The sequence below is a fragment of the Agrobacterium sp. SORGH_AS 787 genome, from assembly GCF_030819035.1.
GTDB classification, from domain to species: Bacteria; Pseudomonadota; Alphaproteobacteria; order Rhizobiales; family Rhizobiaceae; genus Agrobacterium; species Agrobacterium larrymoorei_B.
Genome location: NZ_JAUTBG010000002.1, coordinates 1809365 through 1924366, shown reverse-complemented (window position 1 = coordinate 1924366; position 115002 = coordinate 1809365). Strand labels below are relative to the sequence as shown.

The window sequence follows — 115002 nt, the reverse complement described above, 5'->3', positions numbered from 1 at the left end:
AACCGGAATTGGTGAAGAACACATGGTTCATCGTCGGCCCGGCATGGGAGGCGATCTTTTGCGCCAGGAGAGTCGCGGGCGGCGTGGTGGTACCGAAAAAGGCATTGTAATAGGGCAGCTCGTTCATCTGCTGCGCCACGGCTTCGGCGATCTCCCTGCGACCGTATCCGATGTTGACGCACCAGAGGCCAGCAAAGGCATCAAGATATTTCTTGCCGGTGCTGTCATAGATGAAGACACCCTCCGCACGCTCGATGATGCGGGTACCGGTCGCATTCAACTTTCCCATGTCTGAAAAGGGATGAAGATGATGTGCAGCGTCGATGGCGGCGAGGTTGGAGACTGGTCTCGATAAATCGTTCACGCCTTGTATGCTCCTTGATCTGCTGACGGGAAGCATGGCCGCTGGCTGTTAAATTTGCAAGCGATGGCTACAGTATCGGTCCGAAAATCAAAATCGATTTTCAGACAAAGATTTTTACATTCAATGATTTAGAATATGTCGCGCACAAGTGTTAAGCGGTTTTGCGCGACATGCGACAAGCCAAAGAACCAAAGATGACGGAGCGATTCTGAGAGATCGCGACACGTTTTAGAGTGTCCTTTATGCGCCCTAGAGTCTGGATAACACGTTGGTGGAATCCTTGGCGACAATGACCTTCAGTTCCCCGGCGTGGATTTTGAGCTCCACATCGCGCTTCATCGGCAGCAGTTCGCCGTCGATGACGCAGCGGACATCATGACGCCTCCTGGGAAAATGCAGTTCGACATTTTCGACTGCCATCGACGTGACCGCTGCGTTTTCCTTCAGCCTGCCGCGCAGAATATCGACCGCGAGCCGCGCCACGCCGGAAGGGCTCAAGGCGTCTGCCACATAGAACCCCAGGCGGCCGCGGGTAACATCATCCGCCACCAGCAGAGGGTTGGGGCCAAACTCATTATTGGAGGCGGAGATGGCGCAAACCCGACGGTGCTGGGTCTCACCTGCAACGGTGAATTCCACGTCGAACACAGGCGGATTGAGCACGACGCTGAGTGCTGCGCGAATGTTGGCCCGCATTTTACCAAGCCTCGACGCATATTGCATACGGTCACGATAGCGCACCATGCGGGCATGGAGACCGGCTGAGAACTGGTGCACGAAGGGATGACCGTTGGCGCTGGCAATATCGACATTCTGGACTTGACCTTGGGCCAAGGTATCGACTGCCTGCCAGATATCGAGCGGAAGTTTCAGCGATCGCGCAAACAGATTCATGGTCCCTGCCGGCACAACGCCGAGCGCAATGCCGTGCTTCCAGGCGATGCCTGCCGCAGCAGAAATCGTACCGTCACCACCGCCTGCAATCAGGCCATCCAGTCCTGAATCATCGGCGGTGCGCTCCATTTCCTTGACGATGTCCTTGCCGGAAACCAAGCGGCATTCAATCTCGTGGCCGGCCTGTGAAAATACCGTCCTGGCATGGTCGCAATAAGCGTCCAGATCGGTGGTCCTGAACGTTCCGCCATCGCGGTTGAAGATCGCAACCAGCCTCATCTATCCATCCAGCTATTGTGCACGAAGCGCGACCTAAATCGTCTAGTGTCGAAAGGGTTCCATCGGCAGCTGGGACGATCCGGAATTCATCGAATCGACACTACCGCGACGCGTATAAACATGATACAAACAACATAAGGTCATTTTGGTGGCCAACATCTCCAGTCAGGGCAGATCGACAATGTCGATCTTGCCCTTTTTTCTTCGTGAACGTCCCTTTTCCATAGGAAGCGTTCCGTCGCAGCCGGGAACCCCATGAGCCAAAGCTGTCCACGCGAAAACCGTGCCGAAGCGGAAGACGTTGCCATCGCGCCCTCCACACAGACAGGTCTCTCGCCCATCTCTATCGCGCTCATCGAACTGGCGCTTGCCGCCGGCGGCTTCGGCATCGGCACTGGTGAATTCGCGATCATGGGCCTCTTGCCGGAGGTGGCAACGACCTATGGAGTTAGCGTCCCTGTCGCTGGCCACGTCATTACGGCCTATGCGCTCGGCGTTGTCATCGGCGCGCCGATCATCGCGGTTCTTGCCGCGCGTCTGACACGCCGTGTGCTTCTCCTTTCGCTGATGGGCCTGTTTGCTGCCGGCAATATCTTAAGCGCCCTTGCACCGGACTTTTGGACATTCACCGCTCTGCGCTTCATCTCCGGATTGCCGCACGGCGCCTATTTTGGCGTTGCCGCCCTCGTCGCAGCGTCCATGGCGCCGATCCACAAGCGTACTCGTGCCGTCGGTCGCGTCATGCTGGGTCTGACCATCGCAACGCTTCTTGGCACGCCGCTCGCCACCTTCTTCGGCCAGTTGTTCTCCTGGCGGGCAGCCTTCTTGATGGTGGGCGGTATTGCACTGCTGACTGTAGCACTTCTGTGGATGTTCCAGCCCCGTGACAAGGTGCAGGAAGGTGCCAGCGTGCGGCGAGAACTCGGCGCCTTCCGCCGCGTTCAGGTCTGGTTGTCGCTGGCTATCGCTGCGGTGGGCTTTGGTGGCATGTTCGCAGTCTTCAGCTACATTGCCAAGACCACGACGGATGTGGCCATGATGCCGGTCTCCACCGTGCCAATCGTACTGGCGCTTTTCGGCATCGGCATGAATGTCGGGAATGTCGTCGGCTCACGCCTTGCAGACCTCTCTTTGAACGGCACCATTGGCGGCATGCTGGCCTTCAATGTCGTCCTCATGACGATCTTCGGGCTGACGGCGCACAATCCCTATATGCTGTGTCTGTGCGTTTTCCTGATCGGTTGCGGTTTCGCGGCCTGTCCCGCTGTCCAGACCCGTTTGATGGATGTGGCAGCCGATGCGCAGACGCTCGCTGCTGCCTCCAACCACTCAGCCTTCAACATTGCCAATGCACTTGGGGCCTGGCTCGGCGGTTTGGTCATCGCTCTCGGTTACGGCTACGCATCGACCGGATATGTCGGCGCGATCCTCTCCTTTGCGGGATTACTGGTCTTCATCGTTGCGATTGTTTTGGAGCGACAGGAAAAAGTGCGAAGCATCTAGGAATCAAGTGTCCTAGGGTCGAAACCCAATCAAATTGTTGATGAGATTGGCTATCTATGATTCACTGCCTGTAGAAGCAGGAGTGTTTGACCATGGCGGGCGAATTTTGGCTTGATGACGAACAGTGGGCAGTGATTTCGCCGCTGCTTCCGACCAACCAACCCGGCGCTCATCGTACTGACGATCGCCGTGTTATCAGCGGCATCATCCACGTCCTGCGATCCGGTTGCCGCTGGCAGGATTGTCCATCCTGCTACGGGCCTTCGACAACGATCTATAATCGCTTCCATCGCTGGTCTGCAAAAGGGATATGGCGGCGACTGTTTGAGTCTCTGGTGCAAACGACCGATCGCGACATCCATATGATCGATAGCACCACCGCAAAGGCACACCGTTCTGCCGCTGGTGGAAAAGGGGGGCGGATGCCGAAGCAATTGGTCGATCGAGAGGCGGCAGATCGACAAAAGTCCATGCTGTTGTCGATGGTTGTGGCCGTCCAGTCGCGTTGCGAATAACGCCTGGGCAACGTGGTGATGCACCCATTGCCATCCCGCTCCTTGATCCCCTGCCTCCGACACGTCTGTGCGCCGCAGATACGGCTTACGACAGCGACGCCTTACGCAGCTTCCTGACAGCACGCGGCACGCAACCAGTCATCCCAAACAATCCAACCCGAAAGAGGATCAGACCGTTCGACCCGGTCGCCTACCGAAGACGGAATATAATCGAGCGGAAATTCTGCCGTCTCAAGGACTGGAGACGTGTCGCGACGCGATACGACAAGCTCATGATAAACTTCGAGGCAACGTGCTACATTGCAGCGATCGTCACATGGTGGATCAATTGAGTCTGGAGCCTATAGCGTGTCGCGATCTTTCAGATTCGCTCCCTACGCTCTAAGCCCTTGTTTCGTCGCATGTCGTGATCGCAAAACCGCTGCATACTTTTGCGCGACATGCTTTAGAAATTGACCGTAAGGTTGGCGAGCGCAGCGTTCGAGCTGAAGCCCTCCGCAAAGTCGCCGCTGTAGCTCACCATCAAACGCGCCGATTTCGACAGATGGACGGTAACACCGGCTTTCACCACCATCGTATCCTGCGGGGCTGCGATCCCTTCCAGCATGAAGGGACTGCCACCATCGAACCGCGCCACCGCGAAAGATGCCGTCTCACCAAAATTGTGGCACCAACCGATCATGCCAGACAGAAGTATCGGGACTTCGCCCATTTCCAGATCGGTCGAAAAGCGCAGGCCCAAAGTGGAGATGGTCGTATCGAAAGATTTGTCCTCGATGGCGAGGGCTGCCGCTCCTCCATCTTCCCGGATCGCGCCACCGTCAACGGCCGTGTACGCCAGACCCGCAAAGGGCTGCAAACGAAGGTTATCCAGCTCGAACCTCCAGCCCAAATCAGCAAACACCTGAGACGTGGCGCGGGTATAATCCGCCGTCAGCACATCGGAAAATGTACCAAAGGCGACGTTTCTGCGCGTGGTGATCTCGTTTCGAGTATAGATGGCGCCGCCGGTGAAACTGAACGGCTCCAGCTCAGCATGCGTGTATAGTCCAAAGTGGTAGGCCTGGACCTCTGCCCCGGCGGCAGCGTCAAGCGTGCTGTAGCCAAGAACACCGCCAAGGCGCCAGTCGTCTACAATCGGCAGGTCTCCACCAACCAGCGTTCCGGCTCTGCTTATCTCGAGGCCACCCGCCATGGCATTGCCAGCAAAAGTCTCTTTAGAGACAAGGCCCGTCGCCCATATGCTGCCTCCCGCCACCTCGCCTTCGCTTGTGACGCGGTTGGTCTTGTCGAGGATCGCCTCGCGAAGCAATGTATTGTCCGAGATGAGAGCAGATTTGAGCGAAGGATGGATCTCACCGTTGAGCTGGGCAAAGGCACTCTGCGCAGTCTGGATATTCAGGGGCAGGACGGCCTGAAACAGTGGGTTCGATGACCCCGCAGCTTCAATGGCGCCCGCTGCCGCGCGGTCGTTGGACGTGCGCGCAACATCCGCAAAGCGAACCGCGTTGCGGTCGAGTTGAAGATCGACGAATGTCGTTCCATAAATGAGCGTCGGCGATAGAAACGCGAAGTCGCTGGTGACACCATCAAACGTGCCGTCGACCACGCCAGCGGTCAAAATTTCGTAGCGTGTTGAAAGACCGTAAGTGCCGCTTGCTGCGCGCAAATCGACCACGCCGCCTTCAAGGCGTGCCGTGCCGGAGACATCGAGACGATCAGACCGTCCGGTGGAATCGATATCGACGTCATAGACTGCCCCTCTCCGAAAGGTCGCATCTCCGCTAATCGTCATCGTCGCGATGCCGGGTCCTGGGGCCAGCACGCCGCCTGCACCCACCACAAGACCGCCCGATACGCCGACACCGCTCAAGAGGCCTCCGTCGAAGATATCGACGGTGCCGGTGATCGTACCATCGTTTCTGACTTCACCACCTGTGATGGCAGCTTCGCCAGTGATCGTCCCCGTGTTGGTAAAGCGCCCCGACGTGTTGGTCAGAGACGCGACGGTGCCGTCATTCGTCGCCGTTCCTTCGTTTACGACAGCATCCGTCGTCGCGCCGAGATTGTTGATGAAGCTACCACCAACCCGGTTCTGCACATTGCCGAGCGTGTCATTATTGACCACGGTACCGCCGCTTACCGTCGTCGTCCCAGTAACCACTCCACCGGTATTGTTGGTGAAAAGCCCGGCCTGATTGTCGATTGAGGCGACCGTGCCATTATTGGTGGCCGCGCCGCGGTTGGTTATGGCGGAGGCAGAGGCCCCGGTGTTGTTAACAAAGGCGGCTGCGGCTGCGACGTCCACATCGGTCACCACAAAATTGTTGGTGACCGTTCCGCCTGCAACCGTGGTCGTGCCTGTGACCCTGCCGCCGGCGTTGTTGGTGGTCGTTCCTGCATCGTTTCGAAGCGAGGAGATCGTTCCGGCATTGGTAAAGTTGCCGGAGTTGCGAACATTGTCAGCCGTTGCGCCGGTATTGTTGGCAAAGGCCGCCGCCGCGGCGACATCAACATCCGTGACCACGAAGTTGTTGGTGACCGTTCCGCCAGAGATCGTCGTTCTGCCGGTGATCCTGCCGTCGACATCGTTGGTAAAGCTGCCAGCGTCGTTCTGAAGCGAGGCCACCGTTCCGGCGTTGACGACCGTTCCGGAATTGCGGACATTGCCAGCAGTCGCACCATTGTTGTTGGTGAAAGCCGCGGCGGCTGCGACGTCCACATCCGTCACCACGAAATTGTTGGTAACACTGCCGCCCGACACTGTCGTCTTGCCAAGAACTTCACCACCGGCATTGTTGGTAAAATTGCCGTCCGTATTTTGCATCGTTCCGATACGACCCGCATTCGATGCAGTACCGGCATTGTCCAAGGTAGAAAGTGTCGCGCCGCCATTGTTGGTGAAGGTCCCGCCTGCTTCTACTGAAGCGCCTGTCATCGTACCGTTGTTGGAAAGCGAGGTTCCGCTTTCAATGACGGCATCCCGAAGCGTACCATTCACAGTCACGCTGCCATTTTGCAGCGAAAGCCTGCCATCAAGCGTACCATCGATAGCAAGGCTGCCGCCGGTCAGATCGACATCCGATGTCAAAAGGCCGCCGGAATTGATGGTGATGCTGCCCGACGTCATCGTCGTTCCGTTGGTGACGGTCAAGGCGCCGGTATCGGTGACCGTGACGTTGCCCCCGCCAACGTCCAACCGATCGATCCTCTCGCCGGTCGACACTTGCGGCGAACCGGTATCGACGGTGGCCCTATCGGTTGCGGCAGGCGCGCGGGGCGTCCAGTTTGCGTCATTCTCGAACGCATTATCCCCCGCACCAGTCCAGACCGATTGCGCAGCCGATACCGTCGCCACCAGAGCGATGGGCGCAGTTGCGGCAAGCAAAGCTAAAAATCTGTGTGCTGTGAAGAGCGGGCGGCGAACCATGAACATACCGACAATCGTCACGTGGCATCATGCCAACGTTGTCGACCACCCTATCGCCGTTATGGTTAACCAACGCTTAAACCGGACGGGAGCGGAGCCGTATCTCGCTGTCGAAACAACATATATTAGCCGCCGCTTTCTATGTTGATTGAGGCACGATAAGCCAAGCAAGACGTCGCGATCTCTGGGGTGATTTCCGGTCGAAAAATGGCAGCCATCGGCGTCTTTCGGTGGAAGCGTAGGCTCCTGATGTCAGGAGAAAATCTGTTCTGCTTTGCGCGTCAATCAACCTTGCCAAAATTTCATCTTCGGACCGCTTGACTATGACGCAGTTCAGGCGCACCACACACGCCACGTGCAGGGGTTCAACGACCTTCTGGCACGGATATCCACGGAGCATCGTTTGATGTCTAGCGACAGTAGTAGTCGATTGCCTTTGCCGAGACCGGCGAGACGTGCTCTGATCTGACTCCTGTCGGCTCACCACGGACCGCCGCGATCGGCGGATCGACTCGAAGGTGAGCAATCATGAACTTTCACACCCTCTCCCAGAGAGCCAGCAAGGCCGCACGTCTTTTCCGCAGCGGTGATGCAGGTCTTTCCACCATTGCAGAACGTGTCGAGCAGCTGAACGCACTCGACGTCAACGAGGCCGTCGACGCTCTGCTGAAAATGCCGCAGCCAAAGGCCGTTGCCATTCTGGACCGTCCGGAATTGCACCACGCTGCCGATATCATCGCCGCTATTCCTCTGGAACAGGCCACTCGCTTCGTCAATCTCATGTCAGACGACCGCGTGGCGGACGTCATGGCCGAGATGGATGAGGCCCATCGCAACAAGCTCTTTTCGCGCCTTGACCGGGCAACGGCCGCTGCCATCCAGCATCTGATGACCTATCCGCCGCGCACTGCCGGCTCCATCATGACGACGGAGTTTGTCAGCGTGCCGGACAGCTGGACGGTGGAACAGACCCTTTCGCACATTCGCGTCGTCGAGCGTTCGCGTGAAACGGTCTATGCCATCTATGTGCTGGCCGAGGATGGCACCTTGAGCAAGGTCGTTACGTTGCGCCGCCTCGTGACCGCGGATCCGCAAGCATCGATCCTGTCCGCCGCATCGCAAGAAAGCGTCGTTTATGCCGATCCTCAAATGTCGCAGGAGGACGTCGCTCGTCTCATCCGCAAGCACGATCTGCTGGCCATTCCAGTCGTGGATGAGCATGCCCGCATTCTGGGCATCGTCACCGTCGATGACGTGATCGACACGATGATTGCCGATACCACCGAAGATGCACACAAGTTCGGCGGCATGGAAGCGCTCGGCAAGCCCTACATGTCCATGGGCTTCTTGGACATGATCCGCAAACGCGCCGGCTGGCTTTCCGCCCTCTTTCTCGGCGAAATGCTGACGGCGAGCGCCATGCAGCACTTCGAAGGAGAATTGGAAAAGGCCGTCGTCCTGACGCTCTTCATTCCACTGATCATGTCATCGGGCGGCAACTCGGGCTCACAGGCCACGTCCCTGATCATTCGTGCTCTGGCGCTCGGCGAGTTGAAGCTCTCCGACTGGTGGCGGGTGCTGCTGCGTGAACTGCCAAGCGGCCTGGCCCTTGGCGCGATCCTTGGTGCCATCGGCTTCCTGCGGCTGACCGTCTGGCAGCAGGCAGGCTTCTATGACTACGGCGAACACTGGCTGCTGGTCGGCTTCACCGTCTTTGCAGCGCTGGTCGGCATCGTCACTTTCGGCTCTATCTGTGGCTCGATGCTGCCTTTCCTGCTGCAGCGGCTGCGTCTGGACCCGGCTAGCGCTTCGGCTCCCTTTGTTGCGACGCTGGTGGATGTCAGCGGTCTGGTGATTTACTTCTCCGTCGCGCTCGTCATCCTTGGGGGAACATTGCTGTAAGCGCGCTATCAGCCCGGCCGTCTTATGCCGGCCGGGCTAAATCATTGTGCTGGCTTTTCAAATGCTTGTAGACTGGCTCTCGGTTTCTGATTCAGGAAGATGAGACGTCACATGCAGATATCCAACCTTCGGCACCTGCCATGCTTTGCCGATACGATCGCCCATCGCGGCTGGAACGCCTGGTGGACGGAAAGCGGCGTGCCGCTCGAAGATTATCGGGCACATCTCGATCCGATGTTGGGAGAGGATATCATCCCTTTTGCGCTCGTGGCGCATGAAGGCGAGACCTATATCGGCTCCGTGCTCGTCATCGACAACGATCTCGACGCGCGACCAAACTACGGGCCATGGATTGCGGCGCTCTGGGTCGACCCCGATTATCGCAACCACGGCGTCGCTGCTGCCTTAATCAAAGAGGCCCGCCAACACGTTGCGACACTTGGCCATGGCACATCCTATCTCTGCGCCACAGCCGACAAGCGGCCCTACTATCTGAAACAGGGCTTTACCCTGCTTGAAGAGGATGTCACCGGTCTCGACGTGTTTTCGATCGAGACACGATAGACATCACCGCAGTTTATCGCGCGCGGAGAGCCCCAACAACGGTGTGGATATGGGCCGCGCCAATGCCGCAGCATCCGCCGATCAGTGTCGCGCCGGCATCCGCCCATGTGCAGGCAAAGCGCGAGTAGACATCGTCGGTCAGATCGTCGCGCGTGCCATGCAGGCCCTCATTGGCCGCTGAGTCACCCTGCTCGCCTTCGAAGGCATTTGCATAGACGCCGATCTCCAGCGCCACACCCTTTTCGTGGAATGTGTTGGCAGCCGTCTCGACGGCGGCTTTCATCACCTCTGGCTTGCTGCAGTTGAACAGCAAGGCCGCAGCACCCGAACCGGCTGCCCATTCGGCAGCGGCACGCACGGTTTCGCCAGAGCGCAGCTTCGGCTCCGCGCCGTTCACTTGTGCCGGGTCGTCATCTAGCGTGAAGGAAATCCAGAAGGGCTTACCGGTCTCTGCGATCGCCTGACGGACAGCCTCGCCCTCGGCGATCAGGCTCAGTGTTTCACCAAGCCACACGTCGACGAAGGGTTCGAGATTTTCGACGAGCACGCCAAGATAATCCTGGACGCGCGACGCATCGAAATTCTGTGGCTCGTAAGAGCCAAAAATCGGCGGCAGCGATCCGGCCACTGTGACTTTTCGGCCAGACGCGTCTGCTGCTTCACGCGCCAAGTTTCCTGAGAGTGCGATCAGCGACGCGCCCTCTTTGCGAAAACGCTCTTCACCGATGTGGAAGGGCACAAGCGCGTAGGAGTTGGTGGTGACGACATCGGCACCGGCCTCGATGAATTCGGCATGGACCTGACGGACGATGTCCGGCGCGTCGATCAGGGCAAGTGCGGACCATTCCGGCTGTTTCAATTCGGCGCCCAGCCGTTGCAATTCGCGGCTCATGCCGCCGTCGAGAATGCGAATATCGCCCATGAAGAAACTCCTTTTATTCACCGCACCGAACAGGCGTTGCCCGCTCAGCGTCGTACTGGCACCTGCGCTTCGATGATGCCGAAGCAGCGGGCAATGACGGCTGTGAGAATGAGATAGAAAACGGTCACGACCAGAAGCGGCTCATAGACCAGAAGCGTGTCCTGACGAACCTTATAGGCCACTGCATAGAGGTCCATCACCGTAACCGTGAAGGCCAGAGGCGTGGCTTTCAGCTGCATCACCACTTCGCCGGCAATCGTCGGGAGCGCATTGCGAATGGCGCGCGGCAGCCAGATACGGCGGGCAAGTTTGAACGGGCTCATGCCAAAAGCCCGCGCCGCCTCAAGCTCGCCTTTGGGCACCCCGAGCAGCGCGCCGCGCAGCACTTCCGCCTCGTAAGCGGCGTAGTTCAACGTGAAGCTGACGGCGGCAAAGAAGAAGCCTTCCCTGAGGATTGGCCAGAGAAAGCTCTGCCGCAGGCCGGGGATCATCGGCAAGAAGGAGCCCGACACCGTAATAGAGAAGCCAGAGCTGGATCAGCAGGGGCGTCCCACGAAAGAAGGTGCAGTAGCCTCTCGCCAGAAGCCTTGTGATCCTTCCACCGCTGACCTGGGCAAAGGCGAGACCAATGGCCAGCATGAAGCCGAGGCTGACGGAAATGACCAGCAAGGCGATGGTCTGCCATGCTCCACTGAGGAGAAGCGGCCAGTATTTTTCGATCCAGGAAAAAGTCATGGCTCTACCTCACGCAAGCGACGGCTGACCACGGCGCACGCGCCGTTCGATCAGCCGGAAGAGAAAGTTGGAGACAAGCGTGATCGCCAGATAGATCAGCGCGGCGGCCATGAAGAACAGGAAGTAATGCTTGGTGCTGGCCCCGGCGAGACGGGTGGCAAGCGCCAGTTCCTGATAGCCGACGACGGCCACCAAGGCGCTGTCCTTCGTCACGGATAGCCAGAGGTTGGATAGGCCGGGCAAAGCGTTGGGCAGGAGACCGGGAAGGACAACACGGCGAAAGCGCAAGAAAGGCGACATGCCGAAGGCTTTCGCGGCTTCGATCTGCCCATTCGGGATCGACAGGATCGCGCCACGCAGCACCTCCGTCATGTAGGCGCCCTGCACGAAGCCGAGTACCGCGACTGCGGCGACGAAGCCATTGACTTCCAGCGGCGGCAGGCCCGCCATCTGCAACAGTCGGTTCAGGCCGTCCGTTCCTGCGTAATAGAGGCCGACGATGAGGATGAGTTCCGGCACGGAGCGGATCAACGTCGTGTAAAGATTGAGGATGACGCCGAGCGCCCGATTGTCAGAAAGCTTGCCGAGTGCCCCCGCCATGCCGATCACGATACCGATCAGATAGGCACCAGCAGAAATGGCAAGTGTCGCGGCCGCCCCGGACAGCAACGTGCCGCCCCATCCCGGAGGATAGGGAGACAAGAGCTGGATGATGCTGTCTGGAGCTGCCATCTGCGAGGAGAACCAGACTTACTTCGCGCCGTAGATATCGAAGCTGAAGTATTTCTTGGTGATCTCGTCATATTTGCCGCTGGCGCGGACGGCAGCGAGCGCAGCATTCAGCTTCTGCTTCAGTTCCTGATCGTCCTTGCGCACACCTCCCGAGACGCCGAGACCGAGGATTTCGGGATCGTCGGCAACATTGCCAGCGTCGGCGCAGCAATCTTTACCGGTTTCCGTCTTCAGGAAGTCGTCAAGCACCAGCGAGTCGCCGAAGACGTAGTCGATGCGGCCAGCGGCCAGATCCTGAAAGGCTTCGTCCAGTGTCTGATAGGTCTTCTCGTCGGCGACATCCTTGAAGTACTTGGCATAGTAAGCGGATTGGATGGTGGAGACCTGAATACCGATCGTCTTGCCCTTCACGTCGTCTGCCGTGGCGCCGGGCTTGCCGTCTTTCGCACCGATCAGCTTGCTTGGCGTATTGTAGTACTTGTTGGTGAAATCGATGACCTTCTGGCGTTCCGCCGTGTTGGACATGGACGACCAGATGACGTCGAACTTCTTGCTTTCAAGCGCCGGAATCAAACCATCCCAGGACAGAGCGACGATGGAGCATTTCTCCTTCATTTCCGCGCAGACGGCATCCATGAGATCGATTTCCCAGCCCTGCCACTTGCCGCTGGCATCCTGGGCGAAAAAGGGTGGGTAGCTCTCATTCATCACACCGAAGCGAACTTCAGCGCTGGCGGTGAAAGCCGACAACGCGAAGGCCGTACCGGCCAGCAGAGATGCAACAAACTTCATATCAAACTCCTATGAGACTGTTCAGTTGGCGAGCGCGCCGGTAAATTCCCGAGTCCGTGCGCTGCTGGGATTGTTAAAGATCTGCTGCGGAGAGCCCTCCTCCTCCACACGGCCTTGATGCAGGAACATGACGTGGCTCGACACATCGCGGGCAAAGCGCATTTCGTGGGTCACGAGCAGCATGGTGCGCCCCTCTTCCGCCAGATCACGGATCACCTTCAGGACCTCGCCGACCAGTTCCGGATCGAGCGCCGAAGTCGGCTCGTCTAACAACATCACGGCAGGCTCGACGCAAAGCGCACGAGCAATGGCGGCACGCTGCTGCTGCCCGCCGGAGAGGAACGCCGGATAGGCATCCTTCTTCTCATAGAGGCCAACTTTGTGTAGCAGGGCCTCTGCCTTTTCGACTGCTTCCGCGCGCCTGACGCCCATGACATGCACGGGCGCTTCGATGACATTTTCCAGAACCGTGCGATGAGCCCAGAGATTGAAGCTTTGGAACACCATGCCAAGCCCGGTGCGCAGGCGCTCTACCTGACGCCAGCTTTGCGGGACGGACTTGCCGTCGCGCCCGCGCTTGACCGCCACCTCTTCACCATTGACGCTTACCCGGCCGCTGTCCGGTATTTCCAGGAAGTTGATGCATCTCAGAAAGGTGCTCTTTCCCGAGCCGGAAGAACCGATAATGGAGATGACATCGCCCTTCTTCGCCGTCAGCGAAATGCCCTTCAGAACCTCGTGATCGCCGAAGCTCTTATGGATGTCCTCCACAGCAAGGGCGCAAGGAACGTCTGCGGTCATTATTCTTCCTGACAGTCTAGAAAGGCGTCACACCATCCTGAGCGGAGGTGATGTTGCAGCGGAGATAAACGCTCTCGCACCTTATCGAAAGGAAAATCATTCTACGCCAGACGAAAGACATAAAATTAACCCGGCACGGAAGGCCGTGCCGGGTAAAACTATCGGCTGATATCTCGCCGGAGGCGTCAGATCGGATTGATGACACCGCTGAAGAGCAAGCCAAGGAGCACAACACCAATAACGATGCGATACCAGACGAACGGCATGTAGCTCTTCGTCGAGACCAGCTTGAGGAAGACGACGATGACGGCATATCCGACAATGAAGGATATCAGCGTCGCCAAAGCCGTCTGGCCCCAGCCGACCGGGTTTTCCTGTCCGATGCTCTTGAAGAGTTGATAGAAGCCCGAACCAAAGACGGCTGGTACCGCCAGAAGGAAGGAGTAACGGGCAGCGGCTTCACGCGTGTAACCTAGCAGCAAGCCAGCGGTGATCGTGCCGCCGGAGCGGGACACGCCGGGGATCAGCGCCATTGCCTGGGCAAAGCCGAAGATAATGGCGTCACGCCAGATCAGCTTCTTGATCGGATACTTCTTTTTGCCGATGCGATCCGCAAAGCCCAGAATGATACCGAAAACAATTAGCATGACCGCGGTGATGTAAAGGTTGCGCAGCGAATGCTCGATAGCGTCCTTGAACAGAAGGCCGAGCAGCACGATGGGCACCGAACCGACGATGATCATCCAGCCGAGGCGAACATCTGCCGGGTCATATTGCCCGCCAAGCCGCAAATGATGACGAAGCCAGGCAAAGGCGATCCGCATGATATCGGACCAGAAATAGACGAGCACGGCCAGCTCCGTGCCAATCTGGATGATGGCGGTAAACGCCGCGCCCGGGTCTTCACCGGTACCCAAAAACTCGCCCGCGATTCTCAAATGTGCGCTGGAAGAAATTGGCAAAAATTCCGTAAGCCCTTGAATAAAGCCGAGGATCGCGGCTTCTATCCAACCAATACCCATGCTGGTCCGTCCCTGAACTGACAATCACTGCGCGCGAAATTATGAACCAATCCGGGCAGTTCGATGTTGCGGTGCAAAAAAATGTGAATGATGAAGAGCCGGCGAATGCCGCGGCAAATCCTTCCTCCCAATTTGCCGGAAAATCAAGAGCACGATCATCTCCAAAACAGGGCTAAGCGGGTGCAGCTAGGCCAGGGCTTAGTTCGCGAACTCTAAAATAATAGGTTCGCCAAAACACAATATCCTACCCAACACTTCAAACTAGGTTGTATTCATCAAGTATTTTATTCATTAGACATTTAATACTTGCCTCCCTATATCTTCCTACTATTGCCGTTGTCGAAGACACATGGCTTTCTTTTTGTGGTGGACTGGTGCGTTGATCAATACAGTGTCGGTAACGTCGGACCTCCTTACCGCAGAACGAGACATTCTGGCACGTGTGGCGGTAGGCGGCCCGCTGAAACAGGTGTTGCGTGATATCGTGCTTCTGGTGGAAAAGCCTGCGGGCGGCGAGTTGCTGGCATCCGTTCTGCTCACCACGGAAGATGGCAAGCGTCTGACCCAGGGGGCGGCGCCGAGCCTGCCCTGCGATTATAACGACGCAATCGAGGGCATTTCCGTTGGCCCTGGTATCGGGTCTTGCGGCACTTCAGCCCATACGGGCGCCCCCGTCATCGTCAGCGATATCGCTACCGATCCGCTTTGGGCGAATTTCCGCAAATTGGCCCTCGCCCACGATCTCCGCGCCTGCTGGTCGATGCCCATACGAGCTGCCGATGGGCGCATTCTTGGCACCTTCGCCAATTACTACCGTGAGCCCCGCAAGCCTTCGGAGCGAGATTTAGAGGTCATCGGCATGATCTCACGAACGGTGGCTATTGCCATCGAGCGTTCGCAAAACGAGGAGGCACGCGATCGGGCAGAGGAGCAGCGGATGCTTCTTCTGCGAGAGTTGAACCATCGGGTGAAAAACGTCTTCGTGCTGGCTGACTCGATGCTGGCAATGACGGCGCGAACGGCAACGAGCGCCGAGGAGCTTTCCTCCACGGTTCGAGGCCGCCTGCGCGCCCTGGGACGGGCGCATGATCTCGTGCAGCCGACGTTTTCGGCCGAACATGTGGCCTATGCACCGGACGTGCCCTTGCGTCAGATCATCGGCGATATTCTGGCGCCCTACACCGACGCAGCTACCGACCGGGTTGTCTTCGTCGGTATCGACGACGTGCGTATTCGGGCTGATCACATTACGAGTGTCGCGCTGGTCTTGCATGAACTCGCCACCAACGCGGCGAAATATGGATCGCTTTGCTCCGAAGACGGTCGGCTCGTGGTTGCCTGCACCACAGGCGAGACGCTGCAAATCATGTGGAGCGAGCGGGGCGGGCCAGTTTCGGGCCCTCCGACCAGCAAGGGCTTCGGCTCAACGCTCATCCAGCGCACGGTCAGCAGCATGCGCGGAGAGATTTCCTATCACTGGTCGCCGGACGGGCTGGACATCACCATCTGCCTGCCCATTAACACGATTTCCGCCTGCGCCTAAACGCACGTCCTTATCGTAACAGGTAATCAAGCCCAGCCTTGACCATCCGACCGAAGGGCGGACGTAGAAGGCTTGGCACGCTGAAACGTCCTCTTGAAAACACGCCCTTGGCATGGCTCATGCGGCGGAAGCCTTCTATGCCGTGATAGGCCCCGGTGCCGCTTGGCCCTATCCCGCCGAACGGAAGGTCATCCTGCGCCACATGCAGCACCGTGTTGTTGATGCCGACATTGCCGGACGTGGTGCGTGACAGGATCATCTTACAGTCGTCACTATGCGCATCTGCGAAGACATAAAGCGCCAACGGCCTTGGCTTTTCATTGATGTAGGCGACCACCTGCGAAACATCGCGATAAGTCAGTACGGGTAAGATCGGCCCGAAGATCTCTTCCTGCATCACCGCCATGTCGTCGCTCGGATTGATGACGAGCGTCGGCGGCAGGACACGGATACGCGTTCCAGCCCCCCCCTCTCCTCCGACCGGCCGCACAGACGCACCCTTGCTGACCGCATCTTCAAGCAAGCCATTCAGCCTAGTGAAATGCCTGTCGCTGATGATCGACGCGTAGTCGCGGCTCACCACGCCCTCGGGGTAAGATCTTGCCACCGCCTTGTCGAAAGCATCGATGAAGGCTTCGACCTCGGTTTCGTGGACGAAGACGTAATCCGGGGCAACGCAGGTTTGCCCGGCATTGGTGAGCTTGCCAAAGACAATAGACGCAACGGTTCCGGCGTTGACGTGACCCGGCAGTATGATCGTCGGGCTCTTGCCGCCGAGTTCCAGCGTGACCGGCACGAGATGTTCACTCGCAGCCTTCATCACCAGACGCCCGACCTGCGTGCTGCCGGTGAAGAACAGATGGTCGAACGGCAAGCTGCTGAATTGGGCGCCTACGCCAGCGTCGCCAAGCACCACGGCGACTTTATCTTCCGGAAAGGCCTCGGCGAGCATTGCCTTCATCAAGGCGCTCGTTTCCGGCGCAAGTTCCGAGGGCTTCAACATCGCCCGATTCCCGGCGGCAAGCGCCGTGGCAAGTGGCACCATGGCCAGCAGAAACGGATAGTTCCAAGGCGACAGAATGCCGATGACACCGAGCGGCTGATACTCCACCCAGGCGCGTCCGCATTGCGACAGCGCGCCTATATGGCGCGGTTCGGGCTTCATGAAGCGCTTCAGATTCCGGTCCAGGTAATCGATCGCCTGGATCACCCCGACAATGTCCAGAAGGGCGGTCTCATTCGGCGACCGTCCGCCGAAATCCGCATCAACCGCCTGTTCGATTTTGCTTCGATAGGAGGTCACAACCTTCCGCAGGGCCTTGAGATCGGCTCGGCGTTCCTCCAGTGACGGAGGTCCATCGTGGAGAAAGGCGTGGCGCTGCCTTCCCAAAAAATCAGCGGCGGTGCTCATTCGGCAGCAGCGAGCGGCGTTACGACGTCCTCGGGCGCGGCAAGCGTCTTGACGCCGTCCTTGCAGACCACATGGGTTTCGCCCCAGGACTTGAGCGCTGAGATGACCGGCGCCATGCTGTTGCCAAGCAGAGTCAGGCTGTAATCGACCCTTGGCGGCACGACGGGAAAGACTGTGCGGGAGATCAGGCCCGCATCTTCCAGTTCGCGAAGCTGCTTCGTCAACATGCGCTGGGTGACGCTTGGAATGTGGCGGCGCAGGGCATTGAAACGCAGAGTTCCTTCGGTCAGCAAATGATAAAGAATCACGCCCTTCCACTTGCCATCGAGGTAACACAGCGTCGATTCCACCGGGCAGCCGGGAAAATTATCTTTCAGTTTGGCGCGAGGGCGGGACATGAAAAGCTCCGTTTTTCAGGTTCTGCGGGTGGCCACAGTATCCTTTTTGTCAGTATAAACACAAAATGTGCATTCTTGCAGCCATTGCTCATAGCTATCAAATAGACGCCGAAGCAACAAGCGAAGGAGAAAGAACATGCGCGCTGTCGGCTACAAGACCTGCAAGCCCGTAACAGAAGCAGACGCTTTGGTGGATTTCGAACTGCCTGCCCCGGAGGCCAACGGCCACGATCTTCTGGTGGAAGTGAAGGCAGTTTCGGTCAATCCGGTCGATACCAAGGTTCGCCGAAACCAAGCGCCCGAGGCAGGCCAGGCCCGCATCCTCGGCTTCGATGCTGCGGGTGTCGTCAAGGCTGTTGGCGACAAGGTCAGCCTGTTCAAGCCAGGCGATGAAGTGTTCTATGCAGGCGCTATCAACCGCCCCGGGACCAATAGCGAGTTTCACCTCGTGGATGAACGCATCGTTGGTAAGAAGCCGAGAAGCTTGAGTTTCGAGGAAGCTGCGGCCCTACCGTTGACGGCGATCACCGCCTATGAAGCCCTGATCGATCGCCTCAAGGTAAAGGATCCCGTTGCAGGTGGCGCCAACGCCATCGTCATCATCGGTGGTGCCGGCGGCGTCGGTTCGATCGCAATCCAACTTGCGCGGCACCTGACAGACCTGACAGTCATCGCCACGGCGTCGCGGCCGGAAACGAAGGAATGGGTCGCGCAGTTTGGTGCACATCATGTGCTTGACCATAGCAAGCCGCTTGCACCACAGGTAGAGGCGCTTGGTTTAGGTGCCCCGAGTTTCGTCTTTTCCACCACCCATAGCGAGCTCCACCGCGCCGACAGCATAGAGTTGATTGCGCCGCAGGGGCGCTACTGCCTGATCGACGATCCAGAGAATGGTTTCGATATCATGCCATTCAAGCGCAAAGCCATTTCCGTTCATTGGGAGATGATGTTTGCCCGGCCGGTCTTCGAAACAGCCGATATCCTGGAGCAGCACAATCTGTTGAACCATGTGTCGGAGCTGGTTGACCAGGGCAAGATCAAAACCACGATGACGGAAACGTTCGGCACGATCAACGCCGCGAACCTTATCAAGGCGCATGCGCTGGTCGAAAGTGGCAAGGCCAAGGGCAAGATCGTGTTGTCCGGCTTCTGAGAACACGTGTAGCCACATGGTGACAGACTAGCCGGATCACAGTGTGGTCTGGCTAGTCTTCACCATCAATCGTCTTCCGGATCGGCGGGGCAAGGCCAGGTGGCTGGTTTGGTCAATCCTTGCGGAAGCTTGGTTTTGTCGTCGCCACAGGCAATATCGATCTGCTTTTGGTCGAGCCCGGTCGCGGCGGAAAGGTCCAGCCCTTCGATGCGGGCCAGCAGCAGGAACGAGTCGGAGAAATCGATCGGCCCGGTAAACTTGGCGCCCGTGAAGCTGGCGCGTGAGAGGTTGGCCTTGGTGAATTTGGTGCCCGTCAGCACCGCGCCATTGAAATCCGCCCGCCCGAGTTCCGCCTTGGAAAAATCGGCATTGACGAGCTTGGCATTCTCGAAGTTGGCGCGCTGCATTTCAGCGCTGTTGAACCTGGCATTTTCGGCATTCGCATCGCTGAAATCGCTGCGATAGGCCTCGATCTTGATCAGATTGGCGCCCTCAAGCTGGGAGGAGGCCAGCGAGGTACGGATCAACTTGGCCTTCTCCATATTCGCCTTATTGAATGAGGAGCCGCGCAGATCGGTATAGGTAAAGTCCGTTCCGTGCAGGTCGGCACCGTCGAGAACGCTGCCGCCCAGCATCAAGAGCCGCTTGTTGCATTCGCTCCAGTCGATGCCAGTGGATGCGTCGGCTCGGCAGCTCGCCGCCATGGCGGGTTGACCGCTTATCGATATCGCCCCGATCACCGCTGCGACCGCAGCCAGCAAATGATTGCTAGGCAAAGCCGAGACCATTCTGGCAAGTTTCCTCATTGCTCACTCCCAACCCCTTTTAGGGGTATATTGACCCTCTTAACCTATGAGGGACCCTCTTCACATATAGGGGCTCTGTCACATCTAAATGATCCAGCCCGCAACTGTAAACGCCTCCCTGATCACTATCATCGATGCCCTAACCCTTCAGGTTGCAGGTTGTTCAGAAATAACAGCTAAGCGAGTAGCAAGAATAGGATTACAGTTTCTTCAGCATCGCCACGCGACGCTTTGGATCAAGACCAGAGTCGATCTGAGCCCTCAGCCTTTCCGCGAGAAAGACTGACATTTCCTCCGCCTCAAGGATGCGAAAGCCGAGCTTCGTATAAAAGGGCGCATTGAAAGGCGCATAACGATCCGTAGTAAGAACCGCGTCAGCTAGTCCTTTCTTACGTCCAACATCCAGCAGGGCCAGAATCAGCGAGGTGCCAATGCCCCTGCCCTGTGCGGCGCGCTCTACGTCGAGCTCGACGACATAAAGATTGCCTCCCTCGTTCAGCCCAAGCGTAAAGCCGACGACACGTCCCGCCTCTTCGGCCACCAGAAGAAGTCCCTCGTCGAGGCTCTGCTCAAGCAGAAAGACCGGCGCGGAGACAGGCTGCTGCGATACCCCGCAGACTTCTGCCCACACAACAAAGGCATCCAGTTCGATTTCCGCCAAACGTGGAAAGTCGTCCTGCCGTCCGGCACGGATCGTCGCCATATCGCATCATCCCCTCATGCAGGCGCACCGTCTTACTCGCAGATGAAGCGATAAGCCGAGCGGGCCACACCGATATCACATATTGGCGTGGACTAGCCCTTCGACGAACATCCCTGCTGACAGCGGTCCGGGCGGGCCGTGCCAATGTTACATATTGGCGTAAACTGGCCCTTCGCCGAACATCTTTGCTGGCGGCGGTCCGAGCGGGCCGCGCCAATATTACATATTGGCGTAAACTGGCCCTTCGCCGCCTTGTGGCGGTACCCAGTTGATATTCTGGTTCGGGTCCTTGATGTCGCAGGTTTTGCAGTGGACGCAGTTCTGCGCGTTGATGACGAAGGTTGGCTCGCCTTCCTTCTCCACCCACTCATAGACTCCGGCGGGACAGTAGCGCGTCGAGGGTCCGGCATAGACATCATGCTCGGAGCGCTTCTGAAGCTCCATATCCTTCACCTGGAGATGAACCGGCTGGTCCTCCTCATGGTTGGTGGAGGAGAGATAGACCGAGGACAAACGGTCGAAAGTCAGGACGCCATCCGGCTTGGGATAGGCAATCGGCTTGTGGTTTGCTGCGGGCTCCAGGCTTTCCGCGTCGGTCTTGCCGTGCTTCAGCGTACCGAAGATGGAGAAGCCGAAGAGCTGGTTGGTCCACATATCGAGACCGCCGAGACCGACGCCAATCGCCGTGCCGAACTTCGACCAGAGCGGCTTGACGTTGCGCACCCGCTTCAGATCCTTGCCGATATCGGTGCCACGCCATTCGTTCTCGATCTCGATCACTTCGTCATTGGCGCGACCAGACGCGAGAGCTGCTGCAATTTTGTCCGCCGCCAGCATGCCGGAGAGAACCGCATTGTGGCTGCCCTTGATGCGCGGGACGTTGACGAGGCCTGCCGAACAGCCAATCAACGCGCCGCCCGGGAACGTCAGCTTCGGCACCGACTGGTAGCCGCCTTCGGTGATGGCGCGCGCACCGTAGGAGACGCGCTTTCCGCCTTCGAAAGTCGGTGCGATTGCCGGGTGGGTCTTGAAGCGCTGGAACTCTTCGAAAGGATAGAGATAGGGGTTCTTATAGTTCAGGTGAACCACGAAGCCGACGGCAACGAGGTTGTCTTCCAGATGATAGAGGAACGAGCCGCCGCCCGTCTTCATGCCCAGCGGCCAGCCGAAGGAGTGCTGCACGAGGCCCTGCTTATGGTTCTCAGGCTTGACCTGCCATAGCTCCTTGATGCCGATACCGAACTTCTGGACGTCGCTGTTCTTCGACAGATCGAACTTCTTGATGAGCTGCTTGGCAAGCGAGCCGCGCACGCCCTCACCGATCAGCACATATTTGCCATGCAGTTCCATGCCGCGGGTGAAGGCAGGGCCGGGCTCGCCATTCTTCTCGATGCCCATGTCACCGGTGGCAACACCGATGACGGCGCCTTCATCGTTGTAAAGAACTTCGGTTGCGGCAAAACCCGGATAGATTTCCACGCCAAGCGCTTCCGCCTTTTCCGCAAGCCAGCGACAGACGAGACCGAGCGAGACGATGTAGTTGCCGTGATTGTTCATCAGCGGCGGCATCAGGAAATTGGGCAGACGGATCGAGCCGGCAGGTCCGAGGAACAGGAACTGGTCGTCCTTGACTTCGGTCTTGAAGGGATGCCCCTCCTCTTCGCGCCAGCCGGGCAACAGACGGTCGATACCGATCGGATCGACCACTGCGCCGGAGAGAATATGCGCGCCGACTTCAGCGCCCTTTTCCAGTACCACGACGGAGAGGTCCGGATTGACCTGTTTCAACCGGATGGCGGCAGAAAGGCCCGCAGGTCCAGCGCCGACGATCACGACATCGAACTCCATCGATTCACGTTCCGGCAATTCCATTTCTTCCGTCATAAGATCCTCGTCGGTTTACCGGTCCCGTCCGGCTTTTCGTTGTTCCTGCCCTACACCAAACCGCAGCCGAAGACGTGTGGAAAAACGTCGTCGCAACAAGCAGTTCGCGTCATCGTTCTTGGCAAAGCAAAAGCGCTTTGTCGAGATGAATAGCAACGATGCTTACATGGCGCCACCAAATTGTCCGACAACCTGATGACTATCAATTACTTTTACGTACACGTAATATCAAGAATAGGAATGATGGTGTGCGTCGTCAAGGGAGTGGGACGAGCTGGGTCCCCGTCAAATCGCCCACTCCTCGTCCGTCGTGAACACGATGGTGAGCCAGCGGTCATGTCCTTCTCCACCCAGCGCCTCGCCGATTTGGTCGCGAATGGCGTCCCATTCTTCCAGGCGACGGGCGGGTGTGTTTTTCGGCACAATGAAGAAGAGTTCAATCTGTCGTCCACGGCCGACGCGTGCGACATAGGAATAATGCGAGGAAAAGCCAAATTTCTCAACGACTTCCTTCGCGACCTTATCCACATGCAGTTTGAACTCGGTCGGCGTGACCAGCAGGATGTCGGCCAGCGCCTGCTTCACATTGGCGAAAGGCATCGGGATGATGACGAGGCAGACGAGCGCCAGCACGGCCGGGTCGGTGTAGGATGCTAGCCAAGCATGGGAAGAGTGAGACAAGGCATAACCGCCCATAAAGGCGACGAAAAGTGCTGCACTCAACATGGCGCTCATCAGCCAGCTTTTGGCGTCGAGCGCGACGAAGGCGGATTTCAGCGTCCGGTTTTTCCGCCGAATGAACCATGCCATTCCAAGCGACACGGCAAAGGTGAAGAAGGTGACGACGATCGCATAATCGAACGCGATCACACGGCCGCCATCCATCAGGCTGTCGATCGCATTGATGAGCGCATAGACTGCGGCCCCTATCAAGAGCGTGCCATTCAAACCAAGGACCATCGGCTCCAAATGCCAGAAACCCATGGTGAAGCGTTCCGCCAGCTTGCCGCCTGGATTGGGCAGCGCCGAGGCGGCGATCAAACGCGCCACCATCAGCGCCAGCATGGTCATGAAGGCATCGGTCAGCGAGTAGATGCCATCGAAGACGACGGCGAAAGAGCCGGAATAAAGACCGGCAGCAATCCCGCACGACGCCAGGATCACGGTGACGGCGATCGAAAGCTTGAGCAGTGATTGTTCGGTCATGAAAAAGGTCGCCCTTCAAATCTCGGTACGTGTTGTCGTTTTTGCCTCTTCAGAGCCTGTCGAATACGGACCCCGCCCCCGGTGAAAACAGTCGCTCATAGGTTCTGACGAGATAGCCGTCCGTCATACCCGCAACGAAGTCGCAGATGATGCGCAGATCGCCGCCGGATTTTTCGTAAAGCGGGAAGACATCTTCCGGTAGCAGGCGCTCAGGATCGGACTGCAGCGCTTCGAAGACAGCGACGACCATCCCCTGCCCCTTAAACTCCATATGCTGGACACGCGGGCTTTTGATCACATGTTTGCGCACGACATCCTGAAAGGCCTTCAGCAGTCGAACACGGTCCACTCCAAGCTTAACACGGTGACGCAAGAGTGGCGTTTCAAACCGCTCGTCGTCGGCAAAGCGTGCATCTGTGATGAAATAGCCGACCAGCATGCTGATAAACATTTTGCGGTCGCCGCTATTACCGAAGAGCCCATCCACGATTTCGCGATAGACGTCATTGCCGCGCTTATCCTTATGGTTCTTATTGAGCATCGCCATGAAGCTCTCGCAGTCATCCGCCGTCACCTCCTTCTCGAAGGCATCGCGGGTTATGAGCTGCATGGCGATCGCGTCCTCAAGATCGTGGACCCCGTAGGAGATATCGTCCGCCACATCCATAATGGTGCAATCGAGTGATTTATGCAGCGACTTGGCGTGTTTTCCGTCGTCCTGCGTCACTGTCTGGAAAAGATCACGATCGGCCTGCGGCAGAGGATCGAGCACCCAGTCCACCACTTCCGTTTCGCAATCCATGTAACATTTCGGAGGCTTCGAGGCCTGCGTGTCGATGATGCGCAGCGTCGAAGGACCGTCATGCAGTTTTGGCAGGCGCGCGGGATGGGCAGCTTTCGAATAGGCGACGGGGTACTTCAGAATACCCAGCAGAGTGCGCCGCGTGAGGTTGGCGCCATTGGCTTTTGAAAATGTCTCAAGGCGGCTGAGAATGCGTAAAGTCTGGCCGTTTCCTTCGAAGCCCGCTTTGGCGATGTCGGTAATGACGCCATTGCCGTTGCGCCCTGCTTCGTCCGGATTTGCTGCCATGCGCATGCAGTAATTCAGCGCGACCTCGCCGCCATGACCGAAAGGCGGGTGGCCAAGGTCGTGGGCGCTACCGATCGCCTGGATGAGGCTATGCTCCGGCAGTTCCGCCGTCACCGGATGATGAGGAAAGGCCTTGCGCAGATGCTTGACCAGACCTGCCGCGATTTGCGCCACTTCCAGAGAATGCGTCAGGCGCGTGCGATAGAAGTCACTATCGCCGAGGTTTAGGATCTGCGTCTTGCTTTGCAGTCTTCGAAATGAGGTGGAGTGGATGATCCGCCCATAATCGATGTCGCTTTCGCTGCGGGCGTCGTCACTCTTGCGGTTTTCGACTTTCTGGCGCTCGTTCCACACGTTCAAGCCCGTCCTCTGCCAACACAAAATTCACGGGGCTGTCTTATCGAGGCGCAAGAGGCGGCGCAAGCAACCGCGCTCAAGGCCAAGCCGATCAACACTTTTCAGGGCTGGACGCAGGCGCTACAAGCGTGGGCAATCATCATGAGCATGAAAGGACACCGTCATGGATTTGGGTATTTCCGGCAAGCGCGCATTGGTTCTGGCCTCGTCTCGCGGCCTCGGTCTCGGCATCGCGACGGCGCTGGCAAAAGAAGGCGTCAACGTGCTCATGGTCGGACGCAGCGGCGAAAAGCTGGACGCCAACGCCAAGGCGATCAACGCGCTCGGCAAGGGCAAGGCGGACTGGGTCTGGGGCGATCTCGGCGAAGAAAACTTCGTGCCATCCATGATCGAAGCGGTGAAGACGAAGCTTGGCGGCATCGATATTCTCGTCAACAACACAGGCGGCCCGACACCGGGTCTGGCGCAGGAAATCACCCCCGAAAAGCTGGATACGTTCTTTCAATCCATGGTGTTGCGGGTCATCACCCTCACCAACACATTCTTGCCACAGATGAAGGAGCAAGGCTGGGGCCGCATTCTGACCGTAGCCTCTTCCGGCGTGTTCGAGCCCATTCCAAATCTCGCGCTCTCCAACACGCTGCGCGGCGCGCTTGTCGGCTTCAATAAGACACTGTCCAGTGAAGTCGCGGGTTTCGGCATCACCGCCAACATGCTGCTGCCCGGACGAATCCACACCGATCGCATTGATGAACTGGACGGCGCAAACGCTAAACGCCTTGGCAAGAGCATGGACGAGGTTCGCGAGGCCTCGGTCAAAAGCATACCCGCGGGTAGGCTTGGTACGGTGGAAGAATTCGCTGCCGCAGGCGCGTTCCTGTGCTCTCAGCCGGCCAGCTATATTACCGGCACCATGCTGCATGTGGATGGTGGAGCGGCAAAGTCGATCTGATCTTGCAGATCGGCTTGATGTAACGCTTTGAACTGAGAGCCTTTCCGGATACCATTCGGGAAGGCTTTGATTTTGGGAGAAGACCATGCAGGCACTTCGCACGATTTTAAGCATACTCGGCGTTCTGATCGTGCTGATCGGTCTGATCTGGATTGGCCAGGGCAGCGGCTATTTCCCCTATCCCGCTTCCAGTTTCATGATCAATCAAAGCCCGTGGATGCTGCGCGGCGCGCTGGTGGCGCTCGGTGGCATCATCCTGATCGTCGTCGCGCGCCGAGCGCTTCGCTGATCGTTACTTGACGAGCTTCGGCAGATCGGCGATCAGCGCATCGCGAGTCGCGAAACTGATAGGCTCTTGGCTTTTCCAATCCTCGATTTTGAGGCTGGCGAATACGACCTTGCGTTCTCCCTTCTGCGCCCAACCGACGAACCAGCCGAGCCACCAGTCGCCATCATAGGTGTTGGCCTTGGTGCGCATGCGCCCCGATCCCGTCTTGCCGTGAACCTGCCATCCGTCTGCCGCTGAAAATAGCGGGATGACGGCTTCCGTTTTCGCAATCGCCTCCTTGGAGACGGGCAGCTTTCCGGTGACGAAGCGACGCACGAAGTCTACCTGTTGATCGCCAGAAATCTTCAGCGATGACATCAGCCAGGCTTCCGTGAGGCCATCCGTCTGTCCAGCAACCCCGCGTACGTCGGCATTGCCATAAGAGAAGCGCTGAACATAGTCAGCAAACTTGGCCTTGCCCAATCGACGGGTGATTTCCTGCGAATACCAGACGATGGAATCCCGCTCCCAGACCGTCGGATCGACAGATTTCTGTTCGCGCTTCGGTCTTTTCCATTCCGTCTTATAGTTCCACCGCGGACTGGTCGCATCCTTGAGAATCCCCGCATCATAACCCATGACAGCGAGCGGAAACTTGAAACTGGATTGCGGAGCGAAAGCCTTGTCGCACACGCCGTCGCGGTGCAGAACGGCGCCGCTTTCGGCGTCCAGAACGACGGTGCAATGCAGCTTTTCAGCCGCTTTGGCTTCCATCGAAGAGCAGCCTGCCACCGCCAGCGATGCGATGAAAACCGCTGTTCGTCTCTTCGTTTTCATCATCGAAAGATGCATGGCTATCTCCTCTATGCGTCAATTCCAAAGTTTCGGTAGGAGAGAATTACGGTGGTTTGCCTCAGCGGGACAAATGATGATATCTGGCTCCGGCCATGAATTAAACTTGGCCTTCCCGCTACTCTGGACACGATCCTATGGTTCGCCCTCACCTTCCGCTCAACGCGCTGCGCGCCTTTGAAGCCGCTGCCCGGCATCTGAGTTTCACCCGTGCCGCCATCGAGCTTTGCGTGACGCAGACCGCGATCAGCCATCAGGTCAAACTGCTGGAGGACCGCCTTGGTGCGGCGCTCTTCAAACGTCTGCCGCGCGGTTTGATGATCACCGACGAGGGGTTGGCGCTTTTGCCGACGCTTCGCGATTCCTTCGACCGCATGGCCGATATCCTACAGCGTTTTGAGGATGGGCATCTTCAGGAAGTGCTCAGCGTCGGTGCGGTCGGGACGTTTGCCGTCGGCTGGCTGCTCCCTCGCCTCACTGAGTTCCAGGACCTTTATCCCTTCATCGATATCCGCCTCTCCACCAACAACAACCGCGTCGATATCGCTGCAGAAGGCCTCGACTTCGCGATCCGCTTCGGCAACGGCGCCTGGCACGACACCGAGGCGGAAGAGTTGTTTTCCGCACCGCTCTCTGCGCTCTGCATCCCGTCAATCGCCGCGCGCCTCAAAACCCCTCACGACGTCACGCAGCAGACGTTGCTGCGCTCCTACCGTGCCGACGAATGGCCGGACTGGTTTTCCGAGGCCGGCGTTCCCGCGCCTCGACTGAAGGGTATCGTCTTCGACTCCTCAGTGCCCATGGCCGAAGCGGCCCTTCAGGGGGCTGGCATCGCGCTTGCTCCACCCCTGATGTTTCAGCGTCATCTCTCCTCGGGCGATCTTGTCCAACCGTTTCCGGTCTATGTGTCAAAGGGCTGTTACTGGCTGACGAGGCTGAAGTCGCGCGCCGTCACCAATGCCATGGCCACCTTTGCCGCATGGCTGAAAGACAAGGCTGCGGGAATGAAGGAGCACGCGTGAAAAAAACTATCGGGGCGCGCTTGCCATTCATAATTCGCTGTGCCATCACGCGCCCTCTTCAAAATAGGCGGGCGCGGTTGCGCGCCTTTTATTGCCCGGATGCTCGCATTCATCCCGGGACTGCTTTCTCTTTGACTCATAAGGATATTCGTCATGACACGGACACTCGGGCTTGATTTTGGCACGACCAACACAGTTATGGCGCTGTCCGAAACTGGCAGCAGCAGCCACTCGATGCGCTTCACCTCCAGTGCCGGAACGACAGACAGCATGCGTACCGCCCTCTCCTTCATGAAGGACAAGGGGCTGGGTGCAGCAGCGCTTCATGTCGAGGCAGGCCAGGCTGCCATCCAGCAATTCATCGAGAACGCTGGCGAGTGCCGCTTCCTGCAATCGATCAAGACCTTCGCCGCCTCTTCGCTGTTCCAAGGCACGCTGATCTACGCCAAGCGCCAGAGCTTCGAAGATCTGATGGAGGTGTTTCTGCGCAAGTTGAAGACCTATGCAGGCGATGAATGGAAGGACGATGTATCGACTGTGATCGCCGGTCGCCCCGTGCGTTTTGCCGGCTCCAATCCCGATGAAGCATTGGCACTTGCCCGCTACAATGAAGCACTTACGCGCTCGGGCTTTCCTGAAATCCATTATGTCTATGAGCCGGTAGCAGCCGCCTATTACTTCGCCCAGAGTTTGAAGAAGGATGCCAACGTCCTGGTGGCGGATTTCGGCGGCGGCACCACCGATTACTCGCTGATCCGCTTCGAAACGCATGGCGGCAAGCTTTCCGCAACGCCCATCGGCCATTCGGGCGTTGGTGTTGCGGGCGACCATTTCGATTTCCGCATGATCGACAATCTGGTTTCGCCGGAAATCGGCAAGGGCAGCAAGTTCAAGAGCTTCGACAAGGTGCTGGATGTGCCATCCGGCTACTACGTCAATTTCGGTCGCTGGAATCAGTTGTCGATCTTCAAGACTTCCAGAGAGTTTTCCGATCTGAAGTCCTTGCTTCGCTCGGCGCTCGAGCCGGAAAAGCTGGAGCTCTTCGTCGAACTGGTCGAGCATGATGAGGGCTACCCCCTCTACCAGGCAATCTCTGCCACCAAGATGGCGCTTTCGTCCCAGGAAGAGGCAGAGTTCAACTTCTCGCCGCTTGGCGCGGCAGGTAAGAAGATGGTCAAGCGGTCCGACTTCGATCGATGGATTGCCGACGATCTCGCCAAGATCGAAGAGGCACTGGACGAGGTTCTGACAAAGACGAACACGGCTCCTCAAGCCATCGACAAGGTCTTCCTGACGGGCGGCACCTCCTTCGTTCCTGCCGTGCGCCAGCTCTTCACTCGCCGTTTCGATGCCGACAAGATCGAAAGCGGCGGCGAACTTCTTTCCATCGCCCATGGTCTGGCGATGATTGGCGAAAGCGGCGACATTGCGCGCTGGACGGCATAAGAAGCGTTTGGCGGGAAAGGCGGTCCGCGAGGGGCGTGACCAACCATAGGGCAGCCGGGAAGAGCCCCGGTAGCTGCTTCCATTTTACAAGGAAACGCTCTAGTTTGCGGCCCATGATCTCGGCACAGGACCTTTCCCCGGCAGAACTGGCTGCACTTCTGCATTTCCATGCAGATGCTGGCGTCGACTGGTTGCTGGAAGACGAGCCACTGGACCGCTTTGCCGAGTTTGCAGCAAGCCGTCAGGCGCGTGCGCCACAAAGAAGCAGCGAACCGCAACAGCCTGAGGTGCGAAGCGCGCCGCAGCAGGCTTCACCCTCTGCGAGGCAATCTACTCGCGCACCTGCGCCTGCTCCTGCGGCGGCGGTCAACGTTGCACTGCCTGACGATCAGGCGATCGCTTCGGCACGTTTCGCGGCCGAAAGCGCGCGGTCTCTTGCCGAGTTGAAGACTGCGCTGGAAAGTTTCAACGGCTGCAATCTCAAAAACAGTGCCCGCAACACGGTGTTTGCCGAAGGCGACCCCTCCTCCGGCATCATGGTCATCGGCCCGATGCCGGATGCCGATGACGATCGGGAAGGCACTCCGTTTACCGGAAAGACCGGACTCCTTCTCGACCGCATGCTGGCGGCGATCGGGCTTGATCGCACCAAGCTGATGCTGACCAATGTCGTCCCTTGGCGTCCGCCGGGCAACCGCTCGCCGTCGGGTCCGGAGATGGAAATCTGCCGTCCTTTCATCGAGCGACAGATCGCTCTGGCCGAGCCGAAAGCACTGTTGCTTCTCGGCAACTTTACAGCGCGTTTTTTCTTTGGCGGCTCTGGAACGATCCATACGCTCCGGGGGCAGTGGCGTGATGTCGCAGTGGGCGCAGAGAAAGCCCCTGCTATTGCAACGCTGCACCCGCAAGAGCTTTTAAATGCCCCGGCAAGTAAGTCGTTGGCTTGGAACGATTTATTGGCTTTTAAGGCGTGTTTGCGCGATTTATGAATGCTTCCTTTTTGATCATTGTAAACGGATTATGAAAAAAGCCATGCAAATGGCGCATAACAGCGACGCATTAGGCCGGGTTGCCGAATCTATGCCGCACTGCGATAAGAACCATGTCTTGGGAGGAAAAGGTTTAAGGAACCAAGGCAATGACCACTCGCTACCGTCCGGTTCATTCCGGCTTTGAAACGCTTCGACTTGCTGGCCTCGGCCCACGCTCCAGTCAGGGCTATCACCGTTTCGGTGTAACAAACGAACAGTTGACTGCACGCGCTTCGACACAGCAGGTACGCGCGACCCGTCCTTCGGCGGTTTTTGCAGATTTTCGCGAACGCTGAGACGACACTGGTGCGGCCTTGTCCGCACATGCTGCATGCATTGCCATGCTGATGAGGCGCCTTTCATCTGGAAGGCGCTTTTTGCATTTTCAGACGATAGCTTCGCAAAACAGCCTGGCCGACGGGACAGTAAGTCTGCGTCGGGTGGACGCTGACCCCACTTCCTTTGCCGGCGACCGCCATTCTGCGAGCCTTAATCCTCTACCTAGCTACGTTCAGCTGGCCCCGAAGCAATGATTTCGCTTCAAGGAACGCGTCTTCCACGTGCTTGAGCTTCCTCGCTTGCCAGCCGCAATATTCGCGAAGAAAGTCGCGGGACAGCCACATAGAGCTGCGTGGCGTATCGTCCATCCACCCGACGCTACCTTGTTCTGCAGCTTTGTTCAAAAGCCGTTGCAGATGCGTGCGCGACATCATGAAGGTGGCCGCCAGCGCTCGGACATCGACATAGCCGATATCGATCCGCTCATTCTCCGTATCCCGAACACGGGTGACGATCTCGTCCATGACCAGACCGCCAGCTTCCACCCATTGAAAAAGCCCGACGCGCTCCGGCGGCTCAGTCCAATGTTGATCCGCAAGACAGGCGCGCGCTGCGGCGGGTTGGGCATGCTCAACGATCTGAGGATAGGCCATCAGCGTGGCAGCGCGGTTTCCGTTATCCATTCCGTCAATGGCAGAGAGGTTTGCCAAGTACCAGTTGAAAATTCCCTGCTCGCTGATCTGCGTGGCGCGATAGCGCTTGGGTCTCGTCGCGGCAGAACGGTTCGCCTTCTCGATGTAGCGATAGATCTCAAGCTGATCGAGATAATTCTGTACCGTGTTGCGGCTGGCAACGCCGGTAGAGATCACCATCTCACGCAATTGGGCGACGGTGAAACCTTGGGCACGCTGCTCGGCGCTGAGGGCCATCGCCATCTGTGTGAGAAGCCATTTCTGGTGCGCAGACAGCAGGCGCGCAAGGCGGGGGTTCTCATCGAAACGCCCACGCAATACCCGCGCCAAATGTTGAATGGCGCCCAAAAGACCGGGATGAGCAACGAGTTCATCGTAAGTAAAGCTCATCGGCGGTGCTCCGCCATCAATAATTCTGCGGCACGTCTCTCAAAAAGAAAAAGAGGACGCCTGACATTTCTCTCGCCGTGCTGCCCAATTTTTTCTGGCTTGAAATCCCAACGCAAGATGCATCACCCAATACCCACAACCTATAAGGTACATAACACATTTCTGCGTCAGACCATGAAGTTTTCTTAAAATTCACAGGTGTTTATTCACAGGTAGACGAAATCAACCGGATGGTGTTGAGGCCTTGCGCGCTGCTTTACGCTGAAGCCCCAATTGGTGCTCGCGGAAGATGATGAAGATACCTGCTGAAATGACGATGCTGGTTCCGAGCAGCATAGTGAAGGTCGGCACATCGCCGAAAAGAATATAGGAAACACCAATGCCAAGCAGGATCGAACTATATTCGAAGGGTGCGATCGTCGATACTTCCGCGTGACGGTAGCTTTCTGTCAGCAGAATTTGGGCTATACCGCCAGCAATGCCTGCGGAAACCAAAAGAACGGCCTGCTGCATACTCAACCATTCCCAACCGAACGGCATACTCAAGGCTGAAATCAGCGTGCCGGTCAGCGAGAAATACAGCACGATCGTCGGCGTGCGTTCTGTCACGACCAATTGGCGCACCTGGACCATCGCCAATCCACCGAGCACTGCACCAAACAGGACTGCCAGAGCGCCAATGCTTTCGCCTGCCTCGAGCCCGCCATTCTGCAACAGCGTCATCTTCGGCCACAGGATGATGACAACCCCCATCATGCCGACAACGACCGCTGACCAGCGGTAGATACGCACCGTTTCGTTCAGCATCAGGGCGGCGAAGACCACGGACATCAATGGTGAGGCGTACCCGATTGCGATGAATTCCGGCAGCGGCAGCAAGGTCAGGCCATAGAAGCCGCACATCATCGACAGAATGCCCAGAAAGCCGCGCTTGAAGTGGCCGAACAGATTGCTCGTGTGGAAAGCACGTGTGAGGCTGCGAAGCCAGGCCAGATAGAGAATGATCGGAAGGATGGCAAAAGCCGAGCGGAAGAAGGTGATCTGTCCCGCAGGAACATCCGGTCCGGCGGCTTTGATGCAGGTCTGCATGACGAGAAAGAATGCGACGGATGTGAGTTTGAGGAGAATGCCCCTCACGGGACTGTATGTGTCTGCACTCATGGGAACTTGCGATCGGGATTTGCAGACGCGGTGCCCGCAGATTGGAGTTTGACCCGAGCGCACCGCACAGCAGATCGACTTTGGCGCCATTAGATCACGCAGGCCAACGGAGGTAAACCGATTCGGCGGGGTTGGCCGGTCGGTCCTGTCGATTGAGAGTTACGATGGATGCCAAAGCGCGAATGATTTTCGAGATATTCTCTTTCTGCGTGTTGGCAGCTTCAGTAATCGTTCAACATTTCATGAAATCATACGCCGATGGGAAGTGCGCAGATGCGGATTAAAGCTTCTTTCTGGCAGTACTTCAGGGACGCATGTCCCCCGCCTCTCCATGATGGTGACGCGTATCGACAAGTTTACTTTCACCCATCATGTCCGCATGATGGTTAGGCAGCGGCAAAAGCAAGGTTCATTCGGGAATAGTTATGCGAACAGATACGGGTCAGATTGTTCAGTTGGCGGATTATCGCGCAACGGATTTTGTGCTTGAACGGGTTGACCTCACATTCGAACTGGACCCACAAAATACCAAGGTGGAAGCGCGGCTGATCTTTCACCGCCGCGAGGGCGCGGACAAGGCTTCGCCGCTTATCCTCGATGGCGACGAGCTGACGCTTTCGAGCCTGCTTCTCGACCAGATCGAGATGCCTAAGACGCAATATGACGCCACGCCAGAACGACTGACCATTCGCGATCTGCCGGAAGAGGCCCCCTTCGAGATCTGCGTGACCAATTATATCAATCCGGAAAGCAACACCCAGTTGATGGGTCTCTACCGTACCAACGGCGTCTACTGCACGCAGTGCGAGGCCGAAGGTTTCCGCCGCATTACCTATTTTCCAGACCGTCCCGACGTGCTGGCGCCCTACACGATCACCATCATCGCGGCCAAGGAAGGCAATCCGCTCCTCCTGTCGAACGGCAATTTCCTCGGCGGCGGCAATTACGACGAAGGCCGCCATTTCGCTGCCTGGTTCGATCCGCATCCGAAGCCAAGCTATCTCTTCGCGCTCGTTGCCGGTGACCTTGGTGTTGTCGAGGACAGCTTCACCACGATGTCCGGTCGCGAGGTGGCGCTGAAGATTTATGTCGAGCATGGCAAGGAGCCACGCGCGACCTACGCGATGGACGCGCTGAAACGCTCCATGAAGTGGGACGAAGAACGCTTTGGCCGCGAATATGATCTCGACATCTTTATGATCGTCGCCGTGTCCGACTTCAACATGGGCGCGATGGAGAACAAGGGCCTCAACGTCTTCAACGACAAATATGTTCTGGCCGACCCGGAAACTGCGACCGACGCCGACTATGCCAATATAGAGCGCATCATCGCGCACGAGTATTTCCACAACTGGACAGGCAACCGCATTACCTGCCGCGACTGGTTTCAACTCTGCCTCAAGGAAGGTCTGACCGTCTACCGCGACCAGGAATTTTCCTCCGACATGCGTTCGCGGGCGGTCAAGCGTATCGCCGATGTCCGTCACTTGAAGTCTGAGCAGTTTCCCGAAGATGGCGGTCCGCTGGCCCATCCTCCCCGTCCCGACAAATATCGCGAAATCAACAACTTCTATACGACCACGGTCTATGAGAAGGGTGCCGAAATCACCGGCATGATCGCAACGATCCTGGGAGAAGACGGCTTCCGCAAGGGCACCGACCTCTATTTCGAGCGTCATGACGGCGATGCGGCGACGGTTGAAGATTTCGTCAAGTGCTTCGAAGACGCGTCTGGACGCGATCTGACGCAGTTCTTCCGCTGGTACATCCAGGCCGGAACGCCGCTCGTCAGCGCCTCCACCTCTTATGATGCGGCAAAGGCGATCTTCACGCTGTCGCTGGAACAGACGGTTGCACCGACGCCCGGCCAGAGCCAAAAGCAGCCGCTGCACATTCCGCTTTCGACCGCCCTCATTCTGGACAACGGCCAGTTCGTCACGCCGAGCAAGGTTGAAGGCGGCGAGTTCAAGGACGGTGTCCTGCATCTGACGGAACGCAGCCAGAGCTTCACCTTCTCCGGCATTTCGTCGCGCCCGGTTCTATCGATCAACCGCGGTTTCTCTGCCCCAATCAACCTGCATCTGGAGCAATCGTTGGACGATCTGATCCAGATCGCCCGTCACGAGACCGACCTCTTCTCACGCTGGCAGGCCCTGACAGCCCTTGCCCTGCCCAACCTGATTGCGGCAACGCAGGCCGTGCGGTCCGGCAAGGAGGTCAGCGTCGATCCGGCCTTCATCTCGACGCTGATCGAGATCGCCGGTAATGATGAGTTCGAACCAGCCTTCCGTGCCCAGGCGCTGGCGCTGCCGAGCGAGGCGGATGTGGCGCGCGAGATGGGCAAGGATAATGATCCCGACGCCATTCACAAAGCGCGCAACACTGTTATGGGTGCGGTCGCGAAAGCCGGCATCGAAACCTTCAAGCGCCTCTTCTCAAGCTTCGAAGAAAAACGCGATTATTCCCCGGATGCCGCAAGTGCCGGAGGCCGTTCTCTGCGCAATATCGCAATGAGCTATCTGTCCTATGCGGAAGAGACGCCCGACCGCGCCGCGCAGACCTTTGCCAATGCTTCGAACATGACTGACCTCGCACATTCTCTGAGCGTCTTGACCCAGCGGTTTCCGGACTCCGCCGAAGCGCCCGAGGCGCTGGCGGCGTTCGAAACGCGCTTTGCCGATAATGCTCTGGTGATGGACAAGTGGTTTGCGCTTCAGGCCGCTATTCCGGGAGACGGAGCGTTGGCACGCATCACGTCCCTGATGGCGTCCAAGCACTTTATCGCCACCAATCCAAATCGCGTCCGCTCGCTGATCGGCACCTTCGCCTTTGGCAACCCAACGGGCTTCAATCGTGCGGATGGCAAGGCTTACGACTTCCTGGCCGAGCAGATCATATCCATCGACAAGCGCAATCCGCAACTCGCAGCACGCATTTTGACCTCCATGCGCTCTTGGCGATCGCTCGAGGCGGTTCGCGCCGATCATGCGCGTGCTGCCCTCGGCACCATCGAGCGCAGCGCGGGGCTCTCGACCGACGTGCGGGACATTGTCGAACGTATGCTGAAGGGCTGACAGGGCCTGCTACTCTGTGAGAAAAGGGCCGGGCTTCCGGCCTTTTCTTGTTTTAGATCAAGAACAGGTTCCCGCTCTTCTCGTAAATTTGCCTGATCGATCGGCACAGAGAAGACGCGATATGACAATTAGCCCGGCATTCCAGAGCTTCAGCAAGGAAGCACCAAGCCACTACACAGCATGGCTTGAAGCAGTTGCAGGACTTGGCAAGGCTTCAGTGCTTGATGCCAGAACCCAGAGCCTCGTCTATATCGGCATTCTCGCAGCCGCGCGACTGGAGAGCGGTCTTGCCTTTCATGTTCAGGAAGCCAAGGCCCATGGCGCATCGCGGGACGAGATCGTCAGCGCCGTTCTTGCAGGTCTGCCTGCGGTCGGAAACTGCGTGGTGCAGGCCCTGCCGATCGCGCTTGAGGCCTTTGACCACAACTGACGTAACGGCAGCCAAAACAGCATTGTCGGGCGCTCGAAAAAAAGCGCGAGTCGGTTCAAAGGGTTAAAAATCTTTTAACTTTCATCTCTGGACAAGGCGAATCGGCTTTGATTCATTAGGCGCAGATTCGAGCGGCGGCGCTTCGAATTTACACGAGGGACATCAAGGCGGGACAATGACGAACGTGCGGCGGGCGACTGCGGGCGATGAGCGACCCTATGCCAGATTTGTTGAAATGACGGCGTTGGCTTACAGGGCAGCGGAGAGCTTCTCTTCAGCCGGAAACCTGCTCGCCATGCTGTTGCAGGCCCGCAGGCTTGAGACGCTGCTCAAGCGTCTTATCCCCATTCTCATTCTCGCTTTCCTGGTCGTCATCGCAGCATCGCGCATGTTCGGTATCACCGCGGAATATGAGCGCATGGAAAATGCGGCACGGCAGACGACAGCGCTTTCCGCATTGACGGCACGCGCAGCTCTTTCCGGCGTCGAGGCTCTGGCTGCCACGCAGGACCGGGCCGCCGTCGAACGTCGCCTTAATCAATCTTTCCCGGCTGGCAGCATGGATGACGATACCGTCGTGCTGGTGGCGGGAATGAATGGCCGCATCTTCGGCGGCGTCGGCCTTCACGCGGCATCCTATGTGGGGACATCGCTGACCACCCTGCTTCCAGAGATCGCGATTGTTCGCCGCTTCCCCGGCGCGCCTGGAACGATCGAAACGGATATCGATAATACGCCGCATTACGCCACGATGCTGCCGCTTGGATCCGATGGCGGCATGATCATCACTGCCCGTTCCTTGCAGCCCATGCGCGCCTTCTGGCGCAGCGAAGTGGCGATGAACGTCACCCTCTTCGCTGGCATTTCCTCCATCCTGCTGGTCATTCTCTATGCCTATTACATGCAGGTAAAGCGGGCGCGTACCGCTGACGAAGTGTTTGTCGAATCCAACCTTCGCGTCGAGACGGCCCTGTCTCGTGGCCGCTGTGGCCTGTGGGACTTCGATCTGTCGACACGGCGCATGTTCTGGTCCACGTCGCTTTATGAAATTCTCGGCCTGCCGCCGCGCACCGAGCCGCTCTCCTTCAGCGATGCGGCACGCATGATGCATTCCGAAGATGGAAATCTCTACGAACTCGCACGCTCGGTGGGCTGCGGCGAGTTGCGCCAGATCGATCAGATTTTCCGCATGCGCCATACCCATGGGCATTACGTCTGGCTGCGCGCCCGTGCCCAGGTGATCCACACGGGGAACGGCCCGCGCGTCATCGGCATCGCCATGGATGTGACGGAGCAGCACCGCTTGGCACAACGTTATGCGGAGGCCGATCAACGCCTCGCAGAAGCCATCGAATGCACATCGGAAGCTTTCGTCCTGTGGGACAAGAACGATCGCCTTGTGATGTGCAACACGCATTTCCAGCAGGCCTATGGTCTGCCCGACAGCGCACTGGTGCCCGGCACGGAACGTTCGGTCGTTTACAGCGCCGCCGCACGTCCGATCGTCGAGCGCCGTGTGGCAGACTCCGATCAGTCGGGACTATCGCGCACCACGGAAGTGCAGCTTGCCGATGAGCGCTGGCTGCAGATCACCGAACGCCGTACCCGCGATGGCGGTCTTGTCTCCGTCGGTACGGACATTACGCTTCTGAAGCGCCACCAGGACCGACTGCGCGAATCCGAGCGCCGCCTGATGGCAACGATCGGCGATCTTTCCGCCTCCCGCCACAAGCTCGAGCGGCAGAAGACCGAGCTTTCGGACGCGAATGCCCTCTATCAGGCGGAAAAGGAGCGCGCCGAAGCGGCCAACAAGGCGAAGTCCGAATTCCTCGCCAATATGAGCCATGAGTTGCGCACGCCACTCAACGCCATTCTCGGCTTTTCCGAAATTCTGGTGGCTGAAATGTTCGGCCCGGTCGGCTCGCCTAAGTACAGCGAGTATGCCCGCGACATCCATGATAGCGGCCAACACCTGCTCAACGTCATCAACGACATTCTCGACATGTCGAAGATCGAAGCAGGCCATATGCGCATCAACCGCGAGAGGGTCGATCTTGCGCCGTTGGTGGAAGAAACCTTGCGCCTGACGGCCATCCAGGCCGCGCAAAAGAACATCACTATTCAGCAGCGCCTGTGCAGAAATATGCATATGAACGGCGACCGCCGCGCCATGAAGCAAATCATGCTCAACCTGCTGTCCAACGCAGTCAAGTTCACCGACGACGGCGGCCGCGTCGAGCTTCGCACCCATGTGCACGAGAACGGCTTGATGCTGACGATTGCCGATACCGGCATCGGTATCCCGACTGCCGCCATCAACAAGATCGGCCAGCCGTTTGAGCAGGTACAGAGCCAATATGCCAAGAGCAAAGGTGGCTCTGGCCTCGGTCTTGCCATCTCCCGCTCGCTGGTCAGGCTCCATGGCGGCAAAATGAAAATCCGCTCCTGCGAGGGCAAGGGAACGGTGGTCACTATCCTCATTCCGCACGCCCATGTCGCCAAGGATATGCCGTATCTCGCTTATCAGGCGAGGAACAAGCTGGAGCTCCTGCGCTCTCACAAGCTGAATTGAAGACCCTCGCTCACCGCCTTTGGGATCGCAAAACCATCGCACAGTTTAGCGCAGCATGCTTTAGCGCGATAACAAAGTGATCCGGGTCAGCTCGGAGGGAATGCCGAGTCGCAGCGCAAAGCCTGGCCAGAGCGCCGTCCCGTTGTTGACGTAAAGCTTCATGCCGCCGACATCGTAGAAACCGGATACGAAGCCGTTATTAGGGCCTGCGACCACGCGGTCGAGCCCAACGACCATACCGCCATGCGTGTGGCCGGAAAGCTGAACTGCTACACCCAGTGCGGCATTGTCTGCCGCTTGACGGGGCTGGTGATCGAGCAGGATGACAGGCGCACCGGCGGGGGCGCCTCTGAGTGCCGCCGCCGTGTCATGTGCGGGAAACGCCGTTCTCGTCGATGAGAGGTCGGTGACGCCAGCGATCACGAGCTTCGCGTTGCCGCGCTTGATGACAGCGTTGCTGTTGGCAAGCGTCGTCATGTTGAGGCGCTGGTAATAGGCCATCCACTCGTCATAGCCGAAGAAATATTCGTGGTTTCCGGGAATAGTGTAAACGCCATCGCGAGCCTTAAGCTCTGCCAATGGCGCAATGTCGCTGCTTCTGGCTTCAACCTTGCCGTCGATGAGATCGCCGGTAATGACGATCAGGTCGGCATTGAGCGCATTGGTTTTCTCGACCACTGCACGCGTCCAGAAGGCAGGAAAGAGGCGGCTGATATGCAGGTCGGTGAGTTGCACGATCTGATAGCCATCGAAAGCTGGATCAAGCCCTGGGACAGCAATCTCGATGTCCTTCAGTGGCGGAACACGGACCGCCTGGCTGACGGCGAAGGCGGAGAGAGCCAGAGCAACAGCCGCCATCCCGTAACGGACACCGGAAGGCACCAGCGGGAAGTGCCCCTTGAACAGCATCAGGATCACCGACACCACATCCAGAGCAATCTGGAAGACGGCGAGCAGCAGCATGAAGCCGAAGAGCAGGTTGAAGCAGATGATCAGTGGTCTTGGAAACTCAGGCGAGAAGACCGAGCCGGACGAGAGGCGACTGAAGAGGTGATATTGCGAAGCGGCAAGAAACAACAGCGTAAGGGCAAGCTTCAAAGGCCAAACCCAGGGCAGTGGCTGGATGAAGCGGACAGCGACCACCAGCCATGGAATTCCGAAAATAAGGTGAAACATCAAGACGCTCTCGTTTTAGCTTTCGCCTTAGAGCGCCGCGCGTCTTTTCGGACGCACTAAGGACGCTCTATCTCTTTAAATCTACGCATCGTACGTTTCCGAAAATCGATTTCGATTTTCGGGCCGATGCTGTAGGTGGGGATGCCGCCTCGATCAATCCAGCCCGGGAAGATCCTTTCTATTGCCGCGAGGACGACCCGTGCGCTTGGTCGCACGATGGATGCGTAATCCTCCTCGCGCTAATGATGATGTGTCGAATGTCAGGAATCGCTTTTGGGGGAGACCAGTGCTGAAAAGGTCTTACGGACCGCTTTCGACAGCCGCTTCACCTCGCCTTCCAGCGTCGCAACATCCGGGCAGTCACCTGCCCTGCAGACGAGATCAATCAAGCCCGCAGGCGCCTGTTTCGGATCGAAATCCGTATCGATGCAGAGCCTTATGATCTGCGACAGTTCGGTGAAGAGCCGCATGGCTTCGATACAATCATCATGCGCCTGCGGTTCCATCGCTTCGGAGGCCATGCGCTTGAGTGCATCGGACGTGCTCTCTCCCGGCTCATGCGAAGGCAGATCTTTTGCTGGCGCAACCAGTGCCAGATACTGGGCGATGAATTCCAGATCGACCAATCCGCCGGGAATAAGCTTGAAATCCCACAGACTTTCGGCAGGTTTCTCCTTGTCGATAAGCTGGCGCATCTCCCGCACGTCAGCAGCGACCTTGGCCACGTCTCGCTTTTGCGACAGGACCGAGGCAATGATCCGATCCGCATCGGCCATCAAGGTTGCATCACCGCAGATCAGTCGGGCTCTAGAGAGCGCCAGATGCTCCCACGTCCAAGCTTCTTCGCGCTGATATTTCTCGAATGTGGAGATGCGCGTCGCCACCGGCCCCTTGTTGCCAGAGGGTCTGAGGCGCATATCGACCTCATAGAGTACGCCCTCGGCCGTCGGCGCGGAGAGTGCTGCGATCAATCGCTGGGTCACGCGGGTGAAGTAGCGCACCGCGTCGAGCGGCTTGGCCCCATCGGATTCGCCAGCTTCGTCGTCATAATCATAAAGCAGGATGAGATCGACATCGGAGCCGGCAGTCAGTTCAAAGGAGCCGAGCTTACCCATGCCGATGACGGCGACGCGTCCTCCCGGATAGGCTCCATGTGCCGTCGCCATTTCGACCAGCACGGCATTCAAGGCTGCTTCGATCACGAGATCGGCAAGGTGGGTGAAAGCGCGGCCCGCCACCTCGCCGGTAATGGCGCCGGTCAAAAGCCGGACACCAATCAGGAAGCGTTGTTCGGCAGCGAAAATCCGAAGCCGGTCGAGAATGTCCTCGTAATGGCGCGCAGGCGAGAGAAAACCCTTCATGCGCTGGGAGAGATAATCGCGCGTCGGTATCTCGGTCATCAGCGCCGGGTCAAGCATGCCGTCGAAGACATGCGGTCGTGCCGCGATGATTTCTGCCAGTCGCGGGGCTGACGACATGATCGTAACCAACAGAGACAGGAGCGCTGGATTATTACCCAGAAGTGAGAACAGTTGGATGCCAGCTGGCAGCCCGGACAGGAAGTTGTCGAAGCGGAGCAGTGCCTCGTCGGCGCGCTTGCTCTCGCCGAAGGCCTTCAGCAGGTCCGGCGTCAACTCTGTCAGTCTCTCGCGCGCCTCGACCGATTGCGTCGCGCGGTAGCGGCCATTGTGCCAGGTGCGGATCACCCGCGACATGTCTTCAGGACGCTCGAAACCAAGTCTTTCCAATGTCTTCAGTGTATCAGGGTCATCCTTTTGACCGGTAAAGACAAGGTTGCCGCTCTCGCCGGAGAGCTTCGTTTCCTGTTCGAAGAGCGCGGAGTATTTGCGCTCCACCAGCCGCAGAACGTCTTCCAGCTTTTCGGAGAAGGCTTTGGTGTCGGCAAAGCCGAGCATGAAGGCGATGCGCTTTAGTTCGGCTTCGGTATCCGGCAGGATATGCGTCTGCTCGTCGCGAACCATCTGGATGCGGTGCTCGACCTCGCGCAGGAACCAATAGGCCTCCGTCAGGCTGTCACGGGTTTCCGCATCGATCCATTTGGCATCCGTCAGCGCCGCAAGCGCTTCCTCAGTCGAGCGGACACGCAAGGGCGCCATGCGCCCGCCTGCGATCAATTGCTGCGTCTGGGCGAAGAATTCGATCTCGCGAATGCCGCCGCGTCCGAGCTTGACGTTATGCCCCTTCACCGCGATCGCGCCATGGCCCTTATGTGCATGAATTTGTCGCTTGATCGAATGGATATCGGCAATCGCGGCGTAATCGAGATATTTGCGGAAGACGAAGGGCGTCAGCTCGCGCAGGAAGCCTTCGCCTGCCTTGATATCGCCGGCCACAGGCCGCGCCTTGATATAGGCTGCCCGCTCCCAGTTCTGCCCCCTGCCCTCATAGTAGAGGAGCGCGGCGTCGACCGGTATGGCAAGCGGCGTGGAGCCGGGATCGGGACGAAGGCGAAGGTCGGTTCGAAACACATAGCCGTCGGCGGTCCGCTCCTGCATGATGCGGATCAGCCGCCGCATCATTCGGCCAAAGGTTTCCAGCGCATCCAGGGGATCGGGCACGATGCCAGCTGTGGGCTCGAAGAACACGACGGCGTCGATATCGGACGAATAATTAAGTTCGCGCGCGCCGAGCTTGCCCATACCAAGCACGATAAGACCCGAACCTTCGCTTGGAGTTAGCGGGTTCTTGAGGTTGAGCTTGCCACTATTATTGTTGGAGAGGAGCAGATGATCGATCGCCGCCGACAGCGCGGCGTCGGCGAGGTCGCTTAGCCATCGTGTCGTATCGCGGGCGGTAAAGATGCGGCCGAGATCGGCCAACGCGGCGATGAAGGCCAGGCGGCGTTTGGCGACGCGCAGCCTCGTCATCACCTCTGCCTCGGTCGGGATACGCCCATCCTCATCCGGTCGCCAGCAATCGCGTGCATCACGTACCAGGGTCTCGAGGATCGTCTCGACCGGCGCGGAAATCGCCAGCGTCAACAGACCCTCATCAGACACTGCCGCATCGCGCAGGTAGGGAGATAATGTGAAGGCGTGCGCAATAAATCCTTTGAGCGTACCCTCACTCGCCAGCAGATCGGCCACTGCTGGCTCGTTACACGCAATATCCTTCAAGGTGGACAGAACCGATTTCAGCTCGGTTTGCGTATAGGGACGTATCGTGTCCGGCTGAACCTCACTCAGTCGCATTCCTGCCTCCTCGTCCTCATTCCCATGTCCCGTCTACAGCATCGGCCCTAAAAATCGGAGTCGATTTTCGGAATGCATGGTGCGTCGGTTCGGAGAGGAGGATCCCTTGTGCACTTGGAGAAAACCACCGCAGACAGGCATTCGGTCTGGGCATCGCGTGTCACCGGTCGAGATCATAGTTAGTGAAGTGTCGCGTTTGCGGGTGCAGTCTCTGCCGCCTTGCCACCGACCTGCTTGTCCACGCCTAGAATACGAAGGCTGGCAAACATTTCCAGATAGCGCGCCCGGTTGCGTCGATAATCCTTCCGCGTCGTCGTCAATGTGATTTCGACACCGTATGTGCCTGCCACAAAGCAGGCGACGACGTAGGACCTCATTTTCCGGTCGGCCACCGACATGCCGACATACTCCCGACCAATGCCTCCGTTGTGAAGCAGAAACTCACGACCGCGCTGCTTGTAGACTCCTATTGCGCCGACCCCGTCAAAACGCGTATCGGCAAAGGGGCGCATTGCGACGAGCCTTTCGAATTGCCAGGCGGCACCGGCTAGAACAGGCCCATCCCCGTCAACGCCGACGAAGAAGAACTCTCCCTCGCTCTTATTCTGCCAATCAGCTGGGACCAGAATGGAAAAAGACCTGCCGGGCCCATAAATTTCCCGAATGACCACATCCCGCCTTCGCCTCGCGCGAAACGGCAACAGAAAAAGAAACCGAAGCGTAAAGGCAACCAGGCAGATGACGCCCAGAGCTTGCAGCCCCATGACAGCGACAACGAGATAGTCGAAAATCGAAGGTCTCCTGCCTGTTCTTCTCGGACCAACGGGACTTATCGCGAATATCGGCGCAAATCCAGCGGTGAACTCAGGGGTTTTGAGTGACGGGAAAGACCATGGAAACGGTTAGGCCCGGCGCATTTTCGTTGCCCGGATCGGTATCGGAGAGACAAAGTTCACCACTGTGAAGCTCCATCACCGCCTCCACCAGCGAGAGACCGAGGCCCGTTCCGGGCTTGGAGCGACTTTCATCCAGTCGCACGAAGCGTTTGGTCACTTCGCCGCGCTTTTCAGCTGGAACGCCGGGGCCGGTATCGGCAACCGAGAGGATGATGCCTTCCTCGCTTCGGCCAAGCTTTACAAAGAGCCGCTTTTCACCGTCATGCCCACCCGCATATTTGATGGCATTGTCGATCAGGTTGGTCAGGGCCTGGCCGATCAGCTCGCGATTTCCCTGCACCACAAGCCCCGGTTCGATGGCCGTCGTCAGCGTCAAGCCCTCCTCTTCCGCCACGGGCTCGTAAAGCTCGGCGCTGTCCTCCGCAATAGCCGAAATATCCACATCGGTCATTTCCGCGGCAATCGAGCCGGCCTCGACACGCGAGATCATCAACAGCGCGTTGAAGGTGCGGATCAACTGATCCGATTCGGCAATGATGCCCTCGAGCGCCGCCCGGCGCTTGTTCTCATCGCGGTCCTCGAGCGCATCGGCAGCCTTGTTGCGCAGGCGCGTCAGCGGCGTCTTCAGGTCGTGTGCAATATTATCGGAGACTTGGCGCAGGCCCTCATTCAGCTTTTCGATGCGCCCCAACATGGCATTGAGCGAGCCCGAAAGACGATCGAACTCGTCGCCTGAACGGCCTTGCGGCAGTCTCTGGGACAGATCGCCCGCCATAATCTTCTTCGTCGCAGCCGACATCCGGTCGAGCCGCCTCAGCGCGTTTTGTCCAATCGCAAACCAGATGATCAAGGCGCCCCCGCCCATGATGGCAAGCGCCACCATCAGCGCGTTGCGCACAAGGAGCCGGAACTTCGTCGGTTCACCCAGATCGCGGCCGATGAGGATACGAAGGCCATTGTCGAGAACGAAGATGTTTGCGGTCGCAAGATGTTTTACGCTGTCGCCACTTTCCGAGTATCGCTCATAGGTGAATGGAAACTCCGTCCAGCCTTCGCTGTCGAAAACGCCAGGCTGCACCGAGGCGACATTGCCGGCAAGGATTTCGCCATTGGGGCCTGCGATGACATAGAGGCTTGCACCTGGCTGGCGGGCGCGCCGTTCCATCATCCGCAAAAGCGGATTGATGCCACCGCGTTCGTAGATGCGCTGCACGTCGTTGACTTCCTGCAACACGGCATCGCGCGTCTGCTGGTTCAAGAGGCGCTCGGACAGCGCAGTCACATAGAAGACGAGGAAGGCGGCGCAGAGTGCGAAGAGCAGAATATAGAGTGCGGAGAGACGGACAGCGGTGGAACTGAAGAGCAGGCGCAGGCGTGAAGGCATGGCTAGCCTTCATCCTTCATCATATAACCAGCACCGCGGATGGTCTTCAGCAACGGCTTGTCGAAATCCTTCTCGATCTTGGAGCGCAGGCGCGACACGTGAACGTCGATGACGTTGGTCTGGGGATCGAAGTGATAATCCCAGACATTTTCCAACAGCATGGTGCGGGTCACCACCTGACCGGCGTTCTTCATCAGATATTCCAGCAGGCGAAATTCGCGCGGCTGCAAAAGGATCTCCTTGCCATTGCGGCGCACGTCATGAGAAAGCCGGTCGAGTTCGAGATCGCCCACACGATAGATCATATCCTGCTCGGGCTTGCCCTTGCGGCGGCCAAGCACTTCGATGCGGGCAAGGAGCTCGTTGAACGCATAGGGCTTGGGCAGATAATCGTCACCACCGGCGCGAAGACCGGTCACGCGGTCATCTACCTGACCAAGAGCGGAGAGAATGAGCACCGGGGTCTCGATGCCCTTTCTGCGCAATTCGGAAATAACGGAGAGGCCGTCGCGTCGCGGCAGCATGCGGTCGATGACCATGACGTCATAAACATTTTCGCAACCCATAAACAGGCCGCTTTCGCCATCACTGGCGTGGTCGACAACAATACCAGCTTCACGGAACGCCTTCGTCATATAGGCGGCAGCTTCCAAATCATCTTCAATAACAAGTATCTTCATGTGGGGAACATTAACGTCCATATCATCCAGCGCACAACTGGAAAGAGGTTCGCCCGGAGCATTATGCAGATGACTTTCCATGGATTGGCTCATGAGTTCTGCCATGACGATGTCTCCTGTCTGCCTGGCCTGCCACCATTATCAGGAGCGGTGTGCCGCTCACGGTGACTTCGGCCCAGGATGGCCGAAACCGGCCATCGGATCGCTGATCGTAAAACGCGAAGACGCCGCATGTTCGGGCAGCCTTCTCACTGTACTAAGACTAAAAACGAGAGGGGCAAAACGCCCCTCTCGCATGGTTGCTGGATCAACCCTGATCGATATCGAGGGCGATGAAGCGGCTGCCCTGCTCGGTTTCGATCTGGAACAGAGCCTTGGTGCGGCCGTCCTTCTTCGCCTGCGAGATCACCTTCTCGACATCGGCGGCAGACGCGACCTGCTGGTTGTTGACCGAGGTGATCTTTTCGCCCGTCTTCAGGCCGCGCGTTGCGGCATCGGAGTCCGGATCGACATCGGTGATGGCAAGACCTTTGCCATCTTCAGCAGGAGCCACCGTCAGGCCGAGGCTTGAGAGAGCTTTCTCGCTGGAGGACTGGCCACCACGACCGCTGTCATTCTGGCCCTGGGCACTTGCAGACGCGTCATCGCTTGCCAAATCACCCAGTGTGACGCTGACCGATTGCGACTTGCCATTGCGCCAGAGCGACAGTTCGACCTTGGTATTGGGTGCCAACGCGCCGATGCGGCGGGACAGTTCGCGTGCATCCTTGATCGGATCGCCATTGACCGCGGTGATAATATCACCCTGCTTGACGCCAGCCTTGTCACCGGGAGAACCCGGCTGCGGAGCAACGACCAAGGCACCCTTGGCTTCGGAGAGGCCGAGCGATTCGGCAATGTCCTTGCTGACAGGCTGGATCTGGACGCCAAGCCAGCCGCGTTCGACCTTACCGTCCTTCATCAGATCCTGAACGACATCCTTGGCAACGGATGCGGGGATCGCAAAGGCGATACCGACATTGCCGCCGGAGGGCGAGAAGATCGCGGTATTGATGCCGACCACTTCACCATTGAGGTTAAAGGCTGGGCCACCCGAGTTACCCCGGTTTACGGCCGCATCGATCTGCAGGTAGTCGTCATAAGGGCCGGAGCCGATGTCACGGCCACGGGCAGACACGATGCCGGAGGTCACGGTACCGCCAAGACCAAACGGGTTACCGACTGCCACGACCCAGTCGCCGACGCGGATTTTGCTATCATCGGCAAACTGCACATAGGTGAACTTGCGATTGACATCGACCTTCAGGACGGCAAGGTCGGTGCGCCGATCACGGCCGATAAGCTTGGCGTCGTATTCAGTGCCATCGTTGAGCACGACGGTATAGGCGGAGCCGTCATCGACGACGTGATTGTTGGTGACGATGTAACCGTCTTCGGAAATGAAGAAGCCGGAGCCTTGCGCAACCGGGCGAAGTGGACCTTTGCCTTCGCGGTGGCGGTTCGGCCCACGCTTGTCTTCATTGGCACCTGGACCACCGAATTCCTTGAAGAAGCGCTTCAGCGGATGGTCGTCAGGAAGCTGATCAAGACCGCGACCGCCGAATGAAAAACCGTTGCCGTCGTCGGAAACCGGCTCGACATTGGACTTGACGCGCACGGAGACGACAGCGGGAGAAACGGCGTCAACCACATTCGCAAAGCTCGGCACCTGAGGCGCATTAACCTCGACAGGTGCTGCAAAGGAACGGGCGATAGGCCCAGCGACGCCGGTGGTAAGCATCAGTGCGGCAAGACCGCCTACGGCCGAAGACTTCAGAATCGTCTTCAGCGAGGAGCGTCCGTTTTGCGATTGAGACATGTGAGTACCTTTTCTCTTCATCTGACTGGAACCTCCGAAGTGAACCGGAGTAGCGGTGGATGACGAAAGATATAGGGACTCTCACCTTACAGCGAAGTGTCTATGAAATGAAAAAATAGTAAGGTTGTTTCGAGTGTGCAGAATTGGGTAATCCACGACCAGCGAAGAGGATAAGCGGTGCGCTCAGTCTGCCCTCCTCACTCTGCGTGCTGATCAACCTCTTGTATGGAAATGCTTCAAGAAGGAGCGTGTCGCCTCCTCTCTCGGACTATCGACGACATCACGGGCAGGTCCCTCCTCGACAATCACACCATCGCGCATGAACACAATCGTATCGGCGACTTCGCGTGCGAAGGCGATCTCGTGGGTGACGATGATCATGGTCATGCCTTCAGCCGCCAGATCTTTCATCACATTCAGGACTTCGGAAACCAGTTCGGGGTCAAGTGCTGATGTAGCCTCATCGAACAGCATGACCTCCGGCTCCATGGCTAGCGCACGGGCGATCGCCACGCGCTGCTTCTGGCCACCGGATAAACGCTGCGGATAAACATCCGCCTTGTCGGCCAGGCCCACCTTGGCGAGCAGGTTGCGCGCCAGCTTGGCGGCCTCCGCCTTGGGCATGTTTTTGGCCGAAACCGGTCCCTCCATAACGTTGCGAAGTACGGTCATATGGGGAAAAAGGTTGAAATGCTGAAAGACCATGCCGGTGCCAGACCGGAAACGCGCCTGCTCTCTGGCGGATGGCAGGCTCGTTCCTTTGCCGAAGGTAAAGCTATCCTGCCCGACCCTCACCCGACCGTCATCCGGTGTGACGAGGAGGTTGATGCAGCGCAGCAGAGTCGACTTCCCAGAACCCGACGGACCGATCAACGCGACAACGGCGCCCGGTGAGATTTTAAGGTTGATGTCACGCAACACAACCAGATCACCATACTGCTTCTTGAGTGCGCTGATTTCAATTTTGTATTGTTCCGTGGTCATGGCGCCCTCAATCACTCATCCGCAGGGATTTCTCGCTTTTCTTGACTATCGCCGTCAGCGGCACGAGCACGACAAAGTAGATGACCGCGATGATGGTGTAGACTTCCAGCGGGCGATAGGTTTCGGTCGCTGCCGATTGACCCTGGTACAGCAGGTCAGGCACCGCCAGGACGGACACCAGCGAGGTGTTCTTGAACTGGATGATGGATTGGTTCATCAGCGGCGGGATCATCTGCTTTATGGCTTGAGGAAGCACGATGCGACGCATGACCTTGCCCGGAGTCAGCCCCAGGGCAAGGCCGGCTTCCCACTGGCCCGAGTCGATTGACTGTATCCCGCCGCGAATGACCTCGGCATAGAAGGATCCCCCGTAAAGCGACAGAGTGAGGATCGATGCGATTATGGCGCTGATTTCGATGCCTGTCAGAATGGGCAACGCATAATAGAACCATAGCAGTTGAACGAGAAGCGGTGTGCAGCGAAACAGCTCGATGTAGCCCCAGGACGCCCATCTCAGGATCTCTGAGCGAGACAGTTGAGCGAGCCCCGCAATGAGCCCCACCAGCAAACCTAGAACGACGACGGCGGCCGTGAGCCCAATCGTTACGAGCGTTCCCTGGAGCAGGAGCCAACGATAGCCCCAAAGGATGTTGAAATCCCATTGATACATCACGATCCGCTTTCATTCGAAGCTGCGCCGGTATCAACCGAGCGCTGCTCATCCAATTAGAAGGTTACGCCTTTGGGAAGATCGTCCAGTGAAATGTTAACCTGCACCAGGCTGTCCAGCACCGCCTGGCGAATGATCCCGAGGCCTTGTGCATAAACAATCCAGGTATTGAGGAAATCGCGCATGGTTTTATCTGTCTCACGACGAACGGCAGCGTTCGAGGTGGAACCGAACAGCGGTGTCGGGGCGATACATGTTCCAAGGCGAGGATTAGCCTTAACGGCCTTGACGCCACCTTGCCAGAAGATCGACTGAGCATCTGCCCGGCCTGTCGCCAACGCCATCGTCGCCTCGTCGAGGGATTTCATGCGCATGATCGTCGCATTTGGGCAGAGGCGCGAAGCAACCTGATCATGTGCAGAACCCATATCGACTGCGATCTTGACCTCGGGCTTGTTAAGATCCGCCCAGGTCTTGGGCTCGAAGCCCGGCTTGGCGATCACTGTCAGAGCGCTGTTGTAAACCGGCACTGTAAAATCAACTGCCAATGCACGCTTCGGCGTCGGGTTCATGCCAAACATCACGTCGAGCTTGTTGGCCTGCAGGTCCAGGATGGCATTTCCCCAGGTCGTCTCCACCATTTCCAGCTCGACTTCCATATCGGTCGCAAGAGCCTTGCCGATGTCGTAGAATTGGCCGCCCCACTGGCCGGTCGTCTTGTCTCTCACCGTCCAAGGTGCGCCGGTGGGAACGCCACCGATACGCAGCTTCTTGGCGCTGATGACCTGCTGAAACGTGTTTCCCGCAGCGGCCTGTGCCTCGGCCGAACGCGTAGTTGCGCCCACGACCGCTGCAGCCAGTGCCCCACCGCCGAGAAGTCCTGCAAATTCTCTTCTTGAAACCATGCTTATTCCCCTTCTTTGCTTTTGATTGCGGACCGACGATGGCCTCTGTCCTACAATGCCAGGCACCATGCCTGGACACCTTACCTCCTAAGCAGGACACCCGGATTCAGTCTGTTTTCCGGATCGAAAACCTGCTTGACCTGCTGCATCAGCTGATAACGAAGAGGATCAACGAGACGCATGAGTTCTTCAGGAAGCTTTCTCCCGATGCCATGCTCGGCGCTGAACGTGCCGTTAAAGCTCGCCCCTACATCGTGAATGGCTTGCTCAACCTGAAGGGCGAATGCGTCTTTGTCGGCGATCTCGGCCCAGTCATCATGTGAGAACATCAGGATGTAGTGAACATTGCCGTCCCCCAGGTGGCAGACGACCTGGGTTTGTGCCCGCGGAAACCGCTCGGCGGACACTTTATCGGCCGCGTCAATGAAAGCGGGAACAAGGGACGTACGCACCGCGACATCGTGAACAATGCCGATGCCTTCCTTTTTGTTGGCTTCTGACACGGAATGCCGGACGTGCCATATCTCTTCTGCCTGCTGCTGGGAGCTTGCGATTACGGCATCCCGGATGAGGCCACCCTCAAGGCCCGCTTCAAGTACCTCACCCATCATAGCATCGAGGTCGGTATGTGTGTCTGATGTACTCAGCTCAACCATCAACGACCACAGCGGCACCTGAGAAAATGGAATGCGCACCCGATCGATATGACGTTGCACAAGTTCAAACTGCGAAGCGGAGACGAGTTCGAAGGCCTCGATGAATTGACCAGCTGTAGCCTTAAACAGAGACAGGAGCTTGACGGCATCGTCCGGCGAGGCGACATCGATCCATGCATGGGCGCTGTTGGATTGTTTGGGGAACAGCTTCAAAGCAGCACCCGTGATAATCCCAAGCGTCCCTTCCGCCCCGATAAATAGCTGCCGTAGCATGTAACCGGTATTGTCTTTACGCAGTGCAGCCAGATCCCTGATGATGCGCCCGTCTGCCAGAACTACCTCGAGACCCGCAACCAGATCCCGCATCGGACCATAGCGGACGACAGCGGTGCCTCCTGCGTTCGTCGAGATCAGCCCACCAATCTGCGCGCTCCCGTCGCTGCCGAGGTGCATCGGGAACTGGCGCCCGACATCGTCAGCTACCGCATGCACATCGGCCAGAATAGCGCCAGCATCAATGGTGATAATGTCCGACACGACATCAATATCGCGAATTTGGTTCATCCTGCGCAGTGACAGAACGATACCGGGCTTTTCCGGGTTTCCACTTTCAGGCACGGCTCCGTAGCAAAGTCCAGTGTTGCCGCCCAAGGGGAAGACGGGCTGCCGCATGTGCGCCGCAACCTTCATCACCTCAGACACCTCCTCGGTCGACGCAGGAAGAACGACGCAGACTGCCTTGCCTTGCTTGCGTTCGCGCCAGTCGGTGACATAGGGAAGCATGTCCGTCGCGTCGGTTATGAGACCTTTCGGACCAACGATCTGCAGCAGCCGATCTATCATCGCAAACCCCTCAGGCTAGGTTGACGAGTTTCGCTTGTTTGACGACAGCCTGCAGCTTGGCGAGGGTCGCTTGTGTCGGGTCCTGCAATGGCAATCTCACGCTGCCGACAGGCATGCCCGCGAGTTCCATATATTTTTTAAGCGGACCAGGGTTGGTTTCGAGGAAGATCGTTTTCACCACGTCATTGACAGGCGCCTGAAGGGCGAGAGCTTCCGTCAGCTTACCCTTGCTTGCCATCTCGAAAACATCCACCCAAACCCTCGGATAGATCGTGGCCGACGCGAGAACACCGCCCCGGGCGCCTAGGGCGACATGTGTTGCAAACAGGGACTCTTCTCCGCTCAAGATCGCGATCTCGCTGCCTGCAGCTTTCACGGTTTTGATAAATTCCGGCACATCGTAAGATGAATACTTCATCCCAATGATCGAATTGTCCTCTGCCATGCCGGCAATCGTCTCTGCGGTAACAGAAACATTGGTGCGATAAGGGATCTGGTAAAGGAGAACCGGGAGATCGACGTCCTGCCGGTATTGCTTGAAATAGGATCTGATCGCGTCCTGGGTTCCGGTTGCGTAATAGGGCGTGACCGTCATGACCGCTGAAGCGCCAGCTGCCGCAAAGTCCTTGCCTGCCTCGACGGCGTCCTGATAGCCCGGCGAAACGACGCCTGGGATAACCGGACGACCTTCGGCAGCTTCCACGCAGACTTCGACGACGGTTTTGCGTTCCGATCTTGACAGAGCGGCATACTCGCCGGTTCCACCGATCGGCACGATCCCGGACGCCCTATTATCCAGTTGGAACCGCACGAGCTTCCTGAGAGAAGCGATGTCGACCGACTTGTCCTCCTTCAGCGGTGTGACGATGGCCGTATAGAGGCCGCGGATGCTTTCTGCGGATAACGTCATTTATTCAAATGTCCCTGCAAAAGGACAGGCGCGAAGACGCAAGGATATCTTGTGTGATCGCGGCCGTTCCCCGGTTTTCTCGTTGTGTTGATCGCTTCACTATTGCAATGATTTACGACGAAACATTACATGTCAATCCTTTTGGATAAAAAATTCACTATAGGAAAAATTTGTAGCTTCAGATAAAAATCGGATTTCATCGCGCTCCGACCTTTGTCTGGTTACAGATGTGGAAAGGATCATTCATGACGGAGAAGATCATGCCGAGCCAAGCCCCGCGGGGACAAGGTCTTGTAATTCAAGATGTTGTGCGTCTGCATACTGACGAAAGCGTCCGTATACGGGAGACCAGTCCGGCCGACGTAGACATTGGGGCACGTCTTTACGACATCCGCAAAGGCAGAAAGCTTACCCTACAGGACATCAGCAGGGCCACAGGAGTATCTGCGTCCGCTTTCTCAAAAATTGAGCGCAACGAGCTTTCGCCTACTATCGGAACCTTACAGCGCATCGCTCAGGGTCTAGGCGTCGATATGATGGAGCTCTTGAGCGATCAGAGCAGCAACCAGCAAACCTACGGACGGCGTAGCATCACCCGCGCTGGCGACGGAAAGCAGCACGATTCGAATACCTGCGCTAACACTCTTCTGTGTTCCGACCTGCGAAACAAGAAGATGACGCCGATTTTGACTTATGTGTCCGCCCGCTCACCGGATGATTACAAGGCCTGGGCAAAATCGGAAGCAGAAATATTCCTGACCGTGCTTGAAGGAACCTTGGTTGTGCACAGCAGAATTTATGAGCCACTCGTGCTCAGCACCGGCGACTCCTATTACTATGACGCCAATGTGGAGCATGCTTGGACCTCTGCGAGTGAAAAAGATGCAAAGGTTCTTTGGGTACTGGCCGTTTCTTAACGTCCTGGCCCGAATCATCTCGGACCGTCCCGGACGAGCGCAAACGGCCAAAAAGCTAGCGCTCCAACAGTTCGCGAATGCGCGCCTCTTCATCCGCCGTCAGTTTCTGGCCTTCCGAGAGCGCGGCGCGGCGACGGGAGAAGATGAAGACCGCCGCACCGCCGATCAGGAGAAGACCGACCGGCGCGCCCCATAGAGCCAGCGTCCTTGCGCTGAAGCGCGGCTTCAGCAGCACGAACTCGCCATAGCGCGAGACGACATAGTTGATGACAGCGTCGTCGCTGTCACCCTTCACCAACCGATCGCGGACGAGAAGACGCAGGTCGCGGGCAAGCTCCGCATTGCTGTCATCGATCGACTGATTTTGGCACACCATACACCGCAACTGTGCGGTCAGATTGCGCGCCCTTGCTTCGAGCGCAGGGTCAGAAAGGACTTCGTCCGGGTTGAAGGCGAACGCTGGGAGGGCGCTGAGCGTCAGAATGATGAGCAGAGATAATCTTGCCAGCATCGCTCTCATTCCGCCGGCTCCAGGCTTGCAGCTTTCGCATGTTTAGCCTTGCGGCTCGGCGCGCCCACACGCAGGCGTCGGTCGGAGAGCGAGATGAAACCCACCCAGCATCATGAACAGCGTACCGCCCCAGATGCAGAGGATGAATGGCTTCCACCAGATCCGCACGACGATACCACCATCCTGCATGGGGTCGCCGAGAGAGACATAGAGTTGGGAGAGACCGAAGGTCATGATGCCAGCCTCCGTCGTCGGCATACGGCGCGCCGTATAGAGGCGCTTGGAGGACCAGACATCGCCCGCTTCCACACCGGCCTTGCGGGCGGTGAAGTGGCCGCGATCCTCGGTGTAATTCGGGCCGACGTGATGGCGGATGCCGTCGAAAGTCAAGCTGTAGCCACCTGCCTCCACCACCATGCCCTGCTTCATCTCGACGACGGTTTCCGTCTCAAAGGTCGTCACAGTGACGATGCCGAGCACCGTCACACCCAGGCCGATATGTGCCAGCGCCGTGCCGAAAGCCGAACGCGGCAGGCCCTTGAGGCGGCGCAACGCCACGCCGAGCGCCAGCTTGCCGAAGTTGGCGCGATACCAGAGATCGGCAAGCGCACCGAAGATCAGCCAAAAGCCTGCCGCAATACCGAGTGCTGCCAGTACTGGCCCGCCATGCTCGATGTACCAGAGCGCCAGTCCCGCGAGCGCCGCCAGAGCCGCAACCACATACAGCCGCTGGAAGGCGCCCAAAAGATCGCCGCGCTTCCAGGCAAGCATGGGCCCGAAGGGGGTGACGATCAGAATCGGGATCATCAACAGGCCGAAAGTGATGTTGAAGAAGGGGGCGCCGACAGAGATCTTCTCGCCGGTCAGGGTTTCGAGAACCAACGGATAAAGCGTGCCGATCAAAACGGTGGCGGTAGAGACCGTCAGGATCAGATTATTCAGAACCAGCGCGCCCTCGCGCGAAATCGGCGCAAACAGGCCACCTGCCTTCAACGCGGGAGCGCGCCAGGCAAAGAGCGAAAAGGCGCCGCCAATGAAGATCATCAGGATGCAGAGGATGAAGATACCGCGGCTCGGATCGGTGGCGAAGGCGTGCACCGAGGTCAATACGCCGGAGCGGACGAGGAAGGTGCCGAGCAGGGACAGCGAGAAGGTCATGATCGCCAGAAGCACGGTCCAGATCTTCAGCGCCTCGCGCTTTTCCATGACGAGCGCCGAATGCAGAAGCGCAGTTCCCGCAAGCCAAGGCATGAAGGAGGCGTTTTCCACCGGATCCCAGAACCACCAGCCACCCCAGCCAAGTTCGTAATAGGCCCAGTAGGAGCCCATGGAGATACCCGCCGTCAGGAAGGTCCAAGCGGCCAGCGTCCATGGCCGCACCCAGCGGGCCCAGGCGGCATCGATGCGGCCTTCCATGAGGGCGGCAACGGCGAAGGAAAAGCAGACGGAGAAGCCGACATAGCCGAGGTAAAGCAGCGGCGGATGGATGGCGAGACCGAAGTCCTGGAGGATTGGATTGAGATCCTGTCCCTCAGCCGGCACGGGATCAAGACGCAGGAATGGATTGGAGGTCAACAGAATGAACAGCAGGAAGGCCGTGCTGATCCAGGCCTGCACCGAGAGCACATTGGCTTTCAACGTATCGGGCAGATTGCGGCCATAGACGGAAACCAGCGCGCTGAAAAACACCAGGATCAGAAGCCAGAGCAGCATGGAGCCTTCATGGTTGCCCCATACGCCGGTGAGCTTGTAGATCAATGGCATCAAAGAGTGCGAGTTCTCGAAGACATTCTTCAACGAGAAGTCGGAAACCGCATAGGCATGCGTCAGCGCACCGAAGCTGAGACCCACCAGAAGAAACATCAGAAGCGAGCCGGTGGACGCGACATCCATCAGCGCCCGATCGTGACGGCGAACGCCGATGACCGGCAGGATGGAGACGACGACGGACACCGCGAGAGCGAGGATCAGACAGTAGTGACCGATTTCACTGATCATTTGGTCGCCCCGGTCTTGTTGCCATCTTGCGTCTGCTGCCAAAGTCCCTTGTCTTTCAACCGGTCGGCGACTTCTTTCGGCATGTAGTTCTCGTCATGCTTGGCAAGCACGCTATCTGCCATGAAGGCATGAGTCGCAGCATCGAACACGCCCTCCGTCACCACGCCTTGGCCCTCGCGAAAAAGATCCGGCAGGATGCCGGTGTAGCTGACTGGAACGCTTCCAGACCCGTCCGTCACGGTGAAACTGACGGTGCGGCCTTCGCCACGCTTAACCGATCCTTCGGCCACTAGGCCGCCGAGGCGGATGCGCGTACCCGGCGCGACGGAGGTCTTTTCGAGATCAACTGGCATGTAGAAGTACGCGATGGACTGGCCGAAGGCGAACATTACCAGAAATACGGCAAGCATGATGAAGCTCACGCCACCACCGATGATCGCCAATCGCTTCTGTTTGCGCGTCATTGCGTCACTCCCTCGGCCGGAATGCCAAGTTGTTGCGCCAAGGCCAGCAGTCTCTTGCCCTGCTCTCCTGCAGGTGGAAAGGCTTTCAGCCCATTCTGCAATGCTTCCTTCGCCTTGCTTTCATTGTTCAGCATGGCATAGGAGCGCAATAGCCGCATCCACCCTTCAAAATTGTCGGGTTGCTCACGAAGTTTGCCGTCGAGACTTTCCACCATTCCGGCAATCATCGCCTTGCGATCCTCTGGAGCCATGGCGTTGGCAGCCTCAATATCCTCAGCGGTTGGATTACCCGGTGTTTCGGGCATTGGCGCGGCAGCAACCGCTGCATCACCGCCGGTTGCCTCCAGATGCGCCTTGACGAGCGGTATCCAGGGCGCTCCGGCTGGAGAGGCCTTCAAGATCGCGGCGAAGGCGTCGCGCGCTTCATCCTTCTTGCCAGCCTGCTCCAGCGCAAGCGCCAGATAGAACTGCGCGCGCGGATTGCCGGGCCGCAACTTTTCCGCATCGGCAAAGGCCGATTGAGCTTCCTGCGTGACGATGCCTTGGTTGGCTGTAACCAGCGTTTCGGCCAGTCCCGTCAGCCGCTCGGGGCTATCGCCGAGCAAGCGTATGGCGTTTCGATAGGCCATTTCGGCATCGCCAAGGCGCATCGTCTTGAAGTAGATCGGCGCCAGCACGTCCCATCCATTGCCGTCCTGGGGGTTCTGCGCTAGATGCCGCTCCGCCTTTGCGATCAAAAGGTTCATGTCGCTGCCGGGATTTTCCAGACGCGCTTCCAACGGCATGTCCGGATGATTGGGGCTACCCATGAACAAGTAAAGACAGAGACCTGTGACCGGCAGAGCTGCTGTCACAAGGGTTGCGATTACATTATGTCGGCGAGCGGTTAAGGCAGTATCGTGCTCACTCCTTGCCGACGCAGCAGTCAGCAGACGACGGCCGATCTCGGCGCGCGCATATTCCGCTTCCGTTTCTCCGATCAGACCGGATGCGCGTTCGCGCTCGAGCTCTGCCAGCTGATCGCGATAGACGGCAACCTCTCCTTCTCGATCAACAACGGCTCGATCGACAACGACGTCCTGCCTGCTGCGCATCAGAGGATGGGTGAGAATAATAGCGACAGCCGCGGTCAATATGGCAACGAGAATCCAGAACATTCCCAATCAACTACTCGAATGCGCGCTGCTTTGGAACAAGCCGCAACGGGATGACACGAATTTGAGGCCACCGGCCGCGCGACGTTCTCTCACAGGAAGAGGTACGACTTCCTTGACACAAGTCAAATGGAAGCATTCGCTTCTGCCGGAATGATCACGCAGCGACCTATCGCAAGCGCGAACCTGCGCGCGAAAACCGCGCTCACTCGCCAGGAGGGATGGTCAGACCGAGGACGTTAGGTCAGGGGTGTCCAGGTTCCGTCCGCATTGCGGCAGGCCGCACCGCGTACCTTCGCCTCGCGGCCATTGTCATTGATCGTATGGGAATACTGACGGCAGTTCTGGTTGCCCACCTGGTAGGGCGCGTTGGCGATAACCTCACCACTGGCGCTGCCGCTCCAGGTCACGGCCTGTCCACCGGGTGCGGTTTCGAGCGCACGATACTCCGCTTCCAGAGCCTTATTGTAATCGCCACGGCTAAGCTGGATGCCACTGCGCGACACGATACCGCCCTGCAGGTTGGCTATATACGACACGGAAGAGGATCCGCGGCTTCCAAACAGGCCTCCACCACTTGCCGAACCACGGGTGTTTGAGGTGGTGCAGGAACTAAGAACAGAAACGACGATCAGGGACAGCACAACCGGTCGCGCCAAGCGAGACCCCGTTACTCTCACATCTGCACTGCACATCGCTTCCATCAAAACACCACTCCTTGCCAACGCTGAACTGCTGCTAAGGCCTGCCTAGCAACGGCATCGCGCCGCATGTCATCAGGCATATCCCCATCAGTCTTCCGGCTTGAATTAATTGCCTTTTCGCGTGTCTTAAGCAAGCTCTTTCGATAGGCCCGGCAAAAGCAGCGTGGCCTTCAATCCGCCGAGTTCGCTACGCGACAGGGTGAACCTGCCATGGTACTCGGAAACCACTTCGCTGACGATCGACAGACCAAGACCAGTGCCCGGCCTGCTTTCGTCGAGCCGTCGACCGCGCTTCAGCGCCTCGGTGATCTGGTCGGGTTCGAGACCCGGTCCATCGTCCTCGACAGTTAACTCGATCCAAGCGCGGCGCGTAATGTCAGGATCGGAGGATGGATGGCTGCCATTGGTCATGCGCACGACAATATGTTTGTCAGCGAAGCGGGCAGCATTTTCGAGAAGATTGCCGACAACCTCTTCCAGATCCTGCTGCTCCATGGCGAGAAGGGTGCCGGGTTGGTGGAGATCGAGTTCGAAGGCCTTGTCGGGATTGAGGCGCCGCATCACCCGGATCAGGCGCTCCAGCGCAGGTTCGGCCTCCGCTCGGGCGAGGATCGAGCCGCGCTGGGCAGCGATACGAGCACGCGACAGATAGGATTGGACCTGTGCCTGCATGGCGTCCGCCTGGGCTCGGACCAAATCTCCGTGCTGGCTGTCCAGCGTGCGCGCCTCATTCAACAGCACTGCGATCGGCGTTTTCAAGGAGTGGGCCAGGTTACCCACCTGCATCCGGGCGCGTTCGACGATGCGCCGGTTGCTCTCGATCAGCGCATTGACCTCATGCGCCAGCGGCTGGATTTCACGCGGAAATTCACCTTCCAGCCGCTCGGCCTCACCACCGCGAATCTTCCCGAGTGCCACGCGAGCACGGTCGAGTGGACGAAGACTATAGAGAATCGCAAGACCGTTGACGACGAGGCTGCCGACTCCGAAGACGGCAAGCGCCAAATAAAGGCTATTGGAAAAATCACGCACGTCGTCCTCAACGACGTTGAGGTTGCCGGTCACACGAAACCGTGCGGCCCTGCCCTCTCCATCCAGCACGACTTCGGTCTCAGCCACCTGAATGCGGTTTCCGGCCTGATCGGTCAGCGTGTAATAACGCTCGTAGCGATTGTCGAAGGGAACATCGAGAATGCTCGGAACGGCAAGCTTGGAAACACCGAGCGAAGAGGAGACCAAAGGGGCCGTCTGGAAGTTGCCGAGCGGTTCCACCACCCAGTACCAGCCCGTATCCGGCTGGGAAAAGCGCAGGTCTCCGAGCTGTGGGCTACCGGCCAAGGTGTTCTCGTTGGAGATCGTCACCGAATTGATGACGTTGTAAAGCTGTGCGCGCAGCAGATCGGTAAAGCTGCGCTCGACGCCCTGGCGATAGAGCGTCGAAATCACCACCGCAATCACCACCAGTGCCAGCACGGACCATGCCGAGGCCAGCAAGAGAACGCGGGCGGTGAGTGAATTACTTCGCATCTTGCGGTGCTTGCATCCGGTAGCCGAGACCGCGAATGGTCTCGATCAGATCGACACCGAGCTTCTTGCGCAGGCGCCCGACGAAAACTTCGATCGTGTTGGAATCGCGGTCGAAATCCTGGTCGTACATGTGCTCGACCAGCTCGGTGCGCGAGACGACCTCGCCCATGTGATGCATAAGGTAGGAAAGCAGACGGAACTCGTGCGAGGTCAGCTTCAAGGTCACACCGTTCACGGTTGCCTTGGATGACTTCGTGTCGAGCCTTACCGGGCCGCAGATGATCTCGGAAGACGCGTGGCCTGCTGCACGGCGAATCAGCGCACGCACGCGGGCCAGCACTTCTTCCACATGGAAAGGCTTGGTTACGTAATCATCGGCGCCAGCATCGATGCCGGCCACCTTATCGCTCCAGCGATCGCGCGCGGTCAGGATCAAAACCGGCATGGACTTGCCAGCAGAGCGCCATTTCTCGACCACGGTGATGCCATCCATCTGCGGCAAACCGATATCGAGCACAATCGCGTCATAGGGCTCGGTATCGCCGAGGTAGTGGCCTTCCTCGCCGTCGAACGCCTGATCGACCACATAGCCCGCTTCTTTCAGCGCGTCGGTCAGTTGCCGGTTGAGGTTGGTATCGTCCTCGACCACGAGAATGCGCATCGTCTGCCCCTTTTCAGTCCAACCGGCAGCAGAGCCGGCACTCGAAATGTGTCTATAGCAGATGTATGGAGATTTCGATCGGGGTTCAACTACATCGGCACGCGCATCGTGACCTTGCGGGGGCGCTCGCCATTGCCCTGCACGAGAACCGTCACCACGCAGGATTGACCGTCACCGGACGGATAGACGGACAAAAGCTGTCCGCCAGTTTCCCGAACGACGCGGGAGACGGCTCCGGTGCAGTCGCTCGCAACGCGAACAATCGGCGCTTCGACGGCTCCGCCCCGCCAATCAGCCTGCGGCGCAGAGAAGCCGGACATTCCGGCTGCAAGCGTCGCGATGATTAGAGGTGATGCCATTTGCAAAAACTTCCACAAAAAGTCGGATGCACGTCGAAATAGTTTGTTGAGGCAATATTTAGCCCAAAGCGTCTGAATGGCAAATGAATGTGGGCTTTTGCTTCCGTTCAAGCTGGGGATAGCAACCCGACCGAAGCGGGACCGACGTCATCCTTTCAGAAAGGTGTAACCATTGCCGTGTAGACTACTGCAAGCTTGTATCGCGGCAACAAAGAACCTGCCTTAGCTACGACCGCGGTTTTTTCCGAGTCTTCTGAATCACTTGCGAACAAGACTTCAGAAACAGAGTCCATCCATTCAGAAAGTGGTTGAGCAGAAAGCAAACAGCAGGCCTTGTCATCCCAAATGCCTGAGGTATCAACCGCTTACCGACAGGTATGATACTATTCCCGGTGACTGACCCATTATCAATGCCGAGCTTACTTGATCGGGGACGTCACCGCCTTATCGGCATCGAAGTCCGCGGCGATCCGCGTATCGCGAAGTGGTTTCACGGTTCTGGTTGAAAGATCATAGGCCGGGTCGGTTTTATAGGCGGCGAGCGCCTCTTCACTCTCGAATTCGCCATATACGATGAAGTCCACGGAGTTGCCCCACTGGTCCTTCTTGACGTTCTCGCCGATCTCCAGCTTCGAGGCGTGAGGGATGGCCGTCAGGCCCGAAAGCCCCTTGCGCACGGCGTCTCGATTGGCTTCTGGAACGGTGAAGAAAACGATGTGGCGGATCATGGGCATGCACCTGTCTATTGAAACGTCGCGGCGGAAGACTGAAGCAATCGCCTATCATCCCGCCGCAACTGGTTCAATCCAACTTACAGGGAGGGGTCGCACGGCATTCTACTGACACCACCTGTCGTAAACAGGGAGAAGAGCAGTGAAAGCCCGTCGTTGTGGAACGGTTTTCAGTGATGGCGCAGCGGCTCGCGAGTAGCGGGAATCACCGTCTCTGGATGGTCTCGGCGCGTCTATGAAAAAAGACGCCCAATAAGGTGCAGATTTTCCACATCCTGAGAGCGCCACTTAAATCGATTTGAAAATTTCTTAATCGATTTTAATAGGTGCGAACCGATTTAAGAGAAAATTATTGCTTGAATCCGGGAACCTCTCGCCCTCTTACTTGGTTTCAGAGCCCGCTAATGGAGCTGCATCAACCCAGTCAGGAGGAATGCCATGACAGCGACAATTCCCCAGAACATTTACGACCGCCTCGAGAGCGAGTGGCGGCAGATGCGTGAAGGTGGCAGCCAGCCAAAGCCTTCGCAGTCTCCAAAGAAGTGATTGCCGCATGCACGCCATGATGGCGTGTTCCGGCAGATGACATAGCCCGCGATATGACGAAAGTCGGTCGCGGGCTTTTTGTTGTGTGTCAATTTCTTTCCACGGTCGCACAGCTTGTATGAGAGCGTGTCGCGATCTTTCAGATTCGCTCATACGCTTTAGGTCTTTGTTATCGCATGTCGTTATCGCAAAACTGCTGCACACTTTTGCGCGACATGCTTTAGATTGGTGCGTCGACCGCACATAACGTGGTTGTCTGGGGTGGGTTTCCCTCAGTGATCGAAGCAGGTGGAGGTATAACCCATTGTGGTGGATCAGGCGTTTTCTTGGACCACTGTCCAGCACCGGCATCGTCTTTGGCACACTGCTGTTTTGTGCTTCGCTGACACCCTCCCTTCTCCCGCGCACCTTCGTCATGCAAGGTGTACTCTGCGGCTTCTCCTTCGCGATCGGATACCTCATCGGTGCAGTGTTGAAGGAGGTCTATCTCTATCTGGAGCTGCCGCAGCTCTCCCCGCATGATAGGCGGGGTGTCCGCTTCGTCCTGTCGCTTGCCGCCGCCGTCGCGGCCATCGGCTTTCTCTGGCAGGCTGCGACCTGGCAGAACTCCATCCGTATCTTGATGGAGATGAGCCCACTCGACAGCAGCCACCCGATAAGGACAGGAGCGATTGCAATCGCAGTCGCAGCGATCCTGATTGGTTCCGGGCGGCTTTTCCAACTCGTTCGTCGTTTGCTGGCCTTGCGCAGTCGCCGCTTCCTGCCTCACCGGCTGGCGAATGTCGTGAGTGTCGTTGCGGCGATCGCGCTGGCGTGGATGGCGCTGAACGGACTGATCTTCGACATCGGCCTGCGCTTTGCTGACAGTTCGCTGAAACAGGTGGATAGTCTGATCGAGCCGGATGTGCCACAACCGACGGACCAACTGAAGACCGGCAGCAATACGTCCCTGATGACATGGCAATCACTCGGACGGCGTGGACGGGAGTTCGTGGCGACTGGCCCTACGGGGCAAGAGATTTCCAGCTTCACGGGGAAAGCAGCACTTGAGCCGATCCGCGTCTATGCAGGGCTCAATTCCGCAGACACGCCAGTGGCACGGGCGAAACTCGCCTTAGAAGAATTGAAACGCACGGGAGGCTTTGAACGCAACGCTCTCCTCGTGGTGGTGCCGACCGGGACCGGCTGGATCGATCCTGAGGCGCTGGATACGGTTGAGTATCTGCATCATGGCGATATCGCCAGCGTGGCGGTGCAGTATTCCTATCTCTCCAGTTGGATCGCCCTCCTCACCGAGCCGGATTACGGCGTGGAAACGGCGCGCGCCTTGTTTGAGGAAATCTACGGCTATTGGACGACGCTGCCGAAAGAAACGCGCCCCAAGCTTTATCTTCATGGGCTGAGCCTCGGTGCGCTGAACAGCCAGAAGTCGTCAGACCTTTACGATGTGCTGGCCGATCCGTTTCAAGGCGCATTGTGGAGCGGCCCACCCTTTGCCAGCCCCACATGGCGGATGGCGACGAATGGGAGGGTGCCCGGCACACCACAATGGCTGCCGAAATTTCGCGACTCTTCCGTCATCCGTTTTGCCGACCAGTATCAGACCGCGACGATGCCGAACGTCCCCTGGGGGCCGATGCGGATCGTCTATTTGCAGTATGCGAGCGACCCGATCACCTTTTTCGAAACCTCATCCGTCTACCGACGGCCGGAATGGATGAACCGGCCTCGCGGCCGCGACGTTTCCTCCTCGTTCCGCTGGTTCCCACTTGTCACTTTTCTGCAATTGACACTGGACGTGGCTGCCGCGACCACTGCGCCCATGGGCTACGGCCATGTCTATGCTCCCGAACACTACATCGAGGCATGGATGGAGGTCACGGCACCGGAAGGTTGGAGCGCGGAAGATCTTCAGCGACTGAAGATGTTCTTCAAGGCGCGCCGGGGAAGTCTGGATGAAGCGTAGAGGGTTTGGGGAGAAAAACGACCTGAGAGCGGCTGCGCGAGATGGCGCCTCAGCGCGAGATTCGCGTCGACAGGATGATCGATGAAAGTGTGCGCTCCACTCCGTCCAGCGCGCCGATTGTGTCGATCAGCCCATCGAGCTCGGAGATGGATGGGGCTGCAAGGATTGCGATCAGGTCGAAACTACCGCTGACGGAATGCAGCGTCGTGACTTCCTTTATAGCGGCCAATGCGACCGTGACGGTTGCCAAAGCCTTTGGGCCGATGGTGATGAGCACGTGGGCGCGCACCAGCCCGGACAGGTAATTTTCCGACAACCTAAGACTATAGCCAGCGATGACGCCTTCCGCCTCAAGCCGCTCGATCCGGGCCTGAACCGTTGTACGCGACAGGCCGAGCTTGCGCGCCAGTTCCGCAACCGGCATGCGGGCATTGCTACCCAGAAGAGACAGCAGTGCGCGATCCTTGTCTGTAATAGCCATTCTGCGTATTTCCTTCGGCGTTTTGCATGATTTTATACATCTATATGAACAAAGTGAAGCTACGAATCGTGATGGCGCGGCGGCATTCTATTACCTCAACAATAGTCTTTGAGGGGACAGATCATGAAACACATCGTTGTCGTTGGTGCTGGCAATATCGGCTCGGCTATTTCCTGGATGCTTGCCGTGACGGGCGATTACCGCATTACCGTTGCCGATCGCGCGGTCGATCAACTGGCGAATGTTCCATCCCATGAGCGGATCGATACCGAAGTGGTGGACATTACCGACAGGCTCAGCCTTCAGGCTTTGTTGAATGACAAGTTTGCCGTTCTTTCGGCAGCGCCTTTCCATCTGACAGCTGGGATAGCCGAAGCGGCTGTCGCGGTCGGCACCCACTATCTCGATCTGACTGAAGACGTCGAATCCACTCGCAAGGTCAAGAAACTGGCCGAAACGTCGGAAGTGGCGTTGATCCCCCAGTGCGGCTTGGCGCCCGGCTTTATCTCTATCGTCGCCGCCGATCTGGCGTCGCGTTTCGACAAGCTGGACAGTGTGCGCATGCGTGTCGGCGCTTTGCCGCAATACCCGTCCAACGCCCTGAACTATAATCTCACCTGGAGCACGGATGGCCTGATCAATGAATATATCGAGCCGTGCGAGGCGATCGTCGAAGGGCGCTTGACCGCCGTTCCTGCGCTGGAAGAGCGAGAAGAGTTTTCCCTGGACGGCATGACGTATGAGGCCTTCAACACATCCGGCGGGCTCGGGACACTCGCCGCGACTTTAGAAGGCAAGGTGCGGACCATGAACTACCGCACCATCCGTTATCCTGGCCATGTGTCGATCATGAAGGCGCTTCTCAACGATCTCAACTTGCGCAATCGCCGCGACGTGCTGAAGGATCTCTTCGAAAACGCCCTTCCCGCCACCATGCAGGATGTGGTCATCGTGTTCGTCACCGTCTGCGGAACGAAGAATAGCCGCTTCATGCAGGAAACCTACGCCAACAAGGTATATGCTGGCCCCGTCTCCGGTCGCATGATGAGCGCGATCCAGATCACCACCGCGTCCGGCATCTGCACGGTTCTCGATCTTCTCGCCAACGACAGGCTGCCCATGCGCGGTTTCGTCAAGCAGGAAGATGTGGCGCTCGACGACTTCCTCGCCAACCGCTTCGGCCAGTACTATGTGCCGCGCGAGGGGCTGGCAAAAGTCGGCTGAGAGGCACCCTCGTTTCTCTTCGGGGAATCATCATAGCGTTTCCTTGTTAAAGGAAATGCTCCGGAACAAGCCGCTTAGAGCGTTTCCTTGTTAAATAGAAACAGTTCTGTTGGTTCAAACGGGATCGACTGATTGTCCGGAGGGTGCGTGCCGTAGCCAAAGCATACGGCCAAGCCGTCCGGGCAAGCAGGTGGCCCGTTTCAACCAACCCTCCCGCAGATTTGCTGGCAAATCTGCAAGAGCTTCAATCGCCCGGCGCGCTAATCGCTTCGCACGGCGAAGCGGCGCGACGGGAGGGCCGGGCATCTTTCCGCCAGGCTCAAAGGCGATCGGCTCGACCGTACCTTTGGGTATGCCCTTCGCCAATCGCCTTTGCCCTGACGAAAACCTGCTCCGGCAGAACGTTTCTATTTAACAAGGAAACGCTCTAAGGCTGGCGCGATCATGATATCGCTCCAGCCTCTTTATTGGTTGCGGCGGCACCGCTGGCAGTTCACCGATGAAACGCAAAAAGCCGACCCAAATAGGCCGGCTTTCGTGTCTTTGCGAATGCTGCTGCGAAGAGATCAGCGACCGGATTTGCGACGCTGGCCGAGACCCATTTCCTTTGCCAGGCGCGAACGCGCTTCTGCATAGGCTGGAGCCACCATCGGGTAATCCACCGGGAGATCCCACTTTTCGCGGTATTCTTCCGGCGTAATATTGTGGTGTGTCGTCAAATGACGCTTGAGCGACTTGAAAGATCCGCCACATTCCAAACAGATGATCTGATCATCCTGAACCGACTTACGCACAGAAACCGCAGGCTTCTGCTTTTCGACGCTAACCGAAGCCACAGCCGGGGCAGAGGTGCCATTCAGCGCGTTGTGGACGTCGGAAATCAGGCTTGGAAGTTCCGCAACCGGAACGACATGGTGGCTAACATATGCGGCAACGATATCCGCAGTCAGCTCGACGAGCAGATTCTGCGCTCCGCCATATGTAGTTTCCGTCATTGAAATATCTCCTGTTCATGTCACGCGTAGCGAAGGGCAAAGCCACATTCGCCAATATTGCAAAGTACGGCCAGCGAAACTGCACCTGTGTGTATGACACGAAGCCAACCCTGAGCCTCATGCAGAAAAGGTGGAATATACCGGCGCGATTTGCGTCATTCGTGACTGTATTTCCGGCAAGTCACCCGCCAAGACTTTTCAGTCCTATGTAGGCAGCGACGGAACGCCAATAACGAAAAGCAAATCAACATCAGCAACTTTGCGTACCGTGGATAGCACCTAACCAAAAAAAGTCCAGATATTATTTTGGAACAACTCAGACAAGATTTACAGAAATTGATATGTAAAAAATAACGGGTAACAAAATTTTTCAGTAGAAGAAAAGCATACAAGTTTAGGGCGAAGATGTTTTTTTATTTGAACTTTCGATCTGCTTTCAGGTCGTCTTTGACAGTCTGGGAAGAGGATTTATATCCAGCCTGATGCGCAGATTTAGCAAGCAAATGCGCCGATATTGGAGCGGTCAAAACCACAAATAAAAAGCCGACGAGCGCGCACCCCAATACCGCAAGCTGTTGGGAATAAAGGCCAACTGCCAAAAGAAGAAGAGCGGAGCCCACGGTGCCTGCCTTCGAGGCGGCATGCATTCGCGTATAGAAATCCGGGAGGCGGTTAACGCCGATGGCGGCGGTGAGCGAAAATAGAGCTCCGCCGATACACAGCACGGCTACAACCAATGCGATTACCCAACTCATTCCGCCCTGCCTTTCGCCTTTTTTCCACGACCTTTGGCAGCGCTTTTCCGGTCTTTACCTGTTACATTTCGCAGTGTCTGAGACGGCGAAACAACGTCTGAAGCGTCAGGAATTTGTATTTTATCGATCCCATTTTCCGGTTGGCGCGACAGAATGAAGCGGGCAAAGGCCACCGTTGCCAGGAAACCCACCAAACAGAGAGCAATGGCGATATCGATATAGAGGTTGAAGCCGGTGCGAATCGCGATGACTGCGATAAAACCGATGGCGATTCCCACGAGCATATCGAGAGCGACAACTCGATCCGGCAGGGTCGGTCCGACGACGGCCCTGTAAACGGTAAGCAAAAAAGCGACGCACAATATGAGGAGAGCCGCAAAAGAGGCGTAAGACACAAGGAGTTCCGGCGTCATCTCGTAAAGGCCTCCATGATCTTGCGCTCGAACCCGGCGGCAATCGACTTTCTGGTCGCCTCAACATCGCTGCAGTCCAGCGCGTGGACATAGAGCGTTTTGCGGTCGTCGGTCACATCGACAGAAAGCGTGCCGGGCGTCAGGGTAATCAGATTGGCGAGGAGAGCGATTTCGAAGTCGCCCTGAACGGTAAGCGGATAGGCAAAGATACCCGGCTTCAACTCTATCTTCGGCCGAACCACCAGCCTTGCGACTGTCCAAGCGGACAGCGCCAATTCCTTGATGAACAGCACCACCAGCGACAGGAGCGGAATGACATGGACCCGCCTGCTATCGCTCCTAACGATCTGGTGGCGGATCAGACCGAGCGACAATGCCGCGATGACGATGCCAAGAAGAAGGTTAGCAAGCGTGTAGCTGGCTGAAATTGCAAGCCAGATAATGACGAAAAGAGAGCCGATGAGGAAAAGAGTCATCGAAGCGCGCCTTCCGGAAAGACAGAGCGGATATAGGAGGATGGATCGCCAAGTGTAGAAGCGGCGTCCTGGCTGAATTTCATCACGGATTCAGGGAAAAGCCCGACCGCAATGATCAGCGCTGTTAGTACTGCAACAGGCATTATGGACGGCGCTTTCACATCCGAAGCGGTACGCGGCGCGCCATCCGTAGACGGTCTCCAGAAGCAGAGAAGAAACGCTCTTGCCAATGCAATGGTGGAGATGAAGCCCGAAACCAAAATGGCGGCAGCAAGCCACCATGCACCGATATCGATAGCGGATTTCGTCAGCATGGCTTTTGGCCAGAAACCGGAAAAGGGTGGCAAGCCCGCTCCGGCGAAGAAGAGTGCCAGCACCATGGCCGAGAACCATGGCGCTCTTACGTATAGGCCGCCCAGCCCGGACAGCGTCCAGGCACCGCCGAGACGCGCTGCGTGTCCGACAGCGAGATAGAGGGCGGTCATCAGCACCATGGAGTTCAGCGCGTAGAACACCACGCCGCTAAGTGCTGCCTGGGTACCGATCGCAATGCCTGCCATCATGTAGCCGATGCCGGAAATGACGATATAGCCAAGCATGCGGCGCAGATCGTTCTGGGCAAGGGCGCCCATGGCGCCTAGGATCATCGTGACCACTGCCGAAACTGCGATGATAAAGCTCAATTCCTCCCGCTGAACCGGAAACAGCATGACCATGACACGCAGCAGAGCATAGACACCGACCTTGGTGAGCAGGCCGCCGAAGAGTGCGGAAACCACAATTTTCGGTGTGTGGTAGGATGCAGGCAGCCAAAAATTGACCGGAAAGGCAGCGGCCTTCATGGCAAAGGCGAGCGTGAACAAAGATGCCAGCGTGATCAACGGCGCGGTCTCGCCCACGGTCGTCGCCTTCCGGGCGATATCGGCCATGTTGAGCGTGCCGAAGATGGCATAGAGATAACCGACGGCAATCAGGAACAGCGTCGTTCCGATCAGATTGAGGATGGCATATTTCAGCGCGCCATCGATCTGCTCCCGCGTCGAGCCGAGGACGATGAGGCCGAAGGAGGAGACGAGCAAGACCTCGAACCAGACATAGAGATTGAAGATATCGCCGGTAAGAAAGGCGCCGGTGACGCCCGCCATCAACAGCATCAGGAATGGGTAGAAGCCGTACCGCCTGCCCGTTTCATCGATATCGCGTGCCGCATGGATGGCGCAAACCAGCGCCACGATAGCTCCGGTCAACGCGAACAACGCTCCCGTCAGATCCGCTGTAAACGCGATCCCAAAGGGCGGAAGCCAGCGCCCCATCACCATGGTGAAGGGGCCATCGAAAGCGACACGCCAGACAAGTGCGGCATCCAGCCCGACGAGGATGGCAAGTCCTGCAATTGCGATTGGGGCGTGGAGGCGGGTTTGGTGGCGGATCATCATCAGCACCGCACCGAGACCGATGCAGAGCGCCACGGGCAGCACGATCAACCAATCGGCAAGAGTGGTGGGCTGCATGACGAGTGCAGCGGAGAGATCGGCAGCAGATATCGGGCCGGACGCGGCAAGAAGGAATCGCGCGGGCATCAATACCCCACCGGCGGAAGCGGTTCGCTTTGCGGTTCGGCCGCGCGCATTTCGTCCGTGTCGTCCGTCTTCAACTCCTGGAACGCTCGCCAGACCAGGACCAGCAAGAAACAGAAGAAGCAGAAGGAAATGACGATCGCCGTCAGGATGAGGGCCTGAGGCAGCGGATTGGCGGTATCTGCGGGCAGTGCGTCGAGACCGGCGGGAATGATGGGTGGCACCTCGCGATGCAGGCGCCCGGCAGTGAACAGCAGAAGATTGACGGCATTGCCGAGGATCGCGATGCCAAGCAGAAGCCGCACACTGTGACGCGACAGCATGAGATAGATCGCCGTCGAGAAGAAGATGCCCACGAGGATAGAGAAGACCGCTTCCATCAGTCGCGGTCCTTTTCTTCCAGCGCAAGCGCAATGGAGGTGAAGCCGCCGACCACGACGAGATAGACGCCGATATCGAAGGAGATGACGGTCGCAAGCGGCACTTCAACGCCGAAGAGGCTTGGATAAATCCACAGCCCGGTCATGAACGGCACGTCGACGACGAGCGATGTCGCGCCAGAGAGTGTTGCGAGCAGCAGGCCGAAACCGGCAATCGACAGCGGATGGAATATGATGGCACGCCGCACGGTTTCGACGCCGAAGGCGATGCCATAGATCGCCAGGGCAGAGACGGCGATCAATCCGCCGATAAAGCCACCGCCAGGGGCGTTATGGCCGCGCAGAAGAACAAAGATGGAAAACAGCGTCATCAGGCTGGTGATGATGGGTGCCGCAGTTCTGAAGATCAGCGTATTCATGCCCTGCCCTTCCCCGCGCTTCCATAATCGTCATCCGGATTGTTATCCCGAGGGCGTAAGGTCGTTCCCGGTCGAATACGGATAAGCGCCAAAACGGCGAGCGCCGTGATCATCACCACCGCGATTTCGCCAAGCGTGTCGGTACCGCGGAAGTCAACGATGATGACATTCACGACGTTGTTTCCATGGGCAATGATCTTGGAATAGGCATTGAAAAAGGCCGTCAGGCTATTGTCGAAAGGTTGTTCGGTGGATTTCAGCAGCATCAGGGCAAAGCCGCTCCCGCAGGCTATCGCGATTGTCCCATCGAGGAGCTTCTGGCCGAGGCGGCGATGATCCGAGGGCGACAGGCGCAGCCGCGTCATGACCAGGGTCAGGATCACCACCGAAAGTGTTTCCACCATAAACTGGGTGAAGGACAGATCCGGCGCGCCAAACAGAAGGAAAAGAACGGCAACCGCAAAGCCCTGAATGCCAAGCGCGATAATCGCCGTTAAACGGCTTGCCGCCATCAGCACCGCAACGAGGCCAATCACCGCAATGGCTATGAAGGTGACTTCATGGATTTGCGCGTGGCGTGGCCAGACCGGCATTGCGGGCAGTTCGCCGTACGAGAAGAGCGGGACAAGCAGTGCAGCAGCAATGATGGCGAAGGTCGCAGTCACGTAAAATTCCAGTCGGCCGGGCTGGAGCACGCGGGTCACAATGAAGGAGGCGCGCACCAGCGCGGACATGAAGGCGTCGAAGCCTTTGTCCGGCCCCGGGCCGATGGCCTGCAGCATACGATCCATCAGGGCGCGGGCCGTGCCCAGCATCGTGAAGACCATGATCCCAAGGCCGATGGTAAAGAGCGACAGCGCCAGCGGGACCCCGATATGGGGTACGAGCGATATGTCCACCACACGTGTCTCATGGGCGATCGCCGTTGCCATCGGTGTGGAGATTGCAGAGTGAAACGGACTGGAAAACACCGCCGCGAGAAGTCCTGAAACGGCCAAGACAGCCGGTCCAAGCCACACAAGGACCGGCCCCTCATGGGCTATCTTCGGCATTCGCGGCGCGATGCCGACAAAGGGTTTTAGGCCGACGGCAAGAGCGATAGCCAACATCAGCGCATTGCCGATGACAGCGACGCCGGTGAAGAGGATCGCCCGGGGATTGGCATGGGCCAAGGCGTAATAGATCTCTTCCTTCGCCAGGAAGCCGAAGAAGGGCGGAAGCCCGGCCATGGAGAGAGCCGCGGCAAAAGCCGCGACAAAGGTGATCGGCATCGCCTTTCGCAACCCGCCAAGTTGGCGCACATCACGGGTTCCCGTCTCGTGATCGATGATGCCAGCCACCATGAAGAGCGCACCCTTGAACAGCGAATGCGCTACCAGATAAAGCACCGCTGCTTCAAGCGCCTGCTCAGATCCGAAACCGATCAGCATCACCAGAAGACCCAGCGAAGAGACGGTCGTATAGGCGAGCATCAGCTTGAGGTCGGTCTGGCGGATGGCCATCAGCGCGCCGGTCAGCATCGTCAGCCCGCCAAAGAATGGCAGCAGGATTTGCCAGGCTGCGGTATCGCCGAGAACTGGATTGAGCCGCATCAAAAGATAGACACCCGCCTTCACCATGGTGGCGGAATGCAGATAGGCCGACACCGGTGTTGGCGCTTCCATGGCGTTGGGCAACCAGAAGTGAAAGGGAAACTGCGCGGATTTGGTGAAGGCGCCGCCGAGGACGAGTAGCAGTGCTGCAAAGTAGAACGGGCTTTGGCGCAGAACATCGCCGCCATGAACCAGCAGCGAAAGCTGGGTCGTGCCGCTCATGTTCCAGATGAAGATGAGGCCCGCCAGAAGCGCCAGACCGCCTCCACCGGTGACGACGAGCGCCTGAAGTGCTGCCCGGCGCGACGCTTCCCTTTCGTGATCGAAACCGATCAGCAGAAATGAGGTGATAGATGTCAGCTCCCAATAGACGAACAGCATCATCAGGCTGTCGGAGATGACGACACCAAGCATTGCGCCCATGAAGAGAAAGAGAAAGGCGAGGAAGCGACCCTGCTGCGGATGACCGGCCATGTAAGCGCCGGCGTAGAGCACGATCAAAGTGCCGATGCCGGTAATGAGCAGCGCAAAGGTCAAGGACAGACCGTCGATGAACCAGGAAAAGCTGAGATTGAAGCTCGGCACCCAGATGTAACCGCCGGTCACCACCTCGCCTGCCGCGATCTCGGTAAGGAAGCCTAAGAAATGGACGAAGGCAAATGCGGGAATGAGCGCCAGCAGCCAGGCAGCCTTGGAGCCCAGCTTCCCAACCAGCGCGGGCGCGAGCAGTGCCGCCAGGAATGGCGAAAAAAGCGCGATGAATGTCAGCGACGTGACACCGAATGCCATCTGGCCTCCCCTTGCGAGCCACTTGCTGACTCTCCATAAGAACAGACTGAATTATGGGAAAGGCCGAGACCTCTCAACCCTTTGAGCAGCGAAAACGACATACTACACGCCGATTTGTCCCTCTTTTAATAGCAAAGCAGCATCCCTATATCTGCGACAATAGAAAGGGGCCTCTGATGAGCGATCTCAAATCTCCCAAAATCACCAAGACCGATGCCGAATGGCGTGAACAGCTCACGCCGGAACAGTATCGAATCCTTCGCGAACACGGCACCGAGCGTGCCTTTACCGGCCCCTATTGGAACAGCACTGAAAAGGGCCTGTACCGTTGCGCCGCCTGTGACGAGCCGCTCTTCATCTCCGACACCAAGTTCGACGCCGGTTGCGGGTGGCCGAGCTATTTCGAGCCGGTCAAACCGGATGCCGTCACCGAGCATCGCGATGTAAGCTATGGCATGGTGCGCACGGAGATCCGCTGCGCCAATTGCGGCGGTCATCTTGGCCACGTCTTCCCCGACGGCCCACCCCCGACTGGCCTTCGTTACTGCATCAACGGCCACTCCATGGTGTTCGAACCGCAAGCATAAGAATGACATTCAAGGCCGGCGTGCGAGCGCCGGCTTTTTACTTTGTGTCCGGAATGTCCAAGCCTCCGGAACACAGGAACGTCTTCAAAAAGGGCGTGCTCCTGTTGCCCGTGCCGCTCCGGGCGCACCGTCGTCTTCATCAAAACAATTTGGACGACGTCTCCCAACGCATATTGCAGAGCTCTCACGCTCACTCCGCTAGATGCATTCTCGCCGGCCACCTGCCTTTCCCTTTTTAAGCCCCCACCTGCCTTGTCCGCCATGCTGCCGGATGGGACCTTCTGTCTCGATTCAAACCTATAGACCTCATCAGGATCGATATTTTTATAGATAATATTGCATTTTTTGGCTTTTCTTTCCGCCTTGACTCTTTCGAGACTCCCATTAAGCTAAATTCCATCGTTGAATTATCTATAATTTTAGGGCACCATGCAAAACATTCAGATATCCTCCACGCTTCGTTCAACACGCAGTCTGCCTCGTCAGGCTCTTACGGTCATCGCTGGCGTGGCGCTAATGACGCTGGCAGCGAAGACGCAGGTACCCTTTTGGCCGGTACCGATGACGCTCCATACGTTGGCGGTGATGGGCTTTGCCGTCGCGCTTGGGCCGCGCATGGCCTGCGCCATCTTCATTGCCTATCTGTCAGCGGGTGCTGCTGGACTGCCTGTGTTCTCTGGCTCCCCTGAACGCGGCATCGGGCTGGCCTACATGATGGGGCCTACCGGCGGATATCTTGCTGGCTTCCTTGCGGCCTCCGGGCTCACGGGATGGCTTGCTCAAAACGGGACGTTGTTGCGACGTGTTTTCGCCATGCTGATCGGACTTGTCGTGGTCTATGCCTTCGGTATGGCATGGCTGCTGGCCTTCCTTCCCGCCGCAAAGGTGCTTTCCGTCGGCGTTGCACCTTTCATCCTCGGCGATCTACTGAAGATCGGCGTCGTCGCTGCTGCTTCGATGCTTCTGCCTCACGTCAAGGCCACGGAGAAAGCTGCCAATGACTAACGCTTCGAAAGAGGATGGCGCGATCCGGCATGACTGGAGCGTCGACGAGATTGCCGCGCTCTATCGGCTTCCGCTGCTCGAACTCGTAGGCCGCGCCAACGCGGTCCACCGGCAGTATCACGACCCGAACCGTGTGCAGAAAGCGAGCCTCCTGTCGATCAAGACGGGTGGCTGTCCGGAGAATTGCGCCTACTGCCCGCAATCGGCTCATCATCGCGAGGTCGATCTCACCCGCGACCTGCTGATGAACCCTCAAAAAGTGCTGGCGATGGCGGAGACGGCGAAAGCCGCTGGTGCGGAGCGCTTCTGTATGGGCGCTGCCTGGCGGCAGGTGCGTGACGGCAAGGAGTTCGATGCGGTCATCGAGATGGTGGAAGGCGTGCGCCGCCTCGACATGGAAGCCTGCGTCACGCTCGGCATGGTGAAACCGCAACAGGCCGAGCGCCTGGCCAAAGCGGGCTTGACCGCTTACAACCATAATCTCGATACCAGCCCGGAATTCTACAACCGCATCATCACCACCCGCACGTACCAGGATCGGTTGGAGACGCTGTCCACCGTTCGCGCCGCAGGCATCGAACTGTGCAGCGGCGGCATTATCGGCATGGGCGAAAGCATTCGCGATCGCGCTGCGATGCTGCAGGTGCTGGCGAGCTTCGCGCCCCACCCGGAAAGCGTGCCGATCAACGCGCTGGTCCCCGTCGAAGGCACGCCGCTTGCCAAGCGGGAGCGGATTGATCCGCTCGAACTGGTCCGCATGGTGGCGACCGCACGCCTCGTGATGCCACAATCCACCGTGCGCTTGTCAGCCGGTCGATCAAGCCTGAGCCGAGAGGCACAAATCCTCTGCCTCATGGCAGGTGCCAACTCGATCTTCTACGGCGATACGCTACTGACCACACCCAATGCCGGGATCGGCGAGGACGCTGAATTGCTCGCCACCATCGGGCCGATCGATGAAGCCCAGGAAAGAGCGTCGGCGGCGTAGAGCAACAGAAATGAGGGCAGCGTTACAGGCGGCCCTCATTCAATAGCCTGTCGCGAAGGCAAAGCCTTCATCCGCCCAACCGGCCAGGCCGCCGATCATGATCTTCACCTTTCGCCCGAGTCGGGCAAGGTTCAGAGCCGCCCTATCCGCCCCATTGCAATGCGGACCGGCGCAATAGACGACAAAGACCGTATCGTTCGGCCATGCCCGCATGCGCTCTTCCGTCATATCCGCATGGCGAAGATGGATGGCGCCCGGCACGTGGCGCTTTGCAAACACCTCCGGCGAACCGACGACATGCAAAAGCACGAAGTCCTGCTCGCCCTTTTCCATGGATGCAAAGACATCCCAACAATCGGTCTCCACCGAAAGGCGTTTGGAGAAATGGTCGATAACGATCTCTGCCGGGGCCGCAGATATTTCAGTGACATAGCTCATGGTTTGTCTCCTCTTCGTAAAACGTCCCTAGTTTAAATCGTGCTTTTCCTCCTTTGCAGATGGCAGGATTGCCATATATCGTGAAGATCATGACAAACCGTTCGCAACCCAGCAGCAGTCCAAACCGCCTCGTCGTGGCGCTCGCCTATGACGGGCTCTGCACCTTCGAATTTGGCGTTGCCGTGGAAGTCTTCGGTCTTGCTCGTCCTGAAATGGGAGAGGACTGGTATCGCTTCGCGGTAGCGGCCGTGGATGACGGCGAAATGCGCGCAACCGGTGGCGTCCGTTTCGTGGCCGATGGCGGCCTGGAGCTTGTCGAACGGGCTGGCACCATCATTGTGCCCGGCTGGCGCGGAATAGATGCGCCCGTTCCAGACGCACTGTGCGCGTCGTTGCAAAGGGCTCATGCCAATGGTGCGAGGCTGCTTACCATCTGTTCCGGCGTGTTCGTTCTGGCCGCAAGCGGGCTACTCGACGGCAGGCGCGCCACCACCCATTGGCGTTACACCAAGGCTCTGGAGGAGCGCTATCCGGCCATCACCGTTTTGCCGGATGTGCTCTATGTCGATGAAGGCACTTTGCTGACCTCCGCCGGCAGCGCGGCGGGCATCGATCTCTGTCTGCATTTGATCCGTCGCGACTTCGACACCAAGGCGGCCAATATGGTGGCGCGCCGGTTGGTCGTACCGCCGCATCGCGACGGCGGACAGGCACAGTTCATCGACAAGGCCGTACCGGAGCCGCATGAAAAGGCAAGGCTCGGGCCGCTGCTTGATACGATGCAGGCCGATCTCACCAAGACTTTCACGGTTGCGCAACTGGCGGCTATGACAGGGATGAGTGCGCGGACACTGCTGCGCCGCTTCGAGGCGGCAACGGGCACCACGCCGGCGAAGTGGCTTTTGCTGCAGCGACTTTCAAAGGCCAAGGACTTGCTGGAGACATCGACGCTGACGATTGAGGAAATTGCCGAAATCTCAGGGCTCGGCTCTGCCGCCAATCTGCGCCACCACTTCCGCCAGCAATTCTCCACCACGCCTGCTGCCTATCGTAGCCGCTTCAGCTCTACAGCATCGGCCCGAAAATCGGACTCGATTTTCGGAAAGCACGATGCGTAGATTCAAAAAAATAAAGCGTCCTTTGTGCGCCCAATAGGACGCACGGCGCTTTAGCCGCTTATGAAGGAACCCTGAGCTCCATCGTGGTGAGATCCAGCCATCTACCGAATTTCTTGCCGACTTCCGAATATTGGCCTGCGACCCGGAAACCGAGCTTTTCATGAAGGCGAATGGAAGCGACGTTTTCGGACTCGATGGCGCCGATCATCACATGCACCCCGGCTGCCTTGGCATGTTCGATCAAGGACAGCATCAACAACCTGCCAATGCCGTAGCCGCGCGCATCCTTGTGCACATAGACCGAATGTTCACGCGTGTGGCGATAACCGTCAAATGGGCGCCAGTCGCCAAACGAGGCGTAGCCAACGACTGCACCGTCCTTGATCGCCACGATCACCGGAAAGCCGCGCTCTTTGCGCAGCTTGAACCATTCCTTGCGGTTATCGAGATCCACCAGGATTTCGTTCCAGATGGCGGTCGTGTTTTCCACGGCATCATTGTAGATTTCCATGATACCGGTCAGGTCTTCGACGGTGGCGTCGCGCAGTTGAATGCTCATTCTCAATATCCGCTTCAGATCAATGTCTGTACTGACCATAGGGATCAAGGCAGAGCGTGTGAAGCGATTTTCAGCAGGCTTTGTGCAAATGGCAGGATCAAGAGACGATCGCCGGCGTAAGGCTGAAGCTCGTCATGACGGCCGAATAATGGACCGCAGCAGCAACCACGACGAAGCCGTGCCAGATGGCATTCTGGAACCGCAGCCGCTCCCATACGTGGAAGATCACGCCCATCGAATAGATCATGCCGCCGATGACGATCAGCCACATGGTGATCGGGGCCAGATGGTTCGACAAAGGCTCTGCCACCATCACGCCACTCCAGCCCATGCCGAGATAAAGCAGGATGGCCAGCCGGTCATATCGTCCGGGATAAAAGCATTTGAGGAAAATGCCGCCCAGCGCCGCCATCCAGATTCCGGCCAGCGTCAGCGCGATCAGAGGATCCTCAATGCCGCGCTGGAGAAAGGGCGTGTAAGTGGCGGCAATCAGAATGAAAATTGCCGAATGGTCGAGCCGGCGGAGCAGCCACTTCGCCCGGGAATGCGGCCAGATATTGTAGGTGAAGGAAATGGAGAGACAGAGGATAAGGCCGAGCGCGTAAATCCAAGCCGCTGCGATCGCGCTGAGGCTGCCCCAAAGGGTAACATAGAAGATGAGCGCGGTTGCTCCCACAAGCGCAAAGGCTATGCCGACGCCATGGACGATGCCATCGGCCACTATCTCATGAAGGTCATACCGGCGGCCAAATGGCCAAAGCTCGCTCATTTCGTCTTCCCGTCTGTGGTCGCCTTATCATGACGCCAATATGAGACGGGAACAAGACGACGGAGCCGGTCAGACTTCACTTTCCGTTCCCGCCTGTTGCAAAACCGGAGACGGTTTAACGGTCTACCAGCACCGAGCACTTGGCATGGCGCACCACGCGATCTGCGGTGGAGCCAATAAAGTAATTGGTGAAATCCGGCGTATGCGAGGAGATGATGATGAGGTCCACGCCGATCTCTTCAGCCAGCGCCAGAATCTCACGCGCGGGAGCGCCGCTTCGAATTTCCGTGGACGCGATATGCGGCGACTTTTCTTTCAGGACGGCGAGCTGGCTCTTGGCATCCTTCACCGCATTTTCGATGATGTCCATCGGCACATCGATTGCCAGATAGCCCGGTAGATCTTCCACCACATTCATCAGCACGATCTGGCCGCCTTGATCGAGAAGCGCCTCGGCCTTTTTCACCGCGCGCTCTGCCTTGCTGGCGTTGCTGAGATCGACAGGTACCAGGATTTTTCCGTACATTGCATGCTCCCTTGGTTTGGAAGCAATTCTGCTGCTTCCTGCCCACGATCATAGCCACTCCCAACAAAGCGCGCCATAACGGACGTCAATTCTTGGTGCGTTACCGTCAACGATTATTAGACAGTTTATCGCCGAATGGTGAGCTTCTCCGAACGGTCGACTGTCTCCATATTGACGTCAACAGGTTCGCAAATGAGCGGACAAAATGGAGACATTTCCAATGAACACGGAAAAGCAGTTCGCCTTCACGCGTCCCGGCTATGTGGGACAGGCGCATCTGGTGGTGAAGGACCTCAGTCGGGTCTCGCGCTTCTATCAGACTATCATCGGCCTTTCGGTGATCGAAAAGAGTGCCAGCGGTGAGATTCTTGGCGTCAACGGTCTGCCGCTCTTGACGTTGACAACGTCAATCGATGCCGAGAAGGCACCAGCCACCGCGGCTGGTCTTTTCCACACTGCCTTCCTCCTACCGAACCGCAACGCCCTCGCCGACTGGCTTGCCCATGTGGCGCATAACAATATCCAGCTTGAGGGCGCTTCCGATCACCTCGTCAGCGAGGCGATCTATCTGTCCGATCCGGAAGGAAACGGCATCGAGGTCTATCGTGACCGGCAGCCGGATGAGTGGAACTACCAGGCGGATGGAACGGTCGAGATGGCAACAAAGCGGCTCGATCTGCAGGCACTCTATGACAGCGCCAACCAAACGCCGTTCCAGCAGGCCGCAGATGGCACTGCGATCGGACATATCCATCTCCAAGTCGGCGCGCTACCGCAGGCGGATGCTTTCTATCAGGATGTTCTCGGCCTGAAGATCATGGCGCGCTACCCGGGTGCCAGCTTCTTCGGCTATGGCGCCTATCACCACCATGTTGCAGCCAATATCTGGAACAGCAGGGGCGCCGTAACGCGCAAGGAAAACATGACCGGCCTTTCGGGCTATTCGCTGAAATTCAACGAGAAAGACACCCTAGACAGGGCGCTTGCCGCGTTGGATCGGCTGGAAATTCCAACTGAGCGCCAGAGTGACGGGATCGCCGTGAAAGACCCGTGGGGCATCGGCCTGAAGCTGTCGGCCTAACTCTTTGAAGGGGAGCCATCAGGGCTCCTTTTCTTATTTGAGTGCTTCTGGAACTGCGATCCCCACGGCGAGTTATAGCTCTCCATGAGGGGTCGGGAAAAAGATGAACAATCACGTTTTCAGCCGGAAGAAAAAGAAGAAAGCCGAAGCGCTTCCCATCGAACAAACGCGCGATCCGGTCATTAAAAGCGCGCTCGCAACGGCACAGGACGATGCGCGCAGCCAGCAACCTTTGGGGCGCGAGGCGCTTGATGTCGCCGTAGCCTGGTCAGTCGTCGGCCTCTTCGTCATCGTCTTCATGAGTGTGATCCACGCTCTGTCCCTCGTACTCATCCCCATCGTCATGGCGATCGTCGTCGGCATGATCCTCGGCGTCGCCGCGGAGAAGCTTGGCTCCTACGGTGTTCCAGGTTTCGCGGTCGCGCTCATTCTGTCGTCGGCGGTGGCCCTTGTTCTCTTTCTCGTGGTCAATTCGCTGGTCGAGCCTCTGTCGGCGCTTGCAAGCGAAGGCCCGGCGCTGCTTGAACGCACGCTCGACCGCTTCTTGCCGTACCTCCAGGGTTGGCGATGGCTCAACATCTCGACCGCCACATTCAGTCTCGGCAATATTTCGATGGAATCGCTGATTTCACGCAGTGGTGAAATCATATCGGTGGTGGGTGCCAACCTGACGCCGGCCATCGTTCAGGGACTGATGTTCTTCGCCGCGTTGCTGCTGTTTCTCTACAGCCGCCTACGGCTGCGCAAAGCCGTGATCATGGCGTTTCCGCAGCGCCATCAACGGCTTAGAACCATCCGCACGATCGCCTCCATCGAGACCGTTCTCAGCTCCTACTTCGCCACCGCCTCGCTGCTTTATGCAGCGCTTGGCGTTTCCATGGTCGTGATCGCTTTTCTTGGCGGGCTTGCGATGCCATTTCTCTGGGGGTTGTTTGCGTTTCTCTCCAGCTTCGTCCCGTTTCTCGGCATTACGGCCATGACGCTGGCGCTTGCAGTCGCAGGCATCATCACACACGACAATCTGTTTCTTGCGCTGCTTCCCTCGATCGTTTTCTTCACAATCCACCTACTGATGGAAAATCTGGTCTTCCCGGCGGTCGTCGGCAAGAACATGGAGATCAACCCGTTCTTGGTTTTCGTCGCCATCATCTTCTGGACATGGATGTGGGGTGCGGCAGGCGCGATGCTGGCCCTGCCACTATCGCTCATCGGCATGACGATTGCGCGTGAACTCTTCCCATCGCGTCGTGTGGTGCCAAACCTCCCGGCGTGATCAGCGGGTTAGGTCTGGTCAGTTCGACGGCGGATTAAAAGCTGGGTCGTCCAACCGCACGAAGGTCACGCCGCGCGCTTTCAGAGCCAGAAGACCTTTCACCACGCCCTCGCCCGCTTCATGGGTCGGCTGGTTGATGTGGGAAATCACGACATCCCCATCCCTGGCGGCAGCAATATGCTTGGCCGTCATCGCACTTCCCAGAAGAGATCCGCCATCGCCATTGATGGAATAGCCGGCCACGCGCTCGCCGAGCTGGTTGATCGTGGTCATGGATGTGTTGGTATATTTTGCCGTGGCGCCGCGAAACCATTGCGGTTGCCTGCCAGTGGCAGCGAGGATTGCCTGTCGGCCGCCCTCAACCTCCTGAACGACGGCAGCCTCAGAACCGGCGGCCGCTATACCGTAGATCGAAACCGGCTTATCCACTGCCGGGATATGATTTTCCCCGTGGTTTTCCAGTTCGAAGAGATCGGGATGGGCCATCAGGATTGCGAGGGCCTCGCTATTGTGTTTCAGCCAGCGGGCCGTAACGAAGATGGTCGCCGGAATCTTTTCCTGCACCAGCGTGTTGAGAATGCGAAAATCGGTCTTGCCCATGCAGGCATCCAGCGTGATGGCAACACGCACCGGTGCGCCCTTCGATTGCGACTTCGAAACAGGCATTTTGAGACTCGGCTCCAGAAGCCCCGTTCCGGCAAAAGCCGGCATGGCGAGGGTCGCGAACAGGGCTGCGAGGGCAACAGGCTTCAACATAGCAAACGGGCTTTCGGCTAAAATTTCACTCGGCAATGCCGCTCTCAAAACGCCGGAATTATGGCGTCGCTGCCGGCAGCGCGTCCAGTTCGGCGAGCTTCGCCAGCGCTTCCTCCACGCGTTGCGTGTCGCTGACACCGAGCGCCATGATCGGCAGCGGCGGCTGGCGGTGGGTGAGCGAGAGGAGATTGGCAGCCGTATAGATGACGCGGTAGCTGCCGAAGGTCTTGAAGAGCAGCCAGAGCGGCTCGAAAAACGCTTGCAGGCGCTGGACCTCCGCTTTGTTGCCCGCCTTGGCAGCGGTGAACAGACGCCGCGCAGGAACGGGTAGAAGCCCGGCGATCACGCTGTACCAACTATCCGCACCCTGAAGCAGGGCATCGGCACAGCCCCAGTCTCCGCTATAGCCAATGGCAAAATCGTCGCCGAGGCGCGGACGTAGCCGTTCCAGTTCCGCCTTGAACTGCATGTCCGAAGGCAGCGGCATTTTTACCGAGAGGATATGCGGAATATAGGCTAGCCGAACCAGCAGTTCTTCACCGAAGGTGAAATGGGTTGTCGACGGGTTGTTATAGATGCAGAGCGGCAGCGCGGTAGACCCGGCCACGGCGGCGAAGTGATGATAGGCTTCTTCCTGCGTCAGAGGCGTGTAGGAGACCGGCGCCAGCAAAAGCGCATCGGCTCCCGCCTCTTCTGCGTCCTTTGCAAGAGCCAGTGCCTCATCCGTGCGAAGTGCCCCTGCCCCGACGATCAGGGTTCGTTTTCCCTTCAGGCATTCGACCGCTGCCTGGATGGCGCGTAAGCGCTCCTCGCGGCTGAGATAGGCATAGCTGCCGGTGCTGCCGAGAAGCCCGATCGAATCGACGCCTGCCGCATCCAGCCTCTCGATCAGGCGAGACAGCGCTTCTACATCGACACGGCCATTCTCATCCGCTGGCGTCAGCGGAAATGCCGAAAGGCCATGAAACCTGTTGCTCATGCGATGTCACCCCAAAATCCCTCTTGGCTCAGGATTACGGGGCAAACGATGGGACGACAATAACGACATGAAATCATTGAGATAGGGTTGCAGATAAGCAACTACTCTCTTGCACTCAGTCTCACGTTCCGCAGAAGGTTCTGAAGACCCTCTCATGGTTCATCGGCGCCTGCATGTAGACGGAGAATTCCGGCAGTTCTTCGAAAGGACGGGCGGTCGCCTTCAGCATCTCGTGGAATGGCTCAAAATCACTGTCCTCGACCGCCGCGGAAATCACCTCCTCGATCCTGTGGTTGCGCGGAATGATGGCTGGGTTGATGGTGCGCATGGCGTCTGCCCGCTCCTTGCCAGAACTCCTCTCCTGCGCAGCGCGGGCGTTCCAACGCTCCAGCCATTCGTCTGCGGCAGCGAGGTCGATGAACAGACCACGGAACGGTTCAGCATTGCCTTCTGCCGCATCGCAGAGCCTGCGGAAGGTCAGGGTGTAATCCACCTCAGACCGCTGCATGAGCGCCAGAAGGTCCTGCACCAACTGCTCGTCACCCTCTGCTTCAGTCTGAAGGCCTAATTTGGCACGCATGCCGGAAATCCATCGTTTCGGAAACGCTTTGGCGAAATCGGCCAATACGCCGTTGGCGAAATCTACTGCCTTGTCCTGATCCTCATCGAGAAGCGGGATCAGGCATTCGGCTAGTCTCGCGATATTCCACTGAGCGATGCCGGGCTGGTTGTTATAGGCATAGCGGCCCTGCGCATCGATGGAAGAAAACACCTTGTTTGGATGGTACTCATCCATGAAGGCGCAGGGGCCGAAGTCGATGGTCTCACCGGATACCGCCATGTTGTCGGTGTTCATCACGCCGTGGATGAAGCCCACCATCAGCCAGCGGCAGATCAGATCGCATTGTCTTTCGGCAATGGCCTGAAGCATGGCGAGGTAGGGCTTTTCGGCTTGGCGGGCCTCGGGATAATGCCGATCGATGACGTAATCGGATAGCGCCTTCAAGGCGTCCGTATCTTCCCGCGCTGCGAAGAACTGGAACGTGCCGACGCGAATGTGGCTTGCTGCAACGCGGGTGAAGACACCGCCCGGCAAGCCGATTTCGCGCTGAACACGCTCGCCCGTGGTGACCGCCGCAAGGGCACGGGTTGCGGGAATGCCAAGCGCGTACATCGCCTCTGAAACGATATATTCGCGTAAAACCGGTCCGAGCGCGGCACGTCCGTCTCCCCTGCGGGAGAAGCGCGTCGGGCCCGAACCCTTCAACTGAATATCCCGCCGCCTACCCTGAGCGTCGATCACCTCGCCCAAAAGAATAGCCCGGCCGTCACCAAGCTGCGGCACGAAATTGCCGAACTGGTGTCCGGCATAGGCCATAGCCAAAGGTTCCGCACCTTGGGGTACGGCGTTGCCGGAGAAGATCGCTGCCAGCCGCTCGTCGTCTATCCCGTCCACGTCAAGGCCAAGCTCTTCCGCCAAGGGTCGATTGAAGGCGATAAGCTGCGGCGCTTTCACCGGCGTGGGAAGAACGGCAGCGCTGAAGCGCTCCGGCAGACGGGCGTAGGAATTATCAAAACGGATCACGGGCTTGCTCCCTTTTGCCGCTATATTGGGTTTCGAGCCCAACTTTGCCAGTGTTGAAGCTGATACAAAGCCCCGCCGCTGAGAGCCAGCGGCTTTGTGTCTCTCCATGCGGCACCTCAATCCTCGCATGGCCTCTGGGCTCGGGCCGGTTTTGGTCATCATCAACGTCGGAACATCGGCCCGGTCTTTTGCCGGTGAACTTTAACCTGCCATTTTCATTCCTATTCTGAGCCTGGTTTGCAAAGAAAGGATAGTGGAATGAATGACATCGCTGCGCCAACAGAAGCTGAAAGCGCCATCCGGACCATTCACACCGACCTTCCCGTCAATGCAACGTTCCATGTATGGCTGAAGGCGAAGAAGCCGGATGTTGCAGGCGCGGTGTCATTTTCAAACGCCAATGGCAAGTTCGGCGAAGTCTCTACGTCCAATCTCGAAGAGTACAGTTTTCGCATCTATCACGTCTTCGGCGGCGGACGCGTGGACATCACCTATGACACGATGACGACGGCCGTTTCAGTGATCTACTGGTTCATCGCATCCGACGTGCTGGAGACCGGCATTACCGTCGTCCACACCAAGCCGGACAACGCCCCACCGGATTTGCCGGACAGCTATCACTTCCGCCCCCCCTTCGGCTGGATGAATGACCCGAACGGGTTTGGACGGTTCGAGGGACACCCGCATCTCTTCTACCAGCATTATTCGCATGGGCTTCGGTGGAACACGATGCATTGGGGCCATGCCATCTCGTCGGATTATCTGCGCTGGCGACATCTGCCTATCTTCCTCTTCCCATCGGAAGATTTGACGACCCGGCCGGACAAGCGCGGTGGCGCCTATTCCGGGTCTACGATCCCGCTTGTGGAAGGAACCGGCATCCGCGTTTTCTTTACCGAACAGGTGCAGGACCGCGTGCCCGAGCAACAGATCCAGCTCACCGCTACGTCCTCCGATCTGATCATGGCGGGCCAAGCGCAAGTCATCCTCGGCCACCGGCCCGATGGGCAAGGGCTGACACCTGATTTTCGCGACCCTTATGTGGTGCGCGGCCCCGATGGCCTCTGGAAGATGCTGCTCGGTAGTCAGAGCGACAGTGGCGGCGTCATCCTGCTCTATGAAACGCAGGATCCGACGGCGGCCTCTGGCTGGACCTATGTCGGCAAGCTTTGGGTGGAGACCCGCTACAAAACCACCGCAATCGAATGCCCATGCCTGCTTCCGCTGGACGGGCCGGCCAATGCCCGCTCCACCCGCTGGGTGCTGACTTACGGCCTGATGCATTCGGAAGATCCCGTGACCGGGCGCAAGAACCTCACCATGGCGGATGTGGGCTGGTTCGACGGTAAGAACTTCGTCAAGGAATTCGGCCAGGAGCTTGATTTCGGGACCGACAATTATGCGTTCCAGGCGTTTCTCGATGGCGACAGCATCGTCGGGATCGGCTGGCTGGCAAACTGGGCGGATGCAACGCCAGAGATCGATTTTCCGACATCCATGACCCTGCCGCGACGGATGCATTTTTCCAATGGCGCGCTGCTCACCCCACCGATTGGCGCAGCTGAGAGCCTGCGACATCGCATTCTGGACCGCACACGCCTAGCCGCAGGTGACCGTGTCGATCTATCGACAGGGGCCGTCGAATTGCTGTTCGAACTCAGCAAACCCGGCATGCCCTTCGAGCTTGAACTTGATCATCCTGACGTGCGGCTCGGCGTCGTGTGCGACGAAACGGGCCTCTGGATCCGCCATGAAGACGGCAAGGATGGTCCCTCGCCACGGTATCTCTCCGAAGGTGCGCGCCCCTATCGCCTGCGCATCTTTGTCGATTACGGGTCGATCGAGGTTTTCGCCGACCGGGGACGCTATGTGGGCACCAAGCGCATTGCCAGCTTCAAGCCGGTACGCGCTGCGCATCTGAAAGCTCTTACAGGGACAGTCGCACATGCGACAATCTGGAGTCTCAAACAGTAAAGATAGGAACCTTTGCGGCTTTGGCGCCTTTCCTGAATGACGAGATTCTAAAAAGGGCGATCAGATGACACAGATTAAGGAAACAGATCCCGTACATTTCCCCACGCAGGCGAATGAGAACAAAGGCGAAAAACGCAAGGCCGGCAAAGGCATTGTGTTGGTGATCGCGGGCATCGGTATCTTGGCATTCGTCATCTACATGGTGGCGATCCTGGTCGCATCCACCCAATCCTAAACCAACCCGAATCATTGAGGAGGAAAACCGATGGACCCGCGCGAACCGCTTCTGGAAAGTGAAGATGCACTCGATCAGGCGATCACCGGCCTGGACGTTGAAGAACTCCCGGCGAAGGGCGAAATCCCGCAGGAGTTGGAGCACGAAATCGAGGAAGACGAACTCGAAACGGAAGACGACCCTTATCAGGAAAGCGATGAGGCCCTTCCCGATGATGCAGAAGAACGTGTCATCGACCGTAATCCCTCCCGAGAAGGCGGCGCTTTCGACGAGGTTTGAATGAGCCCGTGAAAGCTACGATCTTGCTGTTGGCGAGCCGGCTATCCGGCTCGCTCAGGCGTGTAACCCACCTCCTGCATGGCCGCCATCGCCTTATCGGCATCGCCATCCACCACGACCTTATGCGATGAAAGATCGATACTCACCTCAGCCCCTGGCAGCGCTTCGTTAAGCGCATTGCGGATGGTCTTCTCGCAGTGGCCGCAGGTCATATCCGGCACTGTGAATGTGGTCTCAGCCATGGTCTTTCCTTCCTGTTATCCGTTTTGATGGTTCGGCTCCGGCCAGATCGTCGAGGATTGGGCAGTCCGGTCTGTGGTCGCCTCCACAGCAATGGGCGAGGTGCGATAGCGTTTTCACCATGCTCCTCATATCCTCGATCTTGCGCTCCAGGTCGGCAATATGGGTGAGAGCAATTGCTTTCACCGCCGAGCTTTCCCGCGCCTTGTCCTGCCAGAGTTTCAGCAGCGCTTCAGTTTCTTCCAATGAAAAACCAAGCGTGCGGGCACGCTTGATGAACCGCAGATTATGCACCTCCTGATCGCCATAGAGCCGGTAATTATTATCGGCCCGGGTTGCGGGGGAGATAAGTCCAATCTGCTCGTAATAGCGGATCATTTTGGCCGAAACGCCGGAGGCCTGTGATGCTTCGCCGATATTCATGACTTCACCGCTCCACTCGTCACACTTGTGGTCTTGAGACGCAGGGCATTGCCCACCACAAAAACCGAGGAAAGCGCCATGGCACCTGCTCCGATCATCGGTGAGAGCGTAATGCCGAAGGCGGGATAAAGCGCGCCTGCGGCAAGCGGGATCAGCGCGACGTTATAGCCGAAGGCCCAGAACAGGTTCTGGCTGATGTTGCGCATCGTCGCACGGCTCATTTCGATCGCGTGGACGGCGCCCATCAGATCGCCGCCCACCAGCACGACGTCGGCACTTTCAATGGCGACATCCGTGCCGGTCCCGATGGCGATGCCGATATCGGCCTCGGCAAGCGCTGGCGCGTCGTTGATGCCATCGCCGATGAAGGCGAGGATCTTGCCACCCTGGCGCAAATCGTGGATAGCCTGCACCTTGCCTTCCGGCAGGACGCCGGCAATAACCTTGTCGATGCCGACCTGATCTGCAATCGCACGCGCCGTCGCCTCGTTATCGCCAGTCACCATCACCACGTCGATGCCCATGCCGCGAAGCGTTTTGATCGCCTCGACGCTCGAGGTTTTCAACGGATCGGCAACTGCGATGACGGCGGCAAGCACACCATCGATGGCGGCGTAAATCGGAGTCTTGCCTTGACGACCCAAGCGCGTCGCCGCATCGGCGAAAGGTGCGACCGACAGGCCGAGCTTCTCCATATATCGATCCGCACCGACATCGACCGTACGGCCATCAACGACTGCCCGGATGCCGTAGCCGGTGATGCTTTCAAAGTTCTGCGCGTTGGTTGGCTCCAGTTCTGCAGGGATCACCGCTTTCTCGCGCGCCGCACGGGTGATGGCTTCGGCAATCGGATGCTCCGAACGGGCTTCGACTGCGGCAACGAGGCGCAGAACGTCGTTCTGTTCAAAGCCATCCGCCACGATCAGGTCCGTCAGTTCCGGCCGACCCTTGGTCACCGTCCCGGTCTTATCGACCACGACGATCTCGGGACTGCGCAGCTGCTGCAATGCTTCACCCTTGCGGAAGAGCACACCGAGTTCTGCCGCGCGACCCGTGCCGACCATGATCGAGGTCGGCGTTGCGAGGCCCATGGCGCAGGGGCAGGCAATGATAAGGACGGCAACGGCGTTGATCAGCGCAAATGTATAGGCCGGATCCGGACCGAAGATGGCCCAGACGATGAAGGTCAGTAGCGCGACGCCGATCACGACCGGAACGAACAGCGCGGTGACCCTGTCGACCACCAGCTGAATAGGAAGCCTAGAGCCTTGCGCCTGCTCCACCAGCCTGATGATCTGCGACAGCATCATGTCGCCGCCGACCTTCGTCGCGCGGTATTTAAAGGCACCTGTCTTGTTGATCGTGCCGCCCACAACGCCAGCACCCACAGCCTTTTCCACCGGAACAGGCTCTCCCGAGATCATCGCTTCATCGACATAGGAATGACCTTCGACCACTTCTCCATCGACAGGTAGCCGCTCACCGGGGCGAATGACGACAATGTCTCCTGCCCTCACCTCCTCCACTGCTATGTCATTGATTCCACCGTCACGCTCGACACGCGCGGTCTTGGCCTGGAGGCTCGCAAGCTTGCGGATCGCATCACCTGTTTTGCCGCTGGCGCGTGCCTCGAGCAGCCGACCGATGAGAATGAGCGTGACGATGACGGTGGCCGCCTCGTAGTAGACATGGCGGGCATTTTCCGGCAGCACGCCTGGCGCAAAAGTCGTGACCAGGGAATAGAGATAGGCGGCGCTGACACCGAGGGCGACGAGTGAGTTCATCTCTGGCGCGCCGTGGAAAAGGGCGGGGAAGCCACTCTTCAGAAAGCGCCGTCCCGGCCCGAAGATTACCGCGGTGGCCAACAGGAAATAGACATAATAAAGGGTCTGGGTGTCTATGACGCTCATCAGCCAGTGGTGCATCGGTGCGTAAACATGCCCACCCATCTCCAAAACGAAGAGCGGCGCGGTCAGGACTGCTGCGATGATCACATCGCGCTTCACCGTCGCTTCATCGCCCATGTGGTGGCTGTGATCATGAGCGCTGTCATGCTGATGGGCAGCGTGATCATGATGCGTGGGCTTTGCCGCGGCAACCGGGAAGCCAGCGGCTTTCGCCGTTTCGATCAACATCTCACGCTGGCGCAAGCCGCCCAAGCCTTCGACCGCAACCTTGCCCTCAACATCGACGTCTGCGTTCACGACGGTTGCAACGGCCTCGAGCACGCCCTTCAACCGTAAGGCATCAGCCTCATCTTTCACACCATCGACGAAAAACTCTGTTCGAACCGGCCCGATCTCATAGCCGATCTTTTTAACGGCCGCCGCCAGGGTTTTGGCGGAGAACCCTTCCACCGGCTCCACCGTGAGTTTCTTTGTTGCGAAGTTGACGGAACTGGACGCCACGCCTGGAACCTTCGCCGCCGCTGTCTCCACCCGCCGAACGCAAGACGCGCAAGTCATGCCTTCCACAGGAACGGAAAGTGGCTCCTGCAATTGGTTTGGTCTCACGGTCTCGTTCATCGCTATCCCCTTTCGAGGCACATGATTGCCCTGTCTGTTTCCGGTGAAACGTCTGATGTTTCACCGGGCACGACATCAATGTAGGGCTTCCCATCATGGGAAGGTCAAGAGGAGATGTAGTGTTTTATCGAGAGCCCGCCAAGAAGAGCGACCGCGATCCAGATCGGAATAAAAATGCTGCGGCAGCATCGCCGACAGGGGGCACGGATCACGAGCAGAAAGATAAAGCGCATGGACGTAACGCTTCTCGCCGGAAAGGCTAACTGCGGCTACGCTTTGCCAAATAGATCGTCGCCCCGCCACAGCTCTGATCCTCGATCTCATGTGCGATGATCTCAAAACCACCGTCAGCGAGGATCAACCGATACTCCTCAAATGCTAGACTGGCGTGATAAAGCGTCTGGCCACAGAAACGTCCGAACGTTTCCTGACGGTCAGGGCCTGCCGTGAACAACAGAACGGCGTTTTCCGTTGCACGGCGCATGCTCCTTTCGAGGACAATTTGCTGGTCGTCCGGCGTCAGGTGAAAGAGGCTATGCCAGGCGATCAAACCATCAAAGCGCCTGTCCAAGCGCAGATCGCGCATGTCCCCGACAAGCCATCGATGGCCAGGAAATCGCTCACGGCACAGCAAAATCAGGGAGATGGAGGCATCGATGCCGGTCAGCTGATGCCCGCGTTCGATACAGTAGCGCGCTATCGGCTCCCCGGCCCCACAGCCCATGTCCAGTATCGACGCCTTGGGCGGCAAATGCGCGAGAAACCTGTCCAGCCAGGGTTTCTCCATGAGTTCGCGGCTGCGCGATCGATCAAAATCGGCAGCATATGCCTGGTACAGCGCGATCACATTGCTTGCCGCGTCATCAGACATGACCGCTTCTACCGATGGGTGGCGTAGCGCTGAATATCGCGCAGAAACTCGCCACGCACCACCTCGCCCATCGGCTGCTCCGAGGGCTTGTCACCGACGCGCAGGCGAACGAAAACGATGTGTTGACCTTCGCGCTCTGCCCAGCCGACGAACCATCCGAAGGGCCGATTGGGATCTGGCTTGCCATCCGGCCCTTTCATGGTGCCGGTACCCGTCGTGCCATGAGCACTCCAGGCTTCCGCGCCGTCAAACACCGGAACGATGGCCTTGGTCTTGTTCTGCGCATCACGAGAAAACGGCAGGTTGTTGGCCAGGAGACGCCGCATGAACCCCACCTGCTCGACGGGCGAGATTTCCAGCGACGTGTTGACCCAGGAGTCGGTCAGCCCATTGTCCTTGCCCGGATCTCCGGCCACGTCACCATTGCCGAAACCGAGACGCCTTACATAGGAGGCGAATTTTTCCTTGCCGAGACGGCTGGTGATTTCACGCGAGTACCAGCGGATCGACTCTTTCTGCCAAGTCGTGGGATCCACCGTCTTGCGCTCCTGCGGTGCGGCATCCACACCCTTCTGCCAGTCCCAGGCCGGATTGAACTCGTCCTGAAGAATTCCGGCGTCATAGCCGATCAGCGCCAGTGGCACCTTGAAGGTGGAGCCGGGCGAGACGCGCCTGTCGCAAGCGCCCTGCTGATTGATAACCGCGCCGGTTTCCACCGATGTGACCAGCGTGCATTCGAAGGGCTGCACGGCCTGAGCGCGCGCTGGCGTGGAAGCCGCTGCGAGGAGGCACATCGGTAAAAGAAGGCTGAAAGCGTGCCGCGATCTTTCAGATACGCTCTTCACGCTTGTGCTCCTGGTTTTGTGGCATATCGTCAGCGCAAAACCGCGTAACGCTTTTGCGCTGACCATGCTTTTGACTTTGGCGCATGCAGGGTCCTTGATCATCCGGCAAAGCATCATAGCCGGGAACGGGCACAAGAAAAGTAAGGTAATGGGATAGAGACGTGATGCGGCAGGATTAGGACGGGTTTCGCGACAGTTTGCATTCGGCACAGACCACCTGCTCAACGCGGCTTTTGCGCCTCTGGTCGCCATCCCACTGTCAAAGGCCAGTCCACCACATAGTCTTCGAAATCATCCACAGGGACGTCCTTCTCGTTGACCGTGCGTCCACGTGCGGAAATGCCCGCAATATGAACCGTTTCGGGATCGCCCGAGACCAGATGATGCCACCAGTAGAGATCCTTCCCGTCCCGGACCAACGCGTAGGCACAGGTGGGCGGCAACCAGCCGATCTCATCGACCAGCTTCAGATCGAGCTGGATACAATCAGGCACGGTGGCGCGCCGGTTTTCGTAATCGGAACAGCGACAGCTTGTGCCGTCCAGCAGCTGGCAGGCGACGGAGGTGAACACCACCTCGCCCGTATCCCAGTCTTCCAGCTTGTTGAGACAACACAGGCCACAGCCATCGCACAAGCTCTCCCATTCGCTGTTACTCATTTGCGCCAGCGATTTGGTTTTCCAGAACGGCGCGTCACTCATCGTTAAGATTTCCGTTTCATTTTGCATCTTCGGGCATCAAATAGGAAAGCCCGTTTTGTCGTATCGCCATGGGCTGGATTATAAGATAATTCTTAAATCCGGCGGAGTGGTGGTGAGGAATGACCCGCGCAAGGTAACCGCGTCAAGCGTTCACTCACCACATCGAACAGGAATACGTTTCAGGTGCAGGAAGACAACAACAAGAAACCGGCGCGCCGTAAACGCCATATTCTGCTTCGCATCGATTCCTGGATCGATTCAAGCCTGTGGACAGCCGCATCCCGTGCATTCGATTTCTGGGAAGAGGTGACGATCGCCTCTCGCAAACTGCATGTGCGCGGCTGGAAGAAATTTCTTGTCAACATGACCTGCAATGCGCTGACCGTCGGTGCAGCCGGCTCCGTCGTCATGCTGGCACTCGCACTTCCCGCCTTCGAGGAAACCAAGAAAGACTGGCGCTACCGCGGCGATTTTGCGGTGACCTTCCTCGATCGCTACGGCAACACGATCGGCCATCGCGGCATCATTCACGAGGATTCCGTTCCGATCGACCAGATGCCGGATCACTTCATCAAGGCGGTTCTGGCAACGGAAGACCGGCGCTTCTTCGACCATTTCGGCATAGACTTCATCGGCCTTGCCCGCGCCATGAGCGAGAACGCGCGGGCTGGTGGCGTCGTACAGGGTGGCTCGACGCTGACGCAGCAGCTTGCCAAGAACCTGTTCCTCACCAATGAGCGCTCGTTGGAGCGCAAGATCAAGGAAGCCTTCCTGGCATTGTGGCTGGAAGCCAATATGTCGAAGAAGGAAATCCTCGCGCTCTATCTCGACCGCGCCTATATGGGCGGCGGCACCTTTGGCGCGGCAGCAGCTGCCCAATTTTATTTCGGCAAGAACCTCTCCGACGTGACGCTGGCGGAATCCGCCATCCTTGCCGGTCTGTTTAAAGCTCCGGCGAAATACGCGCCGCATGTCAATCTGCCGGCGGCACGTGCACGTGCCAACACGGTTCTCTCCAACCTCGTCCAGGGTGGATTGATGACCGAAGGCCAGGTTGTGGGTGCGCGTCGCAACCCGGCAACCGTTATCGACCGCGAAGAGGTGCAGGCACCCGACTACTTCCTTGATTGGGCCTTTGACGAAGTCCAGCGCTTGGCCCGGGAAGGCAAGATCAAGGACCACACCGTGGTGGTTCGCACCACCATCGATACCGGCCTGCAACAGGCTGCCGAGCAGGCCATGGAAGGCAGCCTCCGAGAATTTGGCGAGGGCTACAAGGTCAAGCAGGGCGCGATGGTGATGATCGAAAATGGCGGCGGTATCCGCGCCATGGTCGGTGGTCGTGACTATGGCGAAAGCCAGTTCAACCGCGCAACGGCAGCCCTTCGTCAGCCGGGTTCTTCGTTCAAGGTCTACACCTACTCTGCCGCCATGGAAAAGGGCTACAAGCCGGAGACATTGATCTCCGATGCGCCGGTCACATGGCGGGGCTGGTCGCCGCAGAATTACGGCCGCTCCTATGCCGGTAAGGTGACACTGCAGACGGCGCTCGCGAAATCCTACAACACCGTGCCGGTGCGGCTCGCCAAGGACGTACTCGGCACGCAGATCATCGTCGACACGGCAAAGGCAATGGGCGTTGCCACGCCGCTTCGCAGCGACAAGACCATTCCGCTCGGCACGTCGGAACTGACCGTGCTGGATCAGGCGACGGGCTACGCCGTCTTTCCCGCCAATGGAATGCAATCGCGCCGTCATGGCATCGAGCAGGTTCTCGATTACGAGGGCAAGATTCTCTATGACTTCGACCGCGATGAACCGCCCGCCCATCGTGTGCTTTCGGAAGAAGCGACCTCGAAGATGAACCGTATGCTGGTGACGATTCCGGTGGAGGGAACCGCGCGGCGGGGAGCGCTGGACAATGGCATCGTGTCCGGCGGCAAGACCGGAACGTCGCAGGCCTATCGTGACGCCTGGTATGTCGGCTTTACCGGTAACTACACGACTGCCGTGTGGTTCGGTAACGACGACTTCACCTCGATGAACAACATGACCGGCGGCGCGCTTCCCGCCATGACCTTCAAGCGGCTGATGGACTATGCCCACCAAGGCATGGAACTGCGTCCCATTCCCGGCATCCAGAACCCGCTGCCAACGGGCTCGCGCCCACAACCTGCCGCCAATGGCGCGCAGGTTGCATCAGCCGATGCCAACGCGCTTCCAGCACTCACCCGCCCCCGCTCTCTTTCCGCCGAAGCCACCCGCATTCTTCGCGCCGTCGGCCAGCAGTTGAAAGAGGCTTCAGCGCCGACCTTGTCGCCGCAGAAGGTGGCGGATGTTGGAAACTAGTGCGCAAGAACACCCGACTACCCGATGTTGGGTGTCAAGACTGATCAGCACTACGTTACTGTAGACAGTCCTCGGATATACTTAGAACGGGATCTTTCACACCTCGAACTCTTCACGTCAGTGCGCCGCTTCAGCAGTTTTTGAAAATGTAGAGACTTCTCCAGCCGAAGCGTGGCCGCTTCGGCGTTGGAGGCTAAGCGCATTGAAGGTGACCCTTTGATTACCGGAAAGTTTCAGCTGGATCCTTACCGAGTTGCGAGTCTGTCCCTCTTTTCAATGCGGGTCCGTCGGCAGCCGGGAAGCAGTACCATATAATCAAAATCAGCCAGCCGATGGGAAAGAGAAACCAGAAAAGCTGAAGCCATCCGCTTCGATTAAGATCGTGAAGACGACGCGCGTTGACTGCGATGAGAGGCACTAAAGTCGCGAGGTTCCATATCAGGCCAAGAACTCTCGATCGATCGATCATGTCGGCTACAATCGAGATCAGGAATAGGAACAGAATTGAATACCAAAACTCCGATCGGCTCGCTCTTGATGAAAAGTTCACATAGTTTTTGAAGAAACTCGATATCGCTTCTCCAAAGCTCATAGCGTATGGCAGCCCCGCAAATCGGTTAGGGCCCGCAGGCGGTCGCTTAAACACGAAAAAGAGCGGGATAGGTGCGAAAATGCCGAGCACTATCACCCAGTGCCAAAGAGAAAAACTACCCATTCAAAACCCCGGATGTAACTGAGAAACCCCAATTACGACCTACGGCTGTTCAGGCGCTAAACAAAACAATATTTCGTCCGCGTGCATCTGGATTAAACCTTTTCCACACCTAACCTAAACGAAGTTACCTTCTTGCGCTGCTAACTCCCAAGCTCTTGCAACCAAATCGCACCTCCAACCGTTTGCAAGAGCACAAAAGCGCCCGTCGGGACTTGGGCGCTCCCCTCAATGCCGGTTGGAGCCAAGACATGAGTGATGCATCCCACGGGGAAGCTTCCGCCTATCCTTTTCAGCTGCTGTTCGTCCCCTTCCCGTTCGTCTGCTTCTCGCTAGCGTTCGGAACGGACGTTGCCTATTGGCGCACAGCCAATCTGATGTGGTCGAATTTTTCCTCATGGCTTCTTTTCGCGGGGCTGGTCGCCGGCGGTCTGGCAATTCTTGCCGGTCTCATCGATCTGCTGCGCCGGCGCACACGACCGATGCGTCCGTCCTTCGTCTCCATCATCCTTTTCATCGTGATGCTGCTCCTCGCCTTCATCAACAGTCTTGTTCACGCCGGTGACGGTTGGACGGCTGTGGTGCCTTACGGGCTGCTGCTTTCGGCCATCACCTTCGTGGTGTCGTTGATGGCTGTTTCCGCCTCCTCCCGCAAATACGCCCGTCTGGCCTGGAGAGTATGATCATGGTTTCCCGCATTCTCGCCCCCGCCCTGCTGCTTGCAGGCGTTGCGCTCATCCTGCCGGCCTGCAGCGAGCAGAACGACAATTTCGACATTTCCCAGCAGATCGGGCCCGACCCTGTTCTTCCCGAGCCCTCCATGAGCTTGATCCCCGACCTGAAGGTCGCAGAGGTGGTGGGCTGGAAGGACGGCGAGATGCCGACGGTGCCGGAAGGCCTGAAGATATCCGTCTATCAGAAGGACCTCGTCAATCCGCGCACCGTGCATACGCTACCGAATGGCGACGTTCTGGTGGTGCAGTCGCGTGCACCGCAAGGCGGCCAATCATCGTCGCGTCCCAAGGACATCATTCGCGGCTTCATCATGTCGATCGCCCATGGTGAAACCGGTGGACCGCCGAAGGAAAGCAACATCATCACGCTGCTCAGAGACACGAACCGAGATGGCGTTGTGGATGAGCGCCACGATCTTCTGAAAAAGCTCGACTCGCCCTTTGGCGTCGCCTTTGCCGACAATACGCTTTATGTCGCAACCTCCAATGAAATTCTCGCCTACCCCTATCAACTGGGTCAGAACGAAATCACCGCCGAACCGCGTGTGCTGACACAACTTCCCGGTGGTCCGATCAACCACCACTGGACAAAGGATCTGGCGCTGAGCCCCGATGGCAAGTTCCTTTATGCCTCCGTCGGTTCGAACTCGAACATCACCGAAAACGGATTGGAGGCCGAAAAGAACCGCGCTGCCATTTTGCAGGTCGACCGCCAGACAGGCGCGTGGAAGCTGTTCGCATCTGGCTTGCGCAATCCGAACGGTCTTGCCTTCAACCCCGAAAGCAAGGAACTCTGGGCCGTCATCAACGAGCGCGATGAGCTCGGGCCGAATCTTGTGCCGGACTACATGACCTCGGTGAAGGAAGGCGGCTTCTACGGCTGGCCTTGGAGCTATTACGGCAATCATGTGGATGACCGCGTGCATCCTCTCCGGCCGGATATGGTGGAAAAGGCGATCAAGCCGGATTACGCGCTGTCCAGCCATGTCGCGGCGCTTGGCCTGACCTTCTCGCTGAACTCGGCGCTGCCCGCCCCCTATCAGAACGGTGCCTTCATCGGCGAACATGGGAGCTGGAACAGGACGGCCTTCAACGGTTATCGGGTGACCTTCGTGCCCTTCGAAAACGGCAAACCCGTGGGCAAGACGCAGGACGTGGTAACGGGCTTCCTTCAAGGCGACAAGGCCAGAGGCCGTCCCGTCGGCGTCGGCATCGATGGCACCGGCGCCCTGCTGGTGGCAGATGATGCGGGCAATACGGTGTGGCGTGTCGCAGCCGCAGATGGCGCTGTCACACCGGCACCGATTGCGACCGACGATGTCTCCGGCGCATCGTCCGGCGGCACTGCCCAAGCGGGACAACCAGCAGCACCCGCAGTTCCTGCCCAGCCTGCGGCACCTGCGCAGCCCGCAGCTCCCGCATCACCCGCCCCTACGAATTGAGAAATATCGACGATGAAGAATGGCCGGCGACCTGATCGGTTGACCGGCCCTTTTTATGGCGTCCGGAACTCTGCCCGACACTCTCTTTTGCGCCGGGGCGGATGCAGGTCTGGCGCGTCTGCCACCGCCCATGAGGGCGGCGCTTCGATAATCTGTCGCCGGTGTCCCTTACGTAACGCATATTCAAGAAGCGGAATATTTCGGTAAAGGCCGGTTCATCCCTCATGCAAGGCATTTCCCCGAGTCGGAATCAATGCTAACCGTGACGCTGCTCCAAATCGGGAAAGCAGCGTGTTTCGAGTTCCGTTTCTTGTCGCCATCTCCCTCGTCATTGCCTTTGGCGGTGGTATTGTTTCCACCCTTGTGGCGCTCGAGGCCACATCCGGTTTCGGGTCGATCAAGATCGGCGCATGGGATGCGTTTCCCGAATCACAGACGATCGAGGCAGACCCCTATGCCAAGGCCCACCGGGCTGATGCGGGCAAGCTTCTCTACGGAACGGCCGAAGGTTTGGCCTTTACCGCGGCGAATGACAGCAGCGGTCAACGCCTCACCGGCCAGTGCCGCTACACTCTCACCGGCAAACTGCCGCCTGCCCGCTTCTGGACCGTCTATGTTGCCGATCAGCAGGGCAATCTCCTGGATGACGGCTCCGGACGGCCTGTCGCGCTTAACTCGCGCAATCTCCTGCATGGCCCCGAAGGCGGGGTTTCCATTACGCTTGCGTCGACCGCAACGCCCTTCAACTGGCTTGCCGTGCCGGCAACCGGCAATTTCAAGCTGGTACTGACCCTGCTCGATACCCCGATTGCTGGAAGTGCCGGCCTGATCGACATCACCATGCCAACCATTGACAAGACGGATTGCGGCAATGCTTAGGGTCATTCTCGCCGTCTTCACGGGCTTGGTTGGTGCCGCTGTTCTCCACCTCCTCATCCTCTTCTCGATCCCGCACTTCTCCAACCGCGACGCTTACACGCGCGCGGTGTTCCAGGCTGTGCCCAATCGTTTTCATCTGGTCGACAAGGATGGCCATCAAAAGGGTGGCCTCGGCAGTGAGGATCCGTTCATGCGGGTTGCCGTCTGCACCTATAATGTCGAAGAAAAGCCGGTCAGGCTTTCGGCTTTCGGTGCGGTGCCGTTCTGGTCGATCGCGATCTTCGACAGTGCGTCGAATGAGATCTTCAGCATGAACGACCGCACATCGGCGGGCGGTGAACTGGATATTTTGATCTCCAGCCCGGAGCAGAGCGGTGCTATTCGCAAGGCGCAAGTCCAGGCGCTATCGAAATCGATTTTGGTGGAAGCAGGTCGCAACGAAGGCTACGCCGTTTTACGAACGATGGTACCGCAGGCGAGCTTCCTGGAAGAAGCGGAGCGGTTCCTGGGAGAGGCTACATGCGAGCCTGCGTCTTTGAAGTAGGCGCACTCCAGACGGCCTTAATAGAGATATCGATCAGGAGGTGAGAGCCGCTTCAGAAGAAGCCGTCCCGCTGACCTTGCGCTTACGCGTCTTTGTCTTATCGGCGAACTCGCAACGCTCGTAGCGCACGCCGGTGAAAAACAGTAGCTGGGCTGGGCCTGCTGCAATCGCGTCGGCCTCGGTCCTTTTTTGAGGACGGCGTATCGCCGTCGAAATCGAAATAATGTCTGCCATTGCCATCTCCTTTCACAGGCACGACGGATGTTGTTGACCGGATCGCTATGTATGACGTTGCATGCGACGATCCAGCATGAGGAAGCGCCATATCGAGCTTTTCAGCAAAATCTCTTTTTGATCTGCGTGCCGAAATCTTCAGGACCGCGGCATCAAGCCAATATGGAATGCCAGTACCACTACATCGGGCATCACCAGTCCACGGACTGGGCATTAAACCAGGGTTTGGACGCGCGGTCCGCCCCTCAAGGCTTGTTCATGTCGGAACTCTAGCACCGAATCTCGGACTTGCCCACGACATTAGAATCATCGGGAAGTTAAGCAAAGGTTAATACTAATATGCCGCTCTCAGCCCTTCCCCCAATTTGAAGCCATTGCGCCTTAATGGCGGCGTATGAGTGATAAACGCGAATGAGTGCTTGCGGTTCCCATCGAGACTGGAAATCCTTTCGTTGACAAAACAGCTGTGAATAAGCCTAAAAATCTCCTTGCCGGCGCCTGTGGTTAACAGCGCGTCAAGGTCTATTGTTTGGTCACAATACCTATGTTACGACGACCCATCTTATTTGATGGGGTTTCGTTCCGATGGCTACCCGTATGAGCGAACCTATCATCTACGGCAAGCCCGAACCGCTCGCTGCTCTTGATCACGGCGTTGTAAAATACTCGGAAGAACTTCACGGCCATACCGAAGAGAATATTCTTTGCAGGGACGGTCGCATTCACTACGGCACAGGCGCGTTCTGGGAATGGTTCGATGGGACGGCTAGCGACGACAATGTATGGTGCGGGTACTTTGATAATCGGTTCAATAAAGGTCCGGTGCATCCAAACGACTGGTATTGGGCCGAGAACGAACGGCGCTTCATCGAAATGGCAACGCTATCGGACGAGGATTTCTTAGCAGTAGCAATGTCCAATTCGGTCAGGATAACAATTCACGAACAAGCCTGCTAAACGGGGCTTTTTCCTTATCCAGAACCATCCGCCTTGCCTGCCGCATTAGGTTGAACTAGTGAACGTTCATCGTCCCTAAGTTTATCCGAGATGGCGTTATGATCCTCTATTACTACACTTCGCTAGTTCACGGCCTGACGTCAATACGGGACAAGCGCATCAAGATTTCGTCCTTCGATACCCTCAATGATCCATTCGACATTCTCAACATCGCGGCGAAAACGGAAGAGCAGCGCAATGACTTGAAGAAGATCCGTGACAGGCTCACTAGCAAGGGCGGTATGATTTGCGCCAGTGAGAACTGGAACGAACCGCTTATGTGGAGCCATTACGCCGATAAACACGCAGGGGTTTGCGTAGCATTACGCGTTGACCCGACCGAATGGCGAAAGGTTCAATACGCTAACAAGCGCTTGGGTATCGAAGCATACAACGTCAAAAGTATCGAAGATTTAAGCCACGACCAACTCGAAGAAATTTCAACCATCAAGTCGGACTTCTGGACATATGAGCAGGAGTGGCGAAGGTTCTATATTTATGAAGAGAAGGACTATGTCACGAATCTAGATTTCGGTTACTTTGATCGCGCGATGATGCCAATCGGTCTGATATTTGGTCACAGGGCTAAGGTTGGGAAGGAACGCATAGCCAGTATCTTGAGTTCTAACCCGTCACTGAAGATCGGCATTACAAGGCCTGCGTACACCTCATTCAAGGTCCTGCTTGACCAGACAATGATCAGAAAGCAGGTAGACGATAAGGCGCGTCTAAAATACGACTTCAAAGACAAGAGCCTATTTTGGCAAAGCGAAAACCTTCTGGACTCATTTTCAGCGGACGAAGAACTCCCGCTTAAGTACGAATAACAGTGGCCGATGCAGGCCTCCCCTTTCGGCCATTCTCAGGTCGAGGCAACATAGTAGTTTTGGGAAGGTGGCCGTGCCTCCCCACCCTGCAAATAGGTCGTCAGATAAATCACCAACAAAGGAAAGATTACTGCGACCACAAACTGCTTAATCAGCCAACGCAGACCGGCGACAATCACACGGTTACGAGACGACGATTTTGATTTTTCACTCATATCCACTTCCTTTGTATACCGCATATTTTTGAAGTGAAGACGCACGTCTTCCTTGGCGCAGTTGATAAACGGCGCATCAAGTTGCACTTCGATGATAATGAACTCAGATTGCAGCAATCCAAATTGCTACAGGTATTAAACGCTGACGATCTACAGGCGATGTAGGCTCAATCTTGCTAGCCTTTCCTAGCGAGATCAATGAACTATTCTTCTATTGACATTAGGCACTGGTGCTCACACCACCCTGTTCGTACCCTAATAACACTCATCGGGGGCGATGGTTCGCGGTTATAAGTTGATGCAGTCCACCCTTAATTCTCAAGTCTTCACTTTTGCTAGATCTCGTTTCGACAGTGAAACGATGGAGTGTCCAGTGCCGATAGTCAAATCTTCAGCAGGACGCTAACACTTCTTTTCCATTCAATGGCATCAATTGTTTGCGGTTAGTAACCAGAGGCTAGAGTCAAGACTTTCTGTGGGTAGAGCCTATCGGTCATTGCAACTTTAGCGCAGTAGGGATTCAATTCCTTCAGACGAGGTTCGGTAGGTGCTATGGAAACAAATGCTTGGAAAGATGATTTGCTTGACCGCGAGTGGGACGGAGAGTTCCTTTACCGTTTAGCAAAGGGTCGTAATGATGAAAATGTTCGTACCCAAAAAGGGTCTTTCGTTCTCAACATCGATGCGCCTTGGGGTCAGGGCAAAACTTTCTTTCTAAACGCATTGCGCAATCAGGTAGTTGAGGCAGGACACCCGGCCATCTTTATAAATGCCTGGCAGTACGATTTTGTTGACGACCCCTTTTCGATAGTCGTTGCCGCATTGGATCGGTACTTCAAAAGTATCGAGGATCAAAAAGAAATTACCAAAACTGAAAAGTTCCAAAATGGCCTGCGGGTCGTGCGGTCTGAATTCCTCAATATAACGTGGGCGCTTAGCAAAGCCGTACTGAAAAAGGCAATCAATAAAGTTGCCGAAAACGGCGTCGAGGAAGTCACGAGCGTTTTCGACAACACGACGAAAAGCGACGACAAACCGTCTGAAAGAGGCTTTGCGGAAGAGATGGCCGAGACGGTCAACAATACAATCGACTCATTCACTGACGCGGCAATCGACAAGTTCGCTCAAACTCGAATTGATATGATCAACCAAACCAAGGACAGTCTCGACAGATTCCAAGGGGGCTTGAAATTGATCATCGAGGCGTTGAAGGATGCCAAGAAGCATCCTTTGCCTCTGTTCATCTTCATTGACGAATTAGATAGATGCAGGCCAACCTACGCCATTTCGATGCTTGAGAGAATCAAGCATCTCTTCGACATTCCAAACGTCGTATTTCTAATTGCAACAGATACGACCTCGCTCAGTCATTCCGTAAAAGCAGTCTACGGGAACGAGTTTAAAAGCAGAGAGTACCTTGGGCGGTTTTTCAACAGGACGTACAAACTTCCAGAGGCTTCCAATGAAAAGATCATTTTGAACATTCTGAAGGACCGCGGAACCGACATTGCGAAATGGACTTTGCCCATACCGGACGCAGGTCTACACGACTTCGCTATATTCCTGAACGATACAGCCGAGCGTTTTGAAATGAACATCCGGCCTGTCAAGCAAGCGCTTGACATATTGATGGATATCACGTCCGCTTGGGACGAGCCGTATCCTCTTGAACTTACCTATTTGTTTGCGCTGATCTGCGAATTCGTATGCACTGGTGAGATAGATGACGTTAGTTTACGTGATCGAATGCAGCGTTTGCAGAACCAATGGAAGTACGACCATCACGGTGACGTGTTGTCCTACGTTGATGTATTTCATAACATCGGAAAGATGGCACGGATGAAAATTAGTGATGCGCTGCACGATAGTCAGAATCATATGAGAAACACCGGTGACAATCGTCTCCCCGGTTATCTTTACAGAAGCATTCTCGGCGAAGCAAAAGCGCACCACAACAAGGCTGCGATCACGAAGGCCTCTTTCTCTCAGTATCGAGATATGATTCTGCATTCACGACTTTTCCAACAGTGAAAACATCGATAAGGAGTTCTGCGCGTGATCGGGTGATCCGCGCATACTTCTCTAAATTTCTTCAAATTTCACGATTTTTTCACGATCTGCGATCCAGCCTCTGGCCTCACAGTCAATTCATAAGTGACTGATTTAACTCATTTATATTGGGTATAACAACTTGCAACGCCCGTTGCTAGGAGTTACAAACGGCCATTAGAGGGAGACTTGAATCCTATGGCCGAACGCTTCGTTGTTTACTACCGCGTTTCCACCCAAAAGCAGGGTGTCTCCGGTCTCGGTATCGATGCTCAAAAAGCGTCCGTTAAAGCCTTCGCTTCAAGCGACGATATCCTTGCCGAGTTCATCGAAGTGGAAAGCGGCACGAGGGCTTCAAGGCCTGAACTAGCCAAGGCGCTTGCTTACGCTAAGAAGGCCAAGGCAACGCTTCTGGTAGCGAAGATCGACCGCTTGGCCCGTAATGTTGCGTTCATTGCCAACCTGCTTGAGGCAGGCGTTGAAATCCGCGCCGTTGATATGCCTTCGGCCAATCGAATGATGATGCAAATTATGGCGGTTATGGCCGAAGAAGAAGCCCGCGCTATATCGGCTAGAACCAAGGCGGCATTGGCACAGGCCAAAGAACGTGGGATCAAGTTGGGTGGATCCCGTTCGAACTCCAAGGATATTCATAAGACGCAGATTGCTATCGGCATCGATAACGCTGCCAAGGCAATGAAAGATATCCAATCAATCCCCGGCTGGAACACCCTATCGTTCAACGCTCTTGCAAAGCGCTTGAATGACAATGGCTTCAAGACAACCAGAGGCTCCACCTACAGCGCAATGCAGGTCAAAAGGGTCTTGAATAGACACGCCGCACAGAACGCCGTGTGAACGCAACAAGGTTGGTGGCTATAGGTGGGCCAGGATCGCCCTGATCGAAGCGTGTGGCCGCGTGTGCGCGTTTGTGTAGGGGGTGGGCTGCAGGGGGTATCCCCCCTTTTTCGTTCTGGTTTTTATTTATATGGTCATTCGGTAATTTTTCTAATTTTTCACCAAACCACCCGCCTGCCGTCCAGTATCAATTCACCGTTTGGCCTCCGTCGTATCCATCGGTTTTCAGCGAGATGCCGTTTACGGTTTTCATCGGTATCGAGCCTAACGCGAAAGGCTGCGCCTGCTGGCTTGGTGAATGAGTAGTGGAAGCCTTCGTCAAAGGCCAAAAGCGCCGCTAATTGTTTTTGGCTAATAGTACACCTAGAACCGAACAACGCTCCTCGGAAGCGCATAAAATCATCGAATTCTTGATAGTGGATATCGTCGGCAAAGTCGTAATCGTCAAGAAAAACTAATCGCCTGACTTCTTCCTCATATTCCCAACCGTCATATTTTGTATGCGCGATATCTAGCAATTGGGATTTCGAAAGATCCCTAAATCTGTTGACACCAAACCGTCTGACTTTCGGTCTGTGTTCCACATAGTCGATGTCGCGCCATTGATTGTCTTCTGGTACCTCAAATACCAAGCACATTCCTCTATGATTATCGGCGTAGTGGCCCCATAGAAGTGGCTGCTCGTACGTGCGGGACATACATATCACGCCCTCTTGATCAAGAACCTGTTGTTTGATCCGACGATGCTCCTCAACGTCGTCTGCCTCTCTAACGAAAATATTAACGTGGTCATAAGGGTCATTCAGCGTATCGAATCTGGAGACCTTCAACCTTCGCTCCCGGATAGCGGAGAGGCCGTGGCGCAAGGATGTATAATAAAACAATATCATTCGTGATCCGCTGCCCTGATGGTATAAGACAATTGCCATATAGATCAGTGGTTGTGAACTACCTCCGCTCGTCCGAAATCGTGTCCGTATTGGTGCGCGTCGGCTCGCTCGGTAATTTCACCGTCCGTTCACCGAAAGCGGAATGAGCCTTCTGAAAAATGTTAGGTAGCCGCTCATTTATGATATAATCGAACATATCTGCAAAACCAGTTTCCAGAGCGTGGTGAAACTCCATACTTTCAGGAACAGGCAACGATAGAGTCCTGCGCTCTTTCGGAACGTTGGTGCAGGTTTTATTTTGATCAATTACGACATCGAAACTGGTGAACGCCGGTCGCGTGAAGGCGACTCTGGCTTCGGGATTGTCAGCCAGAATTTGAGTGACTTGGGCCGTGGAAACGCTGGCCTTCAAACCGAACAAAACCGTTTTCAACTGAATGGATTCATTGAATGGTAGATAGTAATTATTATCAACGTAGTCTGGCTCGCCTAAAGCAACGACACGTCTCCACTCGCGCTCATACTCCCAACGGTCAAACTTCCTGCGCGAAATTTCGACTTTGTCTTCTTCGGTCAGTTGCGAAACCTTGGTTCTACCGAAGTCCTCAAGTCTTGAACGTTCTTTACGATAAAGGATGCGCTGTAGGCCCCCCGCCTCTACCTCAAAACCAAGGCAGATGCCCCGATGAGAGTCCGCATAGTGACCCCACATCAGCGGTTCTTTCCAAGTCTCACTCAAGCAGACGATGCCAAAAGACGCGCTGAGTTCTTTCTTGATTTTTGAGAGTCTACGTCGTTCTGAACGATGATCGATTGCCAGTCCTAAGAAATCGAACGGGTCGTTGAGGCTATCATAGAGGGAAATCTTGATACGCTTGTCACGGATTGCGGCGAGGCCGTACTGAAGTTTCGTATAGTAATATAAGCGCATTCCGAACCCCTGCCCTGACGATAATCGACAATTGCCACATAGATCAGGGGTTGTGAAGCAGCCAGATAAATACGTTCAGGAAACAACAGTCTTGAATGGACTTTATCAATAATGAAAACCCTCTCCGATCTCTTCCAGGCTCACTCGTTCGATTACGAACTAGTGGAGGATGATGTTTTAGGCACCATCGGCATCTTTTATCCTCACGACGCCACGCCGAACGTCCTGTCGGACGATCCACCTGCCCGCGATGTTCTGCGAAGATCAGGCGCGGTGTGGTTCTATTTCTGCCTTTACGTCCCACGCCTGACTGAGGAGGAAGTTCTGGCTCTCTTTTTCACAGGGAACCAAGTTCCCAATCGCGGTGAGGTGCCTGCGACGCTGCCGTCCAGCGTCTTCACTAAGTTCTTCAAACTTGAGAATTCAGAAGAATTTGGCCTGATTTCTGCGACCTTCAGCGATGTCGCCTAAGCCTTCAATCCTTAACGGAGTGGGTTATCCACAAGGCTAAATTTCTCTTACCATCCGGCCTAACTCAATCAAATTTTAATCTCTCTTTACCATTATGGTCGGTGGTTCAAGGTACGGCGAATGTGTTGTGACCAAACAGTCAGGCAACGCATTCATTATAGTTTGAACGCTCCTGTAGTTTTGCGTCTGGTTGGGTATTGCGTTGACAGACCGTTTTCGAGAACTGGAACGGCCAAGGGCCGAGAGGAAGAAGGACGTGGTATTGATGGCGACCGTCTCGAGTTTCGAAGGCTTGCCTCACCCGTCAAAATCAGAGTTGCGACAGTTCGCAGAGCTGTTCCTGCCGCTGTTTTCAGCCTCCACGGCTGAAGCGAAGAGAGAGGCGATTGCAGCGCTTTCGCAGAACCCCAACGTGCCTTCCGCCGTCGCGTTCTTCATTGCAAGCCAGCCGCTGTCGCTGTCTGCACCGTTCCTCGTTTCCTCAAAGGCGCTGGATGACGAGACACTGATTGCGATCGCGCGAACGCAAGGCGCCGCCCATGCTCGCACAATCGTGCGGCGCGAAGATCTCTCCCCCACTGTCGTGGATGCCCTGGTGGGCTTACGCCACTCGCGGCACGCGACGGGCTCCACGCACGAAAGTCTTCATACGTCTGCATTTCAAGCGGCACAGACCGAAAGCGAGGCACGGGCCGAGCGAGAAGAGAAGCTGCGCAGACAACTGCGGACCATGGCGCGCCAAATGCACCGTCCTGCGGGCGACACGCTTGGCGTTCGCCGCCTGACGGACGTACAGGAGGCACTCTTGGTACGCTTTGCCCGTGAACGCGATGCAAGCCGTTTCGCCGCCACGCTCGCGGACTCCCTTTCTGCGAGCCATTGGCTGTCGGAGCGTATCCTTCTCGATATTTCCGGCCGGCAACTGGCGACAACCCTTGTCGGGATCGGCATGGACACCGACGAGGCCATCTTTATCCTCGAATGTTTCTATCCGCATATGCGCCAGCTTGTCGGCGACATCAGCCGAGCGGAATCCATGCTGGAGTCGTTGGAGACAGCAGAGTGCGAGGAGCGCATCGAAAGCTGGCGACGGGCAGATCGCTACACGATCAATTCGGGCGCTGACGCTACAGAGCGTCGTGAGGAGCCAATTCAGGCCCATAAACTTGTGGTGCGCCGTTAAGCTCGGTCACCGGTTGCGGAGAAGGAAAGTCCCTTTCACCCCACGATGGTGAAGAGGTCGCCGACATTGTCGGTTTCAAGTTCGATCACCCAGAGATCGGCGTCGAAGCGACGCTCCTTTTCCAAAAGCGCATCCACCTCCTGCGCTTGCGCTCCAGTGAGGCGCCGTTCGAAACGGCGCTCGGCCCGAACCTCCTCGTCTTCCGCAAAACTCTGGGGTGCTGGACCATAAAGATTTTCGCGCCCATCCCGCAGGCGTTGGCGGATGAAGATCGCCCCAGCCTCTTCGGCCCCCTTGCGTTCGACAGCGGCAAAATCACCTGCACCGAACACACGGCGCATGAGGGCGGAAACGAAGATTTCGGATTTGAGACGCATGGAAGACCTCTAAGACCACAGGGACAATTGGGCCATGCTTTTGTGAGCAGCAAGACTGGTCCTTGTCGCCACGCCCCAAACCGTGGAGGCAAGGGACAAAGTCCCAATGAATTGAATATTCTGGCGTCAAGCGTTCGTAGCTTGAATCGGCAAAGGACCGTAAACCGCCAAAAGCCTCAGTTACAGATTCAATCGCGGCTCACAAAGCCCCGATAGACTTCAGCTTTTTCAGCACCGCCTCGCTCGGCTCGCCTGTTTCCGGCAAGCGATAATGCTTCTCGAAATTGCGAATGGCCTGACGGGTCTGCTCGCCGGCAACGCCATCCACCTTGACATCCGCATAGGCGATATTGACGAGGCCCTGCTGGATCTTCGAAACCAGATCCTTGCCGACCGGCTTAGCACCGCTGTCGGACGTAAGAGATGCATTCTGCGCTTTTGGAGGATGGACCTCCGCATTGCGGATGGCGGCCGCGACCGGGTCGATTGCCACACCCCCACCATTGGCGGCCGCAGGCCGGTCCTTCGGTAAGGCTTTGGGAATGGCCGCGACGGTCGTCGCGCTATCGATCTTCAAGGCCGAGAGAATGCGGCTTGTCGGTTCTCCCGTCTGCTCCATGCCCACGGTTTCTTCGAAGAAGAGGATCGCGGCCGTCGTGCGCGGTCCCGTCAAGCCATCGGCCGGTCCATCATAAAGACCGCGCCGCGCAAGCTCCCGCTGGATTTCCGCGACGAGCTCGGACGGCGGATGGCCACCCTGCTGCTGTGCCTGAGCGGTGGGTACCGCTGCTGCACCCTGCCCTGCTGAGGGCTGAGCCGCACTCTGCTGCGTGGGATCTGGAACATCCGTCTGGCGCTCTATGCGGAAGGTCGTAACATTGCCATGCTGGCCAAGCGTCGACGTCATGCGATAGCCCGCAATGCCGTTCGGATCGTCCTCGTCACGGGTTCGCAGAAACGGAGAGGGATGGTGGCCGGGCTGGTACCAAAGAGCATTGGCCGCGACGAAGCCGAAAACGATAAGGAATGCGGTCGAGCCGCCGACCAGTTTGGGATGGCTGAGAATTTGCTCGCCGAGGGCGCGCGCGGCCACGGACAGCAAACCCGGCTCTTTCCGGACCGTCTTTTTCCTAGGCGATTTTCGCTTTGGCGCGGCCATCCGCAGTGTCCTTCCTTTTCATCATCTCGGCACCACCCGCTATCTCTTTCAGGCGCGGAGGAAACTCCACTGGCGCATCGGCATCTTCACAGCTGCTCAGCGGCTGGCCGGAGCCATCAGCGGGCAACAGGATGGTGACGACTGTTCCCTCGCCCGGTTTGCTGGTGATGACAAGGCTTCCGCCGTGCAATTCCACAAGTCCCTTGACGAGCGACAGTCCAAGCCCCGTGCCCTCATAGCGGCGGGTGTAGTCATTCTGAACCTGCATGAATGGCCGGCCCAGAAGGTCTATCTTGTCGGCAGGAATACCGATGCCGGTATCGCTGACGGTCAGCTTGAGCATCTCGCCCTGCCGTGCCGCATCGATGACCACCACACCACCGGAATCGGTAAACTTGATGGCATTGCTTGCGAGATTGATCAGAACCTGTTGAACGGCCCGCTGGTCTGCGACGACTTCCGTGAGATCGCGCTGGATGCGGCTCGTCAACGTCAAGCCCTTCTGCTTCGCCTGAAGGCCAAGCATGCCTTCGCAAGATGCAATGACATCGCCAATCCGGAAAGGCTCCATCATCAACTCGTAGCGACCAGCCTCAAGCTTGCTCATGTCCAGCATGGTGTTAACGACCGACAGCAGGTGACCACCAGATTGGCGGATCAGTTTGACATATTCGCGCTGGCGATCGTTCTCCAGCTTGCCGAAATATTCGCCGGCGAGAATATCGGAGAAGCCCAGAATGGCATTAAGAGGCGTGCGCAATTCGTGGCTAACGGCGGCGAGGAAACGCGACTTTGCTTCCGTTGCCGTTTCGGCCTCGGTCGTCCTGCGTGCCGCTTCCCGGCGCAAGGCTTCCATTTCGCTGACATCGATCAGCTGACCGATGACGCGCACCAGGCGGCCGAGCGGGTCTCGCTCCGCGGTCATATCCATGCGGGCATAGACGAACTGGATCTGCCGATGAACAGAGCCTGTCTCGAATCGGAGATCGGCCGTGGCGTGATCCTCGCCCTGGCGCAACGTGTCGAAGGCCTGCATCAGAGCGATGCGATCGGAAACGTGCACCATCTCGGCAAGGATGTGGCCGACGCAGTTTTGCAGATGAAGCGGAAACTGTCGCTGGTCGCGACCCGACACCGCGTGAACGACACCCTGCTCGTTGAAGAATAGCAGCAATCCTGGAACCTGCGATGCGGCAAGCTGCTCGCGGTGGATCACGGCGTCCGCGGCCTCGCGCATCGGCTTATAGACTGTCAGGAGTACCGCACACGATGCCAAAAACAACGCAACGACAAGGGCCGCACCGAGCGGCAGTGCGACGGATGCGGGCAGGACAAAGCAGATGATGGCAGGAACGATGAAGAGGGCCACGAGAGAGAAAGCAACAAGGCGACGCAGGACGGCGATAACGGCGAAGCGTTCGCTGGCATCGTCTTCCATACGCGATAGCCACATGCCCGCGACATGATCGACCAACGCAATCGCTTTTTCCGCTATGTTACGCAATACCAGTACACCGCACTCTAAAAGCAGCAGGCTCGAACCTGCCTTAAGACATGTCCGACAATAGGGCTCCGCGGCTTAAGGAATGGATAAAAGCAAGCGCATCAAAGCCGCTCCAATCCCTATCAAGTGCCATTTCGGGGCAAATGAGCAGCACTTCGTCGGTTATGGTTAACGACGGGTAAGCAGAGGATTTCCTTGTATTTTTTCGATACTGTTAAGATTTGTGGCGGGCATTATCGCCGCCAAGCCCTGCAATTGCTTAGACCCGCCCCAATTATGCTTAACATCGCTCGCTAAAATCGGAACGAAATCGCAATTGTCATCGGCAACGGGAACAAGTCGCTAAAATTTGAATTAATTCACGCGGATTTTTGCAAAGGGGTGTTGGTCTCTTGGCTCTAGGGTGTTTGCAAGCCCGGACAACAGGGCAATAGCGGATGATCCGAAAAGGGCGCCGGTCAAACAGGGTAGTCTTGCAATGTGGTTTCTGATCAAAGGAACAATCTGGTTTTCGCTGGTGCTGGTCGCATTGTCCTATTTGGGCAGCAACAACACCGATAGCCAGAACGCGCAAATGAATGTCGCCGGCGCGGTTTCCGCTGCCAGTGAGGCCTACCGTTATGTCAGCGCCATCTGCGTCGAAAAGCCGGATGTCTGCGTCAAAGGTGCGGAAACCTTTCATGCTCTGGGTGAGCGCGCTCGCGAAGGCGCCAAGGTTGCCTATGAGTTGATCGACTCCCATCTCAACGCCGCCGACGAACCCAAGGTCGCCGCCGCGAACACCCCCGCCGCCAAGGTCGAAGCTGTGACGGTCAGCGACGACATCAAGACCGGAACCATCAAGGTCGAGAACACCATTCCCCTTCCGCAGAAGCGCCCTGCCCTCTGAGCGGAAAGATCAGTCGAGCCCGCCTCACCTGAAGCTAAACGAATTCGAGAGATCCTCTCACCCTCCTTGCGACTCATCCCGCTATAGATGAGCCGCCTGACTGCCCGACTCCTGATGCCCTGCCCGAAGCCCATGCTTCGCCGCAGGGCTTTTTTCTTGGGGCAGCGGTTCAATTCCATCCACCATTGCCCTATATCGGGGCAGAAACATGGATGGCAGACAAATGGCTTCTCTCGACAAGATCATGGACGACTTCTCTTTCCTCGACGATTGGGAGGATCGCTACCGCTATGTGATCGAACTCGGGAAGGAACTGCCGGATCTGGCGGACGAGAAAAAGACGGCGGAGAACAAGGTTCAAGGCTGTGCCAGCCAGGTCTGGCTCGTGAGCCACAGCGATGGCGGGCCTGACCCTGTATTGACCTTCGAAGGCGATTCGGACGCGCACATCGTGCGCGGGCTGGTGGCCATTGTGCTTGCCACCTATTCCGGCAAACGAGCATCCGAGATTGCCACTCTCGACGCCATCGAAGTGTTCGGCAAGATTGGCCTGGTAGAGCATCTCTCTTCCCAGCGTGCCAATGGCTTGCGTTCCATGGTCAACCGCATTCGCGAGGAGGCGCGCCTGCTGGCGGCGTGATCGGGCGATCTCCACCGCCATGAGCCCTTATTTGATGCTCTGAAACTCTATTAGCAGCGTTTCAAAGTGCAAAACCGAGCAAAATCTTGGCTGGGCATGCGCTTCGTTTCACACGCCATTCATAATGTTGCACATGCCTTTGCGGACAACATTCTTATCGGTGACCTGGCCCGCCTGAATGTTGAAGACCACATCGACGCGAACCGCCGGACCTTTTTGCCTGGCAACGACCCGAAGCGTCTGAATTCTGCCTGTCCCAGTCGTTTCCTGATGCGCGTCAATGGAAGAGAGTGACTTGTTGACCTTCACTCCAGAAAACCCTTCCGCGGCGACAGCCTGCGCCAATTTTTGCAGGACGGCCGGCGCTTTCGCCTTTGGTATCTCTTGCCATGACTTGTAGGAGACAGCGGTCACCATCGGTACACCGGAAACGGTGAAGTTCTGCTCGCAGGATGCGGCGAGCGCTGGCGTTGCTAGAGCGGCGAGACAAAAAGCTGCGAAAACAGATTTCATCATGGTAATCCTGTGGTTAGTCGGCAATTGCTATTGGCGTCCAAGTGCCGCCAGTCTTCCCCTTCAGGTAGTGGCGAGCATGGATAATCTTATTACGCGAGCACTCTGATAACATAGCGGTTTCGCGGTCTATCCCGATTCCACAGGGGTAATTTCCTGGTTGACGGTGGGAGCCTGTCGGCTGAAAGCGTTCTTGAATCTTCCGTCCAAAGCATGTCGCGCAAAAGTGTGCAGCGGTTTTGCGATAACGACATGCGATGAAACAAGGACCTAACGCGTGTAAGCGAATCTGAAAGATCGCGACACGCTTTAGTCGTAAAGATAGTGCTTCGCCCACTGCGATTCCGGCACCTTGTCACCCACCTTATAGTCGAAGTTTCGGATGCCGAGCGTCGTCGGTGCCACCTGGCACTTGTATTTGAGACGGTACCATTCGCCGCCACTGCGGAAGACGGCACCGGAAGCCTTTATCGAATCTTTCGCGACATCGGGATCACCGAATGCGTAGGCAATCACCTTGTCCGGCTTCATGCCTTTCTGCTCCTTGGCAATCCGCTCCATGGCTTCGATATCGCAGCGCTGTTCCAGACGTTCCTCGGGCGCGAGTTGGTTCAACTGTCTTATGACATTTGCGTCGATGGCGTAGGACGGAACGGAGAAAGAGAGGACGGAAAAGGCGGTCAGAAGGGCGATCGATAATGGTTTTTGCATCGGATTCTATAAGGCTCTCTCAAGTCTTCTTGGCATTCTTCGGCGGGGAAACGCCTGCCGCATCTCCTCGAAGCAGCAGACAGTGGCGTCGTCTACCGTCAGAATGTGATCGAAACCCGACCAAAATGTGCCCTGCTGATATTCCGTCGG

Annotated in this window: 109 protein-coding genes and 2 pseudogenes (1 of these 111 running past the window's edge); 40 read left to right on the top strand and 71 right to left on the bottom strand. The window is 57.4% G+C overall.

Annotated features, from left to right (window positions below):
• Both QE435_RS18510 and QE435_RS18505 read right to left on the bottom strand, forming a co-directional pair.
• Positions 1–364, bottom strand: partial view of an aspartate aminotransferase family protein gene (locus QE435_RS18510; protein ID WP_349042269.1) — the 5' end (the start) only. It extends 1007 nt beyond the left edge of the window; the window shows 364 of its 1371 coding nt (coding positions 1–364); the start codon lies at positions 362–364; the stop codon falls past the left edge of the window.
• Positions 365–613: 249 nt separating this feature from the next.
• Positions 614–1537 carry a diacylglycerol kinase family protein gene (locus tag QE435_RS18505; protein ID WP_349042268.1) on the bottom strand — a complete coding sequence of 308 codons (924 nt, stop codon included), beginning with the start codon at positions 1535–1537 and terminating at the stop codon, positions 614–616.
• A 255-nt stretch (positions 1538–1792) separates the two neighbouring features.
• Here QE435_RS18505 and QE435_RS18500 point away from each other — a divergent pair, with 255 nt between their 5' ends.
• Positions 1793–3040 (top strand): MFS transporter, encoded by a 1248-nt coding sequence (locus tag QE435_RS18500; protein WP_349042267.1) that lies wholly within the window; start codon positions 1793–1795, stop codon positions 3038–3040.
• Between the two features lie 92 nt (positions 3041–3132).
• Positions 3133–3887 (top strand): IS5 family transposase gene (locus tag QE435_RS18495; protein ID WP_349042266.1). Its coding sequence is split into 2 segments (ribosomal slippage): positions 3133–3463 and positions 3463–3887, totalling 756 coding nucleotides; the frame shifts between segments, so codons are not numbered across the junction.
• A 113-nt stretch (positions 3888–4000) separates the two neighbouring features.
• Here the strand turns inward: QE435_RS18495 and QE435_RS18490 are convergent.
• Positions 4001–7006: an autotransporter domain-containing protein gene (locus QE435_RS18490; protein ID WP_349042265.1), complete on the bottom strand. Its 3006-nt coding sequence runs from the start codon at positions 7004–7006 to the stop codon at positions 4001–4003.
• A 507-nt stretch (positions 7007–7513) separates the two neighbouring features.
• On the opposite strand from QE435_RS18490, the gene mgtE reads away from it, so the two are divergent.
• The gene (gene mgtE, locus QE435_RS18485; protein WP_306931843.1) at positions 7514–8887 is read left to right on the top strand and encodes a magnesium transporter; all 1374 of its coding nucleotides are present in this window, start codon (positions 7514–7516) and stop codon (positions 8885–8887) included.
• Between the two features lie 111 nt (positions 8888–8998).
• Entirely contained in the window at positions 8999–9451 is a 453-nt protein-coding gene (locus tag QE435_RS18480; RefSeq protein WP_349042264.1) for a GNAT family N-acetyltransferase, read from the top strand.
• A 13-nt stretch (positions 9452–9464) separates the two neighbouring features.
• On the opposite strand, the gene QE435_RS18475 is transcribed toward QE435_RS18480, so the two are convergent.
• The 6 genes and pseudogenes from QE435_RS18475 to QE435_RS18450 form a co-directional block, all read right to left on the bottom strand.
• Entirely contained in the window at positions 9465–10373 is a 909-nt protein-coding gene (locus QE435_RS18475; RefSeq protein ID WP_349042263.1) for a homocysteine S-methyltransferase family protein, read from the bottom strand.
• 44 nt (positions 10374–10417) lie between these two features.
• A pseudogene (locus QE435_RS18470) lies at positions 10418–11108 on the bottom strand (ABC transporter permease).
• A 9-nt stretch (positions 11109–11117) separates the two neighbouring features.
• Positions 11118–11840 carry an ABC transporter permease gene (locus tag QE435_RS18465; RefSeq protein WP_349042262.1) on the bottom strand — a complete coding sequence of 241 codons (723 nt, stop codon included), beginning with the start codon at positions 11838–11840 and terminating at the stop codon, positions 11118–11120.
• 18 nt (positions 11841–11858) lie between these two features.
• Positions 11859–12632 carry a transporter substrate-binding domain-containing protein gene (locus QE435_RS18460; RefSeq protein ID WP_349042261.1) on the bottom strand — a complete coding sequence of 258 codons (774 nt, stop codon included), beginning with the start codon at positions 12630–12632 and terminating at the stop codon, positions 11859–11861.
• Positions 12633–12653: 21 nt separating this feature from the next.
• Positions 12654–13433, bottom strand: a complete 780-nt coding sequence (locus QE435_RS18455; protein ID WP_349042260.1) for an ATP-binding cassette domain-containing protein — start codon at positions 13431–13433, stop codon at positions 12654–12656.
• A gap of 185 nt (positions 13434–13618) precedes the next feature.
• A complete protein-coding gene (locus QE435_RS18450; RefSeq protein ID WP_306931830.1) occupies positions 13619–14455 on the bottom strand; it encodes an undecaprenyl-diphosphate phosphatase in 837 nt (278 codons plus the stop codon).
• Between the two features lie 349 nt (positions 14456–14804).
• Between QE435_RS18450 and QE435_RS18445 the strand changes: the two genes are divergently transcribed.
• Positions 14805–15998, top strand: a complete 1194-nt coding sequence (locus QE435_RS18445; RefSeq protein ID WP_349042259.1) for a GAF domain-containing protein — start codon at positions 14805–14807, stop codon at positions 15996–15998.
• 10 nt (positions 15999–16008) lie between these two features.
• On the opposite strand, the gene QE435_RS18440 is transcribed toward QE435_RS18445, so the two are convergent.
• Together QE435_RS18440 and QE435_RS18435 are read right to left on the bottom strand one after the other, a co-directional pair.
• Positions 16009–17409: a coniferyl aldehyde dehydrogenase gene (locus QE435_RS18440; protein ID WP_349042258.1), complete on the bottom strand. Its 1401-nt coding sequence runs from the start codon at positions 17407–17409 to the stop codon at positions 16009–16011.
• Positions 17406–17807: a helix-turn-helix domain-containing protein gene (locus QE435_RS18435; RefSeq protein ID WP_349042257.1), complete on the bottom strand. Its 402-nt coding sequence runs from the start codon at positions 17805–17807 to the stop codon at positions 17406–17408. The genes QE435_RS18440 and QE435_RS18435 overlap by 4 nt, the downstream gene beginning before the upstream one ends.
• A 136-nt stretch (positions 17808–17943) precedes the next feature.
• On the opposite strand from QE435_RS18435, the gene QE435_RS18430 reads away from it, so the two are divergent.
• Positions 17944–18960: a zinc-binding alcohol dehydrogenase family protein gene (locus tag QE435_RS18430; protein ID WP_349042256.1), complete on the top strand. Its 1017-nt coding sequence runs from the start codon at positions 17944–17946 to the stop codon at positions 18958–18960.
• A gap of 65 nt (positions 18961–19025) precedes the next feature.
• Here the strand turns inward: QE435_RS18430 and QE435_RS18425 are convergent, their stop codons facing one another.
• The 5 genes from QE435_RS18425 to QE435_RS18405 form a co-directional block, all read right to left on the bottom strand.
• On the bottom strand, positions 19026–19748 hold the full coding sequence (locus QE435_RS18425) for a pentapeptide repeat-containing protein (RefSeq protein WP_306934797.1): 723 nt from the start codon (positions 19746–19748) through the stop codon (positions 19026–19028).
• A gap of 217 nt (positions 19749–19965) precedes the next feature.
• The gene (locus QE435_RS18420; RefSeq protein ID WP_349042255.1) at positions 19966–20469 is read right to left on the bottom strand and encodes a GNAT family N-acetyltransferase; all 504 of its coding nucleotides are present in this window, start codon (positions 20467–20469) and stop codon (positions 19966–19968) included.
• A 219-nt stretch (positions 20470–20688) separates the two neighbouring features.
• Positions 20689–22353 (bottom strand): electron transfer flavoprotein-ubiquinone oxidoreductase, encoded by a 1665-nt coding sequence (locus tag QE435_RS18415; protein ID WP_306931819.1) that lies wholly within the window; start codon positions 22351–22353, stop codon positions 20689–20691.
• Between the two features lie 285 nt (positions 22354–22638).
• Complete coding sequence (locus QE435_RS18410) at positions 22639–23559, bottom strand: cation diffusion facilitator family transporter (RefSeq protein WP_349042254.1); 921 nt, start codon at positions 23557–23559, stop codon at positions 22639–22641.
• Between the two features lie 49 nt (positions 23560–23608).
• The gene (locus tag QE435_RS18405) at positions 23609–25003 is read right to left on the bottom strand and encodes an anti-phage deoxyguanosine triphosphatase (RefSeq protein ID WP_349042905.1); all 1395 of its coding nucleotides are present in this window, start codon (positions 25001–25003) and stop codon (positions 23609–23611) included.
• Between the two features lie 166 nt (positions 25004–25169).
• Between QE435_RS18405 and QE435_RS18400 the strand changes: the two genes are divergently transcribed.
• On the top strand, positions 25170–25958 hold the full coding sequence (locus QE435_RS18400; RefSeq protein WP_349042253.1) for an SDR family oxidoreductase: 789 nt from the start codon (positions 25170–25172) through the stop codon (positions 25956–25958).
• Positions 25959–26043: 85 nt separating this feature from the next.
• Complete coding sequence (locus QE435_RS18395) at positions 26044–26247, top strand: hypothetical protein (RefSeq protein ID WP_306931812.1); 204 nt, start codon at positions 26044–26046, stop codon at positions 26245–26247.
• Positions 26248–26250: 3 nt separating this feature from the next.
• Here the strand turns inward: QE435_RS18395 and blaOXA (QE435_RS18390) are convergent, their stop codons facing one another.
• Entirely contained in the window at positions 26251–27000 is a 750-nt protein-coding gene (gene blaOXA, locus QE435_RS18390; RefSeq protein ID WP_349042904.1) for a class D beta-lactamase, read from the bottom strand.
• A 215-nt stretch (positions 27001–27215) separates the two neighbouring features.
• On the opposite strand from blaOXA (QE435_RS18390), the gene QE435_RS18385 reads away from it, so the two are divergent.
• The 4 genes from QE435_RS18385 to QE435_RS18370 all read left to right on the top strand — a co-directional run bounded on the left by QE435_RS18385 (position 27216) and on the right by QE435_RS18370 (position 30873).
• Positions 27216–28100: a LysR family transcriptional regulator gene (locus tag QE435_RS18385; protein WP_349042252.1), complete on the top strand. Its 885-nt coding sequence runs from the start codon at positions 27216–27218 to the stop codon at positions 28098–28100.
• Positions 28101–28253: 153 nt separating this feature from the next.
• The gene (locus QE435_RS18380; protein ID WP_349042251.1) at positions 28254–29546 is read left to right on the top strand and encodes an Hsp70 family protein; all 1293 of its coding nucleotides are present in this window, start codon (positions 28254–28256) and stop codon (positions 29544–29546) included.
• 113 nt (positions 29547–29659) lie between these two features.
• The gene (locus tag QE435_RS18375) at positions 29660–30535 is read left to right on the top strand and encodes a uracil-DNA glycosylase (protein ID WP_349042903.1); all 876 of its coding nucleotides are present in this window, start codon (positions 29660–29662) and stop codon (positions 30533–30535) included.
• Positions 30536–30684: 149 nt separating this feature from the next.
• Positions 30685–30873 (top strand): hypothetical protein, encoded by a 189-nt coding sequence (locus tag QE435_RS18370; RefSeq protein WP_306931805.1) that lies wholly within the window; start codon positions 30685–30687, stop codon positions 30871–30873.
• A 201-nt stretch (positions 30874–31074) separates the two neighbouring features.
• Here the strand turns inward: QE435_RS18370 and QE435_RS18365 are convergent, their stop codons facing one another.
• Both QE435_RS18365 and QE435_RS18360 read right to left on the bottom strand, forming a co-directional pair.
• Positions 31075–31938: a hypothetical protein gene (locus tag QE435_RS18365; RefSeq protein WP_349042250.1), complete on the bottom strand. Its 864-nt coding sequence runs from the start codon at positions 31936–31938 to the stop codon at positions 31075–31077.
• Between the two features lie 222 nt (positions 31939–32160).
• Positions 32161–33099 (bottom strand): DMT family transporter, encoded by a 939-nt coding sequence (locus tag QE435_RS18360; RefSeq protein WP_306931803.1) that lies wholly within the window; start codon positions 33097–33099, stop codon positions 32161–32163.
• 425 nt (positions 33100–33524) lie between these two features.
• On the opposite strand from QE435_RS18360, the gene pepN reads away from it, so the two are divergent.
• From pepN to QE435_RS18345, 3 genes are all read left to right on the top strand, one after another.
• Complete coding sequence (gene pepN, locus QE435_RS18355; RefSeq protein WP_349042249.1) at positions 33525–36173, top strand: aminopeptidase N; 2649 nt, start codon at positions 33525–33527, stop codon at positions 36171–36173.
• Between the two features lie 121 nt (positions 36174–36294).
• On the top strand, positions 36295–36603 hold the full coding sequence (locus QE435_RS18350; RefSeq protein ID WP_349042248.1) for a carboxymuconolactone decarboxylase family protein: 309 nt from the start codon (positions 36295–36297) through the stop codon (positions 36601–36603).
• Between the two features lie 175 nt (positions 36604–36778).
• On the top strand, positions 36779–39175 hold the full coding sequence (locus QE435_RS18345) for an ATP-binding protein (RefSeq protein ID WP_349042247.1): 2397 nt from the start codon (positions 36779–36781) through the stop codon (positions 39173–39175).
• A gap of 60 nt (positions 39176–39235) precedes the next feature.
• On the opposite strand, the gene QE435_RS18340 is transcribed toward QE435_RS18345, so the two are convergent.
• The 11 genes from QE435_RS18340 to dapA form a co-directional block, all read right to left on the bottom strand.
• On the bottom strand, positions 39236–40351 hold the full coding sequence (locus QE435_RS18340; RefSeq protein WP_349042246.1) for a metallophosphoesterase: 1116 nt from the start codon (positions 40349–40351) through the stop codon (positions 39236–39238).
• Between the two features lie 260 nt (positions 40352–40611).
• On the bottom strand, positions 40612–43563 hold the full coding sequence (locus QE435_RS18335; protein WP_349042245.1) for a bifunctional [glutamine synthetase] adenylyltransferase/[glutamine synthetase]-adenylyl-L-tyrosine phosphorylase: 2952 nt from the start codon (positions 43561–43563) through the stop codon (positions 40612–40614).
• A 179-nt stretch (positions 43564–43742) separates the two neighbouring features.
• Positions 43743–44234, bottom strand: coding sequence for a hypothetical protein (locus QE435_RS18330; RefSeq protein WP_349042244.1), 492 nt, complete (start codon positions 44232–44234; stop codon positions 43743–43745).
• 193 nt (positions 44235–44427) lie between these two features.
• The gene (locus QE435_RS18325) at positions 44428–45843 is read right to left on the bottom strand and encodes a HAMP domain-containing sensor histidine kinase (protein WP_349042243.1); all 1416 of its coding nucleotides are present in this window, start codon (positions 45841–45843) and stop codon (positions 44428–44430) included.
• Positions 45844–45845: 2 nt separating this feature from the next.
• Entirely contained in the window at positions 45846–46544 is a 699-nt protein-coding gene (locus QE435_RS18320; protein ID WP_306934794.1) for a response regulator transcription factor, read from the bottom strand.
• A 286-nt stretch (positions 46545–46830) separates the two neighbouring features.
• Entirely contained in the window at positions 46831–48381 is a 1551-nt protein-coding gene (locus QE435_RS18315; protein ID WP_306931791.1) for a Do family serine endopeptidase, read from the bottom strand.
• A 213-nt stretch (positions 48382–48594) separates the two neighbouring features.
• Positions 48595–49365, bottom strand: a complete 771-nt coding sequence (locus QE435_RS18310) for an amino acid ABC transporter ATP-binding protein (RefSeq protein ID WP_349042242.1) — start codon at positions 49363–49365, stop codon at positions 48595–48597.
• Between the two features lie 7 nt (positions 49366–49372).
• The gene (locus tag QE435_RS18305) at positions 49373–50035 is read right to left on the bottom strand and encodes an amino acid ABC transporter permease (RefSeq protein ID WP_349042902.1); all 663 of its coding nucleotides are present in this window, start codon (positions 50033–50035) and stop codon (positions 49373–49375) included.
• Positions 50036–50091: 56 nt separating this feature from the next.
• Positions 50092–50940 (bottom strand): transporter substrate-binding domain-containing protein, encoded by an 849-nt coding sequence (locus QE435_RS18300; RefSeq protein WP_349042241.1) that lies wholly within the window; start codon positions 50938–50940, stop codon positions 50092–50094.
• 80 nt (positions 50941–51020) lie between these two features.
• Positions 51021–52439 carry an FAD-binding oxidoreductase gene (locus QE435_RS18295; protein ID WP_349042240.1) on the bottom strand — a complete coding sequence of 473 codons (1419 nt, stop codon included), beginning with the start codon at positions 52437–52439 and terminating at the stop codon, positions 51021–51023.
• Between the two features lie 10 nt (positions 52440–52449).
• Positions 52450–53349 (bottom strand): 4-hydroxy-tetrahydrodipicolinate synthase, encoded by a 900-nt coding sequence (gene dapA, locus QE435_RS18290; RefSeq protein ID WP_349042239.1) that lies wholly within the window; start codon positions 53347–53349, stop codon positions 52450–52452.
• Positions 53350–53594: 245 nt separating this feature from the next.
• Between dapA and QE435_RS18285 the strand changes: the two genes are divergently transcribed.
• Positions 53595–54266 carry an XRE family transcriptional regulator gene (locus QE435_RS18285; RefSeq protein WP_349042238.1) on the top strand — a complete coding sequence of 224 codons (672 nt, stop codon included), beginning with the start codon at positions 53595–53597 and terminating at the stop codon, positions 54264–54266.
• Between the two features lie 55 nt (positions 54267–54321).
• Here QE435_RS18285 and QE435_RS18280 read toward each other — a convergent pair whose 3' ends face one another.
• The 9 genes and pseudogenes from QE435_RS18280 to QE435_RS18240 form a co-directional block, all read right to left on the bottom strand.
• Positions 54322–54786 (bottom strand): cytochrome c-type biogenesis protein, encoded by a 465-nt coding sequence (locus tag QE435_RS18280; protein WP_349042237.1) that lies wholly within the window; start codon positions 54784–54786, stop codon positions 54322–54324.
• Positions 54783–56775 (bottom strand): annotated as a pseudogene (locus QE435_RS18275) (heme lyase CcmF/NrfE family subunit). Before QE435_RS18275 ends, QE435_RS18280 begins: the two are co-directional and overlap by 4 nt.
• Entirely contained in the window at positions 56772–57239 is a 468-nt protein-coding gene (gene ccmE / locus QE435_RS18270; RefSeq protein WP_062425737.1) for a cytochrome c maturation protein CcmE, read from the bottom strand. The pseudogene QE435_RS18275 and the gene ccmE overlap by 4 nt, the downstream one beginning before the upstream one ends.
• Entirely contained in the window at positions 57236–58396 is a 1161-nt protein-coding gene (gene ccmI, locus QE435_RS18265) for a c-type cytochrome biogenesis protein CcmI (protein WP_349042236.1), read from the bottom strand. The genes ccmE and ccmI overlap by 4 nt, the downstream gene beginning before the upstream one ends.
• A 236-nt stretch (positions 58397–58632) precedes the next feature.
• Positions 58633–59088, bottom strand: coding sequence for a hypothetical protein (locus tag QE435_RS18260; RefSeq protein ID WP_349042901.1), 456 nt, complete (start codon positions 59086–59088; stop codon positions 58633–58635).
• 135 nt (positions 59089–59223) lie between these two features.
• On the bottom strand, positions 59224–60624 hold the full coding sequence (locus tag QE435_RS18255; protein ID WP_306931772.1) for a HAMP domain-containing sensor histidine kinase: 1401 nt from the start codon (positions 60622–60624) through the stop codon (positions 59224–59226).
• Positions 60614–61285, bottom strand: coding sequence for a response regulator transcription factor (locus QE435_RS18250; RefSeq protein WP_306931771.1), 672 nt, complete (start codon positions 61283–61285; stop codon positions 60614–60616). The genes QE435_RS18255 and QE435_RS18250 overlap by 11 nt, the downstream gene beginning before the upstream one ends.
• Before the next feature lie 89 nt (positions 61286–61374).
• Positions 61375–61644 carry a hypothetical protein gene (locus QE435_RS18245; RefSeq protein WP_349042235.1) on the bottom strand — a complete coding sequence of 90 codons (270 nt, stop codon included), beginning with the start codon at positions 61642–61644 and terminating at the stop codon, positions 61375–61377.
• Between the two features lie 419 nt (positions 61645–62063).
• Complete coding sequence (locus tag QE435_RS18240; protein WP_349042234.1) at positions 62064–62372, bottom strand: Dabb family protein; 309 nt, start codon at positions 62370–62372, stop codon at positions 62064–62066.
• Between the two features lie 853 nt (positions 62373–63225).
• Between QE435_RS18240 and QE435_RS18235 the strand changes: the two genes are divergently transcribed.
• Positions 63226–64887 carry an alpha/beta-hydrolase family protein gene (locus QE435_RS18235; protein WP_349042233.1) on the top strand — a complete coding sequence of 554 codons (1662 nt, stop codon included), beginning with the start codon at positions 63226–63228 and terminating at the stop codon, positions 64885–64887.
• Between the two features lie 49 nt (positions 64888–64936).
• Here the strand turns inward: QE435_RS18235 and QE435_RS18230 are convergent, their stop codons facing one another.
• Positions 64937–65368 (bottom strand): Lrp/AsnC family transcriptional regulator, encoded by a 432-nt coding sequence (locus QE435_RS18230; protein WP_309772823.1) that lies wholly within the window; start codon positions 65366–65368, stop codon positions 64937–64939.
• Between the two features lie 123 nt (positions 65369–65491).
• Here QE435_RS18230 and QE435_RS18225 point away from each other — a divergent pair, with 123 nt between their 5' ends.
• Complete coding sequence (locus QE435_RS18225) at positions 65492–66592, top strand: saccharopine dehydrogenase family protein (protein ID WP_349042232.1); 1101 nt, start codon at positions 65492–65494, stop codon at positions 66590–66592.
• Between the two features lie 566 nt (positions 66593–67158).
• On the opposite strand, the gene QE435_RS18220 is transcribed toward QE435_RS18225, so the two are convergent.
• The 8 genes from QE435_RS18220 to QE435_RS18185 all read right to left on the bottom strand — a co-directional run bounded on the left by QE435_RS18220 (position 67159) and on the right by QE435_RS18185 (position 73988).
• Positions 67159–67587, bottom strand: coding sequence for a MucR family transcriptional regulator (locus QE435_RS18220; RefSeq protein ID WP_306931760.1), 429 nt, complete (start codon positions 67585–67587; stop codon positions 67159–67161).
• Positions 67588–68000: 413 nt separating this feature from the next.
• Positions 68001–68342, bottom strand: coding sequence for a monovalent cation/H(+) antiporter subunit G (mnhG, locus tag QE435_RS18215; RefSeq protein WP_306931759.1), 342 nt, complete (start codon positions 68340–68342; stop codon positions 68001–68003).
• Positions 68339–68755, bottom strand: a complete 417-nt coding sequence (locus QE435_RS18210) for a cation:proton antiporter (protein ID WP_349042231.1) — start codon at positions 68753–68755, stop codon at positions 68339–68341. Before QE435_RS18210 ends, mnhG begins: the two co-directional genes overlap by 4 nt.
• On the bottom strand, positions 68752–69231 hold the full coding sequence (locus tag QE435_RS18205) for a Na+/H+ antiporter subunit E (protein ID WP_349042230.1): 480 nt from the start codon (positions 69229–69231) through the stop codon (positions 68752–68754). Before QE435_RS18205 ends, QE435_RS18210 begins: the two co-directional genes overlap by 4 nt.
• Positions 69228–70811 carry a Na+/H+ antiporter subunit D gene (locus QE435_RS18200; protein ID WP_349042229.1) on the bottom strand — a complete coding sequence of 528 codons (1584 nt, stop codon included), beginning with the start codon at positions 70809–70811 and terminating at the stop codon, positions 69228–69230. The genes QE435_RS18205 and QE435_RS18200 overlap by 4 nt, the downstream gene beginning before the upstream one ends.
• Positions 70811–71188 carry a Na+/H+ antiporter subunit C gene (locus tag QE435_RS18195; protein ID WP_349042228.1) on the bottom strand — a complete coding sequence of 126 codons (378 nt, stop codon included), beginning with the start codon at positions 71186–71188 and terminating at the stop codon, positions 70811–70813. Before QE435_RS18195 ends, QE435_RS18200 begins: the two co-directional genes overlap by 1 nt.
• Positions 71188–71607 carry a Na(+)/H(+) antiporter subunit B gene (locus QE435_RS18190; protein ID WP_349042227.1) on the bottom strand — a complete coding sequence of 140 codons (420 nt, stop codon included), beginning with the start codon at positions 71605–71607 and terminating at the stop codon, positions 71188–71190. The genes QE435_RS18195 and QE435_RS18190 overlap by 1 nt, the downstream gene beginning before the upstream one ends.
• Positions 71604–73988, bottom strand: coding sequence for a putative monovalent cation/H+ antiporter subunit A (locus QE435_RS18185; RefSeq protein WP_349042226.1), 2385 nt, complete (start codon positions 73986–73988; stop codon positions 71604–71606). Before QE435_RS18185 ends, QE435_RS18190 begins: the two co-directional genes overlap by 4 nt.
• A 176-nt stretch (positions 73989–74164) precedes the next feature.
• Here QE435_RS18185 and msrB point away from each other — a divergent pair, with 176 nt between their 5' ends.
• From msrB to bioB, 3 genes are all read left to right on the top strand, one after another.
• On the top strand, positions 74165–74575 hold the full coding sequence (gene msrB, locus QE435_RS18180) for a peptide-methionine (R)-S-oxide reductase MsrB (protein WP_306931744.1): 411 nt from the start codon (positions 74165–74167) through the stop codon (positions 74573–74575).
• 429 nt (positions 74576–75004) lie between these two features.
• On the top strand, positions 75005–75580 hold the full coding sequence (locus QE435_RS18175; protein ID WP_349042225.1) for a biotin transporter BioY: 576 nt from the start codon (positions 75005–75007) through the stop codon (positions 75578–75580).
• Positions 75573–76568, top strand: coding sequence for a biotin synthase BioB (bioB, locus tag QE435_RS18170; protein ID WP_349042224.1), 996 nt, complete (start codon positions 75573–75575; stop codon positions 76566–76568). The genes QE435_RS18175 and bioB overlap by 8 nt, the downstream gene beginning before the upstream one ends.
• Before the next feature lie 39 nt (positions 76569–76607).
• On the opposite strand, the gene QE435_RS18165 is transcribed toward bioB, so the two are convergent.
• The gene (locus QE435_RS18165; protein WP_349042223.1) at positions 76608–77006 is read right to left on the bottom strand and encodes a rhodanese-like domain-containing protein; all 399 of its coding nucleotides are present in this window, start codon (positions 77004–77006) and stop codon (positions 76608–76610) included.
• Positions 77007–77074: 68 nt separating this feature from the next.
• On the opposite strand from QE435_RS18165, the gene ftrA reads away from it, so the two are divergent.
• Positions 77075–78124: a transcriptional regulator FtrA gene (gene ftrA / locus QE435_RS18160; protein WP_349042222.1), complete on the top strand. Its 1050-nt coding sequence runs from the start codon at positions 77075–77077 to the stop codon at positions 78122–78124.
• A gap of 58 nt (positions 78125–78182) precedes the next feature.
• On the opposite strand, the gene QE435_RS18155 is transcribed toward ftrA, so the two are convergent.
• The 3 genes from QE435_RS18155 to QE435_RS18145 all read right to left on the bottom strand — a co-directional run bounded on the left by QE435_RS18155 (position 78183) and on the right by QE435_RS18145 (position 79978).
• Positions 78183–78683: an N-acetyltransferase family protein gene (locus QE435_RS18155; RefSeq protein ID WP_349042221.1), complete on the bottom strand. Its 501-nt coding sequence runs from the start codon at positions 78681–78683 to the stop codon at positions 78183–78185.
• A gap of 97 nt (positions 78684–78780) precedes the next feature.
• Positions 78781–79452 carry a hemolysin III family protein gene (locus tag QE435_RS18150; protein WP_306931732.1) on the bottom strand — a complete coding sequence of 224 codons (672 nt, stop codon included), beginning with the start codon at positions 79450–79452 and terminating at the stop codon, positions 78781–78783.
• A 115-nt stretch (positions 79453–79567) separates the two neighbouring features.
• A complete protein-coding gene (locus tag QE435_RS18145) occupies positions 79568–79978 on the bottom strand; it encodes a universal stress protein (protein ID WP_349042220.1) in 411 nt (136 codons plus the stop codon).
• Between the two features lie 220 nt (positions 79979–80198).
• On the opposite strand from QE435_RS18145, the gene QE435_RS18140 reads away from it, so the two are divergent.
• Together QE435_RS18140 and QE435_RS18135 are read left to right on the top strand one after the other, a co-directional pair.
• On the top strand, positions 80199–81059 hold the full coding sequence (locus tag QE435_RS18140; protein ID WP_349042219.1) for a VOC family protein: 861 nt from the start codon (positions 80199–80201) through the stop codon (positions 81057–81059).
• A 103-nt stretch (positions 81060–81162) separates the two neighbouring features.
• Positions 81163–82332 (top strand): AI-2E family transporter, encoded by a 1170-nt coding sequence (locus QE435_RS18135; RefSeq protein ID WP_349042218.1) that lies wholly within the window; start codon positions 81163–81165, stop codon positions 82330–82332.
• An 18-nt stretch (positions 82333–82350) separates the two neighbouring features.
• Here the strand turns inward: QE435_RS18135 and QE435_RS18130 are convergent, their stop codons facing one another.
• The 3 genes from QE435_RS18130 to QE435_RS18120 form a co-directional block, all read right to left on the bottom strand.
• On the bottom strand, positions 82351–83088 hold the full coding sequence (locus QE435_RS18130; RefSeq protein ID WP_306931725.1) for a polysaccharide deacetylase family protein: 738 nt from the start codon (positions 83086–83088) through the stop codon (positions 82351–82353).
• A 58-nt stretch (positions 83089–83146) separates the two neighbouring features.
• Positions 83147–84067 carry a dihydrodipicolinate synthase family protein gene (locus QE435_RS18125; RefSeq protein WP_306931723.1) on the bottom strand — a complete coding sequence of 307 codons (921 nt, stop codon included), beginning with the start codon at positions 84065–84067 and terminating at the stop codon, positions 83147–83149.
• 121 nt (positions 84068–84188) lie between these two features.
• Positions 84189–85649: a protein adenylyltransferase SelO gene (locus QE435_RS18120; protein ID WP_349042900.1), complete on the bottom strand. Its 1461-nt coding sequence runs from the start codon at positions 85647–85649 to the stop codon at positions 84189–84191.
• 261 nt (positions 85650–85910) lie between these two features.
• Here QE435_RS18120 and QE435_RS18115 point away from each other — a divergent pair, with 261 nt between their 5' ends.
• The 3 genes from QE435_RS18115 to QE435_RS18105 all read left to right on the top strand — a co-directional run bounded on the left by QE435_RS18115 (position 85911) and on the right by QE435_RS18105 (position 88140).
• Entirely contained in the window at positions 85911–87626 is a 1716-nt protein-coding gene (locus QE435_RS18115; RefSeq protein ID WP_349042217.1) for a GH32 C-terminal domain-containing protein, read from the top strand.
• Between the two features lie 64 nt (positions 87627–87690).
• Positions 87691–87861 (top strand): hypothetical protein, encoded by a 171-nt coding sequence (locus QE435_RS18110; RefSeq protein WP_306931720.1) that lies wholly within the window; start codon positions 87691–87693, stop codon positions 87859–87861.
• Positions 87862–87891: 30 nt separating this feature from the next.
• On the top strand, positions 87892–88140 hold the full coding sequence (locus tag QE435_RS18105; RefSeq protein ID WP_349042216.1) for a hypothetical protein: 249 nt from the start codon (positions 87892–87894) through the stop codon (positions 88138–88140).
• 41 nt (positions 88141–88181) lie between these two features.
• Here QE435_RS18105 and QE435_RS18100 read toward each other — a convergent pair whose 3' ends face one another.
• The 6 genes from QE435_RS18100 to QE435_RS18075 form a co-directional block, all read right to left on the bottom strand.
• On the bottom strand, positions 88182–88382 hold the full coding sequence (locus tag QE435_RS18100) for a heavy-metal-associated domain-containing protein (RefSeq protein ID WP_349042215.1): 201 nt from the start codon (positions 88380–88382) through the stop codon (positions 88182–88184).
• On the bottom strand, positions 88375–88803 hold the full coding sequence (cueR, locus tag QE435_RS18095) for a Cu(I)-responsive transcriptional regulator (RefSeq protein ID WP_349042214.1): 429 nt from the start codon (positions 88801–88803) through the stop codon (positions 88375–88377). Before cueR ends, QE435_RS18100 begins: the two co-directional genes overlap by 8 nt.
• Entirely contained in the window at positions 88800–91328 is a 2529-nt protein-coding gene (locus tag QE435_RS18090) for a heavy metal translocating P-type ATPase (protein ID WP_349042213.1), read from the bottom strand. The genes cueR and QE435_RS18090 overlap by 4 nt, the downstream gene beginning before the upstream one ends.
• A gap of 259 nt (positions 91329–91587) precedes the next feature.
• Positions 91588–92199: a class I SAM-dependent methyltransferase gene (locus tag QE435_RS18085; RefSeq protein ID WP_349042212.1), complete on the bottom strand. Its 612-nt coding sequence runs from the start codon at positions 92197–92199 to the stop codon at positions 91588–91590.
• Positions 92200–92207: 8 nt separating this feature from the next.
• Positions 92208–92993: a class D beta-lactamase gene (gene blaOXA / locus QE435_RS18080; protein WP_349042899.1), complete on the bottom strand. Its 786-nt coding sequence runs from the start codon at positions 92991–92993 to the stop codon at positions 92208–92210.
• A 272-nt stretch (positions 92994–93265) separates the two neighbouring features.
• On the bottom strand, positions 93266–93745 hold the full coding sequence (locus QE435_RS18075) for a YcgN family cysteine cluster protein (RefSeq protein ID WP_306931707.1): 480 nt from the start codon (positions 93743–93745) through the stop codon (positions 93266–93268).
• A 183-nt stretch (positions 93746–93928) separates the two neighbouring features.
• Here QE435_RS18075 and QE435_RS18070 point away from each other — a divergent pair, with 183 nt between their 5' ends.
• Complete coding sequence (locus tag QE435_RS18070) at positions 93929–96094, top strand: transglycosylase domain-containing protein (protein ID WP_349042211.1); 2166 nt, start codon at positions 93929–93931, stop codon at positions 96092–96094.
• Between the two features lie 220 nt (positions 96095–96314).
• Here the strand turns inward: QE435_RS18070 and QE435_RS18065 are convergent, their stop codons facing one another.
• Complete coding sequence (locus QE435_RS18065) at positions 96315–96809, bottom strand: DUF805 domain-containing protein (RefSeq protein WP_349042210.1); 495 nt, start codon at positions 96807–96809, stop codon at positions 96315–96317.
• A gap of 248 nt (positions 96810–97057) precedes the next feature.
• On the opposite strand from QE435_RS18065, the gene QE435_RS18060 reads away from it, so the two are divergent.
• The 4 genes from QE435_RS18060 (at position 97058) to QE435_RS18045 (ending at position 100405) form a co-directional block, all read left to right on the top strand.
• A complete protein-coding gene (locus tag QE435_RS18060; RefSeq protein ID WP_349042209.1) occupies positions 97058–97489 on the top strand; it encodes a DUF2231 domain-containing protein in 432 nt (143 codons plus the stop codon).
• 2 nt (positions 97490–97491) lie between these two features.
• A complete protein-coding gene (locus QE435_RS18055; RefSeq protein WP_306931701.1) occupies positions 97492–98982 on the top strand; it encodes a sorbosone dehydrogenase family protein in 1491 nt (496 codons plus the stop codon).
• 291 nt (positions 98983–99273) lie between these two features.
• Positions 99274–99861 (top strand): DUF1214 domain-containing protein, encoded by a 588-nt coding sequence (locus tag QE435_RS18050; RefSeq protein ID WP_306931699.1) that lies wholly within the window; start codon positions 99274–99276, stop codon positions 99859–99861.
• The gene (locus QE435_RS18045; protein ID WP_306931697.1) at positions 99854–100405 is read left to right on the top strand and encodes a DUF1254 domain-containing protein; all 552 of its coding nucleotides are present in this window, start codon (positions 99854–99856) and stop codon (positions 100403–100405) included. The genes QE435_RS18050 and QE435_RS18045 overlap by 8 nt, the downstream gene beginning before the upstream one ends.
• Positions 100406–100438: 33 nt before the next feature.
• Here QE435_RS18045 and QE435_RS18040 read toward each other — a convergent pair whose 3' ends face one another.
• On the bottom strand, positions 100439–100639 hold the full coding sequence (locus QE435_RS18040; RefSeq protein ID WP_306931695.1) for a hypothetical protein: 201 nt from the start codon (positions 100637–100639) through the stop codon (positions 100439–100441).
• 597 nt (positions 100640–101236) lie between these two features.
• Between QE435_RS18040 and QE435_RS18035 the strand changes: the two genes are divergently transcribed.
• The gene (locus tag QE435_RS18035) at positions 101237–101596 is read left to right on the top strand and encodes a hypothetical protein (protein WP_306931693.1); all 360 of its coding nucleotides are present in this window, start codon (positions 101237–101239) and stop codon (positions 101594–101596) included.
• Between the two features lie 98 nt (positions 101597–101694).
• Positions 101695–102462, top strand: coding sequence for a DUF2971 domain-containing protein (locus QE435_RS18030; RefSeq protein ID WP_349042208.1), 768 nt, complete (start codon positions 101695–101697; stop codon positions 102460–102462).
• Between the two features lie 35 nt (positions 102463–102497).
• On the opposite strand, the gene QE435_RS18025 is transcribed toward QE435_RS18030, so the two are convergent.
• Positions 102498–102794 carry a hypothetical protein gene (locus tag QE435_RS18025; RefSeq protein ID WP_349042207.1) on the bottom strand — a complete coding sequence of 99 codons (297 nt, stop codon included), beginning with the start codon at positions 102792–102794 and terminating at the stop codon, positions 102498–102500.
• 435 nt (positions 102795–103229) lie between these two features.
• Between QE435_RS18025 and QE435_RS18020 the strand changes: the two genes are divergently transcribed.
• Positions 103230–104708 (top strand): P-loop NTPase fold protein, encoded by a 1479-nt coding sequence (locus QE435_RS18020; protein ID WP_306931689.1) that lies wholly within the window; start codon positions 103230–103232, stop codon positions 104706–104708.
• Positions 104709–104924: 216 nt separating this feature from the next.
• Complete coding sequence (locus QE435_RS18015) at positions 104925–105584, top strand: recombinase family protein (protein ID WP_349042206.1); 660 nt, start codon at positions 104925–104927, stop codon at positions 105582–105584.
• Positions 105585–105742: 158 nt separating this feature from the next.
• On the opposite strand, the gene QE435_RS18010 is transcribed toward QE435_RS18015, so the two are convergent.
• Entirely contained in the window at positions 105743–106414 is a 672-nt protein-coding gene (locus QE435_RS18010; RefSeq protein ID WP_349042205.1) for a DUF2971 domain-containing protein, read from the bottom strand.
• 118 nt (positions 106415–106532) lie between these two features.
• Positions 106533–107405: a DUF2971 domain-containing protein gene (locus QE435_RS18005; protein ID WP_349042204.1), complete on the bottom strand. Its 873-nt coding sequence runs from the start codon at positions 107403–107405 to the stop codon at positions 106533–106535.
• A 111-nt stretch (positions 107406–107516) separates the two neighbouring features.
• Here QE435_RS18005 and QE435_RS18000 point away from each other — a divergent pair, with 111 nt between their 5' ends.
• Together QE435_RS18000 and QE435_RS17995 are read left to right on the top strand one after the other, a co-directional pair.
• The gene (locus QE435_RS18000; RefSeq protein WP_306931681.1) at positions 107517–107876 is read left to right on the top strand and encodes a hypothetical protein; all 360 of its coding nucleotides are present in this window, start codon (positions 107517–107519) and stop codon (positions 107874–107876) included.
• Positions 107877–108141: 265 nt separating this feature from the next.
• Positions 108142–109059, top strand: a complete 918-nt coding sequence (locus QE435_RS17995; protein ID WP_349042203.1) for a DUF2336 domain-containing protein — start codon at positions 108142–108144, stop codon at positions 109057–109059.
• Positions 109060–109094: 35 nt separating this feature from the next.
• Here QE435_RS17995 and QE435_RS17990 read toward each other — a convergent pair whose 3' ends face one another.
• From QE435_RS17990 to QE435_RS17980, 3 genes are all read right to left on the bottom strand, one after another.
• Entirely contained in the window at positions 109095–109436 is a 342-nt protein-coding gene (locus QE435_RS17990; protein WP_349042202.1) for a DUF1491 family protein, read from the bottom strand.
• A 199-nt stretch (positions 109437–109635) separates the two neighbouring features.
• Positions 109636–110595, bottom strand: a complete 960-nt coding sequence (locus tag QE435_RS17985; protein ID WP_349042201.1) for a peptidoglycan-binding domain-containing protein — start codon at positions 110593–110595, stop codon at positions 109636–109638.
• Positions 110567–112090 (bottom strand): ATP-binding protein, encoded by a 1524-nt coding sequence (locus QE435_RS17980; RefSeq protein WP_349042898.1) that lies wholly within the window; start codon positions 112088–112090, stop codon positions 110567–110569. Before QE435_RS17980 ends, QE435_RS17985 begins: the two co-directional genes overlap by 29 nt.
• Positions 112091–112577: 487 nt before the next feature.
• Here QE435_RS17980 and QE435_RS17975 point away from each other — a divergent pair, with 487 nt between their 5' ends.
• Together QE435_RS17975 and QE435_RS17970 are read left to right on the top strand one after the other, a co-directional pair.
• Positions 112578–112988 (top strand): DUF5330 domain-containing protein, encoded by a 411-nt coding sequence (locus QE435_RS17975; protein ID WP_306931674.1) that lies wholly within the window; start codon positions 112578–112580, stop codon positions 112986–112988.
• 223 nt (positions 112989–113211) lie between these two features.
• Positions 113212–113628: a SufE family protein gene (locus tag QE435_RS17970; protein ID WP_306931673.1), complete on the top strand. Its 417-nt coding sequence runs from the start codon at positions 113212–113214 to the stop codon at positions 113626–113628.
• Between the two features lie 108 nt (positions 113629–113736).
• Here QE435_RS17970 and QE435_RS17965 read toward each other — a convergent pair whose 3' ends face one another.
• Positions 113737–114141, bottom strand: a complete 405-nt coding sequence (locus tag QE435_RS17965) for a hypothetical protein (protein ID WP_306934789.1) — start codon at positions 114139–114141, stop codon at positions 113737–113739.
• Between the two features lie 309 nt (positions 114142–114450).
• On the bottom strand, positions 114451–114852 hold the full coding sequence (locus QE435_RS17960; RefSeq protein ID WP_306931672.1) for a DUF930 domain-containing protein: 402 nt from the start codon (positions 114850–114852) through the stop codon (positions 114451–114453).
• Positions 114853–115002: the final 150 nt, after the last annotated feature.

Excerpts from the sequence above, each read along its gene's own strand:
- QE435_RS18505 (WP_349042268.1), bottom strand. The coding sequence starts at position 1,537 with ATGAGGCTGGTTGCGATCTTCAACCGCGATGGCGGAACGTTCAGGACC.
- QE435_RS18500 (WP_349042267.1), top strand. The coding sequence starts at position 1,793 with ATGAGCCAAAGCTGTCCACGCGAAAACCGTGCCGAAGCGGAAGACGTT.
- mgtE (WP_306931843.1), top strand. The coding sequence starts at position 7,514 with ATGAACTTTCACACCCTCTCCCAGAGAGCCAGCAAGGCCGCACGTCTT.
- QE435_RS18480 (WP_349042264.1), top strand. The coding sequence starts at position 8,999 with ATGCAGATATCCAACCTTCGGCACCTGCCATGCTTTGCCGATACGATC.
- QE435_RS18475 (WP_349042263.1), bottom strand. The coding sequence starts at position 10,373 with ATGGGCGATATTCGCATTCTCGACGGCGGCATGAGCCGCGAATTGCAA.
- QE435_RS18465 (WP_349042262.1), bottom strand. The coding sequence starts at position 11,840 with ATGGCAGCTCCAGACAGCATCATCCAGCTCTTGTCTCCCTATCCTCCG.
- QE435_RS18460 (WP_349042261.1), bottom strand. The coding sequence starts at position 12,632 with ATGAAGTTTGTTGCATCTCTGCTGGCCGGTACGGCCTTCGCGTTGTCG.
- QE435_RS18455 (WP_349042260.1), bottom strand. The coding sequence starts at position 13,433 with ATGACCGCAGACGTTCCTTGCGCCCTTGCTGTGGAGGACATCCATAAG.
- QE435_RS18450 (WP_306931830.1), bottom strand. The coding sequence starts at position 14,455 with ATGGGTATTGGTTGGATAGAAGCCGCGATCCTCGGCTTTATTCAAGGG.
- QE435_RS18445 (WP_349042259.1), top strand. The coding sequence starts at position 14,805 with ATGGCTTTCTTTTTGTGGTGGACTGGTGCGTTGATCAATACAGTGTCG.
- QE435_RS18440 (WP_349042258.1), bottom strand. The coding sequence starts at position 17,409 with ATGAGCACCGCCGCTGATTTTTTGGGAAGGCAGCGCCACGCCTTTCTC.
- QE435_RS18435 (WP_349042257.1), bottom strand. The coding sequence starts at position 17,807 with ATGTCCCGCCCTCGCGCCAAACTGAAAGATAATTTTCCCGGCTGCCCG.
- QE435_RS18430 (WP_349042256.1), top strand. The coding sequence starts at position 17,944 with ATGCGCGCTGTCGGCTACAAGACCTGCAAGCCCGTAACAGAAGCAGAC.
- QE435_RS18425 (WP_306934797.1), bottom strand. The coding sequence starts at position 19,748 with ATGGTCTCGGCTTTGCCTAGCAATCATTTGCTGGCTGCGGTCGCAGCG.
- QE435_RS18420 (WP_349042255.1), bottom strand. The coding sequence starts at position 20,469 with ATGGCGACGATCCGTGCCGGACGGCAGGACGACTTTCCACGTTTGGCG.
- QE435_RS18415 (WP_306931819.1), bottom strand. The coding sequence starts at position 22,353 with ATGACGGAAGAAATGGAATTGCCGGAACGTGAATCGATGGAGTTCGAT.
- QE435_RS18410 (WP_349042254.1), bottom strand. The coding sequence starts at position 23,559 with ATGACCGAACAATCACTGCTCAAGCTTTCGATCGCCGTCACCGTGATC.
- QE435_RS18400 (WP_349042253.1), top strand. The coding sequence starts at position 25,170 with ATGGATTTGGGTATTTCCGGCAAGCGCGCATTGGTTCTGGCCTCGTCT.
- QE435_RS18395 (WP_306931812.1), top strand. The coding sequence starts at position 26,044 with ATGCAGGCACTTCGCACGATTTTAAGCATACTCGGCGTTCTGATCGTG.
- blaOXA (WP_349042904.1), bottom strand. The coding sequence starts at position 27,000 with ATGGAAGCCAAAGCGGCTGAAAAGCTGCATTGCACCGTCGTTCTGGAC.
- QE435_RS18385 (WP_349042252.1), top strand. The coding sequence starts at position 27,216 with ATGGTTCGCCCTCACCTTCCGCTCAACGCGCTGCGCGCCTTTGAAGCC.
- QE435_RS18380 (WP_349042251.1), top strand. The coding sequence starts at position 28,254 with ATGACACGGACACTCGGGCTTGATTTTGGCACGACCAACACAGTTATG.
- QE435_RS18375 (WP_349042903.1), top strand. The coding sequence starts at position 29,660 with ATGATCTCGGCACAGGACCTTTCCCCGGCAGAACTGGCTGCACTTCTG.
- QE435_RS18370 (WP_306931805.1), top strand. The coding sequence starts at position 30,685 with ATGACCACTCGCTACCGTCCGGTTCATTCCGGCTTTGAAACGCTTCGA.
- QE435_RS18365 (WP_349042250.1), bottom strand. The coding sequence starts at position 31,938 with ATGAGCTTTACTTACGATGAACTCGTTGCTCATCCCGGTCTTTTGGGC.
- QE435_RS18360 (WP_306931803.1), bottom strand. The coding sequence starts at position 33,099 with ATGAGTGCAGACACATACAGTCCCGTGAGGGGCATTCTCCTCAAACTC.
- pepN (WP_349042249.1), top strand. The coding sequence starts at position 33,525 with ATGCGAACAGATACGGGTCAGATTGTTCAGTTGGCGGATTATCGCGCA.
- QE435_RS18350 (WP_349042248.1), top strand. The coding sequence starts at position 36,295 with ATGACAATTAGCCCGGCATTCCAGAGCTTCAGCAAGGAAGCACCAAGC.
- QE435_RS18345 (WP_349042247.1), top strand. The coding sequence starts at position 36,779 with ATGACGAACGTGCGGCGGGCGACTGCGGGCGATGAGCGACCCTATGCC.
- QE435_RS18340 (WP_349042246.1), bottom strand. The coding sequence starts at position 40,351 with ATGTTTCACCTTATTTTCGGAATTCCATGGCTGGTGGTCGCTGTCCGC.
- QE435_RS18335 (WP_349042245.1), bottom strand. The coding sequence starts at position 43,563 with ATGCGACTGAGTGAGGTTCAGCCGGACACGATACGTCCCTATACGCAA.
- QE435_RS18325 (WP_349042243.1), bottom strand. The coding sequence starts at position 45,843 with ATGCCTTCACGCCTGCGCCTGCTCTTCAGTTCCACCGCTGTCCGTCTC.
- QE435_RS18320 (WP_306934794.1), bottom strand. The coding sequence starts at position 46,544 with ATGGACGTTAATGTTCCCCACATGAAGATACTTGTTATTGAAGATGAT.
- QE435_RS18315 (WP_306931791.1), bottom strand. The coding sequence starts at position 48,381 with ATGTCTCAATCGCAAAACGGACGCTCCTCGCTGAAGACGATTCTGAAG.
- QE435_RS18310 (WP_349042242.1), bottom strand. The coding sequence starts at position 49,365 with ATGACCACGGAACAATACAAAATTGAAATCAGCGCACTCAAGAAGCAG.
- QE435_RS18305 (WP_349042902.1), bottom strand. The coding sequence starts at position 50,035 with ATGTATCAATGGGATTTCAACATCCTTTGGGGCTATCGTTGGCTCCTG.
- QE435_RS18300 (WP_349042241.1), bottom strand. The coding sequence starts at position 50,940 with ATGGTTTCAAGAAGAGAATTTGCAGGACTTCTCGGCGGTGGGGCACTG.
- QE435_RS18295 (WP_349042240.1), bottom strand. The coding sequence starts at position 52,439 with ATGATAGATCGGCTGCTGCAGATCGTTGGTCCGAAAGGTCTCATAACC.
- dapA (WP_349042239.1), bottom strand. The coding sequence starts at position 53,349 with ATGACGTTATCCGCAGAAAGCATCCGCGGCCTCTATACGGCCATCGTC.
- QE435_RS18285 (WP_349042238.1), top strand. The coding sequence starts at position 53,595 with ATGACGGAGAAGATCATGCCGAGCCAAGCCCCGCGGGGACAAGGTCTT.
- QE435_RS18280 (WP_349042237.1), bottom strand. The coding sequence starts at position 54,786 with ATGAGAGCGATGCTGGCAAGATTATCTCTGCTCATCATTCTGACGCTC.
- ccmE (WP_062425737.1), bottom strand. The coding sequence starts at position 57,239 with ATGACGCGCAAACAGAAGCGATTGGCGATCATCGGTGGTGGCGTGAGC.
- ccmI (WP_349042236.1), bottom strand. The coding sequence starts at position 58,396 with ATGTTCTGGATTCTCGTTGCCATATTGACCGCGGCTGTCGCTATTATT.
- QE435_RS18260 (WP_349042901.1), bottom strand. The coding sequence starts at position 59,088 with ATGTGCAGTGCAGATGTGAGAGTAACGGGGTCTCGCTTGGCGCGACCG.
- QE435_RS18255 (WP_306931772.1), bottom strand. The coding sequence starts at position 60,624 with ATGCGAAGTAATTCACTCACCGCCCGCGTTCTCTTGCTGGCCTCGGCA.
- QE435_RS18250 (WP_306931771.1), bottom strand. The coding sequence starts at position 61,285 with ATGCGCATTCTCGTGGTCGAGGACGATACCAACCTCAACCGGCAACTG.
- QE435_RS18245 (WP_349042235.1), bottom strand. The coding sequence starts at position 61,644 with ATGGCATCACCTCTAATCATCGCGACGCTTGCAGCCGGAATGTCCGGC.
- QE435_RS18240 (WP_349042234.1), bottom strand. The coding sequence starts at position 62,372 with ATGATCCGCCACATCGTTTTCTTCACCGTTCCAGAAGCCAATCGAGAC.
- QE435_RS18230 (WP_309772823.1), bottom strand. The coding sequence starts at position 65,368 with ATGGCTATTACAGACAAGGATCGCGCACTGCTGTCTCTTCTGGGTAGC.
- QE435_RS18225 (WP_349042232.1), top strand. The coding sequence starts at position 65,492 with ATGAAACACATCGTTGTCGTTGGTGCTGGCAATATCGGCTCGGCTATT.
- QE435_RS18220 (WP_306931760.1), bottom strand. The coding sequence starts at position 67,587 with ATGACGGAAACTACATATGGCGGAGCGCAGAATCTGCTCGTCGAGCTG.
- mnhG (WP_306931759.1), bottom strand. The coding sequence starts at position 68,342 with ATGAGTTGGGTAATCGCATTGGTTGTAGCCGTGCTGTGTATCGGCGGA.
- QE435_RS18210 (WP_349042231.1), bottom strand. The coding sequence starts at position 68,755 with ATGACGCCGGAACTCCTTGTGTCTTACGCCTCTTTTGCGGCTCTCCTC.
- QE435_RS18205 (WP_349042230.1), bottom strand. The coding sequence starts at position 69,231 with ATGACTCTTTTCCTCATCGGCTCTCTTTTCGTCATTATCTGGCTTGCA.
- QE435_RS18200 (WP_349042229.1), bottom strand. The coding sequence starts at position 70,811 with ATGCCCGCGCGATTCCTTCTTGCCGCGTCCGGCCCGATATCTGCTGCC.
- QE435_RS18195 (WP_349042228.1), bottom strand. The coding sequence starts at position 71,188 with ATGGAAGCGGTCTTCTCTATCCTCGTGGGCATCTTCTTCTCGACGGCG.
- QE435_RS18190 (WP_349042227.1), bottom strand. The coding sequence starts at position 71,607 with ATGAATACGCTGATCTTCAGAACTGCGGCACCCATCATCACCAGCCTG.
- QE435_RS18185 (WP_349042226.1), bottom strand. The coding sequence starts at position 73,988 with ATGGCATTCGGTGTCACGTCGCTGACATTCATCGCGCTTTTTTCGCCA.
- msrB (WP_306931744.1), top strand. The coding sequence starts at position 74,165 with ATGAGCGATCTCAAATCTCCCAAAATCACCAAGACCGATGCCGAATGG.
- QE435_RS18175 (WP_349042225.1), top strand. The coding sequence starts at position 75,005 with ATGCAAAACATTCAGATATCCTCCACGCTTCGTTCAACACGCAGTCTG.
- bioB (WP_349042224.1), top strand. The coding sequence starts at position 75,573 with ATGACTAACGCTTCGAAAGAGGATGGCGCGATCCGGCATGACTGGAGC.
- QE435_RS18165 (WP_349042223.1), bottom strand. The coding sequence starts at position 77,006 with ATGAGCTATGTCACTGAAATATCTGCGGCCCCGGCAGAGATCGTTATC.
- QE435_RS18155 (WP_349042221.1), bottom strand. The coding sequence starts at position 78,683 with ATGAGCATTCAACTGCGCGACGCCACCGTCGAAGACCTGACCGGTATC.
- QE435_RS18150 (WP_306931732.1), bottom strand. The coding sequence starts at position 79,452 with ATGAGCGAGCTTTGGCCATTTGGCCGCCGGTATGACCTTCATGAGATA.
- QE435_RS18145 (WP_349042220.1), bottom strand. The coding sequence starts at position 79,978 with ATGTACGGAAAAATCCTGGTACCTGTCGATCTCAGCAACGCCAGCAAG.
- QE435_RS18140 (WP_349042219.1), top strand. The coding sequence starts at position 80,199 with ATGAACACGGAAAAGCAGTTCGCCTTCACGCGTCCCGGCTATGTGGGA.
- QE435_RS18135 (WP_349042218.1), top strand. The coding sequence starts at position 81,163 with ATGAACAATCACGTTTTCAGCCGGAAGAAAAAGAAGAAAGCCGAAGCG.
- QE435_RS18130 (WP_306931725.1), bottom strand. The coding sequence starts at position 83,088 with ATGTTGAAGCCTGTTGCCCTCGCAGCCCTGTTCGCGACCCTCGCCATG.
- QE435_RS18125 (WP_306931723.1), bottom strand. The coding sequence starts at position 84,067 with ATGAGCAACAGGTTTCATGGCCTTTCGGCATTTCCGCTGACGCCAGCG.
- QE435_RS18115 (WP_349042217.1), top strand. The coding sequence starts at position 85,911 with ATGAATGACATCGCTGCGCCAACAGAAGCTGAAAGCGCCATCCGGACC.
- QE435_RS18110 (WP_306931720.1), top strand. The coding sequence starts at position 87,691 with ATGACACAGATTAAGGAAACAGATCCCGTACATTTCCCCACGCAGGCG.
- QE435_RS18105 (WP_349042216.1), top strand. The coding sequence starts at position 87,892 with ATGGACCCGCGCGAACCGCTTCTGGAAAGTGAAGATGCACTCGATCAG.
- QE435_RS18100 (WP_349042215.1), bottom strand. The coding sequence starts at position 88,382 with ATGGCTGAGACCACATTCACAGTGCCGGATATGACCTGCGGCCACTGC.
- cueR (WP_349042214.1), bottom strand. The coding sequence starts at position 88,803 with ATGAATATCGGCGAAGCATCACAGGCCTCCGGCGTTTCGGCCAAAATG.
- QE435_RS18090 (WP_349042213.1), bottom strand. The coding sequence starts at position 91,328 with ATGAACGAGACCGTGAGACCAAACCAATTGCAGGAGCCACTTTCCGTT.
- QE435_RS18085 (WP_349042212.1), bottom strand. The coding sequence starts at position 92,199 with ATGTCTGATGACGCGGCAAGCAATGTGATCGCGCTGTACCAGGCATAT.
- blaOXA (WP_349042899.1), bottom strand. The coding sequence starts at position 92,993 with ATGTGCCTCCTCGCAGCGGCTTCCACGCCAGCGCGCGCTCAGGCCGTG.
- QE435_RS18075 (WP_306931707.1), bottom strand. The coding sequence starts at position 93,745 with ATGAGTGACGCGCCGTTCTGGAAAACCAAATCGCTGGCGCAAATGAGT.
- QE435_RS18065 (WP_349042210.1), bottom strand. The coding sequence starts at position 96,809 with ATGGGTAGTTTTTCTCTTTGGCACTGGGTGATAGTGCTCGGCATTTTC.
- QE435_RS18060 (WP_349042209.1), top strand. The coding sequence starts at position 97,058 with ATGAGTGATGCATCCCACGGGGAAGCTTCCGCCTATCCTTTTCAGCTG.
- QE435_RS18055 (WP_306931701.1), top strand. The coding sequence starts at position 97,492 with ATGGTTTCCCGCATTCTCGCCCCCGCCCTGCTGCTTGCAGGCGTTGCG.
- QE435_RS18045 (WP_306931697.1), top strand. The coding sequence starts at position 99,854 with ATGCTTAGGGTCATTCTCGCCGTCTTCACGGGCTTGGTTGGTGCCGCT.
- QE435_RS18040 (WP_306931695.1), bottom strand. The coding sequence starts at position 100,639 with ATGGCAGACATTATTTCGATTTCGACGGCGATACGCCGTCCTCAAAAA.
- QE435_RS18035 (WP_306931693.1), top strand. The coding sequence starts at position 101,237 with ATGAGCGAACCTATCATCTACGGCAAGCCCGAACCGCTCGCTGCTCTT.
- QE435_RS18030 (WP_349042208.1), top strand. The coding sequence starts at position 101,695 with ATGATCCTCTATTACTACACTTCGCTAGTTCACGGCCTGACGTCAATA.
- QE435_RS18020 (WP_306931689.1), top strand. The coding sequence starts at position 103,230 with ATGGAAACAAATGCTTGGAAAGATGATTTGCTTGACCGCGAGTGGGAC.
- QE435_RS18015 (WP_349042206.1), top strand. The coding sequence starts at position 104,925 with ATGGCCGAACGCTTCGTTGTTTACTACCGCGTTTCCACCCAAAAGCAG.
- QE435_RS18005 (WP_349042204.1), bottom strand. The coding sequence starts at position 107,405 with ATGCGCTTATATTACTATACGAAACTTCAGTACGGCCTCGCCGCAATC.
- QE435_RS18000 (WP_306931681.1), top strand. The coding sequence starts at position 107,517 with ATGAAAACCCTCTCCGATCTCTTCCAGGCTCACTCGTTCGATTACGAA.
- QE435_RS17995 (WP_349042203.1), top strand. The coding sequence starts at position 108,142 with ATGGCGACCGTCTCGAGTTTCGAAGGCTTGCCTCACCCGTCAAAATCA.
- QE435_RS17990 (WP_349042202.1), bottom strand. The coding sequence starts at position 109,436 with ATGCGTCTCAAATCCGAAATCTTCGTTTCCGCCCTCATGCGCCGTGTG.
- QE435_RS17985 (WP_349042201.1), bottom strand. The coding sequence starts at position 110,595 with ATGGCCGCGCCAAAGCGAAAATCGCCTAGGAAAAAGACGGTCCGGAAA.
- QE435_RS17975 (WP_306931674.1), top strand. The coding sequence starts at position 112,578 with ATGTGGTTTCTGATCAAAGGAACAATCTGGTTTTCGCTGGTGCTGGTC.
- QE435_RS17970 (WP_306931673.1), top strand. The coding sequence starts at position 113,212 with ATGGCTTCTCTCGACAAGATCATGGACGACTTCTCTTTCCTCGACGAT.
- QE435_RS17965 (WP_306934789.1), bottom strand. The coding sequence starts at position 114,141 with ATGAAATCTGTTTTCGCAGCTTTTTGTCTCGCCGCTCTAGCAACGCCA.
- QE435_RS17960 (WP_306931672.1), bottom strand. The coding sequence starts at position 114,852 with ATGCAAAAACCATTATCGATCGCCCTTCTGACCGCCTTTTCCGTCCTC.